Origin of the sequence: Candidatus Megaera polyxenophila (assembly GCF_029982035.1) — a bacterium.
In the GTDB taxonomy this organism is placed as follows: Bacteria; Pseudomonadota; Alphaproteobacteria; order Rickettsiales; family Rickettsiaceae; genus Megaera; species Megaera polyxenophila.
In genome coordinates, this window is the sequence record NZ_CP104166.1 from 288,358 (window position 1) to 375,000 (window position 86,643).

Consider the following 86,643-nt stretch of genomic DNA (forward strand, 5'->3'; position numbering starts at 1 on the left):
TGGTTTCATAGTTTAAAAACGGGTGGGTTTTTATTCTCGTCGATAAGATTTTGGAACTGCAGCTTTTGTATTGGAATTTTTGATGATTTTATAATCAAATTGCTTAATTTTTGGCAATTTGGGCAGTATTCTCCCTTTAGCTTCATCCGCACCTTGTTTAATCCATGCTTAGCCGTTATCCACAAAAATGCCGCAGGTTAACCATGCTGTAGGCTATAGTTTTCAGAGCATAATGGTTTATGCTGTGGAATTCAAATCTCAGTAACAACCGTTTGAATTTATCTTCCCAGGCAAATATTCTCTCTATCGTTCTAAACCTTTCTTTAAAGATTTTCCGGCAAAAAGTTTGCTTTCTTCCTCGCTTAGATTTCTTGCGACTCCTTTTATTCTCTGGCATATTAGGAGTCATGCCAAGATTAAAAATTGCTTTACGATTTTTACGTGAATTATATACACCATCTAAGCTCATGGTACTTTCCTTGAGATCTATACCTATTAGTTTTACAATCTTTTTTAAGTTTGATATTGCAGGAGTAAGCAGGATTCCTTCATTCCTATTACCCGGAGCAGTAACAAAAGGCGCAATAACATTGCAGTTTCTATCACAAAACGGTACAACCTTGTCTCCTTTAGTGTGTTTATGACCATTATACCCTAAGTTGTCACCCCTTTTTTAGCAGAAGTACAAGTACCATCACCATGTAATATATCAGTATCAAGCATTCCAGCTTTAAATAACCTTGCCACCGAAGCTTCGAAAATCTTATCAAAGCATCCGTGCTTAACCCAGAACTTAAAAGCATTATAGATATTAGTATAGTGAATTTCTGGCATGCCGTCTTTATTTTTGTCTATTGGTATCTGTTCCCATTGGCAACCAGTATGCATGAGTTTAAGAATGTAATTAAATAATTTGAAAAATGATATCTTTTTACTTGGACCACGTGTGCCTTTTTTAAGATGCGGTAAGACAAATTCGTTAAATTCATCTTCTCTCAAAACAGTAGGAAGCTTGTTGTATCGTCTAATTCTGCTCATTCTATTTGGTTACTTAAATAAAATTAATGAATACTCAATATATCTACAAACCTTTTAAATACAAGGCTATAATGGTTTTATTTCGTAAAAATTCAAACCCGCAATGAGTTCACAGAAACAGAGCAAGTTTCTGGAGAAGAAGCGAGTAGTAATGAATAACTTAAGTCATCAAACTTTCTAGTTGATACAACTTGTAAAGCACGCTATACTACCATAAGTAGTACAGTTTAAAAGCTTTTTAACTCCTTGAGTGTATAAAATAAATTAAAGAAATATTGTCCTATGACCTTGACTGTAACGAATCCACAAGTAACTAGTGAAAGCCCTATTCCGGTCGTTCCAATTCCAGTTACGGCTTCTACTTGGGGAGAAATCAACGTACCAACTAATACTTCAGTTATCGCACCCGTGCTTCTGGTAACAAATCTGGAGGCTATGGATTTAGCTACTTCTGGCCCTGCTGTTAATATTCTGGGAGAAGGGCAGGATGCAGAGGGTAGCTATGTTCATAACCTACCGGAAATTTTTACCCCTTTTAGTGAGTAAGTTTTTTATCTTTCTCCTCTATAAGAGAGCTTCTGATTTTTTGTTATAGGAAATTAGGCAGTTCTTTTTCAAGTATTGTAAGTTTTTCAATATCCCCGCCTCCTGCTTGTGCTAGGTCTGCCTGTCCACCACCACTCCCACCAATAAAACCAGTTAATTTTTTTACAATGTTACCGGCATTATACTCAGATGTTATATTTTTAGACACCCCAACTAATACTGATAATTTATCATCTAATTTACTAGTATATACCACAACCAGATTATTATGATTTTTTACCATATCTTGTAGTGCCATACGCAGTAGTTTAGAGTTAACATTATCAATCTGCTTATAGATTAATCTAATATTATCGATATCTTTAGCAATTCTATTAATTTCCTCTGCAGTTAAGGATAAAGTTTCTAGCTGTTTTTTTTCTAGATCCTTTTCTAGCTCCTTTTTACTGTGAATAAGGGAATCTAGTTTTTGTAAAACATCCTGCTTATTAGTTTTGAGGTTATTTATAATAGTGGCCAGTAATTTTTCATTTTCCCTAATAAAAGAAAGAGCATAAGTACCACAAACGGCTTCAATTCTTCTAACCCCAGCAGCAATTGCACTTTCACTCACTATTTTGAATATCCCTATATCACCAGTTCTAGATACATGTGTTCCGCCGCAGAGTTCAAAAGAGTAAGGGTTTTCTTTATCATTTTCATTACCTATTGAAACTACTCTTACTTCATTTTCATATTTTTCGCCAAATAGTGCCATAGCACCGGATTCAATAGCAGAATCAGTAGACATTAATTTTGTATGTACGGGTGAATTATCTACTATAATCTGGTTTACTTTATCTTCAATCAGATTAATTTCAGCAGAGGTTAAGCCATTTGGATGGCTAATATCGAATCTCAACCTATCATGAGCTACTAGCGACCCCTTTTGAGTAATATGATTACCCAGGACGCTTCTGAGTACAGCATGCAGCAGATGAGTAGCAGAATGATGCATTCTAAGGTATTTGCGGTGATAACTATCGATGGTGAGTTTGACTTCATCATTTTCAGTAACAAGGCCTTCCTCAAGCTCACAAATATGACCATGTATTTTTCCTAAATATTTTAGGGTATCTAGGACCTTAATTTTACCATGCTCCGAGTTAATAAAACCAATATCTCCCATTTGCCCTCCAGATTCACCATAAAAAGGGGTTTGATTGGTAATTAAAGTAAATTTTTTACCTTTTTCGGATATTTGCCTAGTACGAGTGCCGTTTATAATTAACGCAAGAACTTTGGCTTCTGAACTATTAAGGGAATATCCAAGAAACTCAGTAGAGCCAAATTCAGACAAGAGATCAAACCACATATTATCCGTTTTTGACTCTCCAGAACCAATCCAAGTACTTCTTGCTCGTTCTTTCTGCTCGGCCATCATTTGCTCAAAACCAGCATTATCAATTGCTATGTTCTTTTTCTTTAATATATCTTGAGTCAAATCTAAAGGAAATCCGTATGTATCATAAAGCTTGAACGCTACTTCTCCGGATAAGGTAGAATTAGCAGGTAAGGTTCTAGTCTCTTCTTCTAAGAGTTTTAGTCCTCTATCCAAAGTAACTTTAAATCTTTCCTCTTCTTGTTTTAAAATGCTACTAACAAAATCTTCTGCCCTTTTTATTTCAGGAAAGGTATGGCCAAACAAATCTACAAGTTTTGGTAATAATTTATACATTAAAGGTTCTGATGCTCCTAGCTGGTGAGCGTGGCGCATGGCTCTGCGCATAATTCTTCTTAGCACATATCCCCGTCCTTCGTTAGATGGCATAACACCATCCGCAATCAAGAATGCAGATGAACGTAAGTGATCTGCTATTACTCTGTAGGAAAAAAGTTCTTCACCTGTAGCTTTTACTTTTAATAGCGATTCGGTATAGCCTATTATTTCTCGGAATAAATCAATATCATAATTATCATGTACGCCTTGTATTACTGCTGAGATTCGCTCAAGACCCATTCCAGTATCAACGGATTTTTTTGGCAATTCAATCCTAGTATCCTTATTTATCTGCTCAAACTGCATAAATACTAGATTCCAGATTTCAATATATCTATCCCCATCAGCGTTTTTTGTGCCCGGCAGACCGCCAAATATTTTATCGCCATGGTCATAGAAAATTTCAGAACATGGTCCACATGGGCCTGTCTCTCCCATTGACCAAAAATTATCATTTGTAGCAATTCTAATTATTCTTTCATCAGTTAAGTTAGCTATTTTTTTCCAGTAAATTACTGCTTCTTCGTCATCATGAAACACGGTTACATATAATTTCTCTTTAGGAATTGAAAAACTTTTGGTTAGTAGGTTCCACGCATAATAAATAGCTTCTTCTTTAAAATAATCGCCAAAAGAAAAATTACCAAGCATTTCGAAAAATGTATGATGCCTTGCGGTATAACCTACATTATCAAGATCATTATGCTTACCGCCAGCTCTTACAGATTTTTGGCTTGAAGTAGCTTTATTATAATCTCTTTTATCGATACCGGTAAATACGTCTTTAAACTGTACCATACCGGAATTAGTAAACATTAATGTCGGGTCATTTTGTGGTACTAAAGAACTAGCAGGTACGTAAGTATGGTTATTTTTAACAAAGTAATCTATGAAAGTGTTTCTAATCTGCGTCGTAGTGAATTTTGACATTTCTAAATTTACAAATATTTAATTTTTAACTCTATTTTAGGATAGCACATTAAAGAATTTATGGCTAAATTACAATATTATTTTAAAAAGCTTTTTAAAGGATTTTATTGCATTTGAGCTCGAGAGGATATTAGTCATACTCTAAGGTGTGGTTCAGATGATATTTTTGTGGTAAGAATTTAAGATGAAAAAAATTAGTTCGAAATTAGAAATAGTCGGTAATTTCATCAATAATCTTTTACATAAGCAAAATTTGATAATTTTTATTGGAAAAGTTGGGATTAAAATTATTGCATGCTACAAACACCAGGCCATCGACAACATTTTTGTCTCTTATGAAAAAGACGACCATTTCCAAGTATGCTGCACATTTTTAAAGAATTATAAAAAATTTCAAGTGCTGGTTTTGCTAGATTCTCCAACGTGTCAGATAAAGCATGAATTCATACCCATGCTTCAATCTATAATAAAATCTAACCCTATAGAGAAATTTATTCAGGATAATTATAATTCAGATGATATAGTTGCTTATACTGTACATAATATAGATGCCAATAATGCTGGTGGAGAAGTATGGCAAACGGTAATTGCGTCTTCGCCTTATATCACTCCAACAAGTCAGGTGCTAGAATTTGTGATCTATAATTCTTTTGGATTTAACGGTATATATTTTTTATCTTTGGAATTTGAATCAATAGTTGATACAATTTTAGCAATAAAACACACGCCTAAGGTTCAAAATGATTTGCAAATTTTTGTTACGATTACTGAAACAAGTGGCATCAGAATTGCAACTAAGTATAAGAAAAATATTCTGGATGAGTTAACTATAAGTTTTCCATCAGATAAATCAGATCTTTATATAGTAGGAACAATTGAACAGGCAATTAGCGATAAAATTTTAAAATATAAAACATATGCGACCAGTCTAGATTTAAAAATTTGCATAATATTTTTATGCAATAAAGCTTTATGTGATATTTTTGAAAGACTCCCCTCATTCCAAACGTATAGCATTATAACCTATAGCGATAATATTTTACCTTTTGTTGCTGAAAATAAATACCAGTCTTTCCAGGAACTCATTGCGGGTTTGAATTTTTACGAAATAAAACCATTATAGCCTTGTATTTAAAAGGTTTGTAGATATATTGAGTATTCATTAATTTTATTTAAGTAACCAAATAGAATGAGCAGAATTAGACGATACAACAAGCTTCCTACTGTTTTGAGAGAAGATGAATTTAACGAATTTGTCTTACCGCATCTTAAAAAAGGCACACGTGGTCCAAGTAAAAAGATATCATTTTTCAAATTATTTAATTACATTCTTAAACTCATGCATACTGGTTGCCAATGGGAACAGATACCAATAGACAAAAATAAAGACGGCATGCCAGAAATTCACTATACTAATATCTATAATGCTTTTAAGTTCTGGGTTAAGCACGGATGCTTTGATAAGATTTTCGAAGCTTCGGTGGCAAGGTTATTTAAAGCTGGAATGCTTGATACTGATATATTACATGGTGATGGTACTTGTACTTCTGCTAAAAAAGGGGTGACAACTTAGGGTATAATGGTCATAAACACACTAAAGGAGACAAGGTTGTACCGTTTTGTGATAGAAACTGCAATGTTATTGCGCCTTTTGTTACTGCTCCGGGTAATAGGAATGAAGGAATCCTGCTTACTCCTGCAATATCAAACTTAAAAAAGATTGTAAAACTAATAGGTATAGATCTCAAGGAAAGTACCATGAGCTTAGATGGTGTATATAATTCACGTAAAAATCGTAAAGCAATTTTTAATCTTGGCATGACTCCTAATATGCCAGAGAATAAAAGGAGTCGCAAGAAATCTAAGCGAGGAAGAAAGCAAACTTTTTGCCGGAAAATCTTTAAAGAAAGGTTTAGAACGATAGAGAGAATATTTGCCTGGGAAGATAAATTCAAACGGTTGTTACTGAGATTTGAATTCCACAGCATAAACCATTATGCTCTGAAAACTATAGCCTACAGCATGGTTAACCTGCGGCATTTTTGTGGATAACGGCTAAGCATGGATTAAACAAGGTGCGGATGAAGCTAAAGGGAGAATACTGCCCAAATTGCCAAAAATTAAGCAATTTGATTATAAAATCATCAAAAATTCCAATACAAAAGCTGCAGTTCCAAAATCTTATCGACGAGAATAAAAACCCACCCGTTTTTAAACTATGAAACCAGCAATGAGTTCGACATTAAGTCAATAAATAACTTGACGGCATAATGATAAGCAAATGGAAAGATAGCCCCTATTACAGGAGCTATAAGCATTCCTGCATAATACCATTTGTAAGGCTTTATATGTTGCCAGAAAAAGGAAATAATAGATATGTTTTTCATATTATTTTGATCATTTTATCCCTAACTTTAGCCCAATTATTCCTATTAAAATCATCCCAACACAAATGATATTCTTAACCGAAATCGGATCTTTCAGTATTAACAGACCGTAAATGAATACTCCTACTATTCCAATACCAGTCCACACTGCGTAAGCTATGCTCATTGGAATGGTTTTAGTGGCTAATCCCAGAAAAATTACACTAAGAGCCATGGAAATTATTACTAAAACCAAAGAAATAGTAATTTTAAATCCATCGCAGTATTTTATCCCTACTGCCCAAAATATTTCAAATATCCCCGCCATAAAAAGGTAAAACCAAGACATATTTTTAATCGATTAATAAATTATGATATAAAAATAAGTAATATTATTAATATATGCAATTATTGTTAGACATTGCGCTTTTCATATACCTTAAAAATTTAAGCCATATAAAAATACTTACAGAAAATCAACAGAATAAAGGACAAGTTCATCTAACACCCCTAAAGTAAAATTGGGATATTTCTTTACTCTAGCGTATAACCCATTATGGTAATTGAATTGAGAAGCATCAAGAGAACAATAACACCTTCATTAAGAATAATTTGGGGCTAATTTGTATAGCAGCTGTTATGCAGCTTCTATACTTTTTGCTTATCCCCCAAATTCTTAGTTACAAAGACAAATCTATGGCTTATGGAAGCCTAAAAAAGGAAGTATATTCCTTATTTTGCGGTTAAACCTTTTTTGGCTTGCTCTACAATGTGGGCAAAACTATCGGCGTTATTTACAGCAAGCTCTGCCAGCATTTTACGATCCACAACAACCCCGGACTTATTTAATCCATTAATAAAGCTAGAATAAACCATTCCATGCTCTCTTACAGCTGCATTAATTCTTTGAATCCAGAGGCCTCTAAAATCACGCTTACGATTTCTACGATCTCTATACGCATACTGTAATCCTTTTTCTACTTTCTCAATTGCTATTCTAAAACAATTCTTTGCCCTGCCTCTATAACCTTTAGCAAGCTTGATTATTTTTTTGTGGCGACTTTTGGATACTATTCCTGCTTTTGCACGTGTCATAATTTCACTCTCATTTTTTAATTAGTCCCATTAGGAAGGAAAATCTTTACTAATCTCTTCGCATCTTCATCACCAAGTATTGTAGTTCCTCTTTGATTGCGAAGTTGAGCTTTCGTACGACGTCTCATAAAGTGCTGCTTACCTGCCTGACTAGCTTTTACTTTGCCGCTTGCAGTAAGCTTAAAGCGCTTTTTTGCACCCGAATGTGTCTTCATTTTAGGCATATTGACTCTCTTTTTGGCATTTAAAAAAATAAACAAACAGCAAATTAGGCATACCAGAGCCACGTTGCTGTAAAGGGCATTATACTTAATGCATATTCTTTTTTCAAGCCTTTAGTTATAAAACTAAAACAGATTTTACTGATTAAAGGCTTGAATTTAGGAGCTTAAAGGAATTACTTAGAAGCTGATCCTTTTTTTCCGTGGCTATCACCATGATGCTCATGACCTTTGTCATGGCTTTTACCATGCTCTTCATGGGCCTTAGCGTGTCCTTCTTCGTGAGCCTTTCCAGCTGCAGAACCTTCAGATCCGGTATTTGCAAAAGCAAACTTTGATATCGCAAGAACACTGAGTAATAATGCTAATTTTTTAAACATAACAGACTCCTTAATAAATTGATAAAAATTTTTATTGATACTACCTTAAACTGCTAAACGATGTGCTAGAACTTTTTATTTGTTGTGTTCTATATGCTTTTTTAATTTTATGGCCTGGTTTTTGTATTAGTAATACTTAATCCCGCCACGACGTTAAAAAAGAATAGTGTAGAGATAATAACACTAACCTTTAGCATATAGAACCACTTATAACTTAGAAAGCTTAACTAAAAATTATTATTTCTTGCTTCCTTTTCCTTTTTCATTCAACTCTTTTTCTGCAGTTGCATCATCCTGAAGCGCTGCATCTTTGCTAACTTCAGTAACAGGAGTAGTTTCAGCTGAACCTTTAGCAGAACCTGTTGCAAAAGCAACTTTTGATAAAGCAAATACACTAACTAGAATAACAAGTAATCTTAACATTTTAAACTCCTTAAATAAATTAAATTGGTGTACACACTATAGCACTTTTTTAGAAAAAATAAACTAGATTCTATGCTTTGTTCCTTTTAGAGAATTACAAATTTTATAAATTTTACTTTTTTTGTAATGTTTGTGGTATTTTTGAAACAATTGTTGAGTAATATCTTTTGTGTGCGTACCCAGAATAAGTAAATTTTTAATTTCTGTGATTAGTTTTTCCTCAGATGATTCAAGTGATTTTTTACCGGAAATCAATAATACTATCTCTCCTTTGGGTAAATTCTGACTGTAATATTTTATTAAACTTTCTATATCAACCGTTCTCGATTCCTGAAAGAGCTTGGTCAATTCTCTAGAAACATTAGCTTCTCGATTACCGAGAATTTTTAATGCAGCCTGCAACGAATCCACTATTCTGGTAGATCTGTCAAAAAAGATAAGTGTTGCATCGACTTCTGCAAATTCTAAAAAAACCTTTTCCCTTCCTATATCCGTTTTGGGAAGAAACCCAGCAAATATAAACCGGTCAGAGGGTAAACCCGAAAGAGTTAATGCTGCTATCGGAGCAGAAACCCCAGGTGCTATATCAATAAAATATCCTTTTTCTTTTACTTCTCTAACCAATTTATATCCGGGATCAGAAATTAACGGCGTTCCGGCATCAGAAATTAAAGAAACAACTTTACCGGCTTCTATATTTTTTATTATGTATTTACGAGTTGTCTCATCACTTTTGTCATTATATATGGAAAGAGAGCCGGTGATATTATGTTTTGCTAGTAATTTTGCTGATATTCTGGTATCCTCACATAAAATAATATCAGAGTTCTTTAGATTCTCAAGCGCCCGAATGGTAATGTCGTTTAAGTTACCAATTGGAGTTGATACTATATAAAGCCCGGGTCTAAAATTCATATAAAATAAGAATTGTCTTAAAATTTAGGAATATAACATGAACAACATAAAACAAAAATTTACAAAATTCATTATTTCTTTTTGTTTTCTATTGGTTCTTACTGCTTGTGAATCTAGTAACAATAACACTAATAGTAAAAAAAGCTTATCAAATAATACCATTACTGAAGTTGCGCTTTTACTACCATTATCTGGTGAAAATGAATTACTCGCAAAACAATACGCTGGAATGATAAAAATGGGATTAGGAGATGGCGCTAAAACAAAAATTAAAGTAACTTCTTATGACTGTTCTGATGAAATTAAATTAAAAGAATCCATTAAAAGAATATTAGAACAAAAAATTAAGATCATAATTGGGCCGATATATTCTAAAGATACTAAGGTTCTCTCTGCAGCGATCAAAGATAAAGACGTAATTGCTCTATCTCTTTCAAATGACCCAACATTAGCTGATAATAATATGTTTATCTTTGGTCATGCTCCTATGAGACAAATCGAACAAATTACTACTTATCTAATAAATAACGAATATAAGAATTATGTAATTTTATTACCAACCGGTAGACACACACAAATTGTTAGCAAAATAATTCAGAATATTATAGCAAATAAAGAAGCAACACTTAGTAGAATGGAATTTTATAATAATACTGATGAAGATATAGAGAAAGCAGTTAATATTGTTTCTGATACTGTAAGTAATTTAAATGAACAGGATGAGATTTTGAAAAGGCCGGTAGTCATAGTGGGTGATGACCCAGAAAATTTAAAAAGGATATACCAATTTGCAAAAAATTTTAATTTAGATAAAAAAGCTGTTATCGCAGGCGATAACAGAATAGATGTAATCGATGATAAGCAATTTGAAATTATTTACACCGGATCAATTACTCTGGAAAATGGCAACCTAAAGCAAAGAGCTGCTACTTTAGGCATAAATTACTTCTCCTTTATGCACGCTCTTGCTTATGATGCTGGAAAGATAGTTGCAAGTAACATAATCGGTAATTACAGACAGGAAGATTTTTTAACTAGATTAAAAAGTTCCAAAAAGTTTTCGGGTGTATCGGGCAAGTTATATTTTATAGATTCTATAGCCCAGCGTGAATACGAAATTATCAAAAAGCAGAATGGAGTATACACTCTACAAGATAACTATCCAAAAGCAGAGATAGAGGAAAAAGTTTTATCAATTCCTAATAATTAATTTTTGCTGAAAGTAGTAATGCATAGGGCAGTTAACCTTAACTCTGAAAAAGATTAGATTCACATAATTAATGACTTTTTTTGAACTTATCTCTATATTTAAAAAATCAAAATAAATTATACAGTTACTAATGCTTAGATTTTTAATCCTTGCAACTAAGCTAAGTTTAGCCCTTGCTATTTTGGGGATTGCAGTTGTAATTGCTATTCTATGGCACTTTAGCCAAGATCTGCCGGATTATTCACAATTAAAAGAATATCATCCTCCCTGCGTAACTAGGATTTATTCAGCAGATGGAAAATTGATTGAAGAATATGCGAAAGAAAAGAGAATTTTTGTCCCGATAAATAGCGTACCTAAGTCTCTTGCACAAGCCTTTATAGCAGCTGAAGATAAAAATTTTTATAGTCATCCCGGTATTGATATATTCAGTATTATCAGAGCGGCATTTGCAAATGTTTCTCATGTTATTAATGGTACTAGATTTGAGGGCGGATCAACTATTACTCAACAAGTTGTAAAAAACTTTCTATTAACTTCGGAAAGGTCGATTGAAAGGAAAGTTAAAGAAGCCATACTTTCCTATATGATTTCTCAGGTTTTGTCCAAAGACCAAATTCTAGAGCTATATTTAAATCAGCTCTTTTTAGGAAAAGGTTATGGGGTTGCAGCTGCAGCGCTTGGTTATTTTAACAAATCAGTAGAAGAATTATCTATCGCTGAATCTGCTTTTTTGGCTTCGCTTCCCAAAGCCCCGTCGCAATATGGCTCTGAGAAAAATTACGAAAGGGCACTAGCTCGAAGAAATTACGTAATCGGACGCATGTATGATGATGGATATATTACTGAAAAAGAAGCAAGAGACTCAATAAATGAACCACTAAAACTCGTTAAACAAGATAAAGTTCAGACTCTAGATGCAGATTATTATGCCGAGCAAGTGCGGTCGGAAGTAATAGGCATGTTTGGTGAAGAGTATTTCTATACAGCAGGTTTAACCATTATCAGTTGTGTAGATTCCAAGTTACAGGAAAGTGCCGCTAACGCTTTAAGGTTCGGTATTAAGACTTATGATATGAAAAGAGGTTACAGAGGGCCTCTTAGGAATATCCCTTTAACTAATTGGCAGAAAGATTTAGAAGCTCTTCCAAGACCGGTTGGGTTAAGGCATTACAAACTCGCAGTAGTATTAAACGTTGAAAACTCTCGTGCAAAAATAGGATTACGTGACGGTAAAACGGCCTTTATTAAACTGGCGGATATGGCTCGGACAAAAACAAATCTGAATTCAGCGAGGGATTTACTTAAAAACGGTGATGTTATAGTAGTCGAAAAAATAGAAAATGATTATAAACTACAACAGATACCAGAGGTTAATGGCGGTATAATGGTAGTTGAACCTTATACGGGAAGGGTTCTGGCCGCAGAAGGCGGTTATGATTACGATATAAGCAAATTTGATAGAACTACCCAAGCAAAAAGGCAACCTGGTTCTTTAATCAAGCCTTTTGTTTATTTAGCAGCCCTTGAAAATGGTGCTAAACCTAATGATTTATTTCCTGATTCTCCTATTGAAATTTATCAAGGCGCAGGAATGCCTGTATGGAAACCTAAAAATTGGGACAACAAATTTATGGGCACAATGACCCTGCGGAAAGGATTGGAAAAATCGCGTAACAGTATCACTGTTAGAGTTGGACAGATAGCAGGTCTTAGAAAAATTGCTGAAACCTTTAAAAGGTTCGGTATTAACGATAATCCCTCGCCAAAAATCCATTCAATTGTTCTTGGAGCTCTGGAAACCACTCTCGAGCGGATGACTATGGCTTATAGCATTATCGCTAATAAGGGACGAAAAGTTACACCACATTATATCGAATTAATTAAAGATAGAAAAGGCAATGTCCTCTACCGTAGGGATTATACGGAATGTATGGAATGTAAGGAATATAAACATGATGAAACTGGCAATGCATTACTGCCGATAATTCCAGTATCGTCAGGACATATCATTACCGATGATGCCACAGATTATCAAATTACTTCTATTTTAATGGGGGCAATCCAAAGAGGAACTGGGCAGGCAGCAAAAATCATTCCTAAAGTTATAGCCGGTAAAACTGGTACAAGTAACGAGGGGAAAGACACCTGGTTTATAGGATTTACCCCCAGAATAGTAGTAGGTACTTATATCGGTTATGATATTCCTCGAAGCCTCGGAAAAAGTGCAACTGGCGCTACTGTTGCACTCCCAATATTTATAAATTTTATGAATAACGGTTACAAGGATATTGAATCTGTTGATTTTGAGATACCAAAATCAATTAATTTAATTCCAGTAAACTATGATACTGGTAAACCATCAACAGAAAAAGGTTCAATAATAGAAGCTTTTAAAGCAAATTATTATGATACAGAATTAAAGAATTTGGAAAGTAAAACCCAGTTAGAAGACTTTTTCGATCCTTTCTCAAAAATCCAGGACAATATTATATTACCAAAAGAAGATCCGTCAGAGGAAATATATTAAGTCCTAGTTACGCTTTAGTGCTTAGCTTTTGGCTGCAAGTAACACAGCTAATTTGCAAACTGATTTCATAAATACCCTTTATAATAGGAATTCCTTGCTGAACTAATAGCTTCTTCTTCTGTTAAATAAATATACCTAATACAATACGATTGCAAAAACCATCTGTTTCTTAACACCTGCGTGACGTAACACTTCTGTAAAAACAGGAAAACCATCAGATTTTGGACGAATTGAAATTGCGTATTGTTGTGGTAAAGTATACTCTAGATGTAACTATATTATAGGCCTAAAAATTCTTTCCTTGCTTTTCTAGTAGGAAATAGCGTTTTTAGAAAAAAGCAGTCTTTTTCTTCTTCTATAAATGGAACAGCATATACTTCTTCTAATACACGGACATATAAAATTTTCTGCTCAGGATATTTTAGTTCATTAGGATGTTTTCTAATATCTAATATATTCCCTTCGGAAATAGCTTGAATTATTTCTTCAAAACCAATCCCTCTCGTTTCTAGCAGTTGAGAGTTTTTCTCGTAGTTGTATTTAAAATTCATCCTACTAATAATAATTAAATCTTAGAGGCATCATGGTGAATTAGCATATTAATATAAGTTTGGTATGCTAAACCCATTTTTGAAGCTTTAATCTTAATCGCTTCAAGATCATGATTTGCAACTCTTATAGTAATAGATTTTTTGCTTTTTAAGTGCTTAGTAGCAGCTATCTTTAAATTATCTACTAACGATTTAGTCTTTATACTCTTTTGAGCATTAAAACTATCTTCAATATTTTGTTCATATTTATCTAATATTGTATTCATTATTTGATATACCGGTTAATTATTGATTAGTACAATTTACCATATTTGTACATACTATGTCAATACTTATTAAAAAATTAAGAGTTAGAGGTAATAAATTCTACGATTAATTAACAACCTGTTTGTTATAAGCATTTTACCCCACCACTCCTATTATATATTACTTTATCGTAAGCAGAACTCTTATCAGTTAGTTATAATAATTAAAGGGTAGTAAGGTTAAATATGATTTTCCAATTTAAGTAAAATAAGTAAATAGGACAAAAATTAAGTCAACAGAAAACTTCAACGATAGTCCTAATAGTTACAATACTCCAAAGAATTGAGAAGCAGATATACTCTTGCAGTTAAATTTCAACTCCAAAGAATCTTTTGATTTTCAGCTTATCTTCTGAGGATAAGTTTGATTTAAATTGATATATTTCTTTTTTATTATCACTCTCTGGTCTGAATTTAAATGTTTTATTAATTGTTTTTATTGTTGCTATCTGATCAGGATCAGAGCCTTTAGGAAAACTAAATTCTACTACTTTATCTCCATTTCTTAATCCGGCTTTATAAGCGTTACTGTTAGGGTTAATATTATGTATAATTTTGTTTTTTAAGATTTTATCCCTATTAAAACCACGCTCATACGGACCCATTTTTATTTTTTCCAGAGGTAAAATAGAGGCAGCAGCAGTTAAATCAATTATTTTTCCTTGATCTATAAATATAGCAATTTCCTGTTCAATCCCTTGGAATATATAGTTTTTAGCGCTCTCTTTAAAAGATTTTACAGAAAATGGTTGTTGTTTTGCGATTTTAAACAGATCTAATATAATATTATCTATAGATTTTGTATCATCATGGAGTTTAATAAGGCTATTTAGGTAAATAGCAAAAACAAAACCGCGAGTATACGGAAGTTTTTGTACATTTTCATTTTTCCAGTAACTATTTTTGATCGTGGTGTTAGGTTGATTTATCACAGGAGATAAGTAGTAATTTCTCAATATTTGATTGCATTCATCAATAAATTCTTCAAGCGAAATACCTCCAGAACGTAATGCTAGAACCCTTGCATAATAATCAGTAAATCCTTCACTCCACCAATAATCCAAGCTGTCTCGCCCATTATTATGTATTTTACCTCCTAGCCAATTATGTAAATGCTCATGGGCAAAAAGAATATAATAATCCAAATGCTTCATGCCTTTTGGTAAATAAGCTGCAAAACTATCGTATAATCTAGTTCCTCCCATTGAATTTGTATCATTTCCTTCAATTAAACTTATAACATAATAAGGAAAATCATGATCATTAAAGAACGACCTTTGAGTTTTAACAATCTCTTGAAGTGAAGTAACAATTAAGCCATCTTTAATATCAAAAGACCCATAGAGTGACAAGAAAACCGGATTTTTATTATCAGCAATCTGATACATACGTAAGTTTCCTGCCGCATAAATTGCATGTAGTAATTCCTGCGCTTTTGCTCTAAAATTGAGGAACTGAGCAATCCCGTAAGATGAAATCGTTTTCCATTTACTCGGCATTTCTTTCCATTCTATAGAAAAAGATACTTCACCTGCCTCTCGTGCATCATTTGGTATGGCAAATATTCCATAACCGACACTATGTACTAAATCTGTACGGATAATTGCTTCATGGACTTCGGCCGGATCACCCTTTTTTTGATGAATCTCATAATTTATAATAACTCTATCAGTAGACTTAGGTGTTGCTATGATCAGCTGGTTGCAAAGTTCATTATTTGAAATTATGCGATAGCTAAAATTATCTACCTTAACCTCTTTCAGCTGTTCTACATATTCACCGCTAGCCCATCTGCATGGCAAATCAACAACTAATTGATCCTTTATATCCCCTCTAATATCTGCCGTTACTTTTATTGCCGGTGCTTTATTTCCGAATAAAGGAGTAATGGTATAATAAATTGAGGAATAGCTATTAGCAAAAACAACATTAGACGATGCAATACCCCATAAGAAAATAATTATAATACAGCTACTAAATTTATTCATATGTAAGATATAAATAAATCGTGTTCATTAAGTAGTGTAAGGGTTTCTGCAGGTTTTACAATTATCACCCCGGATTTTTGGATAGCAAGGCCATTATAGCCATGTTTCGCAAGGTAAAATATAGTATCTGGGCCAATTGTCGGTAGATCAAGACGCATATCCTGCGTTAACTTGGCCATTTTAACCAGAACCCCTCCTCTTTCAGTTTTTCTGAGCAATTCACAGCGCCTAATTAAAGCGTCAGTTCCTTCTGCAGCTTCAATACCAAGTACATAACCATCAGCAATGATAACTGACTGCCCGATATCAAGATTGCTTAAAGATTTAATAACTTGCGAGCCAAGCTCAATATCTATTTGATCCTGTTTAGAAGGCAATTTATTACTCACATATAATTTTTCATAAGTGCCAAGCTCTAATAAAGTTTTAGGGGAAATAACTTTGAAACCTTTCGATTCAATAAAATCAGAAATTATCTTTAATATATTATCATCACCTAAAAATTTTTCCTTTAAAATTTTAGCTATTAAGAGAGAACCTGCTTTATCTACTTTCACCGATTTTAAATCAGGCCTTGTTATACCGCCGATGATAATAATTTCTTTTACATTATTTTCTCTAAAATACTCAAGAAGTGCCCCAACCGATCCTATCGGGAACTGCTTGTACTGATATTTAGTAATGTGTAAAATATCGGTTTCCCCTTCCAGAACAGCAATATAAACATTGCCTCCTTGTTTTAAGTGTAAATCTGCAATCTCAGAGGGCAACAGCCCACTTCCAGCGATAATACCTAAGTTATTCTTATTTAAAACCACAAAAACTCCTGTTTTTATCGGCCAGAAGAAATTCAGCTATCTCTTGGACAATTTTATTATCGGGGTAATTCTCCCGAGCAAGTTCAATGCGTTTAGTAAAAACATTTTCGGAATTTTCATTAAATATCTCTCTTATTACTTTGCTTGCTTCCAGAGATTGCTGTTTATCAAAACCACGCCTATTCATACCAACCAAATTAAGACCTTCCAGGTGAGCCCTATCACTTGTTGCAAGGCCATAAGGAACAAGATCTCTTACTACCGCAGATATCCCACCTATCATTGTATGAGAGCCCACTCTAACAAACTGCTGCACAGCTGAAAGACCTCCGATAATTGCAAAGTCCCCTACATTAACATGACCAGCAAGACTAACATAATTAGCAAAAATTACATTATTGCCGACAGTACAATTATGGGCAATATGAACACCTACCATAAATAAGCAATTATCACCAATAGTAGTACGCATTGAACCGTCCTCAGTTCCATGCTGAATCGTTACATATTCTCGAATTGTATTGTTTTTACCAATAATAATTTCTGAATCTTCCCCCTGATATTTTAAAGTCTGTGGATAACATAAGGAAGCAAATGGATAAATAATTGTTGCTTCACCAATTGTCACTCTCCCCTCAATAACCACATGTGATTTTATTTCTACGTTATCCCCAATAATAGCCTTATCGCCAATAATTGAAAATGGTCCTATTTTTACATTATTTCCAATTTTAGCCTTTTTACTAACTAGGGCACTCTTATGTATCATCTCTTATCCTTTATTTTTATCTCTTACCATTGCAGTAAAAACTGCTTCCGATGCGATTTTACCGTCAACTTCTGCACGTGCCTTGAATTTCCAAACAGAACCACGGTTTTGAACTATACTAGAATACATAACCAGACAATCCCCCGGTTCTACTATTTTCCTAAATTTTGATTCCTCAATAGACATAAAAAATACTTCTTTATCTTCAGTAGTCTCCATGGATTTAGCCACTAGCACAGCTGATAATTGCGCCATTGCTTCAATAATTAAAACTCCTGGCATTATCGGCCTGCTTGGGAAATGCCCAGTAAATTGAGGTTCATTAAAAGTTATATTTTTAATACCAATTATAGATTCCCCTAAAATTATTTCTTTAATTCTATCTATCAATAAAAAAGGATACCTATGAGGTATTATCGACATTATTTGATTGATATCCATTGATGTATCTTCTTGCGTATTCATTTCTTTTTTTCATTAATTAATTTTTTTAAAATTATGGTCTGCCTATGCCAGTCCTTTATCGGAACAGCCGGCGTTCCTCCCATAATTCCTGATTCCTTTATATCCTGAATTACCCCGCCTTGACCAGCAATTTGTACATTATCAGTAATGGTAATATGTCCTGCCACTCCTACCTGCCCTCCAAGTGCACAATAAGAACCTATCACACTACTACCAGCAATACCCACCTGCGCTACCAGAATTGCACCTTTTTTTATGTGAACATTATGACCTATTTGAACTAAATTATCTATTCTACATAAATCCTCAATTATTGTATTATTCATCGAACCTCGATCAATAGTTGTGTTTGCGCCGATTTCAACATTATTGCCTATTATTACCGATCCCGTATGATATATTTTTTTATGCACCCCTTGATGAGTAGCAAAACCGAAACCGTCCTGTCCGATTCTAGCTCCAGGTAGGATTACTACATCATCACCTATTAACGCATAAGAAATAGATACATTTGAACCAATTCTAGCTCTGTGGCCAATTCGGACACCGTAATCAACGAAACTACCTGATTCAATTACGCAATCATCTCCTATCTCAACATTTTCTTCTATTACCACATTATGATCTATATAACAATTTTTACCAATTTTAGCAGATTTAGCTATAAATGCGGAAGGTGCTATCCACCCTTTCAGTTCTTTTGCCGGAGCATAAAATAAATCAACTAGCAAAGCGTAAGCATAATAAGGATTTGGTACTTGAAGCAGAATAGGGATGATTTTAGACTCTAGCTCGAAATTTAGAGGAACAAGACAGACAGCTGCTTTACACACTTTAAGCCCAGCTACATATTTTTTATTGCTTAGAAACGTTAAATCCCCACTACCTGCATCTTTTAAGGATTTGATATCGCCTATCAAGAGATCAGTTTGATTATATGCAATATTTGCACCAATAACAGAAGCAATCTGGCCTAATTTAAATGGGCCCCAATTTTTACAGAAGCGATTTTCAGACACTAGAATAACCTTATATTATATATAATTTATGATAAGAATAATAGAAGCAAAATCCTAGTAAATAAAACAAATATTATTTTATGTTGCAAATTTTAAATGATAAGTTTTTTGATATTTATTGCTTATATTTTATTATAAAAATAATTGCAATAATAGCAGTATAATAAGTGATATTAACAGTCATGCGGAACAACATTACCGTATCTTCTGGTAATTTATATTTAGATGCTAAATATAAGCCAGGGCTGATTAAATACAATAATCCAAGCTTAAATAATAGATAAAACCGTTGCATGTTTCAAAATCGATTATAATTATAATGATAAAAATTTTTAGTTAATTATATTAACATCCCAAGAGGTTTTACCAAGATCAGGGGGCGTGAAATGAAATAAAGCAGTATTATCAACCCTCTGTGGTGGTTTGCTGATAGCTGCAAGTATAGCCATAATTATACCACCGTGTGCTACAAATAATATACTTTGATAAAGGGGTAAATGGTAGTTAGTAGCTTTCACTGCTCTACTTACAAACTCGGAAAAAGCTTCCGCACCCGTCGGTACTATACCCTGTTTCCACCATTTTTCTGGTTCAAAAGGAGTGTCCTTGTAAGAACAATCCCCTTTTACTTTTCCTTCCATAACACCCCAGCAAAATTCCTGTAAGTCATTTTCGATGAAGACAGGTTGGCGAATTTTATTGCCTATTATTTCTGCTGTTGCATAAGCTCTTTTAAGTGGTGAGGTAACGATTGCATCAATTGGTAAAACTTGAATTTTCTCAGCTACTGTTTTTGCTTGTAAGACACCGTTTTTATTTAACGGAATGTCTGACTGGCCCATAATTCTCTGCTGTTTGTTCCAGTCAGTCTCTCCGTGACGTAAAAAGTAAAAGGACTTGTGTATAAAAGGCATCTTAATTACTGCTTAAAAACTTACATCATTAGTAGCACGTTCTCTTTCGAAATACTTTAATATTATAATATGTAAAATCTAAGCACAACTACTATCAAGAAACCGCAATTCAGATTAATTGAAGTATTTTCTCTCAGTTATGTTTTCATCTTCACTAACTGGCTTGTTTTTCCATTTTTTAGCTACTTCCCTTTTTTCACCTTTAGAAGTTGGTGGTGGGGTAACATTTTTAGGAATCACGGCTTTTTCATTTAGCTGAACTTCTTTTTTAGGTTTTTCAGGCTGAGAACCCTCAGCATTTTTGATAGTTAATTTTGCTTTACCACGATCAAAACCTATAAGCTTTACTTTAACTTTTTGTCCTTCTTTTAGAGATCCTGTAACCGACTCCACCCTTTCATGCGAAATTTCGCTAATATGGACAAATCCATCTCTATTGCCGGAATAATTAACAAAAGCTCCTGCTTCTAAGATTTTCACTACTGTGCCTTCAAAAATATCACCTATTTCAGGATCAACTGCAATTGCTTTTACTCTGCTAATTGCGGCATCCAATTTATCCCTACCAACCGCCGATATGGAAACTAGTCCTTCATCTGTGATGTCAATTTTAGCTCCTGTTGTTTCGCAGATCTCTCTAATAATTTTCCCCCCAGGGCCAATTATTTCCCTAATTTTATCCTTACCGACCTTAAAGGATTCTATCATCGGGGCATTTTGACTTACTAAATTATTAGTTGTGATAGCTGTAGCCATTTTACCCAAAATATGAATGCGTCCGGCTTTTGCTTGCTCTAGAGCTTTTTCCATTATTTCAAAAGTAATACCCCTAACTTTAATATCCATCTGTAAGGCAGTAATACCATCTTTGCTACCGGCAACCTTAAAGTCCATGTCTCCTAAATGATCCTCGTCAGCAATAATATCTGATAAAACTATAAAATTATCACCTTCCTTAATAAGACCCATAGCAATACCTGAAATTGGGGCTATCATTGGAATACCCGCATCCATCATAGACATTGAACCGCCACAAACTGTTGCCATTGAAGATGAACCGTTAGATTCCGTAATTTCCGATACCACCCTTATGGTATAAGGAAATTCAGTTCTTGTTGGCAAAGCTCTCTTTAAAGCTCTCCAGGCAAGTTTGCCATGCCCCACTTCCCTTCTGCTTGGTGCTCTAAGAGGTGACGCATCGCCTACACAATATGGTGGAAACAAGTAATTTAACAGGAAATACTCCTTATATTCCCCTTCCAAAGCGTCAATTATCTGCTCATCCTGACCTGTACCAAGAGTTGTTATTACTAGCCCTTGGGTTTCACCTCTTGTAAATAAAGCAGAACCGTGGGTACTTGGAAACAAGGAGGTTTCACACTCTATTGGTCTAATTTCATCAGGTTTTCTACCATCAATTCTGACCCTATTTTTTAAAGCATCAGCTCTAAGGATTTCAGATTCTACTTCTTTAAAAGCAAAAATCACCTGAACCGCACTATATTCTTCATTAGCAGTAAATTTTTCTATCATTGCTGATCTTATATCACTAATTAAAGTATATCTTTCCTGTTTTATTTGGAGCGTAAAGGCTTCTTTAATCGCTTCTTTTGTTAAATTTCGTATTTGGTCTTTTAGAACTTGCGGAAATAGCTCTTTTGTTTCCCACGGAGCTTTATCAACAGCTTTTTTGAGATCTTCTATCAGTTCTATTACTGGCTGGAATCCTTGATGACCAAATTTTACTGCTTCGAGCATTTGCTCTTCGGTAAGCAATGACGCTTCTGACTCTACCATCATTACTGAGTCTTTTGTACCTGCCACAACCAAATCTAATTTACTATTCCCTAGCTCTTCAAGCGAAGGATTTAAAACATATTGTCCGTCAATGTACCCAACTCTACTTGCAGCAACTATGTCCAGATAAGGAATACCAGAAACGGCAAGCGCAGCCGAAGCTCCTATTATTGATAAAATATCAAGATTATGTTTTGGATCATAAGAATGTACCGTACAAAGAACTTGCGTTTCATTTAAAAAACCAGGATGAAATAACGGCCTTATAGGACGATCTATTAATCTTGAGACTAATATTTCTTTTTCACTACCTCTTCCTTCTCTTTTAAAAAAACCACCAGGAATTTTTCCTGCAGCATAAGCACGTTCCTGATAATTAACAGTAAGGGGAAAGAAATCTGCTCCCTCTTTTACCTGTTTTGCACTAACTACCGTAGATAAAATTGCCGCATCACCCATTTTCAGCATTACTGCGCCATCGGCCTGGCGTGCTATTTTACCGGTAGATAATTCAAGATCAGAACCATTCCAGTTAGTTTTTTTTATTATTTCGTTAAACATCCATTTACCTTTTTCTAATTTATTGTTTAGTATACGAACCATCAAAATGGCTAAATGCCGGTTGGCGTCCTGGTTTATAGTTCCCAAGCTGAAATTGACACCTTCCAAAGCTCTAGATGGTAGTTCCTACCCGTATGTATTGATCTATGCCACACCCATTAAAAACTTATGGATTAGGTATCTCCTATAAAATCACTTCTGTGTATGATGCCTAAAACTAATCCTATAAATCTAACCAGATTACAATATGTATTACTAATTTTCTTAACAAACGACAAAGGGTCTTTTAAGACCCTTTACCATCTCTATTTCCTAATACCAAGCTTGTTTATTAGCTTAACATACCTATCAAGGCTTTGACTTTTTAGATAATTAAGTAACCTACGCCTGCGTCCGACTAACATTAAAAGCCCTCTTCTTGAAGAGAAATCTTTATGATTACTCTGCAAGTGTTCAGTCAGGTTTTTGATTCTTTCCGAAAGGATAGCACATTGCACTTCAACAGAACCTGTATCATTCTCGGCGTTTGCATATTCCTTTATTAGCTTTGTTTTCACCTCTGCTTGTATCGACATCATTCCTCTCCATCTTTTTTATAGTTAAACACTCTTGAAGATTTGAAGCTTTCATCAGATAAACTACCTATAGCCAAAATTTTGTTATCGTATTTAAGCCAGATCTGATCATGATTTTCTACTTTATCGAAATCACATTGCTGGCCATACCTAATTTTCTGGGCAACTAATTCATCTACTTCAAGTACCGGGATGTCGTCTAGTACATCTTCAACCTTCAAGCACTTACTTTTAACTACAGCATGAGCTTCATCAAAAGTTTTGCAGTTTATGTTAAACATATTTATTGAGTTTTCTTCAGTAAATATTCCAACCCTTGTGCGGCGCAATTCTACCACAAATCCTAAACTATGCAAGGATAAAGAAATATCTTCCGCTAGGGTTCTAACATATGTACCTTTAGAACAATTGACCACATAAGTTGCACGCTTAGTATGACTATCATAACATAATAATTTTAAGTCATAAATTGTTATGAAACGTGGGTTTACTTCAAATTCTTTATTCTGCCTTGCCAGCTTATAAGCCCTAACTCCATTGATTTTTAGTGCTGAATATATCGGAGGTATTTGCTTGATTATACCAACAAATTTATGGCATACATTCAGGCATTCATCTTCTGTAGGAATAATATCTGTTTTTTTAATAATTTTCCCAGCCAAATCACCGGTATCAGTTTGAGAGCCAAACTGAATAGTAAATATATACTCTTTTGAACTATTAATGAGAATACTTACTAATTTTGTTGCCTGGCCAATAGCTATCGGCAGGACTCCTTCTGCTTCCAGATCTAAAGTTCCGGTATGACCAATCCTAGATTTTTTAAAATAACTTTTAACAACTGCTACCGCTTTAGCAGAACTTATACCCCTTGGTTTATATAAATTAAGCCAGCCGTCCACAAAAGGCCTAAAGGGCTATCTAAAATTTAAAACCGAAACCGGCAGAAATCACTAGTGGATTCCAGTTAACTTTTGAACTGATACCATCGGTAGCAAGGAAGCCTTTTTTAAATTTAACCTTTGTTTTTAACAAATATTGCCTGATATCTAAGGTAAATAAGGTATCATCTTTTGAGATAAAATCTACACCTGCCTGGAGTACAGGTCCAAAACCACTATCAACTTTAATAGCTTTTGAACGTGTATGCATGTAGGTCCCATTAAGACCAGCACCAACATAAGGCCTAAGACCACCATATGGAGCAGCATGATACTGGGCAGATAAGGTAACTGGGACCATAAAAATTTGGTTTCTTTTTCCAAGACCAGTACCACCGCTACCGTAAGCATCTGCAGCACCTAAGAGCGTAGAAGATTTACCTTTGTAGAAACCAAGACCAAGAGAGACCTCAGCTGCAATATTTTCAGTTACAAATATTGTCATAGCTGTATCAAAGCCATACCCCTGTTGTGCAAGTTTTCCGGGTTTTGAAGCCCCCGCAATTGTCGGAGCAGGTAAGTTGCTCATTTTTGCATTTGTAGCGGCATAAAAGCCTCTAATTTTAAACAGCAAGATACTTTCTGTGAACTCATTGCGGGTTTGAATTTTTACGAAATAAAACCATTATAGCCTTGTATTTAAAAGGTTTGTAGATATATTGAGTATTCGAACTCATTGCTGGTTTCATAGTTTAAAAACGGGTGGGTTTTTATTCTCGTCGATAAGATTTTGGAACTGCAGCTTTTGTATTGGAATTTTTGATGATTTTATAATCAAATTGCTTAATTTTTGGCAATTTGGGCAGTATTCTCCCTTTAGCTTCATCCGCACCTTGTTTAATCCATGCTTAGCCGTTATCCACAAAAATGCCGCAGGTTAACCATGCTGTAGGCTATAGTTTTCAGAGCATAATGGTTTATGCTGTGGAATTCAAATCTCAGTAACAACCGTTTGAATTTATCTTCCCAGGCAAATATTCTCTCTATCGTTCTAAACCTTTCTTTAAAGATTTTCCGGCAAAAAGTTTGCTTTCTTCCTCGCTTAGATTTCTTGCGACTCCTTTTATTCTCTGGCATATTAGGAGTCATGCCAAGATTAAAAATTGCTTTACGATTTTTACGTGAATTATATACACCATCTAAGCTCATGGTACTTTCCTTGAGATCTATACCTATTAGTTTTACAATCTTTTTTAAGTTTGATATTGCAGGAGTAAGCAGGATTCCTTCATTCCTATTACCCGGAGCAGTAACAAAAGGCGCAATAACATTGCAGTTTCTATCACAAAACGGTACAACCTTGTCTCCTTTAGTGTGTTTATGACCATTATACCCTAAGTTGTCACCCCTTTTTTAGCAGAAGTACAAGTACCATCACCATGTAATATATCAGTATCAAGCATTCCAGCTTTAAATAACCTTGCCACCGAAGCTTCGAAAATCTTATCAAAGCATCCGTGCTTAACCCAGAACTTAAAAGCATTATAGATATTAGTATAGTGAATTTCTGGCATGCCGTCTTTATTTTTGTCTATTGGTATCTGTTCCCATTGGCAACCAGTATGCATGAGTTTAAGAATGTAATTAAATAATTTGAAAAATGATATCTTTTTACTTGGACCACGTGTGCCTTTTTTAAGATGCGGTAAGACAAATTCGTTAAATTCATCTTCTCTCAAAACAGTAGGAAGCTTGTTGTATCGTCTAATTCTGCTCATTCTATTTGGTTACTTAAATAAAATTAATGAATACTCAATATATCTACAAACCTTTTAAATACAAGGCTATAATGGTTTTATTTCGTAAAAATTCAAACCCGCAATGAGTTCAAAGCATCCGTGCTTAACCCAGAACTTAAAAGCATTATAGATATTAGTATAGTGAATTTCTGGCATGCCGTCTTTATTTTTGTCTATTGGTATCTGTTCCCATTGGCAACCAGTATGCATGAGTTTAAGAATGTAATTAAATAATTTGAAAAATGATATCTTTTTACTTGGACCACGTGTGCCTTTTTTAAGATGCGGTAAGACAAATTCGTTAAATTCATCTTCTCTCAAAACAGTAGGAAGCTTGTTGTATCGTCTAATTCTGCTCATTCTATTTGGTTACTTAAATAAAATTAATGAATACTCAATATATCTACAAACCTTTTAAATACAAGGCTATAATGGTTTTATTTCGTAAAAATTCAAACCCGCAATGAGTTCAAAGCATCCGTGCTTAACCCAGAACTTAAAAGCATTATAGATATTAGTATAGTGAATTTCTGGCATGCCGTCTTTATTTTTGTCTATTGGTATCTGTTCCCATTGGCAACCAGTATGCATGAGTTTAAGAATGTAATTAAATAATGAACTCATTGCGGGTTTGAATTTTTACGAAATAAAACCATTATAGCCTTGTATTTAAAAGGTTTGTAGATATATTGAGTATTCATTAATTTTATTTAAGTAACCAAATAGAATGAGCAGAATTAGACGATACAACAAGCTTCCTACTGTTTTGAGAGAAGATGAATTTAACGAATTTGTCTTACCGCATCTTAAAAAAGGCACACGTGGTCCAAGTAAAAAGATATCATTTTTCAAATTATTTAATTACATTCTTAAACTCATGCATACTGGTTGCCAATGGGAACAGATACCAATAGACAAAAATAAAGACGGCATGCCAGAAATTCACTATACTAATATCTATAATGCTTTTAAGTTCTGGGTTAAGCACGGATGCTTTGATAAGATTTTCGAAGCTTCGGTGGCAAGGTTATTTAAAGCTGGAATGCTTGATACTGATATATTACATGGTGATGGTACTTGTACTTCTGCTAAAAAAGGGGTGACAACTTAGGGTATAATGGTCATAAACACACTAAAGGAGACAAGGTTGTACCGTTTTGTGATAGAAACTGCAATGTTATTGCGCCTTTTGTTACTGCTCCGGGTAATAGGAATGAAGGAATCCTGCTTACTCCTGCAATATCAAACTTAAAAAAGATTGTAAAACTAATAGGTATAGATCTCAAGGAAAGTACCATGAGCTTAGATGGTGTATATAATTCACGTAAAAATCGTAAAGCAATTTTTAATCTTGGCATGACTCCTAATATGCCAGAGAATAAAAGGAGTCGCAAGAAATCTAAGCGAGGAAGAAAGCAAACTTTTTGCCGGAAAATCTTTAAAGAAAGGTTTAGAACGATAGAGAGAATATTTGCCTGGGAAGATAAATTCAAACGGTTGTTACTGAGATTTGAATTCCACAGCATAAACCATTATGCTCTGAAAACTATAGCCTACAGCATGGTTAACCTGCGGCATTTTTGTGGATAACGGCTAAGCATGGATTAAACAAGGTGCGGATGAAGCTAAAGGGAGAATACTGCCCAAATTGCCAAAAATTAAGCAATTTGATTATAAAATCATCAAAAATTCCAATACAAAAGCTGCAGTTCCAAAATCTTATCGACGAGAATAAAAACCCACCCGTTTTTAAACTATGAAACCAGCAATGAGTTCTTAATTTGAACATTATATCGTTTGAGTAAAATTTTTATAAACAGTTAAAAAATTCATATGGTCTTCTACATTATGCACTCGCAAAAAATCAACTTTTTCTGCTAAAAAACAAGAAACAGCTATAGTTTCTATATCTCTTTGAGCCGCAGTTCGACAAGTAAAGGCACTAAGATAGGATTTTCTAGAATGACCTATCATTATTTTTACTCCAAATTTTTGAAGCTCAACTACCTTTTGCAGAATTTCGATATTTTGATAAGTGGATTTACCAAAACCGATACCAGGATCTAGAATAATCTGATCAAGAGAAAACCCGAGTGTAAGCAATCGATCAATATTAACTTTTCCCCACTCTACAATAACATCTACAGGTTTTTTTTCGAGGGGAATAATTATTTCCTTAGTTGGCGGTATGGTAAGAGAGTGCATTAAGCATATTTTACAATTTTTGGCGGCTATTAATTTTAATGTATCATCATCAAGTTCACCTTTTACATCATTAATCCACGCCACAGGATAATTTTCGAGGAGTTTACTTATTACTGAAGGCCAAAACGTATCAATACTAATAGTTAGTGTCCGATCTTGCATAAATTGTATAATATTATCGAGAACCGGTTTTAATTTATTATACTCCTGATCAGGGCCAGCTATAACTGCTCCTGGTCTCGTAGATTGCGCCCCAATTTCAATGGTACTAGCTCCATCAGCGGCTAGTTTTAGCACTTGCTGAATCGCTTTATCAGTTTGGCTAAAATTACCTCCATCCGAAAAGGAATCATGCGTAACATTTACCACACCTACTAATTGAGGCGATAATACCAAGCTTTTCTTAAATGAAGGAGAAAATCCAACATTTTGCCAGGCTTTTAACCCCATAAGAGCAAGAAGATGATGCAAGAAAGGCCGATTAGCTAACTCAGGATGGGGAATTTTGAGGTCAGAAGAGTTAATTTCTAGTTTATCCCAAAGAAGAATATCCAAATCAATAATCCGAGGTGACCATAACTCGTAAAATTCAGGCCTTCCCATTTCAGTTTCAATGGATTTTAAAGCTGCAAGCAATTCACTAGGTGATAACTCTGTTTCTCCCGAAACTATCATATTTAAAAACGGTTTGTTCCACTCAATTGGCGCATTTTCCGGTAAAATAGCTTCTGTTTCTAGCACTATAGAACAAGTAGTGTTATGCAAACAGCGTTGTATTAGAAAGGCAGATGCTGTTCTTAAATTATTTATACGATTCCCCAAATTGGAGCCCAGGCTTATATATACCATGCTTACTCCTTTGTAGAACTTAAGTCATCACAATAAGTAAAAGTAACACCTCCGTAAATATCAGGCACAGGTGGCGACATTTTATGACCAGTAACGCCGATAAAGGTAACAAGAGACCTATGTTGTTTTAAAGAATCCTTTACAACCTGATAAATTTCTGCCGTTAAATGTTCAATTAAATTGAATTGCCTATTTCGGCAAAAAGATTTTACGTTTTGGACAAGGTCAGAGTAACAAACAGTATCTTCTAATTTATCGCTTGTTGCACCTTCTGGCAGGGCTTTAAAATATAATTCGACATTCAAACTAAGGAGTTGAGGATTAAATTTCTCCTGGTCGCTGCAGCCAAGACGAACCCAAATTCGCAAATCTAAAATTGAAAGCTTAAATAATTTATCTGGTGGGATATAACCTCTTATTTTAATAATTTCTGGTTTACCTTAAGTTACCAGCAAGCCTGTTACTTATCTTAAACAACTAACCTGCAAGGTTACTTCTTAGAGCTAGAGATATATAAAAACTATATTATGAGGTATTTAGATTGTCAACCAGAAAGCAGTTTGAAGTTTATATTTATACGCTTTTTCCTGCTTAAATTTTTTCAAAACCCCTTCTTTATATCACTTAATCTAATTAATTTTTATTTTTGATAAATATAATATAGTTAAAATTTATTAAATTTTATTCTTGTAAATTAAGTTAATTTATGTTAATAATTACTCAATTTAATTGAGGGTAAAAACATGAGCAAAAAAACCAACCTAGAGTACCATCCTTCACAAGAATTACCTTTTATTAGTCACTTACAAAAATTAGAGGATTCTATAACAGATAGCCATGCTGCAATAGATCACGACAACTGGGAAGATCTAAAAACATGTATAGATATACTAAAAGATCATACGCTAAGTGATGAGCTAATTATCAGATTTACTAAACTTGGGACATCCTTGCAAAATACCGGTATGATTATTAGTTCATTTTATGATGCATTACTTGGCTTAAACCATGAGCAATTATCAAAAGCCCTAGAAGAGGTAAGCACTTTTAAATATAAGTTATCAGAAAATGCAAGGGAATATTTATTTGAGCAGATTTTTATAGGCGCGGCTGCTAGTAAATTCAACACCGTACAAATGACTGAAATTATTTATAATTTGTCAATGCCAAATTCTCCAGCTTGGGCTAAGAAAGCTACTGAATTCATGGCGCATTTAAGCAGCTTAAAGGATGAAGATCAACAAATTTACAGTTTAACATGGCATAGATATACAGAACCTAAAATGGTTTTTGAATTCTTTAAAAACATCAATATCAAAGAATATTTAACTCCGCTAAACGCTTATTCTCAAGCAAGAGTAATTGAAAAAATATTTGAACTAAAAAATGTTAAAGAAGCATCGAATTTATTGAAAAAATTATCGCACGAGATAAACGAATTTTTACAAGAAATGGATCCATCTGTTCAAAAAATATTTATAAGAGAAGCATTTGATCTCCCAAATACAGAAACCGGAGCTAAAATCGCAGCAGAAGGGCTATTAACAGAAGTTTGTGAACTTTTACCGGACATGAATCCGTCTGTGCTCCAATATCTAGAAAGCAACAATTATTTTATTACTTCACCTAAAGAATATGACCCAAATTTTAATATTCTGGCTTCGTCTATGAAAGCAGCAAAAAAAATAAAGCTAGACCTTGAGAAAAAGTTAGTCACTGATGATCAATTCAAAAAACTGCTCTTGCTAACAAAGAACGATTTTTTTATAGAGCTATCCTACTATGCAATTGATGATCATAAACATATTAATAAGGATATAATAAAGACATTAATATTAGCAGGCCTCAAAGAAGAGATAGCACCATACTTTAACTTGTCTGATATACATGATGAAAAAGAGCAAATAACATCAATAAAAGAAATATTTGCACTTTGGCACTCTGAAAAAGAGTTGCAAAAGGATGTATTTGATGTTTTGGTAAATTTTTATGTTAAACTTCTGCCAAAAGTCTCCTCAGAAGTACAAGAAACATTTATCGCAGAGTTATTCGATCCAAAGGGTTTAGGACTTGGACATTTCACAGCTTTTTCTAAAGAACTCATTGCGGGTTTGAATTTTTACGAAATAAAACCATTATAGCCTTGTATTTAAAAGGTTTGTAGATATATTGAGTATTCATTAATTTTATTTAAGTAACCAAATAGAATGAGCAGAATTAGACGATACAACAAGCTTCCTACTGTTTTGAGAGAAGATGAATTTAACGAATTTGTCTTACCGCATCTTAAAAAAGGCACACGTGGTCCAAGTAAAAAGATATCATTTTTCAAATTATTTAATTACATTCTTAAACTCATGCATACTGGTTGCCAATGGGAACAGATACCAATAGACAAAAATAAAGACGGCATGCCAGAAATTCACTATACTAATATCTATAATGCTTTTAAGTTCTGGGTTAAGCACGGATGCTTTGATAAGATTTTCGAAGCTTCGGTGGCAAGGTTATTTAAAGCTGGAATGCTTGATACTGATATATTACATGGTGATGGTACTTGTACTTCTGCTAAAAAAGGGGTGACAACTTAGGGTATAATGGTCATAAACACACTAAAGGAGACAAGGTTGTACCGTTTTGTGATAGAAACTGCAATGTTATTGCGCCTTTTGTTACTGCTCCGGGTAATAGGAATGAAGGAATCCTGCTTACTCCTGCAATATCAAACTTAAAAAAGATTGTAAAACTAATAGGTATAGATCTCAAGGAAAGTACCATGAGCTTAGATGGTGTATATAATTCACGTAAAAATCGTAAAGCAATTTTTAATCTTGGCATGACTCCTAATATGCCAGAGAATAAAAGGAGTCGCAAGAAATCTAAGCGAGGAAGAAAGCAAACTTTTTGCCGGAAAATCTTTAAAGAAAGGTTTAGAACGATAGAGAGAATATTTGCCTGGGAAGATAAATTCAAACGGTTGTTACTGAGATTTGAATTCCACAGCATAAACCATTATGCTCTGAAAACTATAGCCTACAGCATGGTTAACCTGCGGCATTTTTGTGGATAACGGCTAAGCATGGATTAAACAAGGTGCGGATGAAGCTAAAGGGAGAATACTGCCCAAATTGCCAAAAATTAAGCAATTTGATTATAAAATCATCAAAAATTCCAATACAAAAGCTGCAGTTCCAAAATCTTATCGACGAGAATAAAAACCTACCCGTTTTTAAACTATGAAACCAGCAATGAGTTTATTATATCAAATTGCTCAAAAAACGTTCCTATTGATAAAATACCTACTGCTTCTTTTTGTTCTTTGGTAAGACTTCGCTGTTGTGCTTCTTGCATTTAAATTAATGATTATTTTATAAATTTTTCCCATTAAAGCAGTTATTTAAACTACTTTTCAACCATTTATTGCACTAATATAATAAATTATTGAGATTCCTTGTTATTTTATAGTATAGGAATTTCAAAATTTGTAACCAGAAAAATTGTTAATCAAAACTTTGAAAATTCGTTTAATAAAATGTAGTTACAAGCCACAATATTAGAAATTATCAACACTTTTATAAAAATCTCTGCCAGAATCTATCTAAAAATAGGTTCAGTTTTACAAATTATGTGGCTAAGACGTGAAAGAAGTGTTCGCCATAATGATGTTATCTAGGCGTTGATAATAATTCATTGATTCTTATTAATAACAATGGCGGAGATAAACCGTAATAAACTTGCCGCAGATTCATACATTTATTGCAATTATAGCAAAACAGAGGATCTATTTTAAAATTCAACCAAATCATTAATCTCCAACTAATGAGCTTGGTTTTCTTATGAACGATTTGATTAATTGCCTTATATACGATAGGTAATTGTACGCCCCTAGTTCTATTAGATAAAAAACCGTAATACCTAATCATTCAAAATAACGATCTGGTATATGCATAATCAGACTAGCTATGAACTGCATCACGGGCATAGTTATGCGATCAATTGTATTATTATAGTGATCAAGAAATTTAAACGTTACCTGCTTTCCGTCGTAATTTTCTATTCTTGTCTCGGAAATAGGGGGCGTTTTATATACCGCCCTAAATATTCTATGTTGCGTTTATGATCATCCGATGGTTTTTGTAAATAAACATACCAACTGATTTCGTATAAACTACTCATCCAGTTATTAAAATTCTCAGCATTTTGATATGCGGACGGCAACTTCAAATTACTTGAGATATATTGAAAGCGAAATAACTCAAGGACTCTATGTCTCCACATTTTTTTAATAGGTTCGGCAGGAAAAAATAATTTTTGCCACTTGCCTTTGCTATTTATACCGCCGCAAGTAACCGATAAATGGATATGAACATTGCGTTTTAAATCTCTACCGAAAGTGTGTAAGGCAGTAAATATACCAACCACAAGATTTTTCTTTGTAGCTATCTCCTTAATAATTCCTGCTGCAATACCGGAAATCAATCCAAACAGATCACGATTGAGCCAAAATATCGGCCATAAAGAGTCCGGCATTGTAAATGTAATGTGCTGCCATCGTGTTTTTGGTAGAACATTGCTAGCCTTACTCACCCATTGATCCGTTTGTTTCTTACCACAACGAGAACAAAACCTACCTTTACAGCTGAATGCTACCGATTTATTGCGGTTACAATCACGGCAGCTATAACGTTTAAATCCTAAATATTTCGTTCCACACGATATAACTTTAGTGACGTTGAAAATAATGCCGTATCTTAGCTTGCCGTATTTTTTAGCGAAATCGAGACCAATTACCACGGTCTAGAAAAATATGTTTTATAGATATTCCTTTACCGACTATTTCCATAAATTACTTATAGTTAATGTTTTCTTACCAAGGAATCTTTCTTCCTTTGCGTTCTAAATCAAATTCTTTACAATCAGGGCAATAGTAAACAGAATTATACTTATGATTGGGAGATATTTTTCGCAACATTATCCAGAAAGCCTTGGCTATTTCCTTATCTCCTTCGGAAAAAATCTTTTTGATCCTGCTGTAAGGAATTGCTTGCTCTTTAGAAATGGCCTTAAGAGTTTTTACCGCTAATTCATTGACCAAATGCTGCTCAGAGTGCAAGTTACTCATAACTCAATTATATATTATCTTATGTATGTCTAACATTCAGTCTTTATAACTCAAGTTAAAACAAATCAAATACCAGTATTATAATCCTCCATAAATATTTATCGGTCAAGAGTATCTTCTTTTAAGCTGCCACCGATAGGTGGCTTATCTTGTTTATATTATTTAATACAGACGATAGTTTCTGGTTAATCTGATTTTAGAAATTTTAGCTAACTGAGCATATAGCTCTAGCTGATTTTTGCAGAAAATAAATTTATGTCCACCTCGGTTACTATCAAAAGTACCCCATGCGCAAATCAGAGTGAGCCCGCCAAATAAATTATTTTGCTGGTAGAGGTGATAATATCGTTTTAGTTTTTTAAATTTAAGTAAAATCATTCAGTAGCGTGGCTAATTAATAATTTTGTATCAGATTCTTTAGGAGAGCCGTCGCCATTAACATATTCATAAAGAGTAGCCGTAGATATGTTAAGCCTTTTTACTAAATCTTTTAAGCTTCTGCCTAATCTATCAAGTTTCCATATTACCAGAGTATTACGAGGTTGGAGAGCTTTAAGGCAATTAATTAATCCTGGTCTGTTATCGGGTCTTGACCCTGACTGGCTATCAGAATAAATCCGGTCTTCGCTAACACCAGCAGCGAGTAGGGCGTCTTTCTGTAAACTCATTGCTGGTTTCATAGTTTAAAAACGGGTAGGTTTTTATTCTCGTCGATAAGATTTTGGAACTGCAGCTTTTGTATTGGAATTTTTGATGATTTTATAATCAAATTGCTTAATTTTTGGCAATTTGGGCAGTATTCTCCCTTTAGCTTCATCCGCACCTTGTTTAATCCATGCTTAGCCGTTATCCACAAAAATGCCGCAGGTTAACCATGCTGTAGGCTATAGTTTTCAGAGCATAATGGTTTATGCTGTGGAATTCAAATCTCAGTAACAACCGTTTGAATTTATCTTCCCAGGCAAATATTCTCTCTATCGTTCTAAACCTTTCTTTAAAGATTTTCCGGCAAAAAGTTTGCTTTCTTCCTCGCTTAGATTTCTTGCGACTCCTTTTATTCTCTGGCATATTAGGAGTCATGCCAAGATTAAAAATTGCTTTACGATTTTTACGTGAATTATATACACCATCTAAGCTCATGGTACTTTCCTTGAGATCTATACCTATTAGTTTTACAATCTTTTTTAAGTTTGATATTGCAGGAGTAAGCAGGATTCCTTCATTCCTATTACCCGGAGCAGTAACAAAAGGCGCAATAACATTGCAGTTTCTATCACAAAACGGTACAACCTTGTCTCCTTTAGTGTGTTTATGACCATTATACCCTAAGTTGTCACCCTTTTTTAGCAGAAGTACAAGTACCATCACCATGTAATATATCAGTATCAAGCATTCCAGCTTTAAATAACCTTGCCACCGAAGCTTCGAAAATCTTATCAAAGCATCCGTGCTTAACCCAGAACTTAAAAGCATTATAGATATTAGTATAGTGAATTTCTGGCATGCCGTCTTTATTTTTGTCTATTGGTATCTGTTCCCATTGGCAACCAGTATGCATGAGTTTAAGAATGTAATTAAATAATTTGAAAAATGATATCTTTTTACTTGGACCACGTGTGCCTTTTTTAAGATGCGGTAAGACAAATTCGTTAAATTCATCTTCTCTCAAAACAGTAGGAAGCTTGTTGTATCGTCTAATTCTGCTCATTCTATTTGGTTACTTAAATAAAATTAATGAATACTCAATATATCTACAAACCTTTTAAATACAAGGCTATAATGGTTTTATTTCGTAAAAATTCAAACCCGCAATGAGTTCTAGCTATTAAATATCAAAACTATTTAAAAGTGAAGTTGGAGGTTCAGAGATTTTGATCAGCTTTCTGCGAAATGATTTATAGTTGATAACCTCAACGATATTAGAGTTTAGGAAAGTTTTTGATAGAAAATTTTATTATAAGCATTTGCATTTATTATCAAATGTCGCTTAGTAATGCAAAACAGTTCTTATAACGGAATTTTATACATTTATAAAAGTTTTATTTGACAGATACAATCTTAAATTTTAAAATTACTTGCTGTGATGGTCGCGCAGTTGCGTCAAGTTTTTGACGAGGAAAGTCCGGACTCCATACAGACATGATGCTGGATAATCTCCAGCGGAGCATCGTTAAGGATGTTTTAGGGAAAGTGCAGCAGAAAGATACCGCCATTAATTTGGTAAGGGTGAAATGGTGCGGTAAGAGCGCACCGGGTTTCTTGGTGACAAGAGCCGCTTGGCAAACCCCATCAGGAGCAAAATCAAATAGGTGTAATCGAACTTGAAATTTTATTTTAAGTTCCTAGTTGTCTGTAACTAGATATTATACGGGTAGGTTGCTTGAGGTAAATGGTAACATTTATCCTAGATAAATAACTGCGGTAGCTTTGGCTATACAGAATCCGGCTTATAGACCATCATTGTCTTTCTTGTGACTATATCATTTAATTAAAGAGAAATGATCAAATTCTTTCATTATCCTATATGTCCTCTTTCACGCCAAATTAGGGTATATCTAACCGAGTTAAACCTCGAAGTTAGTTTGGTTAAAGAAGCTTATTGGGAGCGAAGGGAAGATTTTATTAGAATTAACCCTGGTTCAACCCTGCCGGTAATAATATTTGGGGAAGAAGCTATAATTGGTTATTACGCAATTACTGAATTTCTAAGCGAAAAATTCGATAATTTCTACTTAATGCCTAAAACCCTTAAAGAAAAAACTAAAATCCGCCAAGAAATTTACTGGTTTAACGAAAAATTTTATCGTGAAGTAAGTAAATTAATCCTTGAAGAAAAAATGATTCGTCTTCTTAGAAGGATAGGGGGTCCTAGAAGTGAATATATAAGAGCAGCTAAAGCAAATTTACTTCCTCATTTCAAATATTTGACCTCTCGGTTAAATACTCATTCGTATATAACCTCAGAACAAATGACATGCGCAGACGTAGTAGCAGCTTCACACATTTCAACGATTGACTATTTCGGCGAGATAAAATGGGATAATTTCCCACTTATTAAACAGTGGTATGCAATTATAAAATCACGTCCTAGTTTTAGGTCAATTCTGCAAGATCACATAGCTGGGTTTGTTCCATATACAGATTATGCAAATCTTGATTTTTAAGTATGTTTTTAAAAATCAATAAAAAAATCTATACTTTAAAAGATATTAGGTTAAAAAAAATAATAAATAGTCTCTCCGTCAAAACTCTCTACCCCTGAATTAGAAGGGGTTTCATGTTATAAATGGCTTACGAAATCCATAAGAAAATGTTATAATTAGCGCATAAAGCTTATGGATTTTAAAGTATATGCCTATAGAAAATATTAGTTTTTCTCAAAAACAAGAAAGATTATTTGGTGAAAAATTATCTATACAACTAAATCGCAAAAACAAATTATATAAACTGAGAGATTTGGTAAATTGGTCTGAACTTGAAGCGCTGGCATTAGCTAAGGTTGAAATCAAGCAATTCGGTAGAAATAAGAAGGATCATAGAGTAATGCTAGGACTATCAATGCTGCAAGCTATGTATAACGGTTCTGATTCGTTTACGGAGGAAGAATTAAAGGAAAATATATATTGGCAATATTTTTGCGGCTATGAGTATATGCAACAAGATATTGACGTATCGGAGGCGACTATACGTAGATTCCGCAATGCTCTGGGAGAGGAAGGATATAAAGAGATTCTAAAAGAGCTTTTGCGTATAGGACTGAAGGTCGGAGCACTCAAAAAAAAAGACTTGGAATCGGCGATTATAGATACGACTGTACAGATTAAGAATATCAAACATCCACATGACGTACATTTAATGGAGACCGCAAGAGCAAAAGTAGTAGATCTCTGTAAACGACTTGGTATTTCGCTTAACGAGACATACGCCAAGAGTTTTAAATATAAGACGATCAAGCTTTGGAAGTACAAGGAAGATAGTAAAGCAAGGCAACGTAGAAAAATAATGATAAGCTTAAAAGTCCGCTTAGGTAGGTTGATCCGTATATGCTGGAGAGGTATAGAAAAATCAAAATTAGAACTATCTGCTGAGGATAGCGCCATTTTTACGAGAGTTAAAAATATTCATGCCCAGTCTGTGCTTAAGAAAAAGGACAAGGATATTTATAAAAAAGAGCATAAGATAGTCTATAGCTTTCATGCTCCGGAGGTAGAGTGTATCGGCAAGGGTAAAATGAATAAACCTTACGAATTTGGTAACAAAGTCGGGATTGCAGTAAGCGGCCGAGGCAACTTTATTCTTGGGGTTAAATCTTTTCACGGTAACCCCTACGACGGACATACTTTAGATCAAACGGTATCGGAGCTGCGCAAGCTAAGTCCGGAGACTAGCAAAATTTTTGTAGATCTTGGTTACACCGGCCATAACTTCAAAGAAAAAGGCAAGGTTTTTACCGCCAAGACCAAGAAAGCTTTATCAACCGATGACAAAAAGATGCAAAAGCGGAGAAGTGCAATTGAACCGATAATAGGTCATCTAAAGAATTTTGGTCGTATGGGTAGAAACTACCTTAAGGGAATAATTGGAGATATCGTTAATCCGCTTATCTCTGCCGTTGGCTTGAATTTGCGTAGAATCACTAATATTCTCAAAGAATCCACCGCATAATAATTTTCCGAAAATCTTAATAATTTAAGCAATTAGCATTGCTCAAGAGAGAATCATGAGTAAATTGTGAATTTTTGCCATCATAGCACCTAAATTTTATATTTTTGGTAAAAAAATACCCCAAAAAAATAAAAATGCGATGATTGACTTTTAAAATTATTAAAACTACATCAAAAATTTAGAATTTTGACGGAAAGACTAAATAAATAGAATATTGAATACCAAAATAACTTTTTAGCTACGTGGTTTTGTTCTGTGTCTGCAAAAAGATTAACTGCATAATATAAAAAAATCAACCCAGAAATTATGGCAGTAATCAAATACAGGTGACTGCTAATGTTTAAAAAATAAGGCCATAAACTGATAAAAAACATCAATATACTATAAAACATAATCTGTTTTTTTGTATATAATACTCCTTTGATTACCGGCATCATTGGCACGTTACAATTTTTATAGTCATCTGACCTATATAACGCAAGCGCCCATGAATGTGGAGGAGTCCAAATAAAAATAATAGCAAACAACGAAAAAGCTTGCCATGATATATTGCCGGTAACTGAGGCCCATCCAATTATTGGTGGCAATGCCCCAGATACTCCTCCTATTACCACATTTTGAACAGATGTTCTTTTTAGCCAAATTGTATAGATGTAAATATAATATAATATGGTAAATGCAAGTAAGGCGGCTGATATGATATTTACTGATACCGCCATCATAATTACTGCCATAGTTCCTGTAATTATGCCAAAAGCAAGGGCCTCATCAGCTTTTACTGCGCCGGTAACTATAGGCCTTTTTTGGGTACGTTTCATAATTGCATCAATATCTCTATCGTACCACATGTTAATTGCTGCGGCTGAACCAGCACCGATAGTTATACATAAAATAGATACAAATGCAATTAGAGGGTGGATATTACCTGGTGCTAGAAGCATACCTGAGATAGCGGTAAAAACTACTAGCGACATAACGCGTGGTTTCATTAACATGAAATAATCTTTTACCGAACCGCCGAGGTTATCCTCGTATGATAGTGTAGGTAAATTGATATTGGCCATCGTAGTTTACCTAATAATTGGCTGCTTTTCAAAACTATGATACGCTGGCGGCGAAGGTAATGTCCACTCCAAGGTGTCAGCTCCCTCCCCCCACGGATTATCCTCGCATTTTTTACCAAATTTTAGAGTATAAAAAATGATATATACAAAAAAAAGAGCTGCGCCAAAGGAGATATAGGATCCTATTGATGAAATTAAGTTCCACCCGGCAAAGGCATCCGGATAATCTGGGATACGTCTTGGCATTCCAGCCAACCCTAAAAAATGCTGCGGAAAGAAAGTAAGGTTAACACTGAGAAAAGTAATCCAAAAATGTGTTTTTCCCATCCATTCAGGATATTGCTTTCCTGACATTTTACCAAACCAGTAGTAGAAGCCAGCAAATGCTGTAAATAATGCCCCAAGTGACATAGTATAATGAAAATGAGCAACTACATAATAAGTATCATGCAAAACTCTATCTAAAGCTGAATTAGATAAAACAATACCAGTAACCCCGCCAACGGTAAATAAAAGGATAAATCCTATTGAAAACAACATAGGAGTTTTAAAAGAAATTGATCCTCCCCACATTGTTGCTATCCAGCTGAATATTTTGATACCTGTTGGGACGGCAATAATCATTGTACCGGCTGTGAAATATATAAGAGCGTTGTATGACAACCCAACTGTAAACATATGGTGCGCCCATACTATAAACCCGATAAATCCGATAATTGCCATTGCGCAGACCATACCGGTATAGCCAAATATCTTTTTGCGTGAGAAAGTAGCAATCACTTGGCTTACGATACCGAATCCAGGAAGGATTATGATATATACTTCAGGATGGCCAAAAAACCAAAATAAATGCTGAAATAGAATAGGGTCGCCGCCCCCGTCGGGTTTAAAAAAGTGCGTGCCAAAATTCCTGTCAGTAAGTAGCATAGTAATTGCTCCGGCTAGTACTGGCAAAGCTAGTACAAGCAGAAATGCAGTAATAAGTATAGACCAGACAAATAAAGGTAATTTAAACATTCCCATTCCAGGAGCGCGCATGTTAAATATAGTCACAATCATATTAATTGCCCCTAAAATAGAGGACATACCTGCAAGGTGCAGGCTAAATATGGCCATATCAACAGCAGCGCCAGGATGGCCTGACAAATTGCTTAAAGGCGGATATACAGTCCAACCGGTACCTGCTCCCCCATCTGTTACGCTTGATAAGACAAGTAATATCAGTGATGGAACTAAAAGCCAAAAACTTATATTATTCATTCTAGGAAATGCCATATCAGGCGCACCAATCAGTAATGGTACAAACCAGTTACCAAAACCGCCAAATAAAGCAGGCATAATCATAAAAAACACCATAATCAAAGCATGGGCGGTAATTAGGACATTATAAAATTGATAATCTCCGCCCAAGAAATTTGAACCAGGTACAGATAGTTGTATTCTAAAAAGTACCGAAAATGCCCCACCTATTAAACCAGCAATTATCGACAGAATAATATACATAGTGCCGATATCCTTATGATTGGTTGACATTAACCATCTTCTCCATCCCCTTGGGGTATTATGATCATCATCTGCCATATATTCTTTCCTTGAGTTATTAAATTAATTATTATTACTTATAGTATGTTAATTTTTTGTATATTGTACAAATTCAGTAAGAAATTAATTGCCTACTAGACAGCTTCAGCTAATTGTTTAATATCAGCTCCTACTATCGTTTTAATGTTCCTTGTGATTTTATCATATTCCCAATCCCACCATTTTACTTGTAATAATTTTTCAATAACATCCTCAGTAAACCTTTTTCTTATCAAATGTGCTGGATTTCCAGCTACTATGGTATAGGGCTGTACGTTTTTAGTCACTACACTGTATGCACCGATAATCGCTCCATCACCTATTGATACTCCTGGCATTATTACAGAACCAGTGCCAAACCACACGTCATTACCGACTATTGTGTCGCCCTTTAAAGGGAATTCTGGTGTGTAATCTTTCCAATTATCAAAAAGAAAAAACGGATACGTAGAAAAACCGTTCATCTGATGATTCGAATTATCCATAATAAAAGTGGTATCAACCGCTATTTGGCAAAATTTACCAATAATTAATTTACAAAAAAAGCAGTTCCTGACATTTTTTTCCTCAAATCTTTCTGGGTTGGTGTAATCATGATAATAAGTATAATCACCTATAATAATGTTCGGATTACTAATGCAATTTTTAAGAAACACTGTTTCTTTAACCATTTTGGGGTAAATGAACGGATATAGGATATTAGGATTAGTCATATAAAATGGTTAATTCATTATTACTGCATACTAAGTTTCATTTTTGATTTAGCTACCCACTGCTGGAATTCTTCTTTGCTTACTACTTCAATAGCTATAGGCATAAACCCATGATTTACACGGCATAATTCCGAGCATTGCCCATAATAGACCCCTTTTTTGTCTATTTTGGTCCAGGTTTGATTGACTCTACCAGGTACTGCATCAGTTTTGATACCAAGGGACGGAATAGCAAAACTATGAATTACATCAGAAGCAGTAATTAGGAACTTTATAACCGATCCTTGCGGGACAATTACTCTATTATCTACTTCTAAAAGCCTAATTTGTCCAGGTTTTAAATCCTTATCCTGAAGCATGTTGCTGTCAAATTCAATATTACCATGATCAGGATAGGAGTAACTCCAATACCATTGTGATCCTACAACTTTTATTGTAACATCAGGGGTAGGGGAGTGTTCAGCTATTTTGAGAATGCGGAAGGAAGGTACAGCTATAATAATTAGTATTAGGATAGGAATGACCGTCCATATAACCTCAATTGCTATATTATGGGTGAATTTTGCTGGAATAGGGTTACGCTTTGCGCTGAACCTGAATATAACATAAATTAGAAGCAGTAATACAAATAATACTATGGCTGTTATAATAAAAAGAAGAAAATTATGAAAAGAATGGAGTTCAGCCATGATTGGACTAGCGGCTTCTTGAAAGTTTAGTTGCCATTCATGCGGTTTACTAGCGTAACAGGTTGAGGCTTGCATAAAACCAATTACCAATAACAGAACCCTTGTCATAATTAATCCTAACAAAATTGATAAGCTGTACTATTTAGAATATATATCCCTACTTGCATATAATACCTGTTTTTCTCTAGATCATAAAGAAATAAATCAAACTATTACTTCTAATATGTTTACGATTTGCAAGAAAAGTTACACTGATTTAGCTTAGGGGTAAATATTGTTTTAAATAAAAGCCTGTATGGCTTTGGTTGCAAGCTGCAACGGTTTGAGGCACGCCTTGAACGACTATTCTACCTCCTTTTTCCCCTCCTTCTGGTCCTACATCGATTATATGGTCTGCTGTTTTGATTACGTCCATGTTATGTTCTATCACTAAAACTGTATTACCTTTATCTACAAGTTTATGTAAAACGTCTAATAATTTCTTAATATCATCGATATGTAGCCCAGTAGTGGGTTCATCTAATATATATAAAGTTTTTCCAGTTGAGCGTTTAGATAGTTCTTTGGCTAATTTTACTCTTTGTGCTTCCCCTCCAGAAAGGGTAGTAGCTGATTGGCCAATTTTAATATAACCAAGGCCGACTTCCTGTAACGTTACTAATTTTTCATAAATATTAGGTACTTTTTCAAAAAATGTAGTGGCATCTTCAACCGTCATATCCAAAACGTCAGCAATGCTCATACCTTTGTACTTAACTTCTAAAGTCTCACGATTGTATCTCTTACCATTACAAACATCACAATTAATGTACACGTCAGGTAAGAAGTGCATTTCTATTTTGATTAACCCATCGCCCTGGCATGACTCACATCTACCTCCTTTAACGTTAAAGGAAAATCTCCCGACTTTGTAACCTCGTGTTTTAGATTCTGGCAAATCTGCAAACCAATCTCTAATGGGGGTAAATGCTCCAGTATAAGTAGCAGGATTGGAGCGGGGAGTTCTACCAATTGGGGACTGATTAATGTCAATTACTTTATCTATATGCTCAAGTCCCTTAATTGACTCAAATTCTCCTGGGTAAATTTTAGTTCTCGGTTCTAAATATTTCAGGGCAGCCTTATAAAAAGTATGAATTATCAATGAAGATTTGCCGCTACCTGATACACCGGTTACAGCGGTGAAAGTACCCAGTTTTAGTGTGAAATTTACATTATGTAAGTTATTTGCTTTAGCACCTATTAATTCAATTTCCTTGCCTTTATGACTGGGTCTAATTTTATCTGGAACAGCTATAAACTTTTTACCGCTTAAATACTGACCAGTTATACTTTTCTCCGATTCCTTAATTTGTTGCGGAGTGCCTTGGGCTATTATATTACCACCATGAATACCAGCTCCAGGTCCTACATCAATAATATGATCTGATTCGAGCATAGTCTCGTCGTCATGCTCAACTACTATTACAGTATTTCCTAGATCTCTTAAATTCTTTAGAGTAGCAATCAGACGAGCATTATCTCTCTGGTGTAAACCGATTGATGGCTCATCAAGAACGTACAGAACACCGCTAAGGCCTGATCCAATCTGAGAGGCAAGTCTAATACGTTGACTCTCTCCTCCTGATAAAGTTCCAGACTCTCGGGATAAGGTTAAATAATCCAAACCGACATTGATTAAAAAGCCTAACCTTTCACGGATTTCTTTGATAATTCGCTCAGCGATTAACTGTTGTTTTTTATCGAGAACTGAATTTATTTCATCAAACCATTTTTTAGCTTGGATAATTGTTTTATTAGATACTTGGCCAATATTTAAATCACCTATCTTGACACATAAAGACTCTGACTTTAGTCTGTAGCCGTTACATTTGCTGCAATTATGTTTAGATTGGAAGCGTGACAATTCTTCTTTCATCCACGCAGTATCAACTTTGTGATACTTTTCCTCTAAACTTGGGATAATTCCGGCAAAAGGTTGTTCTATTATTTCTGATTTCCGGTCATCATGGTACTCGAATCTAATTTCTTCTTCTCCCGACCCATAGAACAAGACATTCTTAATTTCTCTAGGTAATTGCCCAAATGGAGTAGTTAATTTAAAATCGTAATGCTTTGCTAAAGATTCTAAGGTGTCCACAAAAAATTTAGACAATGATTTATTCCATGGTACAATAGCTCCATCGTTTATACTTAAAGTATCGTCTGTGACTATTAACTCTTCATCGAAAAAAGCTTCTTTCCCTATACCTTCGCATTTTGGGCAGGCACCAAACGGACTATTAAAAGAAAATATCCGAGGCTCTATTTCCTCTAATCTAAAACCAGAAACAGGACACGAGTATTTTTCTGATAAAGTTATTCTATCTCCTTTTTTATAAGAGGCTTTTATTCCTTCCGGTAATTCGACAATTTCTATATAGGTAAGACCTTCGCCCATCTGGAGAGACATTTCTAAACTTTCTGCTATTCTATTGCCAAGATCTTTATTAACTGCAATTCGATCAACGATAACTTCTATAGTGTGTTTTTTATTTTTATCAATCTTAGGTAATTCATCTAAATCGCATAACTCCCCGTTTAAAAATATTCTCTGAAAGCCATGTTTCTTTAAATTTAAGATTTCTCTACGGAATTCTCCTTTTTGTCCACGAATTATCGGTGAGAGGATATATATTTTTGTTTCAAGCGGAAGAGAATTGACTATATCAATCATCTCGGAAATAGATTGGCTTTTTATAGGCAAGCCCGTAGCCGGTGAATATGGTACTCCAACTCTAGCATAAAAAAGCCTTAAATAATCATAAATTTCTGTGATGGTACCAACAGTAGAGCGGGGATTTTTAGAAGTGGTTTTTTGGTCGATAGCAATGGCCGGAGATAAACCGGAAATTGATTCAACATTAGGTTTATTTTGTAAATGCAAGAATTGTCTTGCATAAGAAGAGAGGCTTTCTACATATCTTCTTTGTCCTTCTGCATATATCGTATCAAAAGCCAGTGAAGATTTCCCAGAACCACTAAGACCTGTTATGACAACGAATTTATTCCTGGGTATATCGACATTAACATCTTTTAAGTTATGCTCTTTAGCACCTCTAACTTGAATAAATTCCTGCATATTTTAATATAGATTAATATTGAAGCCTTCGAGCATTATAGTAGGCAAAAACTCTGTAATGCAATAATAAATTTTAATATGGATTAAATTATACTCCTACTACTAATAATTCAGCTGTTTCTGATTAATTTATATCTGAGGGTAGTAAATTCTCTTTGAAAGGAGTTTATGGATATGATATAGCTATTACAGAAGAACTGAAAATTTTTTAATCGTTATTAAATTTAAGAAAAATAGGAATTATAACTAATGGCAGGCAGTTTAAACAAAGTTTCGTTAATTGGTAATTTAGGCAAAGATCCGGAGATTAGAAGCACTTCTGATGGAAAGGAAATTGCTAGCTTTAGCATAGCAACTACTGAAGCTTGGAAAGATAAGATTAGTGGTGAGAAAAAAGAAAAAACAGAATGGCATCGTATTGTAGTTTTTAAGGAAGGTTTGGTTGGCATTGTTAAAAACTATATAAAAAAAGGTTCAAAATTATACATCGAAGGGCAACTTCAAACTAGGAAATGGGTGGATAATAATGGTCAGGAAAGATATACTACTGAGGTTGTTTTACAAGGATTTAATGCAAGTCTGATCCTTCTCGACGGTAAAGCTGGTGCTTTTACCGATACAAATACTAACAATAACTTACCTAATTTTGATAATAGTGAATTAGATGATGAGATACCTTTTTAAGTTTATTTTTGTAGGTATCATAGCCTCATTTTTGCTTTCTTCCTGCCAGAGTCTAGATAAGGCAGAAACTATTCCCGTTGTTGAGCTAAGTGGCTTTGAGAGAGTGTTAGTACCGGGCGGAGATTTCGTGATTACCACATATCAGAAAGTCCACGATAAAAAAGCTCCCTACGTTTTTTATATCGAGGGTGACGGTCTAGCTTTTATCAACAAATACACTGTTTCTCCAAATCCTACTCCGCGCAAGCAAATGCTTACGAACTTGGCTGCGATGGATAAAAGACCAAATGTTGTTTATGTGGGAAGGCCTTGTCAATATACACCGATGGAATTAAATCCTAAATGTAGTAAGACATATTGGACAGATAAAAGATTATCCGATGATTCAGTAGCTGCTATTAACGATGTAATAAACAAAGTTAATGCTAATCATCAGAAATTCAGCTTGATTGGTTATTCTGGAGGTGGAGGTATCGCTGTTTTAGTAGCTGGAAGAAACCCTAGGGTTAAGGACGTTATAACTATTGCGGGAAATCTAGATCACTTAGCTTTTACAGAATATCACAACGTAATTCCGATGAGTGGTTCATTAAACCCAATTGATTATGCAGCGTCAATAAAAGATATACCGCAGTGGCATATTTCCGGAGCTAATGATAAAATAGTTCCACCTTTTATCGCTGAGAAATATACTAGAGTTTCTGCCTCACCTTGTGTAGCTCAGGAAACTTTTTCCGGTGTAGGACATAAAGAAGGTTGGGATCAAGTCTGGGAAAGTATATATACCAAACCTATTAGATGTTATCATTAATTAAATGTAAGCTTCAGCAGATGGGTCAGAATAATCAGATGTCTGGATAATTGTTGAAGAAAGTGAAATTTATTTTAAATTCCAGTTTTTTTTAATAAAAGTTTTGTTACTTATTGTAAATCTTATCCAAGAAAAATCTTATATAAATCTTATAATCTAAGGGTATTAAATAAATATCCGGTTTAATTGTTTTTTTAAATTTTACCTATAGTGTTAATTTCTTCTTTGCAAATCCATTTTTTTCAATTAATAATTAAAATAAAAAATAAATTAAAAATCGGTGTTATAAAATTATGTTTTTTAATATAGATGTAATAATAGTAATTGGATTTCTAACCTTAAATTTAATATGTGGGCTTCTCTCTGGTTATGGAATAAAAAATATTAGGGAATATGCCATCGGTAATAAAAATTTTTCTACCGCAACTATTGTTGCCGCAATTGCAGCAACTTGGATTGGTGGTTCTAATTTTAGCATCACTGTAGCTGAAACCTATACACAAGGAATTTTTTTCTTGATATGTAGCCTGGCTGAAGCAGTATCTTTTTGGTTGATTGCTTATTTTTATGCCCCCAGAATGGCAGAATTTCTAGGAAAACTATCAATAGCAGAGGCTATGAATGATATATATAATAACCGCTATATAAGAGGTATTATAGCTATATTTAGTACAGTTCCCGCAATAGGTAGAATTGCTATGCAATTTCTAGTTTTACATACCCTCTTAAGTCTATGGCTTGGGATGCCTGGTGTATATGCTACCACATTAAGTAGCTTAATAATAATTATTTATTCTACTTTTGGGGGAATTAAATCAGTAACTTTTACTGATTTAATTCAGTTTTTTACTTTTGGTGTTGTCACGCCAATGGTTGCCTTTTTAATTTGGAAATCATTTGATAATAATGACCAAATAATTACAGCTGTTATAACTGATCCAATATTTAATTATAGTTTAATTTCTGATTCCCAAAAACAAGTTATTAACGATACTTTGTACTTATGCCTATTTTTAATGATACCACTTCTTGATCCGGCAATTTTCCAAAGAATATCGATGGCTAAATCTACATCACAAGTATCTAAATCTTTTATTATAGCTATCTTCTTTATCCTTCTTTGTGATGCTCTAGTGCATACTGTTATTGGGGTTTTATTTAGAGCTGATCCGGGCATTACTGGTATAAATGCAGATAATGTTATTCAGTATATACTAGATCATTATTTAACTTACGGATTAAAAGGAGCTTTTGTTGTTGGTATCATGGCAATGGTTATGTCTACTGCAGATAGTTATATAAATTCATCATCGGTACTACTTAGCTACGATTTTATTAAGTCTACTGGTATAAATTTAACAGAGAAAAAAGAATTATTTTTAGCCCGTGTTTTTTCATTGTTTGTTGGCATTATAGCCCTTTGTGTTAGTTTATTTGCTGGAAACCTATTAGAGTTACTTTTATCTGTATATAGCTTCTATATGCCGGTTGTGACAGTACCTTTTACACTAGCCATTTTTGGTTTTCGTAGTACTGCTAAGGCTGTATTAATTGGTATGGTATCTGGATTTGTTACTGTATTATATTTTTCAGTATTTTCTGAGAAATATAATATAATACCAGGTATACCTGGTACTTTAATTAGCCTAGTATTTTTTATAGGAAGTCATTATATATTGGGAGAAAAAGGAGGATGGGTTGGTATTAAAGACAGAGGACCTCTTGAAAGCATAAGGTTAGAAAGAAAAAGAAAAATAACAAATTTTATTTACTTACTAAAAACTTTTAGTTTTAGTCATTTCTGTAAAAACAACACTCCAAAAGAAGAAAGAATCATGGTCTATTTTGGTTTGTTTTGTATACTCATGGTATTCTCTAGTGCTTATGCTTTACCAAAAGCTTTACACCAAAAATATGAAGTTGTGCTTTACTTTATGTACTATTCAGTACTTACCTTATCAACTATATTTATTACATATACCTTTTGGGTAAAAGAATTTAAAAATAGAGTATTTATATCTATATTATGGAATATAGCAGTATTTTATAATTTAGCTTTTTGCGCCAGTTTATTAGCTATTATTGGTCAATTTTCTCAGGTACAGGTCGCTATATTAATTACAAGCCTAGTTACTATATCGATTTTAATGTGCTGGCAAGTTGCTCTATTGATGATTATCGGGGGAGTGGTACTTAGTGTTGTATACTATAAAACTTATATCGATATAAATCCCTTAAGTGATTATATGAATGATTTACAGTTCAGTATAACCTACTCCTTACTTTTGGTAAGTGCTATATTAATAGCTTTTTTAAAACCAAAGCAGCAATATCAAGAATTAACAGAGGGTAATAATGCCTTTTTAAGCAATAAAGTGCTAGACCAAAAGAAAGAACTAACTAAGCTATATGAAATTAAAAATGAGCTCTTGCGGAATCTAGGGCACGAAACCCGTACACCAATTGTTGGTATTACTAGTCTTGGGCAGGTTTTGTCGGACAACTACGATAAATTTAACGAAGAGCAAAGGCGTAAGGCAATTAAGGACATTGCTGATAGCTCTGAAAGGTTAACCAGTTTAGTAAATAACCTGATTGATTTATCACAACTCAGTAACGTTAACTACGACCTAAATAAGACTCAAGTAAACTTAACTGATTTAGTTTACGAAAGATTAGAACTATGTAAAAAATTGTATATTGCCGACAAAGATAAAGAAAACTTGTGGTTTGATTTACAAATAGAAGGTAAATTAACTAGCCTATGTGATAAATATTATATCTCAAGTGCTATAGACAATATAATAGTAAATGCTATTCAATATTCTAAACAAGGAGCAATTACAATTAAGTTAAAATCAGAACAAAACAATAATATTGTCTTTAGTGTAAAAGATGAAGGAATAGGTATTCCTAAAGATGAGTTATTAGAAATTTTTGATCCTTTTACAGTCGGTTCAAATACTAAAACTCCTGCAGGTGGTAGAGGTATAGGGCTTGCTTTGTGTAAAAAAATTATTGAAGTGCATAATGGTCAGATATGGGCTACGCAAAATCAAGATAAAGGGGTTACTGTTGCGTTTTCTTTGCCAATTTAATTAAAGTTTTAGTATTTTGATTCTTCACTAACTTTTAAAGGCGAATTAATTTATAATAATTCGCAGTTCATGTTTGATTATTTCTGAGTCAGTAGTAATTAGCGATAAACCTTCGTGACTAGCTTGAGCTATTGACATCCTATCAAATGGGCCTCTATGTGTAACGGGGGTAATTCAGACAGGGTTATAATATGCTTGTAATTGGATGTCTAATAAATCAAATCCATTTTCTTGTAATTGAGGTATAAAATCGCCAGCCTAAATAATTTTGTTTTTTAACAAGCTTAATCTATTACAACTTTTTATAGGTTTGTATTTAAGAATTTTAGCTATAGGTTTTCCAGTTCTTTCAATTATTATTTCTTCTTCAATTTCTCCTTATTTTTTTAGCAAAGATGATAAATGGGCTTTGGCAGAACTAATGTTTAGTGATTGCATAAAATTTACTTAAATAGATTGGTCTGTATATATTTAATTTTTGTTATTAATACAATCCATAATCGCAAAGGCGACTACTTCAAGTATATCAGTTGCAGAAGAACCCATAGGTATGATTTGCACAGGGTATTCAAAACCATTTAAAATTGGGCCAATAAATACCTCACCTGCTAGTTCTTCAAGTAAGTGAGTTGCAATAGCAGCCGAATGGAGACCAGGCATAATTAAAACGTTTGCAGGACCTGTTAACCTACAGAAAGGGTACAATTTCTGCAAATTAGTATTCAATGCTACTTCTGCCGACATTTCCCCATCATATTCAAAATCTAAATCCATTTTATCAAGTATGGTGATTGCCTCGCGAACTCTCGATGATTTTTCTCGAAGTGGATTACCAAAATTGGAAAAAGACACTATAGCAATTCTTGGAGTATATCCCATAGATTTAGCTACTTCTGCTGTCTGCAGAGTAATTTCTACTAAATCTTCTGCTTGAGGTAATTCACAAACCGTATTATCAGCAAAGATTATATTATGTTCCCGAGATAGCATTATAGAATATCCAATAATTCTTTTGCTTTTTTTAGGCATGATTACTTTCGATATATCATCTATACTGTCGTAATAACTTTTTGTAAGGCCTGTCACCATAGCGTCAGCATCTCCGCAAGCCATCATACAAGCAGCAAAAATGTTTCTATCAGATTTAACAAGCCTTGCACAATCTCTATATAAATATCCTTTGCGCTGTAACTTTTTGTAAAGATAATCTATGTATTTGTTCAAATTATTATTGATTGCAGCATTCATAACTGTAATATTTTCAAGGGAATATCCTTCCCCTAAGGCTTGGACAATGGGATCAATTTTACTGTGTCTTCCTACGAGAATTGGGCTTCCGTAATGCTCATCACGTAACATCATTGCTGCTTTTATTACTTCTTCCTCTTCACCTTCTGCAAAAATCACCCTTTTAGGTTTATCATGGGTGATTTTATCAAATACAAAATGCATATAATTCGAGGTAGGATTTAACCTGTTTGCAAGTTCTGACCTATATTTTTTGATATTAAGTTCCTTAATTTTTGCTACACCACTTTTAAGTGCAGCTTGTGCTACAGCTACTGGAACAGTAGTAATTAACCTTGGATCAAAAGGAACGGGAATAATGTAATCAGGACCAAATGTTTTCCTACTGCTATTATAAGCACGATAAACCTCTCCTGGCACGGGTTTTCTAGCTAATTCTGCTAAGGCGTAAGCGGCTGCTATTTTCATTTCTTCGTTAATGCAAGTAGCTCTAACATCGAGAGCTCCTCTAAAAATATAAGGAAAACCCATTACATTATTTACTTGATTATCGTAATCTGATCTGCCAGTAGCAATTATTGCATCATTCCTGACCGATTTTATATCTTCAGGTGTAATTTCTGGATCAGGATTGGCCATAGCAAAAATTATCGGGTTTTTAGTCATTGAAGCTACCATTTCCTTTGTCATAGCTCCTTTGACTGAAAGTCCCAAAAATACATCTGCACCTTTGATTGCTTCGCTTAATGTACGATGAGGAGTATCAATGGCCTTTTCTTCTTTCCACTTATTCATTCCTTCTGCACGTCCTTTATATATAACGCCTTGAGTATCACAAAGAATAATATTATCTTTATTGACTCCTAGAGATATGGCAAGGTTGATACAAGACATAGCTGCTGCTCCTGCTCCATTTACTACCATCTTAATTTCTGACATTTTTCTTTTTGTCAGAAGAACTGCATTAATTAGAGCGGCTCCAGTAATTATAGCAGTTCCATGTTGGTCATCATGAAAAACCGGGATATCCATTAATTCTTTAAGCCTTTCTTCGATGATAAAACACTCAGGAGCTTTTATATCCTCTAAATTAATTCCACCCCAGCTATATCCTAGATGCTTTACTGTGTTAATGAATTCTTCAGGATCAGCTGTATCTACTTCTATATCAAAACAATCAATATCGGCAAATTTCTTAAATAATACCGCTTTTCCTTCCATGACGGGTTTGGAAGCTGCTGCTCCTAAATTGCCAAGACCTAAAACAGCTGTACCATTGGATATTACTGCTACCGTATTACCACGTGCAGTATATTTATATATATCATCTGGATTATTCTTAATTTCAAGACAAGGTGCTGCCACTCCCGGAGAATAGGCCAAAGACAGATCATGTTGAGTTAAAAGATGTTTTGTAGGTTTTAAAGCAATTTTCCCAGGCTGACCTTTTTCATGATATTCTAAAGCTTTTATATAATCGGGTGAATGTTTTTTATCCATTTTAATATATACAAATTAATTTAACTACATCATCGCTACGCGAGGATATACACAAGTATAGATAATGACAAGATAGAAAATACAGTAGTAGAAGTAATTATCGATGACATTGTCTCCGGATCACCACCAAGTTGTCTCGATAATATATAGGCAGAGCTTGCGCATGGCAGACAGCTAAATAAAATTCCTACAGATTTTGCTATACCGCTAATTGACATAATCCATAAAATTATAAAAGTTATTACTGGGGTAATAATAAGTTTAATAAAGCTTGCAGAAATAATTATTTTCATATGATCAGGATTAATTTTAAACTTTAAGCTAGCACCAACTATTAATATGCCAATTGTTAAAGCCGAATTAGCTATACTGTCAATTGTTTTTTCAATTCCCATATTTAAATCAATTTTGAAATAGTTAAACGCAAAACCGACTAAGCTAGCAATAACAAAAGGATTAGTTATAATAGATTTCATCATTAGGACCATACTTTGCCTTTTAGAAGCACCTCCGTTTTCTAGAGGTAGATAATAAACAAAGCACATGATTGCTGTAACATTAGTGAGCACTATCATATAGGGCGAGATACTCGCTACTACTGACAACCCGTTTTCTCCAAATAAAGCAGAACTCAGAGCAAAGAAAATATAATTGTTATATCTGGTAGCACCCTGAAATAATGAAGTAAATTGAGCTTTATCGTAATTTTGTTTCGTTTGATGATAGACTACAAGGCCAGAAACTATTAAATTTGAGATTACCAGAGCAATAACTAATCGAAAAAATTGGGTAGCTGCTAATTCAAGCCTATAAGTACTACCAAACAAGACAGCCGGGAATAAAATATAAAAAGATAATTTCTCTAGTCCACGCCAAAATTCATCAGAAATAAGCCACTTCTTTCTTATAAAACTTCCAATAAGAGCAATCAAAACAATAGGCAAAACATTACAAAAAACACTGTACATGGTTATTTTGATAATACATAATATTTAAAAAGTCTGGCCATGATAGCAATTACGCTGCAGCAAATCAAGTAAGGTCTTAATATTATTCCACCGGTTCTAAACTAAGCCGAAAGCTTTACTATAGTAACTGCGTATATCAAGAAAATAATAAAAAAAATTATCGCCATTAATACGTAATTTTTCTGCCTTATCTTTTTGGGCAAATAATTTTTTTTCATATAATAAATAGATATTTCTTAATTACAATATACATTATTTTTCCCTAAAAATATATATTTTTAATTCCCTATATCCTGAGGCTTTTCCAAATTTTAATAGACATTTATTACAAAAACAAAGATTCATAAGGGTTTAAGTTACGATAATATACAAAATTCTAAAAACTGAATAATAATATTTTATCAAGACTTAGCGTGCCTGCTATGCAAATTACAAAATATCGTAATTGTAAATAACAGTATTTATCGATAGTTTCTAGTTCTTTTTTGCTGTCGCAATAGCACTCAACAGATCTTCTAATTCTTTAGTGTCTGCTTCTTTTTTTGGAGCAAATAAATTACCTGTAGCTTTAAGAGCAATTTTAGCAGGGGTAGAATCGGCATAACTTCTTCCAGGAGCAGGCTTGGATAAATAAAACGAAAACACTGAAATAAGGTCAATATCTAGATTATATAAATTAAAACTAGCTGATGCAGCAGCGGCCGTATACTTGGTTTTAAATCCTATATCCTTGAGAGTAAAGAGGCCTTTTACGAGTTCTACAGCGGCTTTTAATTCACTAATTTCAGTTTTTTCTGTTAATATTGCCTCTTTTAAATCATCTTTAAAAGATTTAAGGTTGTAGTTTGGACTACTGACAGCCTGTATTAGATTATCAATGGAAAAATTGTTTATAGTTATATTCTTAGCAAGAATGTCTGACTTTGTATATAAATTATATAGCTGCTCTTCAAGCGAATTACCATTTGTAGACCACATACCATTAGCACTGATTACACCACCGCTGTCAAGAACTCCTACTGGCATGAATTTGCTAATTTCCGGAATAATTGCTGAGTTCAAGGCATATACAAAATTTATTGTATAGGGATCAAGTAATATACTGCCAGAAGAAGACATTCGGCCGCCGAATATGTCTGCATCAAACTTATTAATCTCAAATAAAGCTTTGTTATTCTTAGCTTTAAAAATAACCCTATCAAGAGAAAAATCTCCTTGATAAAGTTTATCGAGCATAAAGTTCATATTAAGATCAACCTTGTCCAAAGCATAATTTGCTAAAATGTATTGCCTTAATTCAGAAATAGCACGAGGCGACAAGAAATCAACCTCGATAGCTCCCCCATGAATTGTCATTCCAAAAGATGGTTTTAGTGCAGATGTAACAAGTTCAATGGTTGCGTCAATATGGTTCTTACCGTCATTTAATGATAAATTCTCTAGTTTAATTTTCCCCGGTAATAAATTAAGATTAAAGTTGACATTTTTATATAATGAACCCTTAGCAACAAGTTGATCTACGCTTATATTGTAATTACTTATAGAATTTATTGTTCGTAGCGGAATGAATTTACTTAAATAATCTTCTTTTTTGGAATCTTGGGTTAGCTCTATAGCATAATTATACAAATGATTAAAAGCTGGAAAATTTTTCTCGTCTAAATTAACTTTGGCAATTTTTAAATCAGCATTAATTCTTGGCGAGTCACCTATAAATTTAGTTGAAAAGAAACCAGAAATTTCAGTATCGTTAGTTTTTAGTAACAAATCCTGCATTGAGATTTCTACCGAGCTCAACTGAACATTAGATACAAGGCTATATGGAATATAACTTTCAGATCTTAATTCCGCTCCACCTAAGATTTCAATTAGATCGTTAAGGTCTTTATGTGTCAAGGCAATTACGCCATTAAAAAGACTCCGGAAAGAATTTTCAGAAATGACCCCTTTAATCTTGAAACCACCTCCTTGATCAAAAGTACCGGAAAAATCTTCAACTTTACCTTCTCCATTCTGAATGAAGAAATCCAAATTAACATCCGTTACAAGATTCTTAGGGCTGAATATTATCTGTTTTGCAGAAATATTTGCTCTTAATTGGTTTTTATTCAGACTGAATTTGTTCTTATTGCTCGAAGAGTATAAATTAATGCTTGGTTTATCAGGATCGTTGTTTTTACTCAAATTTCCTAAGTCTAGTTTACTGAAATTGATTTGGACATTATTAATATCCTGATTATTTTTACTAAATGCTATCTCTCCAGTACCAGCAATAGAATCAGACTGAATTATAATATTTTTAAGATTAAGCCAATTATTTACAGGCAAAATATCTAAAGTGATTTTTATTTTTTGATTAAAAGACAATTTATCAGACAAATTGGCAAAATCCGGTAACAATGCTAAAAATTTGGTAACCAAAGATCCAGTTACCAATTCCATTTTTCCGCTCTTTAAAACAGAATTTTCGTATATTTCCTGAAGCTTTAGGCTGTGTTCTGGATTAGTAACGTCAAGGTTAAAGTTAATTTGGCTAGCATTGTTAATGAAATTACCTTTTACACTACCGATAGAGGCTATTTCACCGGTAAATTCTGCTCCTTTTTTATTGCCTGAAAAAACAAAATTTTCTATAGTAAATGGTATATCCTTATCTGATTCAACAAAAATCAATTTATCAATCCTAGCTGACATAGTAAGGGCTTCTTTTTTTATTAGCTCACCAATAAATTCATCGTGATCTATATAATTTACATCATCATTAGATAGGTGGATTATTGCTTGGCCAATTTCTATATCAGAAACCTTATGGCTGAAACTTAAAACTGATAATAAAGAGAATCTAATGTTGATATTTTTAAGTTCAATTTTTCCTTCTTGTTTGACTTCATCTATTATTAATGAAGGGGAAGGAAATTGCTTGATCCTGTAATTAACCTGATTAATGTCCTTAACGTCAATTTTAGCACTGCTAACAAAATCTTTATAGATCTTATTATAATCTGTTAGATAGATAGAACTCCCCACTACGGCTAAAAAAATAGCAATTACACCAATTAACGACAGAATAAACTTTTTCATGATATCTCTTTAATTTTTAGCTATAGTAAGTTATACAATCTTTGTGGCCTTATAAAGGCCGGATTGGCAATAAGTTCATAATAGTAGTTTTTAAATGTCCGATCAATTAGTTGCTGATAAAAATATACTAGATGACAAATTAATTATAGTAGGAGTTATCTCCTCAGCACACGGTATAAAGGGTCATGTGATAGTTAAATCCTTTACCGACCCCGCTGGGAATATTGTAAATTTACCAGTATTTGACCAAGATAACACCACGGTTGAGCTAAAAATTATCAGAGTTAAACCAGACGGAACTCTCATTTGCAGTTTGAATAATTGCCATAGTAGAACGGAAGCAGAGAGATTTATTAAAAAATTCCTTTACTGCTTAAGAAGTAATTTACCGTCAATCTTAACCGAAGATGAGTTTTATATCGAAGATTTAAAAGGCTTAAAGGTGGTTGACCTTAATGGAAATCATATAGCTAATATTACCAATATTGCTAATTATGGAGGCGGAGATATTGTGGAAGTACAGTTTCTTCTCAATGGGAAGCTCGAGATGCTAACCTTTACGAAGGAACTATTTCCTGAAATAACCAAAAACCATGCTGTGATGGCTTTAAAAACAAAAATAACTAAAAGTTTATGCTAAGATCATGTGTTTTTCTTTTTTATTTCTTGAGTTGTAAAATACTTTAAGTAAAATATTTATTTAAATCCTAAATGGCTAACTTTTTAATCTTTATAATATTTTAACTCTAGGCTGGTAATTTACAATTTATTAATGGGCTATACTAATTAATCTAAAGTTAATAAACTAAAGATGAAACCTTGTTTTGTAAATTAAAATAAATTATTAGGGCTTTTAAAGAAGTTTATACATGGCAAAGAAAAAAGAAGAAGCAAATTTAGATCATATGTGGGAGATCTATTACTTAATGGTAGGTGGTAAAGCAACTGAAGAACAAAGTAAAAAATTATACAACTGGGCAGAAAAAGTTATATCAGAATTAAGAAGTGTTTCTGATCAGGATATAGGTAGGGACTGCAATACTTCGGATGATGATTTATCAGGCAAGGAGGGAAAAACTTTGGAATCTCAATCCTTTATTACATTTCGTTTCCGCAGTACCTGGTTTGAGGTAATAACGGTTCCTGACTTAAATGCCCCCTTAAAGCCATTAGGTGAAAATTTACCTGATGGTGAAACGGAATCTTCTTCAGAGAGTTAATAGCCCAAGAACTGTGACAAGCTATTTTCTTTTAGTTTATTCTTAACCTTTTATGCTGCTATAAAAACACTGTACCGTTAAATCTTGGTTCATATTTTAATAGTTTTAGCTAACGATGTTAAAAAAATAATATAGCGAAAATTTATAATCCTAAAAAGGAAGAGAAGAGTTTAGATACTATCTAATTTTAAATAAAACCCTTTGAAACCTATTAAAGTGATGTATTAAAATAGTAGAAGAAGTAATTATGTTTCTACCATTTAGAATAAAACTATTGAACCAATTAGGATTTCATCAAAATAATGATAGGCAAAATTGGATCAAGGCAGCCAATTATAATTTGTTTAACCTTAAATCTGATCACGTAATGGTTGATTTTTTGACTGATTCTGGAACAGGTGCAATGAGTACTAAACAAACAGCAAGGTTAATTGCCGGTGATGAATCATATGCTGGATCTGCATCCTATCACAATTTTTATAACGTCATTAACTATATCACAAATTTCCAATATATTTACCCTGTGCACCAGGGAAGGGCAGTAGAGAAAATCTTATTTTCTATTTTTTATCAAGTAGGAGCAAAATTATACCTAGTAATGGCCATTTCGATACTACAAGGGCTCATATTGAATATAATGGAGGTAAAAACTAGATTTGGTTAATGAATCTGACGATAATTTTAAGGGTAATATGGATATAGATAAACTACAGAAATTGTTGGAAAGTAATAATAAAGCTATACCGTGGATAATGCTTACAATTACTAATAATACAAATGGTGGACAACCTGTTTGCTTAAATAACATAAAAGCAGTTAGTAAGTTAGCTCGCCAGTATAATAAATTATTTTTATTGATGGATGTAGATTTGCTGAAAATGCTTTTTTTATTAAAAGACGTGAAAGTTATTATGCTGATTATTCTATAAAAGATATAGCACGCAAAATTTTTTCATATGTTGATGGAATGACAATGAGCACTAAAAAGAATGCAATCGTGCATGCCGGCGGTTGGATAGCTACAAACAATTCTGATTTAGCAAAAAAATTGAGGAATTAGTAATTCTACATGACGGGTTTAAAGCTTATGGTAGTTTAGCTGGCCGTGATTTAGATGCGATAGCTATAGGTGTCCTATCTGGTCTTCTATTAGATTATTTACAGCATAGAATTGAACAGGTACAATCATGAAGCCAAGAATTATTAAAGCTAGGTATACCATTATTAACCCCAGTAGGAGGGCATGCGATATATGTTAATGCAAAGGAATTTCTTCCACATATAATACCTACCCAGTTCTCAGGTCATGCATTAGCGGTAGAGCTTTATATTCAAGGAGGAATTAGAAGTTGTGAAATTGGGTCATTAATGTTTGGAAAAAACGGTAAGACGTCTCAGAAAGAATTGCTTCGACTTGCTATACCAAGGAGAGTTTATGGTAAAGAGCATATTGATTATGTAGTAGGTATTTTTGAAAAAATTACTAAAATCAAGCATAAGATTAAAGGCATGAGAATTATAGAGGATACAGGTTCTTTACGGCATTTTACTGCACCATTAGATTATGTAGAAAGTTCTAATTAAGAAGAACTTAACTATATTACCTTAAGCATTAAATCTTGTTTCTTAACTTTACCATCAATAAGTTGAATGAAGCCATTTTTTCTATAAAATGGTTTTGCAGTAATAGTGCTATTTACTGTAAGTTCTTTTATTTTAGATCGTTTTGCAACCTGTATTAGCTTATTTAACAAAGCTTTCCCTATTCCCATTTTTACGTAACCAGGAAGTATGTAATTTAACAAGATTTCGCCTTTTTTACTCATCATTATAAATCCAACAACGGTATGACTTTTGCTAATAGCTATATATGCATAATTATTGCTTACCCAAGTAGCTATATTTTTAGGGGTTTTATTAGAAATCCAATCTTGAATCAAAACATACTGATGTTTATGGTCAGCAACGCATATCTCAATTATAGATCTAATTATTAATTGATTAATTTCTTTTATATGTTCACCCCTAGCTTTAGCAATTTTGAAATTTAAGTTTTTCATAAATTTAGCACTGATGTTTATTAGCTACTTATAGATGGGTTTTACTTAATTATCCTGAAAGCTTGTGAGTAGATCCTATTTTCTTTAACTCTTCTTCTTTAAGTTCTAGCACTTCAGATTTTCCGGTAATTAATTGATATCTTTGCAAGTGGATTTGCTTTTTATTGAAATCAGATTCTACCCCTAAATTAGATATATTTTTTGCTTTTGATAAAAAATTTCTATTAAATGAAGCGGCGAATTTATCATAATTTCCGACTAAGCTCGATATATTAGATCCCAGTTTTGCTGAATATTCAGCCAGAGAAGAAATGGAATTAATAAGTTTTTTTACTTCTTCAATAATTTCTAAGTTGTTATGGAGCATTAAATTTTCAGCAATTTGGAATTTAGCAAATGATAACATATTCATAAGACCGGCAGGGCCTACTGGGAAAATATTTAAATTCCAAGCTTTATTTAGGAATTCACTATCGGCTTCAACTATTTTTTCGATTGCATGTTCACTAGGCAAAAACATAAGTGTTATAACATTTGCATATTTTCTTCTGCTAGCTAAATTGGTATCTAACTTTATACCCTTAGTATAATCTTTCCCAGCTAGGGATTTTAAGTGAAAATTCATAGTTTTTACTAATCGGTTGGTATCTTCCGATTCATCTATTAAAAACTTCGAAGCCTTGGCATCGATAATCATAATATTATCCGAAGGTAGGAAAATTACAGCATCTGGCCTTAGTGTATTGTTATTTTCCGTATTTAGATTATATTGCATAGAAAAATCTAAACCGTTCTTTAAACCAGAAGCTTTCAGTATATTTTCTAAGGTAATTTCTGCTAATTTGCCAGCACCAGACGGTGAAAGTAGAGAATTCTTAATCAGATCAACAGTATCTTGGGATTTTTCAATATCACGCTTAAGAGAACCAACCATATTAACTATTCTTTCAAATTCGCTGTTAAACTTTTCAGCAGTGATTTTGATAGTTTCCTCTGACAGTTTGCGATTACCTTCAGTTTCTGTTTTGTGGAGGTTTATAAGCTGTTTTGATAAATCATTTCCTAGCTCAAACAATGCAGCTTTTGTTAGTTCCTGAGATTTTTTAGTAATGTTTTCAAAATCGCTTATTAATTTTTCCTGCTGTTGAACTTTAGCTGATATTTGCTCAATATATTTGATGTTTTCGATCTTTTCATTAATAGCATCTTCGTACTTAATGGTTAAATCTTGTAATGTTTTATTTTTCTCATCTAATAAAATTTCTAGCAAGTTTATTTTTGATTTATTAGCTACGTATTTATAAAGGAGAAAAGTGGTTATTAAAGCGGATATCGCTAAGATGAAAGGAATGATGGTCATAGTCTATTGCAAAAATAACAATTTCAAATATTTTAAACAAGAATAAAAAAGGTATCTAAAAATGAAAAAAATTGTAAGTTTTATTTTTATAATTTTAACATGTTTTCACAATATTGGTTTTGCAGAAATTATACAAACAAAAGATACAAAAGTTGTTGAGAATATACTAACGTCCATTGACACCGATACTCTTGTTATTTTTGACGTTGATGACGTGTTAATGTATCCTGATGATAAAATATTAAGATCACAAAATGCAGATGCTTGTAAAGAATTAGTCAAACAATTAAAACAGCGGGTCGGCAAAGATGAAATACAAGATGTTACTAGTATTATATTGCTTGCAAGGAAAAATAAACCTGTCGATCCAAAAATGATTAACTTAATAAAAACTTTGCAGACAAATAACATCAAAGTATTAGCTTTAACAAACTGCGCAACAGGGAAATTTGGTTTAATCCCTAATACTGAAAATTGGCGTATATCCGAATTAAAGAGCCATGGTTATTATTTTTATAAATCTTGGCCAGATTTGAAGGACATTAACTTAAAGCCCTTAATGAAAGATTCAAATGATGCTAGTCCTGTGTATAAAGAAGGTGTATTGTTTGTTGATCAGACGGGAAAAAAAGGTGCTGTTCTAGATGCTTTCTTAACCTCCGTCAAAATTATACCTAAAAGAATCGTTTTTATGGACGATAAATCTAAAAATCTTGAATCAGTCGCTGAATTTGCAAAGCAACGTAATATTGAATTTATAGGTATTGAATACACAAAGGCTTTAGACGAAAAAGAGGTGCTAAATAAAAATATTGCTCAATTGCAGTTTGAAGTTTTGGGAAAAGAGAAAAAATGGATTTCGGATACTGAAGCTGATAAATTACTGAACTCAGAATACTAAATTATAGTTGAACCTGTTGTGTAAATACAGAAAGTAAAATTGCTAATAGTGACTTTAGTTAAATTATCGTTTTCGGTGGTGATTTTTATAAATTTAATGGGTGAATTATATTATGCTGTAATTATGTTTGTATATTCTATTTTATCTTTCAATAAAAATTGATTTTAATATATTCACCCGTAATTAACTTTCAAGCTAGTGAATATTACATAATATCACACTTACTAATATCATGGTGTTCTCCTACTAGCTCGTTTTATTTGTAAATATATTTTGGCAGTACTTCCTTATAATTGGTTAAAACTCATTCCCATAATATTGTAACCGCAGTCAACATATTGAATTTCACCTGTTACCCCAGAACTAAGGTCGCTGAGCATGTAAAGTGCTGCACCTGCAACATCTTGCTGGGTTGTATTTCTTTTAAGAGGAGAAGTATCAGCGTGTATTTTTAGCATTGTTTTGAAATCGCCAATAGCACTGGAAGCAAGAGTTTTAATAGGCCCTGCTGAAATAGCATTTACCCGGATGTTATGTGATCCCATATCATTAGCTAGATATTTTACACTTGTCTCTAAAGCTGCTTTTGCAAGTCCCATAACATTATAGTACGGTATAACTTTTTCTGCCCCGTAGTAACTAAGGGTAATAATACTACCGCCGTCAGACATAAGAGGTTCTACTCTTTTAGCAAGGGCGGTTAAAGAATAGCAAGAAATGTTCATTGCATTTAAGAAATTGGCTAATGAAGTGTCAATATACCTGCCTCGTAATTCTTCCTTATCGGAAAACGCAATAGCATGTACCAGAAAATCAACTTTCCCCCATTTGTCCTTAACGGATTTAAATAGGTCATCCATGGATTTCTCATTTGTTACATCACATTCTAAAATGAATTTACAATCAATTTCTTCTGCAAGCGATACGACCCTTTTCTGAAAAATTTCACTCGGGTAAGTAAGGGCAATCTCCGCGCCATGAGCTTTCGCAAGTTGTGCTATTGCCCATGATATTGATAGATTATTAGCCACACCTGTAATTATTCCTTTTTTACCTTTTAATAATTCAGTTTGAACTTCTTTCATTTAGAACCTCTTTTTTTATTTTCAAAACAGCAATAAATGCTATTTTATATACTCAAATGAATAAATCTACAAATTCTTTAATGACATTATCAAATAAGCTACTTTCTTTGTTTGCTGGAATAATTTGCGGGTTATGCTTTGCACCGGTATTTTTTTTACCTGGAATATTTTGTATATCATTACTAATCGCTCAAATTAAAATTTCAAAGACCAGATTTGAAGCTATCAAATTTGCATATATATTTGGTTTTGGTTTCTATTTATCTAGCCTATATTGGATAAGCTTTGCCTTGAGTGTCTACATAGATCAATTTTGGTGGGCGATTCCTTTTGCTTTATTTGGTCTTCCTGCTTTTATGGCAGTTTTTATTTCTATAATTGCCTTAATTTCCTGGCAACTACGAGATAGTAAAATTTATCATTTCTTTTTTTGTTGTATTTGGGTTTTTATAGAATGGATAATTTCCTGGATATTTACAGGATTACCTTGGGCGTTAATTGGTTATGCTTTCTCAAATTGGCTTATATTAATACAAGGCGCTAGTATTTTTGGTATATTTGGTCTTAGTTTTGTTGTAGTTTATATTGCTTCTAGCCCGTATAATTTTCTTTTGGCTAAAGCTAATACTGAAAAAAAAGATTTTTACACAAGAATAATAACTTGTGTAATTGTATTAATTTTTATTGCAATTTATGGTTATCTAAGATTAGAAGCGAATCCTACCGAATATACTAATATATCAGCAAGGCTTGTGCAGCCCTCAATTCCTCAGACTGCAAAATGGGAAGCAGAAGAGTTCTGGCAGAATTTGGATACACATGTTGAACTTTCAAAGAAAGAGGGTAATCCAAATCTAATAATTTGGTCGGAAGCAGCTTTGACTGTACCTTATCACATTAAACCGGTAATGCAGGCGATTTTGTCTGTTTTTTCAAATGATGAACAAATCCTGTTAACAGGGGGGGTAAGTGATAATAATAAAACAAATGGCGAACTGGAGTTATACTCTTCCTTAATAGGCATAAATAGTCATGCAGACAAAATATTTGAATATCATAAAGCGCATTTAGTTCCTTTTGGAGAATATATACCATTTAAAAATATTTTACCCTTAAAAAAAATCACTTACGGTTTAATGGACTATACGGAAGGTACAAGAAAATCTGTAATTATACAAAAATTTGATCTTGCTATTTGGCCTTTAATATGTTATGAGGCAATTTTTCCTCATGAAGTTAGAGTGTCTAATCAAATTGTTGACGTGCTTGTTAATGTAACAAACGATACCTGGTTTGGTAATTCTTCGGGTCCTTATCAACATCTTGAAATCAGCAGAATGCGTGCTATTGAAAACGGTTTGCCAATGCTCCGCGTGGCAAATAATGGTATAAGTGCATTTATTGATCCAGTAGGTAGAATTTTATCAAAAACGGAGTTAAATCAGGTAACGGTATTAGATAATTATGTGCCAAAAAAATTGCCTAGTGAGACGTTTTTTTCAAAATATGAGCCTTCTCTAATGCTATTAGAGGTGTTATGCGTGTTAATATTGCAATTATTTGTTAAATTCTGCATTTATTTCTTTACTAAAAATCATTAAACCAATTGCTGAGAATTATTGAAGATGCTTAACTTAACTCATGGTTATTTTTTCTTAATGTGTCAAAGAGTTGGCGCAATAGTTGGTTTTAATTTTTAAGGTGTTTATCAAAAAATGTCAGACAATAATAGTAATTACAAAAAAGAAAGTAAGGGAAGGGCAGATGACGTAGACCGTCTGGTCAGTAAGCGTTTAAAAACAAGAAGGATAATGCTGGGCCTTAGCCAACAGGATCTGGGTGCTGCAGTTGATGTCAGTATTCAACAAGTACAAAAATATGAAAAAGCTTTAAATCGTATTTCTAGTGGTAAATTATTTACTTTTGCTAAATTCTTAAAAGTACCTGTAAGTTACTTTTTTGAACAGAATGATTCTAATAACGTAGTCAGTAATGTTTTTGCTGAAGATAGTGAAAAATATACTGTTGATGATAAGAATCCTATATCAGAAAAGGAAATTATCACATTAATTAAAGCTTTTAGTGAAATTAAAAATTCTCAAAGCCGCAAAAAAATAACTGAACTTGTTAGAACAATGAGTTGATTGCTGTATTAATCGACCTATAACAGCTTGTGTTACGAAGTAGTTATAGGCCAGTTATGTCAGTTTGTGGCTTTCCAACATGAATTTGTGGGTTGATTTATAGGAAGTTTTTTGTTATAAAGCAGTTGAGTTTTTGCGGTCGTGGCGAAATGGTAGACGCGCAGCGTTGAGGTCGCTGTTCTGATAAGGAGTGGAAGTTCAAATCTTCTCGACCGCACCAATATTGGCTTATATACGTTTTTCAATATTCAGCTAAATAATATAATACTAATTAGTTAGCAGTAATTACTTCGCTAAAAGGGGCAAAAAATATCTTTGCGAATATTAGAACATGCTTTTTCTTAAGAAAAACTGCTTTATTTTTATATGAGAATTTTTTGTTACTCTTTATCTATTTCCTGAATTACTGCTTTTTCAGCTGGCGTAAGGTTACCCTTAGGTTGTTTTTGTGCATCTGTTTTAACAGTTTTTGAGGAGTTGAAATGCGGTGGTACTTCAAGAGGTTTTGCTTTTGTTACCTGAAGTTCATCTGGTATATTTTCAGTTAACCCAAGAGTTTTTTTTGCGTTTTTACAAGAAGATAATAGAAAAATTGCCATGATAGCGCATAATATTTGTTTCATATTATTATTTATTTAGTTAATCAGTAAGTTAAGTTTTTATTTTTACAAATTTTTTCACATCATAATAATGATTATGCTTTTGATCAAGCGGTTTTTTAATTAATAAAAGCTACAAACGGGGAAATCCAGGTAAAACTATAAAAATAATTATAAAGGTTATTGTAGGTATCTACTAGCCCAAGTTGCTAAAACGCTAGCTACATATTTACTATCTGTAGGAGAATCGATAAGTAAGTGGTCTGCTTTATCAAGGGAGATAAAGCTTTTTGGGTGTTTGGCATATTCATAAATTTTTTGGGCATTTTCGATTCCTACTATTTTGTCAATAGGAGAGTGCATAACCAGTAGTGCTTTTTTCAGATTAGCTATCTTGGTAGGCATATCCTGATTTGCAATATCATCTAAGAATTGCTTTTTGATATTAAATTTCCTGCCTCCTAAGACTACTTCTGCTTGCCCCTTTTCGTTTATTTCGTCGAGGTGTTCTGCAAAGTTATTCTTAACGTGAACAGTATTGCAAGGCGACCCAATTGTTGCTACAGCTCTGATTTCCGGAATACTAGAAGCAGCTGCTAGTGCTGCTGTGCCACCAAGGCTATGACCTACCAAAATTTGTGGGGCTTCAAAGTTTTTGCGCATAAAATCAGCTGCAGCTATTAAGTCATTTACATTTGAGGAAAAGTTAGTATTAGCAAAATCCCCTTCACTTGCTCCAAGCCCAGTATAATCGAATCGGAATAGAGCAATTTCTGCTTCATGAGGAGCCCGTGCAATTCTACTAAGGGCAGTAATATCCTTATTACCAGTAAAATAATGTGCAAATAATACATAAGCTTTTGGAGTATGAGGAAGCTCAAGTCTTGCAGCCAGTTTATATCCTAATGACCCAGTAAAAGTTAATCTAAGACTCACAGACTAAAATCCATTTTAATTTAGTGATTTTATGAAAAAATATTTCTAAATTTAATAGCGTGTTTCTATATAAATGATTTAATTTTGTCAACCTTTTTGGATGTTACTACAGGCACATTTACAATTTTTAAAAAATTCTTGAGAATGAAAATAGTAATTTACTTTTTGTTAATACAACAGGGATAAAATAAATTTATGGCAAAGTGCTAAATTTTTAATGTTGAAAAGTCGCTTTGTTATTAAATAAGGTTAGAGATAAATTATGGCATTTGTAGTAACATTTTTAGCGGTTTTATCGGTTATAATATTAATGTTTATAGATAAAATAATCGAGTATTTGTATCCTAAAGGTTCTCTCTCGGCTGTAGAAAAAGATTTAGATAATGTATTCAACGAAAGTGACTGTATGAGAGTTCATAGAACAATTGAATAAACGTATTTAAATAGGGAGTTCTTTTTTAGGCTTCCTGGTAAAGTTCAGTGGAAAGAGAAGTATATATTAATGATATAATCGTTATAATATTGGCTAATTTTTAGCATGTAATCACAATAATATAACGTGGAAGCTTTAAGTTGGTTTAGCTTAAAGCTTCCCAAATAGTAATAATTTATAAACCAACAAACTATAACTGGTTTTTAGTTATGTTATGGACAAAATACTAAGTACCTCTGCAGAAATTATTATTGTGTATTTCTTCGTTTTTAATTAAAGTGCCTTGAATTTGACAGTTAACCATATTACCAAATTGATATCGTACTCCTATTATTTTTTATTATTTTTTTCACCGATTGTTTCCACATTTATTAAAGATTTTCTATTTAGGGGAAGCCTTTTTTTGTAATCTTGTTCTGTTTTTAAATAATTCTGAGCTTCCTGAGATAGTTGTCTGTATAATAACCTTTTTTCTTTATTGATTTTGGCTATTTCTTTTCGATAAGTGATGATTTCCTCACGAACTTCCGCAGGAATTTTAGCTACATAACTTTTATACTCGTCTACAACTTTTTGAAATTCAGCGGGCTCCTTAATAGTACTAGAATTTTGGGTTTGAACTTGAGAAGTTATAGGTTTAAAAGTATTTTCTGCTGGTTTAGGAGCTGTTGTTTGCACTTGGCCAGTTGATTGATTTGAAGGTTGAGGTGGCTGTTTTTCTCCTGTGGCAAAAGCAGTTGTTGTTATCATGGTAATTAATGAAATAGCAGCAATTTTAAAACTTCTCATGTGAACACTCCTAAATATTTAAGTTATTGAATAATACGGTAATTATTGCTAATTATAAAGTTCATAGCGTTAATTATTTTCGAATATAAATCATGGATAATCCTTTTAGTCAACCGAAAATCACTTATATAGTGTACTTTAGTACACTATATAAGTATTTAGAATCTTTCGAAAAATTTTTTCCAGAAGATATTTTAGGTGTTAGTACATTTGAAGTGGAATCTAAAACAATTGAAGCAGCTGATGACGATATATGGTATGTGGAGGTTTACTTTGATAAAAAATTACACAAACAATCTTTTGCTAAGAAACTGCAAAACTTTTCTGTCCAAAACAATCTAGAGATTATAGGAGACATAAATTTTGCAACTATAGAAGATAAAGATTGGGTTTCTGAATACCAGAAACAGCTAGTGCCAATTCGTATTGGTAAGTTTTTTATAACTGCCTTGCATCAGCTAAACCAGTGTCCTACTGAGTCGATTCCGATTATTCTTGAAGCGTCCAGGGCTTTTGGTACCGGGGATCACCCAACAACTGCTGGATGTTTAGAAGCTATGGAAGGATTGTCAGATTTTGATTTTAAAGCAATTTATGATATTGGGACTGGAAGTGGAATATTGAGTTTTGCCGCTGAGAAAATATGGCCACAAGCAACGGTTTTGGCCTGTGATACTGAAGAAATAGCAATTGAAGTAGCAGAAATTAATAAGCAATTTAATAGTTCTAAGGTTTGTTTTTATCGCAATTCTTCTGAAAATTTGATGATTCCGAGCATAGGAAATAAACAATTTGATTTGATAGTTAGTAATATTTTGGCTGCGCCGCTAATCACATTAGCTCCTTCAATATGCTCTTTGTTAAGCAAAAATGGGAAATTAATTATTTCCGGGTTTTTAGATTACCAAACAGATGAAGTAATCGACTCTTATGTAAAAAACAGCGTAGAAGTTCAAAAAATTTTTGATAAAAAAGGTTGGATTACAATTTTAGCAAAGGTAAAAAATGATTAATATTTATCCTTGACTTTTTAAGGAAGTTTATATACTATGCGGCCAAAGTTATGTCTAACTAAAAACGTTAATATTAATTATGGAAAATTCACAAAAATCTAGCTTTACCGCAGAATTAAGAAGAGTGTTTTGGCCTATTGAATGGCATGAGAATAAAAAATTTCTGCCGATGGCAGCGATGATGTTCTGTATTCTTTTTAATTATTCTACTCTTCGCTCAATAAAAGACGGTTTTGTTGTAACTGGAATAGGTCCAGAAGCAATAAGCTTTCTAAAAACTTATGTAGTTCTGCCGTCAGCGGTTATCATGATGGTGGTTTATGCCAAGCTCTGTAACATAATGAGTCCGCAAAAGGTATTTTATACTATTGCATGGTTCTTTTCGTTATATTTAGTATTTTTTGCGTTCGTTTTGTATCCATACCCAGAATTTTTTCATCCAAATCACCAAACTATTGAAGGATTAGTAATAGAATATCCTAATCTTAAGTGGTTTATCCGTATTTGTGGGCAGTGGAGTATAGCTTCCTTTTATGCTATATCTGAGTTATACGGTAGTATGATGCTTAGCTTGTTATTCTGGCAATTTGCAAATCAGATTACAAAAACAAGTGAAGCAAAAAGATTTTACTCAATGTTTGGGTTGCTCGGTAATTTTTCCTTGCCTTTAGTTGCTGCTACTCTTGGTTATCTGCTTAGCTCAGAGATCAATATAGTTGCAGAGGAACATCGTTTTATTCCTGTAATATGTATTGTGATTTTTAGTAACATCCTTGTTATGTTTTTCTATTTCTGGATGAATAAAAATGTACTTACCGATCCGCGCCTTTATGATTCAGGAGAAGCGGCTGGTAAACCTAAGAAGAAAAAAACAAAGTTATCACTAGGTGAAAGCTTTAAAATGATATTTACTTCAAAATATCTAGGGCTTCTTGTAACTTTAATCCTAGCTTATGGTATATCTATCAATTTAGTTGAAGGCGTGTGGAAAGCTAAACTTAGAGAATTATACCCTACAAAAGAAGCATATACCATGTTTATGGGTAATTTCCAAGCATACCAAGGTGTTGCAGCTATTATCTTTATGCTTGTAGGTAGTAACATTTTAAGGAGGGTATCTTGGGCAACAGCGGCTATATTTACTCCTCTAATGATCCTTGTTACCGGAATTGGTTTTTTCTCTTTTATTATATTTGATCAAACCATAGGCTTATATTTTGCAGCCTTTTTTGGTACAGGTCCTCTAGCTCTTGCCGTGATTATTGGCACAGCACAGAATGTGCTTAGTAAGGCAACAAAATATTCATTATTTGATTCGACAAAAGAAATGGCTTATATACCTCTTGATGACGAAATGAAAACCAAGGGTAAAGCGGCCGTGGATGTAATAGGTGGTAGATTTGGGAAATCTGGTGGTGGCATAATCCAGTCAACTTTCTTTATTCTGTTACCGACATATACGTTTGCTGAGGCAACTCCTTATTTTGCCGGTGTATTTTTTGTCATAGTGATCCTATGGATATTTGCTGTCCAAGGATTAAGCAAAGAGTATCAGAAACTTACAACTGGTGAAAAATAACATATTTTTAGATATCACTTATAATAATCAAAGCCGTTTTGCTCTCACTAAAGCGAAACGGCTTTTTTTATGTGTTTAAAAGCCGTGTCAGGAACTATTGTGTGGCAAGCAAAACATACAGCCAACCTCTAATAAAACAACTCTTTAACAGTTTTATTTGTAATTTACCTACCATTTAACGAACTCATTGCTGGTTTCATAGTTTAAAAACGGGTGGGTTTTTATTCTCGTCGATAAGATTTTGGAACTGCAGCTTTTGTATTGGAATTTTTGATGATTTTATAATCAAATTGCTTAATTTTTGGCAATTTGGGCAGTATTCTCCCTTTAGCTTCATCCGCACCTTGTTTAATCCATGCTTAGCCGTTATCCACAAAAATGCCGCAGGTTAACCATGCTGTAGGCTATAGTTTTCAGAGCATAATGGTTTATGCTGTGGAATTCAAATCTCAGTAACAACCGTTTGAATTTATCTTCCCAGGCAAATATTCTCTCTATCGTTCTAAACCTTTCTTTAAAGATTTTCCGGCAAAAAGTTTGCTTTCTTCCTCGCTTAGATTTCTTGCGACTCCTTTTATTCTCTGGCATATTAGGAGTCATGCCAAGATTAAAAATTGCTTTACGATTTTTACGTGAATTATATACACCATCTAAGCTCATGGTACTTTCCTTGAGATCTATACCTATTAGTTTTACAATCTTTTTTAAGTTTGATATTGCAGGAGTAAGCAGGATTCCTTCATTCCTATTACCCGGAGCAGTAACAAAAGGCGCAATAACATTGCAGTTTCTATCACAAAACGGTACAACCTTGTCTCCTTTAGTGTGTTTATGACCATTATACCCTAAGTTGTCACCCCTTTTTTAGCAGAAGTACAAGTACCATCACCATGTAATATATCAGTATCAAGCATTCCAGCTTTAAATAACCTTGCCACCGAAGCTTCGAAAATCTTATCAAAGCATCCGTGCTTAACCCAGAACTTAAAAGCATTATAGATATTAGTATAGTGAATTTCTGGCATGCCGTCTTTATTTTTGTCTATTGGTATCTGTTCCCATTGGCAACCAGTATGCATGAGTTTAAGAATGTAATTAAATAATTTGAAAAATGATATCTTTTTACTTGGACCACGTGTGCCTTTTTTAAGATGCGGTAAGACAAATTCGTTAAATTCATCTTCTCTCAAAACAGTAGGAAGCTTGTTGTATCGTCTAATTCTGCTCATTCTATTTGGTTACTTAAATAAAATTAATGAATACTCAATATATCTACAAACCTTTTAAATACAAGGCTATAATGGTTTTATTTCGTAAAAATTCAAACCCGCAATGAGTTCTAAATAAACCTGATTTATGCGGGCAACCGCTCCGAGTTACCCAAGTTAATATTCTTGATTCTTTGGCTACTTCTGCAGTTTTCGTTATGGGAGAAGGTAATGAACAGACCCCTTTAGCTATTATTAAAGACGCCCCAAAAATTTCTTTCCTTAATAGAACTCCAACTTTAGAAGAAGAACAGAAAGTAGTAATACCTATGGAAGAGGACCTTTATGCTCCACTTTTGCGCAGCACCCGTTGGATAAGAAATGCAAAGGAAAAATAATTTCGCAATTAGTCATTTTGTGCTTGATATTTCTTACCTATTTTGTATTTTACTATTTATACATTTAGCAACTAATACAGAAAAACAATAACAACCCGGATAACTTTTGTAGTTTTAGATTGTGTTTGTGAGTTATTAAGGTGTATAATGAGCGGGTGTAGCTCAGGGGTAGAGCGCTACCTTGCCAAGGTCGAAGTCGAGGGTTCGAATCCCTTCACCCGCTCCACTGGCTCTTTATTATTTGTTAAAACTTTAAGAGGTTTTTATCGTGTCAAAGTATAATCTTCCTGCAGTTTTTGCTCTTATCATTTATCCAATTTTTATTATTACACTTGTTGTAAATTATACACTTGATTATCAAGTAGGGTGGTTTGAAGGGTTGCTGTTTCTTGGGGGGTACTATATATGTAACATTACTGTTGGTGTTGGTTTGCATAGATTATGGTCGCATGATTCCTACAAAATAAATAAATACGTAGAATTTGTTCTGATTCTCTTGTCAGCTGGTACATTACAAGGGCCAGCGCTATCTTGGGCTTCTAATCATTTTAAACACCATACCTATACCGACACTGATCTTGATCCTCATTCTCCTCTTAAATATAAAAGTAAAGTAAGAGGTTTTTGGTGGTCACACATGGGCTGGATGCTTGAAGGAGAAGGAAGTTATAAGTCAATCGATAAGCTCACTATGGTAAAGCTAGGCAGAAATAAATTACTCAGATGGCAGTTAAAATATTATTGGATGATTGCCGTATTTATGAATACGGCAGTGCCTGCTCTTATCGGGTTCGCCTGTGGTCATACTGTTTTAGCAGCGTATGCAGGTTTCATATTTATTGGGCTTGGGCGTGCTGTGCAACAGCAAGTAACATTTTTCGTTAATTCCCTTTGTCATTTTGCTGGGACACAAAAATATGTTCAAGGCACTTCAGGTGACATATGGTGGCTTGCCCTGCTTTTACTAGGAGAAAATTGGCACAACTACCATCATGCTTTCCCTTCGGATTACAGAAATGGGGCTAAATGGTATCAATTTGATGTACACAAATGGATAATATATTTGATGAGCGTATTTGGTCTTGCTTGGGATTTAAAAAGGACTGCAAAAGTTAGAGTTGAAGCAAAAGCTTCCCAAACTATGCAGCAGTATATAAATTTACGAAAAGAACAACTTGAGTCAATGAATGCTAAAATAACTGAACTTGCTTTAAGTATTCAAAACAGGCTTAGCGAAATAGAAAAAAGTAATTTAGGAAAGAAGTTTGTTAATTCTTTGGTTAAAATACAGGATAATTTGACTAACATCGCTCAGCAATTAAATCAGCAGTTAAAGAATTTTGAAAACCCTTCAGAGAATATCGTAAATATTATAAGTAAGGAAGTAAAGAAAATCGAAGCTTCATGGCAGAGGCTTTATAGCGAGCTTGAAATAAAAAAAAGCTAGTATACTATAAAGAACCATTTTAAAGGTTCTAGGAATGAGGGGATGACTTTTAGTTATCTCCTCATTCTACATTAAAAAGCCCATATTATGTCCAAAAGTGAATTCGTAAATTACGTAATTGATCTGCTTTCGCCCTATGGTTATATAAGGGTACGACCCATGTTCGGTGGACATTCTGTTTATAGAGATGGCGTAATTGTTGCAATAATTGTAGGTGAGGAATTGTATTTTAAAGTTAATGAACAATCTGTTTGTGACTACAGAAATAGGGGATCAAAGCCTTTTACTTATAAAGCTAGGGATAAGGTAATTAATATATCATATTGGCAAGTACCTTTAGATATTATGGAAGATAAAGAGTTGTTTGGTAATTGGTTAGATGTAGCTTATCAAATTTCCCTTAATACTAAAAATAAGAAGAAGTAGCTTATACATATTTATACATATAAAGTTATTCTATAGTACCTTACGGTACAAAAATTCCATATGTTAACAATCAAACTCTGTATAAGAATTTATATAAGAGATATGTAAAATACAGAATATACCTAGGATATTGTATATTTAAAAACTAAATTGGTTTAATAGAAAGCAAGAACTTGTTATTATATATATTAGCTTACTAGATTAATGAAAGAACCAAATTGTTAATAGCCAAATCCTCGGAAGTGTTATAATACGCTTCGTTTTTGCTTTTTTATAAAAGCTTATTGTTGCTAATTGCTTAGCCGTGCTTAGATTAAATGAAAGAAATTGTAGACTTTTAGCAATAAAATGTTTAAATTGCAGTAACCTTTGTAAACCAATAATAAATAAAGCATGACCTCTAATATTAGAAACGTAGCAATCATTGCTCACGTCGATCACGGCAAAACTACGCTTATAGATACGATGCTCAGGCAAAGTGGTCTATTTCGTGATAACCAGGAAGTAGCAGAAAGAGCGATGGATTCAAACGATTTGGAAAGGGAACGGGGGATAACCATTTTAGCTAAATGTACGTCCGTTAATTGGAACGATACAAAAATTAATATTGTAGATACACCAGGTCATGCGGATTTTGGCGGTGAAGTTGAGCGGATTTTATCTATGGTAGATGGAGTAGTATTACTTGTTGATGCGGCAGAAGGTCCTATGCCGCAAACAAAATTTGTTCTTGGAAAAGCCCTAAAGATCGGGTTAAAACCTATTGTTGTAATCAATAAAATTGACCGTAGCGATGCAAGGGAAACTGAAGTTTTAGACGAAGTGTTTGAGTTGTTTATGTCCCTAGATGCAACTAATGAGCAGCTGGATTTTCCTATTATTTATGCTTCTGGCAGAAATGGTTGGGCAGTTCGTGACCTAGCTGGGGTACGCCAGGATGTGTCTGATTTATTTAATACTATAATAGAACACGTTAGACCTCCGGAGTCAGAACCTGATGCTCCTTTTTCAATGATTGTCACAACTAGGGAATATGATTCTTATTTAGGAAGGATTCTAACAGGTAGAATCAAAACCGGTACTGCAAAGATTAATACTCCTATCAAGGTTATGAGTATGGATGGCAAAGTAATCGAGAATGGCAGAATAACTAAAATGCTAAGTTTTAAGGGATTAGATAGGATACCTATCCAGACAGCGATTGCCGGCGATGTTATTGCAATTGCTGGCCTTGAGAGTGCAAGTGTCGCAGACACGATTTGTTCTCCGGAAGTGGAGCTTCCTTTAGAAGCCCAGCCTATAGATCCGCCAACTCTTTCCATGATATTTTCCATTAATGATTCTCCTTTAGCTGGGAGGGAAGGTGATAAATTAACTTCTAGAGTTTTAAGGGCAAGATTAATGAGAGAGGCAGAGGGGAACGTAGCTATTACTATCTCAGAAACTGCTCAAACTGATTCTTTTGAAGTAGCTGGTCGTGGGGAGCTGCAGATGGGTGTACTGATTGAAACTATGAGAAGAGAAGGATTTGAACTTTCAATTAGCAGGCCAGCTGTATTATATAAAACTGATGAAGTTACAGGCGAAAGGCTAGAACCTATGGAAGAAGTACAGATTGATGTAGATTCTGAATATGTAGGTTCTGTAGTTGAATCAATGAATCTGCGCAAGGGGCAAATGGTTGACATGCGTTCTACTGGTGCGGGTAAAACACGTTTATTATTTATTGCTCCATCAAGGGGATTAATAGGTTATCATGGTCCATTTTTAACAGAAACTAGAGGAACGGGGATTATGAGCAGAATATATCATTCCTATGCTCCTTATTGTGGTAAAATTGAAGGAAGAAGAAATGGGGTTTTGATATCAACTGAAGATGGCGAAGCAGTTGCGTATGGTTTGTGGCAACTTGAAGATAGAGGTCAGATGTTTATTACTCCTGGAATCTCAGTATATAAAGGTATGATCATTGGTGAACACACACGTGACAATGATTTAGAGGTTAATCCGCTTCGGTCAAAACAACTAACTAATATGAGAACCACTAGCAAAGATGAAGCTGTACGCTTAACTCCACCACGTTTAATGGCATTGGAACAGGCCATTGCTTATATTCAAGATGACGAACGAGTTGAAGTTACCCCAAAATCAATAAGGTTGCGCAAGATGTATCTTGATCCTAATCAAAGGAAAAGAATGGTAAAAAAAGGTTAATTTTGTAATTAGTTATTGATATATATAATAAATCTTGTAGAGGTTGAGGCTTCGATTTTTAAATGAGTAGGTAATAGGAAATTATGCCAGGTTCAGAGTCAGAACAAAATGTCCCATATATAAAGGGGCAAATATCCTTGCCAGAAGTGACGGTAAAAGCAGTATTGGTAGGTGTAATCCTAGCGGCAATATTTACAATGTCTAGTCTTTATATAGGCTTGAAATTTGCTCGCACTGTGGCTGCTTCTATTCCTGCTGCATTATTATCCTTGATGATATTTAAGGCATTCAAAAAAACTAACATACTCGAAAATGTTGTCGTTCAAACTATTGCTTCCGCAGGTGAGGGTGTTGCATCGATGGCGGCGTTTTGCATTACGGCAATTTTATTATCGGGTTATTGGCAAGAGTTTAAGTATTTAGATACAATGCTGATATTAGGCCTCGGCGGTATACTTGGAGTTTTTATGTCTATACCACTGCGCAATATTATGATTGTTAAGGAAAAAATGCCATATCCGGAAGGGATAGCAGTAGCAGAAGTTCTTATTTCCGGTGAAAGTAAAGGGTATGCAACAAAATTGTTGCTTAAAGGCTCTTTCATATCGGCGTTAATTACTTTAGCCCAAACTGGATTTAAGATAGGTTCTGATTTTGTGATGTATGGAATCAAAACATTTGGTTCTGTTTTTGGGGTAAGTGTTGTTCTTTCTCCTTTATCGTTAGGAGCAGGTTATATTATAGGGTTGGGTAGTAGCTTGATAATGCTAATTGGAGCCTTGGTAGCTAATTTTGTAGTTTTACCGTATTTAGGCCTAACATATAGCGGCGAAATCGCTTCTATGGAGCCTGTGCCGTTATTAATAGCCCTGCAGAAGCAATATCTTAGATATGTAGCCGTAGGGGTGATGATGATAGGGTCTTTGTGGTCATTAGTAGCAATATTTCCGACGATCAAAAAGGCTGTTACGCTAGGTATTGTAGGCTCAACTCATATGGCTTCATCAGCGCATCTTAGAACAGATAGAGATATACCTGTTTTTTGGGTTGTTACTGGTATATTTTTGGTATCGATTCTAATCGGTATGTTTTTTTATTGTACTTTATCCAGTACTAGTTTTAGTTTTGGTTATAAACTTATTGTTTCTAGTCTTGCTACTTTAGCGGTTATTATAATTGGCTTTGTTATGTCCTCCGTTGCATCCCAGCTTGTGGGAATTTTAGGGACGACTTCATTACCAGCATCGGGGTTATGCCTAGCGACTATTATATTATTTGTTTCTGTTATATCACCGGTTTTAGCTACGGAAGGTAGTAGCCATATAATGGATATAACTATTATTGGTATGACTCTAGTTTTTACTTCTGTTGTTGGGTCTGCGCTAGTCCTGAGTGGAGATAATATGCAGGACTTAAAAACCGGCTATTTAATAGGGGCAACTCCTTGGAAACAACAGCTAGTATTACTTATAGGCGTTTTAGTAGCAGTTGTTACTACACCGTTTGTCCTCCAAACGATGTTTGAGGCTTATGGAATCGGTGACATGATGCCCCGTCCTGATATGAATCCCGCCAAAGCTCTTTCTGCTCCGCAAGCTATGCTTATTGCATCCGTAACTAAGGGGCTACTTGTAGGTCAGCTTCCTTGGCCTATGGTCAATTCCGGAATTATTATAGGTATAATAATAATTATTATTGATTTAATTCTTTCTAAGTCCTTTGCTAATTTAAGATTACCTATCATGACTTTTGCAGCTGGGTTTTATTTGCCTATGGGTATTTCGGTAGCGTTCTTTTTTGGCGGCTTACTTCGTTATTGTGTGTCTAAAAGTAAAAATTCTAAGAATCTACAGGAAAATGGGTTGATGATAGCCTCGGGATTTATTGCAGGGGAAGCTATCATGGGAGCGTTACTTAGTATACCTTTTGCTTTGTACAAAGATGCAAATATCCTAGCACTTCCTGTTGGTTTAAGCAGTTTTACTCAAGACGTAATAGGTATTATTATTTTTGTCATTTCTGCATGGTTATTTTGGAAAATTACCAAATCTGACAAAAATGTGGTATTATCGTAGGGAAGGGTATTTCTTTAATCTTTTTTTATAAGTTGTGGTTATATGTTTATTCAAACTGAGGAAACTCCAAATCCTAACGCCTTGAAATTTCTGCCAGGGCTTGATATTAGACCTAAAAGTCCGGTGTTTTTTAATAACTTTGATGAAGCTAGAGCTAAAAGCCCTCTCGCTGCCAAATTATATGACATTGGTAATATAGAGGCGGTTTTTTTGGGAGCAGATTTTATTACTGTCACTAAAACCCCTGAAATTGAATGGAAACTGTTAAAACCAGAAATATTAATGGTTATTATGGATCATTTAGTTTCAGGTTTGCCTATTTTTAACAATAATGAAAATACATCCACTCAAATTAATACTGATGGGCTTTCAGAAATCGAAAAACAAATTATTGAAATTATAGAAACCAGAGTTCGTCCTTCTGTAGCTATGGATGGTGGTGATATAATATATAAGGGCTTTAAAGAAGGAATAGTTTATCTTCAATTACACGGTGCGTGTTCTGGCTGTCCTAGTTCTACTGTTACTCTTAAGAACGGTATTGAGTCGATGCTCCAGCATTACGTCCCAGAAGTCCAAGCTGTAGAGGCGATAGAGGAATAAACTTTTAAGAATAAAACTCGTAAGGCATTCCAAGGTTCACACTTAGTAAAAATATTCAAGTGATTTAGGAGTTTAATTTTCCAAGCCCATTGAAAAAATAATTTCTGCTGCTTTGGTAGAAGGAGACTGCTTGTTATCAAGGCCAATAATTTTTAGGATTTTTTTAGTATCTACTGTTTGTGAATTTGCTTTGTTCGGATCAGATATTAGGGCATTCAAGGCGTTCGCAATATTTGTAGCTGTAAAATCTGATTGTATAAATTCTGGAATTACTTCCTTATTGGAAATGATATTTATAATGTTAACATACTTAATTTTTATACAAGCTTTGATAACTAGATAAGTTAAATAATTTAATTTATAGCCAACTACCATGGGTGTACCAGATGCAGCAATTTCAATGGTATTAGTACCGGATTTAGCCAGAGCTAAATCGCTTACTGCAAAACTCTTAAGTTTTTCCGTGCTAAATATAAAATCAAATTTTGCACCTACCAAATATTTGTTAATAAGATTTACATGTAATTCATTAGGTTGGATAAATATTGCAGTTAATCTAGTTGTTGAAGATAAAATATCTAATGCTTCTCTAATTATCGGTATATGCCTTGATATTTCAGATTTTCTACTACCAGGAGTAATTGCTATTATTTTTTGGTTATCGGGAATGTTAAAATCGTGTCTTAAATCCTTAGATTTATCATAAAAATCTTGTTCTAGAGCGGGATAACCGATAAATTCAGAGCTTAACCCATATTCGGTAAAATAAGGTGGTTCAAAGGGAAGTAATGTTAGTAGTTTATCGTAAACTTTAGAATATTTTTTTGCCCTTCCTTCTTTATATGCCCAAACAGATGGGGCAACAACATGTACTAATTTTATTTCCGGTGCAAGCTTTCTAACTTTAGCAGCTACTCTGAAAGTAAAACCGGGAGAATCAATTGTTACCAGGATTTTAGTGCCGCTATTTACGATATCATTTACAGTCTCGTTAATGAGTTTGTTGATGTGGAAAATATGTGGTAATACCTCAAAAAAACCCATTAAATTTATCTGTTCAAAGTCAAAAAGCGATTTAATTCCGGCTAATTTCATTTGCGGTCCGCCAATGCCGTAAAAAGAAATATTTTTACCCCTATCAGAATTAATTTTTTTGATCGATTTAATTATTTGGGCACCAATAAAATCGCCAGAATTTTCTCCAGCTATAAAATAAAATTTCATATATTATCAGTTTTTATCTTTTTTAGAATTACATAAACTGTAATTTAGATCCAGTATTTCCGATTCTATACCAAGGCAATGTAAAACACTATGGAATATGTAGTCATGCGAAATTATTTGCCCCTTATGGCTATCTACTGCATTTACCAATTCGGGGTAGTTTTTTTTGAAACTGTCAGAAAACCATACCATAAAAGGTATTTCTTTTTGCTCCGGGGCAAACTCAGAACCATGACCTAATCTTCCGTTTTCTCCAAGTGATTCCCCATGATCGGAAGCAAAAATTAAAAAGGCATTTTTGTTTTTTAATAGATCGATTAAATTAGCTAAAAAAAAATCAGTGTACAGAATTGAATTGTCGTAACTATTGATTAATTCTTCTTTAGTACAACTTGCTTGGTCTATTTTAGCATTTTTTTTTTGCGTTGGATTAAATTTAGTAAATTCTTCAGGGTATCTTGAAGCATAATTCCAGTGACTGCCGGAGAGTTGAACGGTAATAAATTGCCTGCCTTGTTTTTCGAGAAGTTTTTCAATATATGGTAGCATCAAACCGTCATGTGAATTCATACTGTACAGTAATGATCCACCAGGAATTATAGAAAATTTTACCTCGTCGTATAAAGTGCTGGTGCTTTCATAGTACCCACTTATAGATTGGGTGCTTATCCAAGTAGTGTCGTAGCCAAGAGCTGTTAAAACTGAAAGAAAGCCTGTTTCTGATTTTACTTTATCGATATTTTGCTCATTATGCCTGGAGAATAGGCATGCTATGGAAAGATGAGTCGTGTTATCACACGAGCGTCCTTCAAAGGAATATAAATTATTTATTTTTTTTAGGTTTGGGGTAGTGTCTCTTTCATACCCATTAATACCAAAATTGCTATACCTTGCAGATTCTCCTATTACCAAAACCCCAACTATATCTTCTTTATTATTTATAATTTGAAAGCTGAATTCCTTGCTAATGTCCTGACGTACATGATCTTTATTGCCAAAAAAGTAAACATAACTATTGTGAAGGTATTGTAGGGGAAAATAGCTTTTTAAAATTTTAAACTGAGGAGAAATAATATTATTAATCGCTACAAATAAACATAATGCTGTTAACATTCTTGAAAAAAAAGATTTAGTAGTTTGTGGGTTAAAATGCTTTATTCCAAATATACAAATTGATAAACTGAATATTATCCATATAATGACTCTGGTGCTAATTAACTCCGATATTTCAGAGATTTCGGTGCCATAAATAGCGGGCATCATTTTTTCTGTCGGTGCTACTCCAAGATAAAATAGGTAGTAACTAGCGATTGCTCCGGTAAAAAAGAGAAAAATTGATCCTATAATGAATATTAGGCGGTGGATTGCTAGCCCAAAAAAGAAAATAAAAGTTGCAATATAAGTGTAAATAAATTGCTTCAATAATTCAAATACGGCGCTAACAAATGACACTTGATAGTATTCGTATTTGTACAATACAACACTTGTATTAAACATTAAACAGTATATAAGTGCAAAGGTAAGGGCTGTGCTAACCAAAGATACGTCTAGTTGTTTTTGAATGGATTTAATCATATTAACGTTTTTAAGCTATTTTTTATAAGGTTTACTACCATGATCATAAACTCTCTGCAAGAGTTTTATAGTTTTTTTGAAATAAGCAAACCTTTACTGGCGATTGATTATGGTAATAAAAAAATAGGCCTTGCTATTTCTAGTCCCGATCATAGAATAGCTATGCCTCATTCAATAATAGCAGTAAATAACGATAGGGAAAAGCTAGATCGTATTATTGATTTTAGTGTAAAATACAATATATGTGCAATCGTTGTGGGATTACCGGTAAATATGGATGGTACTAGTAGTAGTCAGGCGAAAATAGTTAATAACTTTGTTAATAAATTGATTAAGAAAACTAATTTACCGGTATATTTACTAGATGAGCGTCTAACTTCCAGGGCCGCAGATAGTATGTTAAAAAATATGGGTCTTAACAGAAGACAAAGAAATGAAAGAGATGATATGGTTGCTGCTAGTATGATTTTAGAAACAGCCCTGGAATCAGTAAAAAAATTGTGATTTAGCTTGAAAACAAGAATATTGTTATATATTTTACATACGTTTTATATTTCTTTTCTTGACAGTAAGGAGATAACTATGTATCTTTTTCCGGAGAATTAAGTTTTATATTTTATCAAATAAGAATAGGGATTAAACATGTCTCGTAGGTGCGAATTAACAGGTGTTGGAGTACAATTCGGTAATAATGTATCTCACTCGCAAAGAAAAACTAGAAGGCGTTTTGAGCCTAACATTAAAATTGTTAAGTGCCGCAGTGAATTAACGGGTCAAGAATATAAACTGAAAGTAGTTGCAAGATGCTTGCGTAGTATTGAAAAAGCAGGAGGTTTTGATACCTATATGCTAAGCGCAAAAGTTTGTAAAATGTCTGATAACGCCAAATCTATTAGAAAGGAAATTAAAAAAGTAAAAGATAAGGTAGAAGTATGAAAAAAGACACTCATCCAAAGTATCAGGCCTTAAAAATCAAAATCGGTAAAGATGAGTTTTTGACTTCTTCTACTCTAACAAGCGGTGAAATTCTAATGGACGTAGATTTTCGTAAACACCCAGCTTGGAATAAGTCGACTCTTAATGTGGTAAATCAGTCTAATAAAAATGTCAGCGATTTTAACAAAAAATTCGCAGGCTTATCTTTTGGCGTAAAAAAGAATTAATTATCATTATGTTCTTTAGCTTTGGCTTTTTAGGCCAAAGCCCAGAGTTTTTTGTTAGGTAAGGACTCTGATATCAACAAAACTGTCAATTGTTATAAATTTCTACTAATTTAAATTATTTAAAAGTTATTTTAGGGTATAACCTATTAGCCCTTTTTTCTATCGTTAAAGAGTACGTCGCTTGAGTTTTAAAGTGTATATTATAGCCTTAATTGATTTAAATAGAGGATCTATAGGACGCTTTATAGATAGAGAAACAAAGAAATCGTCTTCGATTTTCTTTACTTTAATTATTCATCGAGTTTAAATTTTCCAGATTTTAATATTTATAGGTATCTTTATTTCTCTAAATCCTATTGATGAAAGTTAAAATTTGGATTACGATCCAAAATTATTCATAAGGTATAACACTATTTAATAAAAAGGGATGGAATGTTAAAAAAAGTAGCCTTTACTATGTATCCAGTTAATGATCTGGAAAGAGCAAGAAATTTTTACGAACAAATATTAAATTTAAAAGCTACTGCAATTTATCCTCAAAAAGTAGGTGGATCATGAATTGAATATGACTTACCACAAGGGGGCTGTTTTGCGATAACAGATATGTTAGAAAATATTACCCCATCTTCTTCATCAGGAGGTTCAATTGCTTTTGAAGTAGATGATCTTGACAGACTAGTTAGTGAACTCAAAGAAAAAAATATAGAGTTTAAATTAGATAATATAGTAACCCCTGTATGCAAAATGGCTGTTATCTTAGATTCAGAAGGTAACGCTTTAACGCTCCACCAATTAACAAAGAGCTGATAAAATTTAACTCACTTACTACTTACGATTTTTGTTTTTATTGAATAAATAATCGTATATGAACATAGCAGCTCCTATAGTAATAAAGCTGTCAGCAAAGTTGAACGCCGGAAAACTAAATTCTTGATAATTGAAATAAATAAAATCAAAAACAGCGCCCCGAATTATTCGGTCAATCAAGTTGCCGAGGGCGCCGCCAATAATAAAACCTAATCCGTAAAGAGATAATTTTGATTCAGATTTAAGTAATAAATTGATTAGATATATTACAATAAAACTATTTAAGATAAGTAATGCGTAGTTACTATATTGGTAATATTGTTTAAAAAGCCCAAAACTGATACCATAATTCCAGGCGTATACCAGATCTAGAAATGGTAGAACTTCAAGAATAAATCGTGGCTGTGTTTTTAGGTAAGAAATTAGATAAGTTTTGCTTATCTGGTCCAGCGTAATTAATATTAACACGGTTAATGAATAGCTTATAAATTTTTTCATTTTTAGTGTTATATTTTAGCGGCTAAAATAATCTAACTTCTTTTATATCATTGGCAGCAATTTCAGTACCACCATCAAGTTTCGATTCCAGGCGTGATAATTGGTTTTTAAATTTATTAAATTTAGCAAGTTCCATACCTGTTAACTGTATGCTAGGAGTAGATTTGAAATTTGCTGGATTGATTTGCTTACCATTTTCTCTTACTTCATAATGCAAGTGAGCGCCAGTAACATTACCACTAGTTCCTACAAAAGCAATCGTATCCCCTTGTTTAACTCTTGAACCTTTTTTTAAGCCCGTTGCAAATCTTGAAGTATGAGCATACGCGGTAGAGAGTTTATTATTATGCTTCAGCACTACTATTCTGCCATACCCAGAGATCCATCCTATGAACTCTACCGTGCCATTACCGGCAGCATATATTGGGGTCCCTACAGGAGCTGCGAAATCTACGCCCTTATGCATAGCTCCATAACCATGCACAGGATGAGAATGTCTATAACCGAATTTTGATGATATTCGCACTACTTTTATTGGTGTTTTAAGCAATGTACCTTTTGTGCTTTCTCCTTTTTCAGAAAAAAATTCATAATTTTCTTTTTGACCAGTTGGAGAATATTTATAGATTCTATACTCATTACCTTGAGTTTGAATAGAAGCATATATAATATATCCGTGATGAGATAATTTACTATCTGAAGTTACGAATTTTTCGGTAATTACTGTTATTTTGTCTCCGCGTTGGATTTGCCTTTGGAAGTCAATTTGGTGACTATAGGTGTTTATAAGGCTAATTATAGTGGTACTGGATAGCCCGGCCTGTTTTAAAGAAGAAATAACATTTGAATCTACCGTTGTTTCATATTTTGTAACTAATTTTGTTAACGGTACTGAATTAATTTCGGTAGAAAAATCATCGCCGGATTTGATAATATTAATGGATTTTATATTATTTATTTCAAATGAAACTAAACTTAAGCTTTTTTCTTCTTTAGCTAATTCTTCTTCTCCGTTTTCAACAAGATTCAGAGTGTATTCAAACGTGATTTTTTTACCTACCTTTAACAGAGTTAAATTGTTAGATGCCGCTATTTTAGTGATTTTTTGTATATCTTCGTTACTTATATTTTCTCGTTTTAATATGGCGTTTAGAGTGTCACCTTTTTCTATGGTAACTGTATTAACTGTATTTTCTGAAACTTCTTCCTCGGCTTCTGTTGTAGTAGTTCTTGGAGTTAACAAAGAAAATGACATATTATATACGTATATGTTAGCTCCCAGTAAAAATAAGGCAATTAGGAATAGCGAAACAAAAATAGAAAATCTCCTGATGGAATAATCAAAAAATACATAAAGTGGCTGTATTAGGATATTTTTAAGGGTATTGACCATAATATAACAAATCTTGTTTATTTGGAATTAACTTGAGGTCTCTTATAGAGAGCTAATTTACGAAAGTACTTTGACCAATCTAAAGTACTTTTTTTCTAATTACAAATAGAAATTTCATATTTTTTACAGTGTTTGCTTTTATGAGTTCATATTTTTAGTCTTTTTAACAGACATAGCTTATGTAATATTGAACTTAAATATTAGTATGATACTTAATTTCTAAGCCACATTGGTAAAAT

General features: G+C 33.6%; 87 protein-coding genes, 2 tRNA genes, 1 other RNA gene and 4 pseudogenes (1 of these 94 only partly in view). 42 read left to right on the forward strand and 52 right to left on the reverse strand.

The features are described 5' to 3' along the window. A pseudogene (locus N3Z16_RS01440) lies at window positions 1-58 on the reverse strand (hypothetical protein); its annotated part reaches 233 nt to the left of the window's first position; the annotation flags it as partial. A 181-nt stretch (window positions 59-239) separates the two neighbouring features. Between N3Z16_RS01440 and N3Z16_RS01445 the strand changes: the two are divergent. Next, window positions 240-644 carry a hypothetical protein gene (locus N3Z16_RS01445; protein ID WP_282485820.1) on the forward strand — a complete coding sequence of 135 codons (405 nt, stop codon included), beginning with the start codon at window positions 240-242 and terminating at the stop codon, window positions 642-644. A 10-nt stretch (window positions 645-654) separates the two neighbouring features. On the opposite strand, the gene N3Z16_RS01450 is transcribed toward N3Z16_RS01445, so the two are convergent. Further along, on the reverse strand, window positions 655-1,038 hold the full coding sequence (locus tag N3Z16_RS01450; protein ID WP_282485819.1) for a hypothetical protein: 384 nt from the start codon (window positions 1,036-1,038) through the stop codon (window positions 655-657). A gap of 282 nt (window positions 1,039-1,320) precedes the next feature. On the opposite strand from N3Z16_RS01450, the gene N3Z16_RS01455 reads away from it, so the two are divergent. Next, complete coding sequence (locus N3Z16_RS01455; protein ID WP_282486469.1) at window positions 1,321-1,584, forward strand: hypothetical protein; 264 nt, start codon at window positions 1,321-1,323, stop codon at window positions 1,582-1,584. 43 nt (window positions 1,585-1,627) lie between these two features. Here the strand turns inward: N3Z16_RS01455 and alaS are convergent, their stop codons facing one another. Continuing rightward, entirely contained in the window at window positions 1,628-4,273 is a 2,646-nt protein-coding gene (gene alaS / locus N3Z16_RS01460) for an alanine--tRNA ligase (RefSeq protein ID WP_282486471.1), read from the reverse strand. Between the two features lie 184 nt (window positions 4,274-4,457). Between alaS and N3Z16_RS01465 the strand changes: the two genes are divergently transcribed. Together N3Z16_RS01465 and N3Z16_RS01470 are read left to right on the forward strand one after the other, a co-directional pair. Continuing rightward, complete coding sequence (locus N3Z16_RS01465; protein ID WP_282486472.1) at window positions 4,458-5,396, forward strand: hypothetical protein; 939 nt, start codon at window positions 4,458-4,460, stop codon at window positions 5,394-5,396. A gap of 66 nt (window positions 5,397-5,462) precedes the next feature. After that, a complete protein-coding gene (locus tag N3Z16_RS01470) occupies window positions 5,463-5,846 on the forward strand; it encodes a hypothetical protein (RefSeq protein WP_282485819.1) in 384 nt (127 codons plus the stop codon). 10 nt (window positions 5,847-5,856) lie between these two features. On the opposite strand, the gene N3Z16_RS01475 is transcribed toward N3Z16_RS01470, so the two are convergent. The 7 genes from N3Z16_RS01475 to rsmI form a co-directional block, all read right to left on the reverse strand. Beyond that, window positions 5,857-6,261, reverse strand: a complete 405-nt coding sequence (locus tag N3Z16_RS01475; protein WP_282485820.1) for a hypothetical protein — start codon at window positions 6,259-6,261, stop codon at window positions 5,857-5,859. Between the two features lie 409 nt (window positions 6,262-6,670). Next, on the reverse strand, window positions 6,671-6,988 hold the full coding sequence (locus N3Z16_RS01480) for a DMT family transporter (protein ID WP_223938375.1): 318 nt from the start codon (window positions 6,986-6,988) through the stop codon (window positions 6,671-6,673). Between the two features lie 383 nt (window positions 6,989-7,371). Beyond that, a complete protein-coding gene (rplT, locus tag N3Z16_RS01485) occupies window positions 7,372-7,734 on the reverse strand; it encodes a 50S ribosomal protein L20 (protein ID WP_223938376.1) in 363 nt (120 codons plus the stop codon). Between the two features lie 17 nt (window positions 7,735-7,751). Further along, window positions 7,752-7,958 carry a 50S ribosomal protein L35 gene (gene rpmI, locus N3Z16_RS01490; protein ID WP_223938377.1) on the reverse strand — a complete coding sequence of 69 codons (207 nt, stop codon included), beginning with the start codon at window positions 7,956-7,958 and terminating at the stop codon, window positions 7,752-7,754. Between the two features lie 173 nt (window positions 7,959-8,131). Continuing rightward, the gene (locus tag N3Z16_RS01495) at window positions 8,132-8,335 is read right to left on the reverse strand and encodes a hypothetical protein (RefSeq protein ID WP_223938378.1); all 204 of its coding nucleotides are present in this window, start codon (window positions 8,333-8,335) and stop codon (window positions 8,132-8,134) included. Between the two features lie 237 nt (window positions 8,336-8,572). Beyond that, a complete protein-coding gene (locus N3Z16_RS01500) occupies window positions 8,573-8,758 on the reverse strand; it encodes a hypothetical protein (protein ID WP_223938379.1) in 186 nt (61 codons plus the stop codon). A gap of 63 nt (window positions 8,759-8,821) precedes the next feature. Further along, window positions 8,822-9,673: a 16S rRNA (cytidine(1402)-2'-O)-methyltransferase gene (gene rsmI, locus N3Z16_RS01505; RefSeq protein WP_223938380.1), complete on the reverse strand. Its 852-nt coding sequence runs from the start codon at window positions 9,671-9,673 to the stop codon at window positions 8,822-8,824. A 37-nt stretch (window positions 9,674-9,710) separates the two neighbouring features. On the opposite strand from rsmI, the gene N3Z16_RS01510 reads away from it, so the two are divergent. Then, window positions 9,711-10,883 carry a penicillin-binding protein activator gene (locus tag N3Z16_RS01510; RefSeq protein WP_282486474.1) on the forward strand — a complete coding sequence of 391 codons (1,173 nt, stop codon included), beginning with the start codon at window positions 9,711-9,713 and terminating at the stop codon, window positions 10,881-10,883. A gap of 130 nt (window positions 10,884-11,013) precedes the next feature. Next, a complete protein-coding gene (locus N3Z16_RS01515; RefSeq protein ID WP_308744898.1) occupies window positions 11,014-13,413 on the forward strand; it encodes a penicillin-binding protein 1A in 2,400 nt (799 codons plus the stop codon). 278 nt (window positions 13,414-13,691) lie between these two features. Here N3Z16_RS01515 and N3Z16_RS01520 read toward each other — a convergent pair whose 3' ends face one another. From N3Z16_RS01520 to N3Z16_RS01575, 12 genes are all read right to left on the reverse strand, one after another. Then, window positions 13,692-13,964, reverse strand: a complete 273-nt coding sequence (locus N3Z16_RS01520) for a hypothetical protein (protein WP_223938676.1) — start codon at window positions 13,962-13,964, stop codon at window positions 13,692-13,694. 14 nt (window positions 13,965-13,978) lie between these two features. After that, window positions 13,979-14,230 carry a CopG family antitoxin gene (locus tag N3Z16_RS01525; RefSeq protein WP_223938677.1) on the reverse strand — a complete coding sequence of 84 codons (252 nt, stop codon included), beginning with the start codon at window positions 14,228-14,230 and terminating at the stop codon, window positions 13,979-13,981. Between the two features lie 347 nt (window positions 14,231-14,577). Next, window positions 14,578-16,257, reverse strand: a complete 1,680-nt coding sequence (locus N3Z16_RS01530; protein ID WP_282486475.1) for a M61 family metallopeptidase — start codon at window positions 16,255-16,257, stop codon at window positions 14,578-14,580. Beyond that, window positions 16,254-17,075, reverse strand: a complete 822-nt coding sequence (locus N3Z16_RS01535; RefSeq protein WP_282486476.1) for an LpxI family protein — start codon at window positions 17,073-17,075, stop codon at window positions 16,254-16,256. The genes N3Z16_RS01530 and N3Z16_RS01535 overlap by 4 nt, the downstream gene beginning before the upstream one ends. After that, a complete protein-coding gene (gene lpxA / locus N3Z16_RS01540) occupies window positions 17,062-17,844 on the reverse strand; it encodes an acyl-ACP--UDP-N-acetylglucosamine O-acyltransferase (protein ID WP_223938685.1) in 783 nt (260 codons plus the stop codon). The genes N3Z16_RS01535 and lpxA overlap by 14 nt, the downstream gene beginning before the upstream one ends. A 3-nt stretch (window positions 17,845-17,847) precedes the next feature. Further along, window positions 17,848-18,309, reverse strand: coding sequence for a 3-hydroxyacyl-ACP dehydratase FabZ (gene fabZ / locus N3Z16_RS01545; protein WP_282486478.1), 462 nt, complete (start codon window positions 18,307-18,309; stop codon window positions 17,848-17,850). Then, complete coding sequence (lpxD, locus tag N3Z16_RS01550; protein WP_282486934.1) at window positions 18,306-19,334, reverse strand: UDP-3-O-(3-hydroxymyristoyl)glucosamine N-acyltransferase; 1,029 nt, start codon at window positions 19,332-19,334, stop codon at window positions 18,306-18,308. Before lpxD ends, fabZ begins: the two co-directional genes overlap by 4 nt. Before the next feature lie 326 nt (window positions 19,335-19,660). Then, the gene (locus N3Z16_RS01555; protein WP_223938689.1) at window positions 19,661-20,242 is read right to left on the reverse strand and encodes a histidine phosphatase family protein; all 582 of its coding nucleotides are present in this window, start codon (window positions 20,240-20,242) and stop codon (window positions 19,661-19,663) included. 114 nt (window positions 20,243-20,356) lie between these two features. Further along, entirely contained in the window at window positions 20,357-22,600 is a 2,244-nt protein-coding gene (pnp, locus tag N3Z16_RS01560) for a polyribonucleotide nucleotidyltransferase (RefSeq protein ID WP_282486479.1), read from the reverse strand. A gap of 305 nt (window positions 22,601-22,905) precedes the next feature. After that, complete coding sequence (gene rpsO, locus N3Z16_RS01565) at window positions 22,906-23,175, reverse strand: 30S ribosomal protein S15 (protein WP_223938691.1); 270 nt, start codon at window positions 23,173-23,175, stop codon at window positions 22,906-22,908. Then, the gene (truB, locus tag N3Z16_RS01570) at window positions 23,175-24,077 is read right to left on the reverse strand and encodes a tRNA pseudouridine(55) synthase TruB (protein ID WP_282486480.1); all 903 of its coding nucleotides are present in this window, start codon (window positions 24,075-24,077) and stop codon (window positions 23,175-23,177) included. The genes rpsO and truB overlap by 1 nt, the downstream gene beginning before the upstream one ends. A gap of 19 nt (window positions 24,078-24,096) precedes the next feature. Then, window positions 24,097-24,645, reverse strand: a complete 549-nt coding sequence (locus N3Z16_RS01575) for an OmpW/AlkL family protein (RefSeq protein WP_282486482.1) — start codon at window positions 24,643-24,645, stop codon at window positions 24,097-24,099. A 390-nt stretch (window positions 24,646-25,035) separates the two neighbouring features. Here N3Z16_RS01575 and N3Z16_RS01580 point away from each other — a divergent pair, with 390 nt between their 5' ends. Continuing rightward, window positions 25,036-25,440 carry a hypothetical protein gene (locus N3Z16_RS01580; protein ID WP_282485820.1) on the forward strand — a complete coding sequence of 135 codons (405 nt, stop codon included), beginning with the start codon at window positions 25,036-25,038 and terminating at the stop codon, window positions 25,438-25,440. A gap of 10 nt (window positions 25,441-25,450) precedes the next feature. Here N3Z16_RS01580 and N3Z16_RS01585 read toward each other — a convergent pair whose 3' ends face one another. The 3 genes from N3Z16_RS01585 to N3Z16_RS01595 form a co-directional block, all read right to left on the reverse strand. After that, the gene (locus tag N3Z16_RS01585; RefSeq protein ID WP_282485819.1) at window positions 25,451-25,834 is read right to left on the reverse strand and encodes a hypothetical protein; all 384 of its coding nucleotides are present in this window, start codon (window positions 25,832-25,834) and stop codon (window positions 25,451-25,453) included. Between the two features lie 66 nt (window positions 25,835-25,900). Continuing rightward, entirely contained in the window at window positions 25,901-26,215 is a 315-nt protein-coding gene (locus N3Z16_RS01590; protein WP_282486484.1) for a hypothetical protein, read from the reverse strand. Between the two features lie 66 nt (window positions 26,216-26,281). After that, complete coding sequence (locus tag N3Z16_RS01595) at window positions 26,282-26,479, reverse strand: hypothetical protein (protein WP_282486485.1); 198 nt, start codon at window positions 26,477-26,479, stop codon at window positions 26,282-26,284. A 103-nt stretch (window positions 26,480-26,582) separates the two neighbouring features. Between N3Z16_RS01595 and N3Z16_RS01600 the strand changes: the two genes are divergently transcribed. After that, on the forward strand, window positions 26,583-26,966 hold the full coding sequence (locus tag N3Z16_RS01600) for a hypothetical protein (RefSeq protein ID WP_282485819.1): 384 nt from the start codon (window positions 26,583-26,585) through the stop codon (window positions 26,964-26,966). 10 nt (window positions 26,967-26,976) lie between these two features. Here the strand turns inward: N3Z16_RS01600 and N3Z16_RS01605 are convergent, their stop codons facing one another. The 3 genes from N3Z16_RS01605 to N3Z16_RS01615 form a co-directional block, all read right to left on the reverse strand. After that, entirely contained in the window at window positions 26,977-27,381 is a 405-nt protein-coding gene (locus N3Z16_RS01605) for a hypothetical protein (RefSeq protein ID WP_282485820.1), read from the reverse strand. A gap of 262 nt (window positions 27,382-27,643) precedes the next feature. Continuing rightward, window positions 27,644-28,909, reverse strand: a complete 1,266-nt coding sequence (gene folP, locus N3Z16_RS01610) for a dihydropteroate synthase (protein WP_282486486.1) — start codon at window positions 28,907-28,909, stop codon at window positions 27,644-27,646. Window positions 28,910-28,911: 2 nt separating this feature from the next. Next, complete coding sequence (locus N3Z16_RS01615; RefSeq protein WP_341850338.1) at window positions 28,912-29,337, reverse strand: dihydroneopterin aldolase; 426 nt, start codon at window positions 29,335-29,337, stop codon at window positions 28,912-28,914. A 315-nt stretch (window positions 29,338-29,652) separates the two neighbouring features. Here N3Z16_RS01615 and N3Z16_RS01620 point away from each other — a divergent pair, with 315 nt between their 5' ends. Both N3Z16_RS01620 and N3Z16_RS01625 read left to right on the forward strand, forming a co-directional pair. Next, on the forward strand, window positions 29,653-31,050 hold the full coding sequence (locus N3Z16_RS01620) for a hypothetical protein (RefSeq protein WP_282486487.1): 1,398 nt from the start codon (window positions 29,653-29,655) through the stop codon (window positions 31,048-31,050). Window positions 31,051-31,116: 66 nt separating this feature from the next. Beyond that, the gene (locus N3Z16_RS01625) at window positions 31,117-31,500 is read left to right on the forward strand and encodes a hypothetical protein (protein ID WP_282485819.1); all 384 of its coding nucleotides are present in this window, start codon (window positions 31,117-31,119) and stop codon (window positions 31,498-31,500) included. Between the two features lie 10 nt (window positions 31,501-31,510). On the opposite strand, the gene N3Z16_RS01630 is transcribed toward N3Z16_RS01625, so the two are convergent. The 4 genes and pseudogenes from N3Z16_RS01630 to N3Z16_RS01645 form a co-directional block, all read right to left on the reverse strand. Continuing rightward, entirely contained in the window at window positions 31,511-31,915 is a 405-nt protein-coding gene (locus N3Z16_RS01630; RefSeq protein ID WP_282485820.1) for a hypothetical protein, read from the reverse strand. 913 nt (window positions 31,916-32,828) lie between these two features. Next, window positions 32,829-33,703: pseudogene (locus tag N3Z16_RS01635) on the reverse strand (IS91 family transposase). 73 nt (window positions 33,704-33,776) lie between these two features. Next, window positions 33,777-34,031: a hypothetical protein gene (locus tag N3Z16_RS01640; RefSeq protein ID WP_282485543.1), complete on the reverse strand. Its 255-nt coding sequence runs from the start codon at window positions 34,029-34,031 to the stop codon at window positions 33,777-33,779. Between the two features lie 374 nt (window positions 34,032-34,405). Further along, window positions 34,406-34,699, reverse strand: a complete 294-nt coding sequence (locus N3Z16_RS01645) for a recombinase family protein (protein WP_282486488.1) — start codon at window positions 34,697-34,699, stop codon at window positions 34,406-34,408. Window positions 34,700-34,941: 242 nt separating this feature from the next. Here N3Z16_RS01645 and N3Z16_RS01650 point away from each other — a divergent pair, with 242 nt between their 5' ends. Continuing rightward, entirely contained in the window at window positions 34,942-35,346 is a 405-nt protein-coding gene (locus N3Z16_RS01650; protein WP_282485820.1) for a hypothetical protein, read from the forward strand. Window positions 35,347-35,364: 18 nt separating this feature from the next. Here N3Z16_RS01650 and N3Z16_RS01655 read toward each other — a convergent pair whose 3' ends face one another. Beyond that, a complete protein-coding gene (locus N3Z16_RS01655) occupies window positions 35,365-35,739 on the reverse strand; it encodes a hypothetical protein (RefSeq protein WP_282486490.1) in 375 nt (124 codons plus the stop codon). Between the two features lie 371 nt (window positions 35,740-36,110). On the opposite strand from N3Z16_RS01655, the gene rnpB reads away from it, so the two are divergent. From rnpB to N3Z16_RS01670, 3 genes are all read left to right on the forward strand, one after another. After that, window positions 36,111-36,497: RNase P RNA component class A (rnpB, locus tag N3Z16_RS01660), an RNA gene on the forward strand. Window positions 36,498-36,529: 32 nt separating this feature from the next. Continuing rightward, window positions 36,530-37,195 (forward strand): glutathione S-transferase family protein, encoded by a 666-nt coding sequence (locus N3Z16_RS01665; protein ID WP_223939379.1) that lies wholly within the window; start codon window positions 36,530-36,532, stop codon window positions 37,193-37,195. A 187-nt stretch (window positions 37,196-37,382) separates the two neighbouring features. Then, window positions 37,383-38,696, forward strand: coding sequence for an IS5 family transposase (locus N3Z16_RS01670; RefSeq protein WP_282485558.1), 1,314 nt, complete (start codon window positions 37,383-37,385; stop codon window positions 38,694-38,696). Between the two features lie 170 nt (window positions 38,697-38,866). Here N3Z16_RS01670 and cyoE read toward each other — a convergent pair whose 3' ends face one another. The 5 genes from cyoE to uvrA form a co-directional block, all read right to left on the reverse strand. After that, the gene (gene cyoE, locus N3Z16_RS01675; RefSeq protein WP_282486492.1) at window positions 38,867-39,760 is read right to left on the reverse strand and encodes a heme o synthase; all 894 of its coding nucleotides are present in this window, start codon (window positions 39,758-39,760) and stop codon (window positions 38,867-38,869) included. Between the two features lie 6 nt (window positions 39,761-39,766). Continuing rightward, entirely contained in the window at window positions 39,767-41,341 is a 1,575-nt protein-coding gene (gene ctaD / locus N3Z16_RS01680; protein WP_282486493.1) for a cytochrome c oxidase subunit I, read from the reverse strand. Between the two features lie 95 nt (window positions 41,342-41,436). Beyond that, on the reverse strand, window positions 41,437-42,054 hold the full coding sequence (locus N3Z16_RS01685) for a CatB-related O-acetyltransferase (RefSeq protein ID WP_410519619.1): 618 nt from the start codon (window positions 42,052-42,054) through the stop codon (window positions 41,437-41,439). 20 nt (window positions 42,055-42,074) lie between these two features. After that, window positions 42,075-42,851: a cytochrome c oxidase subunit II gene (coxB, locus tag N3Z16_RS01690; RefSeq protein ID WP_282486495.1), complete on the reverse strand. Its 777-nt coding sequence runs from the start codon at window positions 42,849-42,851 to the stop codon at window positions 42,075-42,077. Between the two features lie 148 nt (window positions 42,852-42,999). Then, a complete protein-coding gene (uvrA, locus tag N3Z16_RS01695) occupies window positions 43,000-45,864 on the reverse strand; it encodes an excinuclease ABC subunit UvrA (RefSeq protein WP_282486496.1) in 2,865 nt (954 codons plus the stop codon). 249 nt (window positions 45,865-46,113) lie between these two features. On the opposite strand from uvrA, the gene ssb reads away from it, so the two are divergent. The 3 genes from ssb (at window position 46,114) to N3Z16_RS01710 (ending at window position 50,457) form a co-directional block, all read left to right on the forward strand. Next, window positions 46,114-46,548 carry a single-stranded DNA-binding protein gene (ssb, locus tag N3Z16_RS01700; protein WP_223939386.1) on the forward strand — a complete coding sequence of 145 codons (435 nt, stop codon included), beginning with the start codon at window positions 46,114-46,116 and terminating at the stop codon, window positions 46,546-46,548. Further along, on the forward strand, window positions 46,529-47,359 hold the full coding sequence (locus tag N3Z16_RS01705) for an alpha/beta fold hydrolase (RefSeq protein WP_282486498.1): 831 nt from the start codon (window positions 46,529-46,531) through the stop codon (window positions 47,357-47,359). The genes ssb and N3Z16_RS01705 overlap by 20 nt, the downstream gene beginning before the upstream one ends. Window positions 47,360-47,652: 293 nt before the next feature. After that, window positions 47,653-50,457, forward strand: coding sequence for a sodium:solute symporter family transporter (locus N3Z16_RS01710; protein WP_282486499.1), 2,805 nt, complete (start codon window positions 47,653-47,655; stop codon window positions 50,455-50,457). 471 nt (window positions 50,458-50,928) lie between these two features. On the opposite strand, the gene N3Z16_RS01715 is transcribed toward N3Z16_RS01710, so the two are convergent. From N3Z16_RS01715 to N3Z16_RS01725, 3 genes are all read right to left on the reverse strand, one after another. After that, window positions 50,929-53,205: an NADP-dependent malic enzyme gene (locus N3Z16_RS01715; RefSeq protein WP_223939615.1), complete on the reverse strand. Its 2,277-nt coding sequence runs from the start codon at window positions 53,203-53,205 to the stop codon at window positions 50,929-50,931. A 35-nt stretch (window positions 53,206-53,240) separates the two neighbouring features. Further along, complete coding sequence (locus N3Z16_RS01720; protein ID WP_223939616.1) at window positions 53,241-54,173, reverse strand: AEC family transporter; 933 nt, start codon at window positions 54,171-54,173, stop codon at window positions 53,241-53,243. Window positions 54,174-54,647: 474 nt separating this feature from the next. Continuing rightward, window positions 54,648-57,254 (reverse strand): AsmA family protein, encoded by a 2,607-nt coding sequence (locus N3Z16_RS01725; RefSeq protein ID WP_282486501.1) that lies wholly within the window; start codon window positions 57,252-57,254, stop codon window positions 54,648-54,650. Between the two features lie 94 nt (window positions 57,255-57,348). Here N3Z16_RS01725 and rimM point away from each other — a divergent pair, with 94 nt between their 5' ends. The 5 genes and pseudogenes from rimM to N3Z16_RS01750 all read left to right on the forward strand — a co-directional run bounded on the left by rimM (window position 57,349) and on the right by N3Z16_RS01750 (window position 60,058). Further along, the gene (gene rimM / locus N3Z16_RS01730) at window positions 57,349-57,894 is read left to right on the forward strand and encodes a ribosome maturation factor RimM (protein WP_282486502.1); all 546 of its coding nucleotides are present in this window, start codon (window positions 57,349-57,351) and stop codon (window positions 57,892-57,894) included. Window positions 57,895-58,123: 229 nt separating this feature from the next. Next, window positions 58,124-58,474 (forward strand): hypothetical protein, encoded by a 351-nt coding sequence (locus N3Z16_RS01735; RefSeq protein WP_282486503.1) that lies wholly within the window; start codon window positions 58,124-58,126, stop codon window positions 58,472-58,474. 247 nt (window positions 58,475-58,721) lie between these two features. Further along, a complete protein-coding gene (locus N3Z16_RS01740) occupies window positions 58,722-59,138 on the forward strand; it encodes a beta-eliminating lyase-related protein (protein ID WP_282486505.1) in 417 nt (138 codons plus the stop codon). A gap of 28 nt (window positions 59,139-59,166) precedes the next feature. Next, window positions 59,167-59,534, forward strand: a pseudogene (locus N3Z16_RS10885) (beta-eliminating lyase-related protein). 308 nt (window positions 59,535-59,842) lie between these two features. Continuing rightward, on the forward strand, window positions 59,843-60,058 hold the full coding sequence (locus N3Z16_RS01750; protein WP_282486507.1) for a hypothetical protein: 216 nt from the start codon (window positions 59,843-59,845) through the stop codon (window positions 60,056-60,058). Window positions 60,059-60,069: 11 nt separating this feature from the next. Here N3Z16_RS01750 and N3Z16_RS01755 read toward each other — a convergent pair whose 3' ends face one another. Then, a complete protein-coding gene (locus N3Z16_RS01755; protein WP_282486508.1) occupies window positions 60,070-60,534 on the reverse strand; it encodes a GNAT family N-acetyltransferase in 465 nt (154 codons plus the stop codon). A 49-nt stretch (window positions 60,535-60,583) separates the two neighbouring features. Further along, entirely contained in the window at window positions 60,584-61,885 is a 1,302-nt protein-coding gene (locus tag N3Z16_RS01760; RefSeq protein ID WP_410519629.1) for a DNA recombination protein RmuC, read from the reverse strand. Window positions 61,886-61,955: 70 nt separating this feature from the next. Here N3Z16_RS01760 and N3Z16_RS01765 point away from each other — a divergent pair, with 70 nt between their 5' ends. Further along, window positions 61,956-62,795, forward strand: coding sequence for a DUF2608 domain-containing protein (locus N3Z16_RS01765; RefSeq protein WP_282486510.1), 840 nt, complete (start codon window positions 61,956-61,958; stop codon window positions 62,793-62,795). 287 nt (window positions 62,796-63,082) lie between these two features. Here N3Z16_RS01765 and N3Z16_RS01770 read toward each other — a convergent pair whose 3' ends face one another. Beyond that, complete coding sequence (locus N3Z16_RS01770) at window positions 63,083-63,880, reverse strand: enoyl-ACP reductase FabI (RefSeq protein ID WP_282486511.1); 798 nt, start codon at window positions 63,878-63,880, stop codon at window positions 63,083-63,085. Between the two features lie 56 nt (window positions 63,881-63,936). On the opposite strand from N3Z16_RS01770, the gene lnt reads away from it, so the two are divergent. From lnt to N3Z16_RS01785, 3 genes are all read left to right on the forward strand, one after another. Beyond that, window positions 63,937-65,481, forward strand: a complete 1,545-nt coding sequence (gene lnt, locus N3Z16_RS01775; RefSeq protein WP_282486512.1) for an apolipoprotein N-acyltransferase — start codon at window positions 63,937-63,939, stop codon at window positions 65,479-65,481. A 114-nt stretch (window positions 65,482-65,595) separates the two neighbouring features. Beyond that, window positions 65,596-66,024 (forward strand): helix-turn-helix domain-containing protein, encoded by a 429-nt coding sequence (locus N3Z16_RS01780; RefSeq protein ID WP_282486513.1) that lies wholly within the window; start codon window positions 65,596-65,598, stop codon window positions 66,022-66,024. A gap of 135 nt (window positions 66,025-66,159) precedes the next feature. Continuing rightward, a tRNA-Leu gene (locus N3Z16_RS01785) sits at window positions 66,160-66,244 on the forward strand. 160 nt (window positions 66,245-66,404) lie between these two features. On the opposite strand, the gene N3Z16_RS01790 is transcribed toward N3Z16_RS01785, so the two are convergent. Both N3Z16_RS01790 and N3Z16_RS01795 read right to left on the reverse strand, forming a co-directional pair. Next, window positions 66,405-66,623: a DUF3035 domain-containing protein gene (locus N3Z16_RS01790; protein ID WP_282486514.1), complete on the reverse strand. Its 219-nt coding sequence runs from the start codon at window positions 66,621-66,623 to the stop codon at window positions 66,405-66,407. A gap of 180 nt (window positions 66,624-66,803) precedes the next feature. After that, entirely contained in the window at window positions 66,804-67,559 is a 756-nt protein-coding gene (locus N3Z16_RS01795; protein WP_282486515.1) for an alpha/beta hydrolase family protein, read from the reverse strand. A gap of 262 nt (window positions 67,560-67,821) precedes the next feature. Here N3Z16_RS01795 and N3Z16_RS01800 point away from each other — a divergent pair, with 262 nt between their 5' ends. Beyond that, complete coding sequence (locus N3Z16_RS01800) at window positions 67,822-67,992, forward strand: hypothetical protein (protein ID WP_223939628.1); 171 nt, start codon at window positions 67,822-67,824, stop codon at window positions 67,990-67,992. Window positions 67,993-68,322: 330 nt separating this feature from the next. Here N3Z16_RS01800 and N3Z16_RS01805 read toward each other — a convergent pair whose 3' ends face one another. Then, window positions 68,323-68,781 (reverse strand): hypothetical protein, encoded by a 459-nt coding sequence (locus N3Z16_RS01805; RefSeq protein ID WP_223939629.1) that lies wholly within the window; start codon window positions 68,779-68,781, stop codon window positions 68,323-68,325. Between the two features lie 92 nt (window positions 68,782-68,873). Between N3Z16_RS01805 and N3Z16_RS01810 the strand changes: the two genes are divergently transcribed. From N3Z16_RS01810 to N3Z16_RS01820, 3 genes are all read left to right on the forward strand, one after another. After that, window positions 68,874-69,794 carry a 50S ribosomal protein L11 methyltransferase gene (locus N3Z16_RS01810; protein ID WP_282486517.1) on the forward strand — a complete coding sequence of 307 codons (921 nt, stop codon included), beginning with the start codon at window positions 68,874-68,876 and terminating at the stop codon, window positions 69,792-69,794. Window positions 69,795-69,873: 79 nt separating this feature from the next. Next, complete coding sequence (locus tag N3Z16_RS01815; protein ID WP_223939631.1) at window positions 69,874-71,373, forward strand: Npt1/Npt2 family nucleotide transporter; 1,500 nt, start codon at window positions 69,874-69,876, stop codon at window positions 71,371-71,373. Window positions 71,374-71,803: 430 nt separating this feature from the next. Further along, window positions 71,804-72,208, forward strand: a complete 405-nt coding sequence (locus N3Z16_RS01820) for a hypothetical protein (RefSeq protein ID WP_282485820.1) — start codon at window positions 71,804-71,806, stop codon at window positions 72,206-72,208. A 10-nt stretch (window positions 72,209-72,218) separates the two neighbouring features. On the opposite strand, the gene N3Z16_RS01825 is transcribed toward N3Z16_RS01820, so the two are convergent. After that, window positions 72,219-72,602, reverse strand: coding sequence for a hypothetical protein (locus tag N3Z16_RS01825; RefSeq protein WP_282485819.1), 384 nt, complete (start codon window positions 72,600-72,602; stop codon window positions 72,219-72,221). Window positions 72,603-72,730: 128 nt separating this feature from the next. Between N3Z16_RS01825 and N3Z16_RS01830 the strand changes: the two are divergent. From N3Z16_RS01830 to N3Z16_RS01860, 7 genes and pseudogenes are all read left to right on the forward strand, one after another. Beyond that, window positions 72,731-72,979, forward strand: a pseudogene (locus N3Z16_RS01830) (coenzyme F420-0:L-glutamate ligase); the annotation flags it as partial. 151 nt (window positions 72,980-73,130) lie between these two features. Beyond that, window positions 73,131-73,205, forward strand: a tRNA-Gly gene (locus tag N3Z16_RS01835). 39 nt (window positions 73,206-73,244) lie between these two features. Continuing rightward, a complete protein-coding gene (locus tag N3Z16_RS01840) occupies window positions 73,245-74,426 on the forward strand; it encodes an acyl-CoA desaturase (protein WP_223939452.1) in 1,182 nt (393 codons plus the stop codon). An 87-nt stretch (window positions 74,427-74,513) separates the two neighbouring features. Then, complete coding sequence (locus N3Z16_RS01845) at window positions 74,514-74,852, forward strand: TfoX/Sxy family protein (RefSeq protein ID WP_223939438.1); 339 nt, start codon at window positions 74,514-74,516, stop codon at window positions 74,850-74,852. A gap of 393 nt (window positions 74,853-75,245) precedes the next feature. Then, window positions 75,246-77,066, forward strand: a complete 1,821-nt coding sequence (gene typA, locus N3Z16_RS01850; RefSeq protein WP_282486518.1) for a translational GTPase TypA — start codon at window positions 75,246-75,248, stop codon at window positions 77,064-77,066. A gap of 83 nt (window positions 77,067-77,149) precedes the next feature. Further along, entirely contained in the window at window positions 77,150-79,141 is a 1,992-nt protein-coding gene (locus N3Z16_RS01855; protein ID WP_282486519.1) for an OPT family oligopeptide transporter, read from the forward strand. A gap of 42 nt (window positions 79,142-79,183) precedes the next feature. Next, the gene (locus N3Z16_RS01860; protein ID WP_282486520.1) at window positions 79,184-79,744 is read left to right on the forward strand and encodes a NifU family protein; all 561 of its coding nucleotides are present in this window, start codon (window positions 79,184-79,186) and stop codon (window positions 79,742-79,744) included. A 72-nt stretch (window positions 79,745-79,816) separates the two neighbouring features. On the opposite strand, the gene lpxB is transcribed toward N3Z16_RS01860, so the two are convergent. After that, complete coding sequence (gene lpxB / locus N3Z16_RS01865) at window positions 79,817-80,968, reverse strand: lipid-A-disaccharide synthase (protein ID WP_282486521.1); 1,152 nt, start codon at window positions 80,966-80,968, stop codon at window positions 79,817-79,819. 6 nt (window positions 80,969-80,974) lie between these two features. After that, window positions 80,975-82,543 (reverse strand): phosphoethanolamine transferase, encoded by a 1,569-nt coding sequence (locus N3Z16_RS01870; RefSeq protein ID WP_282486522.1) that lies wholly within the window; start codon window positions 82,541-82,543, stop codon window positions 80,975-80,977. A gap of 39 nt (window positions 82,544-82,582) precedes the next feature. Between N3Z16_RS01870 and ruvX the strand changes: the two genes are divergently transcribed. From ruvX to N3Z16_RS01895, 5 genes are all read left to right on the forward strand, one after another. Continuing rightward, on the forward strand, window positions 82,583-83,047 hold the full coding sequence (gene ruvX, locus N3Z16_RS01875) for a Holliday junction resolvase RuvX (RefSeq protein WP_223939012.1): 465 nt from the start codon (window positions 82,583-82,585) through the stop codon (window positions 83,045-83,047). Window positions 83,048-83,185: 138 nt separating this feature from the next. Further along, the gene (gene rpmB / locus N3Z16_RS01880; RefSeq protein ID WP_223939011.1) at window positions 83,186-83,479 is read left to right on the forward strand and encodes a 50S ribosomal protein L28; all 294 of its coding nucleotides are present in this window, start codon (window positions 83,186-83,188) and stop codon (window positions 83,477-83,479) included. Next, on the forward strand, window positions 83,476-83,706 hold the full coding sequence (rpmE, locus tag N3Z16_RS01885; RefSeq protein ID WP_223939010.1) for a 50S ribosomal protein L31: 231 nt from the start codon (window positions 83,476-83,478) through the stop codon (window positions 83,704-83,706). Before rpmB ends, rpmE begins: the two co-directional genes overlap by 4 nt. A 432-nt stretch (window positions 83,707-84,138) precedes the next feature. Then, complete coding sequence (locus tag N3Z16_RS01890; RefSeq protein WP_282486523.1) at window positions 84,139-84,264, forward strand: VOC family protein; 126 nt, start codon at window positions 84,139-84,141, stop codon at window positions 84,262-84,264. 45 nt (window positions 84,265-84,309) lie between these two features. Next, window positions 84,310-84,513 (forward strand): VOC family protein, encoded by a 204-nt coding sequence (locus tag N3Z16_RS01895; protein WP_282486524.1) that lies wholly within the window; start codon window positions 84,310-84,312, stop codon window positions 84,511-84,513. An 18-nt stretch (window positions 84,514-84,531) separates the two neighbouring features. On the opposite strand, the gene lspA is transcribed toward N3Z16_RS01895, so the two are convergent. Both lspA and N3Z16_RS01905 read right to left on the reverse strand, forming a co-directional pair. Continuing rightward, on the reverse strand, window positions 84,532-85,011 hold the full coding sequence (lspA, locus tag N3Z16_RS01900; protein ID WP_282486525.1) for a signal peptidase II: 480 nt from the start codon (window positions 85,009-85,011) through the stop codon (window positions 84,532-84,534). A 22-nt stretch (window positions 85,012-85,033) separates the two neighbouring features. Next, window positions 85,034-86,266 (reverse strand): M23 family metallopeptidase, encoded by a 1,233-nt coding sequence (locus N3Z16_RS01905; RefSeq protein WP_282486527.1) that lies wholly within the window; start codon window positions 86,264-86,266, stop codon window positions 85,034-85,036. Window positions 86,267-86,643 lie beyond the last annotated feature (377 nt).

What these genes read in the sequence shown, in the direction of transcription:
- N3Z16_RS01590 (WP_282486484.1), bottom strand. Translation starts at nt 26,215, where the DNA reads ATGAGCAGAATTAGACGATACAACAAGCTTCCTACTGTTTTGAGAGAA.
- N3Z16_RS01575 (WP_282486482.1), bottom strand. Translation starts at nt 24,645, where the DNA reads ATGAGCAACTTACCTGCTCCGACAATTGCGGGGGCTTCAAAACCCGGA.
- N3Z16_RS01580 (WP_282485820.1), top strand. Translation starts at nt 25,036, where the DNA reads ATGCTGTGGAATTCAAATCTCAGTAACAACCGTTTGAATTTATCTTCC.
- N3Z16_RS01650 (WP_282485820.1), top strand. Translation starts at nt 34,942, where the DNA reads ATGCTGTGGAATTCAAATCTCAGTAACAACCGTTTGAATTTATCTTCC.
- N3Z16_RS01825 (WP_282485819.1), bottom strand. Translation starts at nt 72,602, where the DNA reads ATGAGCAGAATTAGACGATACAACAAGCTTCCTACTGTTTTGAGAGAA.
- N3Z16_RS01525 (WP_223938677.1), bottom strand. Translation starts at nt 14,230, where the DNA reads ATGAATACAATATTAGATAAATATGAACAAAATATTGAAGATAGTTTT.
- N3Z16_RS01605 (WP_282485820.1), bottom strand. Translation starts at nt 27,381, where the DNA reads ATGCTGTGGAATTCAAATCTCAGTAACAACCGTTTGAATTTATCTTCC.
- ruvX (WP_223939012.1), top strand. Translation starts at nt 82,583, where the DNA reads ATGATCATAAACTCTCTGCAAGAGTTTTATAGTTTTTTTGAAATAAGC.
- rpmI (WP_223938377.1), bottom strand. Translation starts at nt 7,958, where the DNA reads ATGCCTAAAATGAAGACACATTCGGGTGCAAAAAAGCGCTTTAAGCTT.
- N3Z16_RS01620 (WP_282486487.1), top strand. Translation starts at nt 29,653, where the DNA reads ATGAGCAAAAAAACCAACCTAGAGTACCATCCTTCACAAGAATTACCT.
- N3Z16_RS01555 (WP_223938689.1), bottom strand. Translation starts at nt 20,242, where the DNA reads ATGCCTTTTATACACAAGTCCTTTTACTTTTTACGTCACGGAGAGACT.
- N3Z16_RS01495 (WP_223938378.1), bottom strand. Translation starts at nt 8,335, where the DNA reads ATGTTTAAAAAATTAGCATTATTACTCAGTGTTCTTGCGATATCAAAG.
- N3Z16_RS01725 (WP_282486501.1), bottom strand. Translation starts at nt 57,254, where the DNA reads ATGAAAAAGTTTATTCTGTCGTTAATTGGTGTAATTGCTATTTTTTTA.
- N3Z16_RS01475 (WP_282485820.1), bottom strand. Translation starts at nt 6,261, where the DNA reads ATGCTGTGGAATTCAAATCTCAGTAACAACCGTTTGAATTTATCTTCC.
- N3Z16_RS01480 (WP_223938375.1), bottom strand. Translation starts at nt 6,988, where the DNA reads ATGTCTTGGTTTTACCTTTTTATGGCGGGGATATTTGAAATATTTTGG.
- pnp (WP_282486479.1), bottom strand. Translation starts at nt 22,600, where the DNA reads ATGTTTAACGAAATAATAAAAAAAACTAACTGGAATGGTTCTGATCTT.
- N3Z16_RS01510 (WP_282486474.1), top strand. Translation starts at nt 9,711, where the DNA reads ATGAACAACATAAAACAAAAATTTACAAAATTCATTATTTCTTTTTGT.
- N3Z16_RS01755 (WP_282486508.1), bottom strand. Translation starts at nt 60,534, where the DNA reads ATGAAAAACTTAAATTTCAAAATTGCTAAAGCTAGGGGTGAACATATA.
- N3Z16_RS01625 (WP_282485819.1), top strand. Translation starts at nt 31,117, where the DNA reads ATGAGCAGAATTAGACGATACAACAAGCTTCCTACTGTTTTGAGAGAA.
- rsmI (WP_223938380.1), bottom strand. Translation starts at nt 9,673, where the DNA reads ATGAATTTTAGACCCGGGCTTTATATAGTATCAACTCCAATTGGTAAC.
- N3Z16_RS01600 (WP_282485819.1), top strand. Translation starts at nt 26,583, where the DNA reads ATGAGCAGAATTAGACGATACAACAAGCTTCCTACTGTTTTGAGAGAA.
- N3Z16_RS01820 (WP_282485820.1), top strand. Translation starts at nt 71,804, where the DNA reads ATGCTGTGGAATTCAAATCTCAGTAACAACCGTTTGAATTTATCTTCC.
- folP (WP_282486486.1), bottom strand. Translation starts at nt 28,909, where the DNA reads ATGGTATATATAAGCCTGGGCTCCAATTTGGGGAATCGTATAAATAAT.
- N3Z16_RS01905 (WP_282486527.1), bottom strand. Translation starts at nt 86,266, where the DNA reads ATGTCATTTTCTTTGTTAACTCCAAGAACTACTACAACAGAAGCCGAG.
- N3Z16_RS01895 (WP_282486524.1), top strand. Translation starts at nt 84,310, where the DNA reads ATGTTAGAAAATATTACCCCATCTTCTTCATCAGGAGGTTCAATTGCT.
- N3Z16_RS01790 (WP_282486514.1), bottom strand. Translation starts at nt 66,623, where the DNA reads ATGGCAATTTTTCTATTATCTTCTTGTAAAAACGCAAAAAAAACTCTT.
- N3Z16_RS01445 (WP_282485820.1), top strand. Translation starts at nt 240, where the DNA reads ATGCTGTGGAATTCAAATCTCAGTAACAACCGTTTGAATTTATCTTCC.
- N3Z16_RS01470 (WP_282485819.1), top strand. Translation starts at nt 5,463, where the DNA reads ATGAGCAGAATTAGACGATACAACAAGCTTCCTACTGTTTTGAGAGAA.
- N3Z16_RS01715 (WP_223939615.1), bottom strand. Translation starts at nt 53,205, where the DNA reads ATGGATAAAAAACATTCACCCGATTATATAAAAGCTTTAGAATATCAT.
- N3Z16_RS01855 (WP_282486519.1), top strand. Translation starts at nt 77,150, where the DNA reads ATGCCAGGTTCAGAGTCAGAACAAAATGTCCCATATATAAAGGGGCAA.
- rplT (WP_223938376.1), bottom strand. Translation starts at nt 7,734, where the DNA reads ATGACACGTGCAAAAGCAGGAATAGTATCCAAAAGTCGCCACAAAAAA.
- N3Z16_RS01640 (WP_282485543.1), bottom strand. Translation starts at nt 34,031, where the DNA reads ATGAGTAACTTGCACTCTGAGCAGCATTTGGTCAATGAATTAGCGGTA.
- lpxB (WP_282486521.1), bottom strand. Translation starts at nt 80,968, where the DNA reads ATGAAATTTTATTTTATAGCTGGAGAAAATTCTGGCGATTTTATTGGT.
- N3Z16_RS01780 (WP_282486513.1), top strand. Translation starts at nt 65,596, where the DNA reads ATGTCAGACAATAATAGTAATTACAAAAAAGAAAGTAAGGGAAGGGCA.
- N3Z16_RS01515 (WP_308744898.1), top strand. Translation starts at nt 11,014, where the DNA reads ATGCTTAGATTTTTAATCCTTGCAACTAAGCTAAGTTTAGCCCTTGCT.
- ssb (WP_223939386.1), top strand. Translation starts at nt 46,114, where the DNA reads ATGGCAGGCAGTTTAAACAAAGTTTCGTTAATTGGTAATTTAGGCAAA.
- N3Z16_RS01815 (WP_223939631.1), top strand. Translation starts at nt 69,874, where the DNA reads ATGGAAAATTCACAAAAATCTAGCTTTACCGCAGAATTAAGAAGAGTG.
- rpmB (WP_223939011.1), top strand. Translation starts at nt 83,186, where the DNA reads ATGTCTCGTAGGTGCGAATTAACAGGTGTTGGAGTACAATTCGGTAAT.
- N3Z16_RS01890 (WP_282486523.1), top strand. Translation starts at nt 84,139, where the DNA reads ATGTTAAAAAAAGTAGCCTTTACTATGTATCCAGTTAATGATCTGGAA.
- N3Z16_RS01870 (WP_282486522.1), bottom strand. Translation starts at nt 82,543, where the DNA reads ATGATTAAATCCATTCAAAAACAACTAGACGTATCTTTGGTTAGCACA.
- fabZ (WP_282486478.1), bottom strand. Translation starts at nt 18,309, where the DNA reads ATGAATACGCAAGAAGATACATCAATGGATATCAATCAAATAATGTCG.
- N3Z16_RS01765 (WP_282486510.1), top strand. Translation starts at nt 61,956, where the DNA reads ATGAAAAAAATTGTAAGTTTTATTTTTATAATTTTAACATGTTTTCAC.
- N3Z16_RS01860 (WP_282486520.1), top strand. Translation starts at nt 79,184, where the DNA reads ATGTTTATTCAAACTGAGGAAACTCCAAATCCTAACGCCTTGAAATTT.
- N3Z16_RS01750 (WP_282486507.1), top strand. Translation starts at nt 59,843, where the DNA reads ATGTTTGGAAAAAACGGTAAGACGTCTCAGAAAGAATTGCTTCGACTT.
- N3Z16_RS01455 (WP_282486469.1), top strand. Translation starts at nt 1,321, where the DNA reads ATGACCTTGACTGTAACGAATCCACAAGTAACTAGTGAAAGCCCTATT.
- N3Z16_RS01450 (WP_282485819.1), bottom strand. Translation starts at nt 1,038, where the DNA reads ATGAGCAGAATTAGACGATACAACAAGCTTCCTACTGTTTTGAGAGAA.
- N3Z16_RS01705 (WP_282486498.1), top strand. Translation starts at nt 46,529, where the DNA reads ATGATGAGATACCTTTTTAAGTTTATTTTTGTAGGTATCATAGCCTCA.
- N3Z16_RS01630 (WP_282485820.1), bottom strand. Translation starts at nt 31,915, where the DNA reads ATGCTGTGGAATTCAAATCTCAGTAACAACCGTTTGAATTTATCTTCC.
- N3Z16_RS01595 (WP_282486485.1), bottom strand. Translation starts at nt 26,479, where the DNA reads ATGAGTTCATTATTTAATTACATTCTTAAACTCATGCATACTGGTTGC.
- N3Z16_RS01645 (WP_282486488.1), bottom strand. Translation starts at nt 34,699, where the DNA reads ATGAGTTTACAGAAAGACGCCCTACTCGCTGCTGGTGTTAGCGAAGAC.
- alaS (WP_282486471.1), bottom strand. Translation starts at nt 4,273, where the DNA reads ATGTCAAAATTCACTACGACGCAGATTAGAAACACTTTCATAGATTAC.
- N3Z16_RS01735 (WP_282486503.1), top strand. Translation starts at nt 58,124, where the DNA reads ATGGCAAAGAAAAAAGAAGAAGCAAATTTAGATCATATGTGGGAGATC.
- rpmE (WP_223939010.1), top strand. Translation starts at nt 83,476, where the DNA reads ATGAAAAAAGACACTCATCCAAAGTATCAGGCCTTAAAAATCAAAATC.
- N3Z16_RS01845 (WP_223939438.1), top strand. Translation starts at nt 74,514, where the DNA reads ATGTCCAAAAGTGAATTCGTAAATTACGTAATTGATCTGCTTTCGCCC.
- N3Z16_RS01810 (WP_282486517.1), top strand. Translation starts at nt 68,874, where the DNA reads ATGGATAATCCTTTTAGTCAACCGAAAATCACTTATATAGTGTACTTT.
- N3Z16_RS01465 (WP_282486472.1), top strand. Translation starts at nt 4,458, where the DNA reads ATGAAAAAAATTAGTTCGAAATTAGAAATAGTCGGTAATTTCATCAAT.
- N3Z16_RS01665 (WP_223939379.1), top strand. Translation starts at nt 36,530, where the DNA reads ATGATCAAATTCTTTCATTATCCTATATGTCCTCTTTCACGCCAAATT.
- N3Z16_RS01770 (WP_282486511.1), bottom strand. Translation starts at nt 63,880, where the DNA reads ATGAAAGAAGTTCAAACTGAATTATTAAAAGGTAAAAAAGGAATAATT.
- uvrA (WP_282486496.1), bottom strand. Translation starts at nt 45,864, where the DNA reads ATGCAGGAATTTATTCAAGTTAGAGGTGCTAAAGAGCATAACTTAAAA.
- coxB (WP_282486495.1), bottom strand. Translation starts at nt 42,851, where the DNA reads ATGACAAGGGTTCTGTTATTGGTAATTGGTTTTATGCAAGCCTCAACC.
- N3Z16_RS01720 (WP_223939616.1), bottom strand. Translation starts at nt 54,173, where the DNA reads ATGTACAGTGTTTTTTGTAATGTTTTGCCTATTGTTTTGATTGCTCTT.
- N3Z16_RS01670 (WP_282485558.1), top strand. Translation starts at nt 37,383, where the DNA reads ATGCCTATAGAAAATATTAGTTTTTCTCAAAAACAAGAAAGATTATTT.
- N3Z16_RS01655 (WP_282486490.1), bottom strand. Translation starts at nt 35,739, where the DNA reads ATGAGCAGAATTAGACGATACAACAAGCTTCCTACTGTTTTGAGAGAA.
- typA (WP_282486518.1), top strand. Translation starts at nt 75,246, where the DNA reads ATGACCTCTAATATTAGAAACGTAGCAATCATTGCTCACGTCGATCAC.
- N3Z16_RS01530 (WP_282486475.1), bottom strand. Translation starts at nt 16,257, where the DNA reads ATGAATAAATTTAGTAGCTGTATTATAATTATTTTCTTATGGGGTATT.
- N3Z16_RS01500 (WP_223938379.1), bottom strand. Translation starts at nt 8,758, where the DNA reads ATGTTAAGATTACTTGTTATTCTAGTTAGTGTATTTGCTTTATCAAAA.
- lpxA (WP_223938685.1), bottom strand. Translation starts at nt 17,844, where the DNA reads ATGATACATAAGAGTGCCCTAGTTAGTAAAAAGGCTAAAATTGGAAAT.
- rpsO (WP_223938691.1), bottom strand. Translation starts at nt 23,175, where the DNA reads ATGTCGATACAAGCAGAGGTGAAAACAAAGCTAATAAAGGAATATGCA.
- lspA (WP_282486525.1), bottom strand. Translation starts at nt 85,011, where the DNA reads ATGAAAAAATTTATAAGCTATTCATTAACCGTGTTAATATTAATTACG.
- cyoE (WP_282486492.1), bottom strand. Translation starts at nt 39,760, where the DNA reads ATGGCCAATATCAATTTACCTACACTATCATACGAGGATAACCTCGGC.
- N3Z16_RS01740 (WP_282486505.1), top strand. Translation starts at nt 58,722, where the DNA reads ATGTTTCTACCATTTAGAATAAAACTATTGAACCAATTAGGATTTCAT.
- N3Z16_RS01710 (WP_282486499.1), top strand. Translation starts at nt 47,653, where the DNA reads ATGTTTTTTAATATAGATGTAATAATAGTAATTGGATTTCTAACCTTA.
- N3Z16_RS01520 (WP_223938676.1), bottom strand. Translation starts at nt 13,964, where the DNA reads ATGAATTTTAAATACAACTACGAGAAAAACTCTCAACTGCTAGAAACG.
- rimM (WP_282486502.1), top strand. Translation starts at nt 57,349, where the DNA reads ATGTCCGATCAATTAGTTGCTGATAAAAATATACTAGATGACAAATTA.
- N3Z16_RS01800 (WP_223939628.1), top strand. Translation starts at nt 67,822, where the DNA reads ATGGCATTTGTAGTAACATTTTTAGCGGTTTTATCGGTTATAATATTA.
- N3Z16_RS01585 (WP_282485819.1), bottom strand. Translation starts at nt 25,834, where the DNA reads ATGAGCAGAATTAGACGATACAACAAGCTTCCTACTGTTTTGAGAGAA.
- N3Z16_RS01805 (WP_223939629.1), bottom strand. Translation starts at nt 68,781, where the DNA reads ATGAGAAGTTTTAAAATTGCTGCTATTTCATTAATTACCATGATAACA.
- N3Z16_RS01685 (WP_410519619.1), bottom strand. Translation starts at nt 42,054, where the DNA reads ATGACTAATCCTAATATCCTATATCCGTTCATTTACCCCAAAATGGTT.
- ctaD (WP_282486493.1), bottom strand. Translation starts at nt 41,341, where the DNA reads ATGGCAGATGATGATCATAATACCCCAAGGGGATGGAGAAGATGGTTA.
- lnt (WP_282486512.1), top strand. Translation starts at nt 63,937, where the DNA reads ATGAATAAATCTACAAATTCTTTAATGACATTATCAAATAAGCTACTT.